Here is a 115,343-nt window from a genome sequence, read left to right on the forward strand (position 1 = left end):
TCGGCAACTGTAGACAGAAAATAGCCTCCTTGCGTATAATCGTCAGCATAAGCGACAATAAATTTTCCACTTTCCTTAAAATCCAATAATTGATTTCTGATCTCAGTCAATGAAGCACTCGAAGCCATAAAATAGCCCGAATTTATATATATACCTTTTATGTCATCATTTGTTTTGGCTTTTTTTATTGCTGACAAAATATCTGTCAAAGCCATTTCCTTCGCCTCTCCCGTATTAAAGATTTCCAATAAAGGATTGGAGACAACACGGTCTTTCATAACCCCTGTCAGACGAATCGATAAAACAGAATTATTTTTCAAGACAAAAGTCTCCGATGAACTACTTAATAATATTCCTATAAAGCCGAAGAATAACAATGCTACAATCGCACCGATAATAAAGCTACTAATAAGTACTCCCACTATTGAAGCCAGTACATTTTTAAAAAAATCTTTCATGCAAGGAAATAATTAAGTAATTCCGAAAAACAAAGTCTTTTAAACCTATTAAATAATGTGGCAAGAGATAACCCTGTTGTATTGTTCTGGTTCGAGAAGATACCATTTAAACACGATCCATCGGTTCGCACGTCCACAATCTAACAAATATAGATAAAAATATTTTAGATAAATGCTATATTAGCCTAAAATAGTATAGTTGAAGATATTCGGATCAATAGAAAAGGATCGAACCATCAACGGCTCGATCCTCCCTAATTGATTGATTAGTTCAAGTAATTATTTGTTTACCGGATGCGGATCCGATGGGGTTCTCACATCCCAAAACATCTTACTGTAGTAATTATTACTTCCATCAGTAAGCTTAGCTACAGCATCTTTAAACCCTGTCGGGTTTAGAGTACTTTCATTCGTTGGATATTTCACTCGGGCAGGTATGTCTCCTTTAGTTTCCGATAATGTCGTGAAATCTAAAACTGTACCTCCAACTACATACGAATGTTCGCCCGGCTTCAACAAAGTCGTAGGATATCCTGTACGACGGTATTCAGACCATGCCTCAGTACCATTCATATATAAATGAATATACTTTTGAGTAGCCACTGTTTCTGCATTAACAACCTTACTCACTTTTTGAGTATAGTCGTTTATTATAGAATCATTTATAGCAGTTTCACCCATCACCTTTGTATAGAGTGTATTCCAATATTGTAATGAAGATTTAACCCCTTCTTTATATTCGGGAACTGAAAAACCTTTGTATTCAGAAAGAATAAAGCATATTTCGGAATACGACAGCAAAGAAATAGCAAAATTAGGTTGTACAACCAAAGGCTCGTCAGCATAAAAGCTAGGTGCTGCATTTCTGATAGCCGATGTCATTTGCGAACTCATTAATCCATAAGGTAATCCTATATACTTTCCACCACGGGCTGATGTATAGATAGGCAAACGAGGGTCAACAACCCCTTTCCATGGGTGAGTTTTCACATTCAACGTATCGGCTTGCCCTTTCAACAAATCAACAAATGGCTTGGCAACCGAAAAATCATTTCTTCCATCTTCGAAAAAGCCTTTGTAAAAGTAACATTGGTTAGGAGCTGATGTCGAATAGCTAAACACTGCATTATCACTATTGCTTGTAAAAACTCCCGCCGATACTGCTTCTGCAATATATGTTTTCCACTTAGGGTCAACTTTTGACAGACGAAGAGCTATTTTACATTTTAATGAATTTCCAAACTTCTTCCAAGCAGTGGCATCCCCATCATAAATCAAATCACCCTCAGTAAATACTGCTGCATCTTCATTTATCATTGCTGTTGCTTCATCCAATTCTGCAATAAATTGATAATACAAAGTATTCAAATCATCATACTTAGGATACAGAACGCCTTCCTCTAATTTAAACGCCTCATTATAAGGAATAGAACCCCAGGTATCGGCCATAATCTGCATTAACCAAACTTTCAATATCTTAGCAGCAGCAATCTGATTATTGTTATCTCCATAAGTTGCCATTGCTGTTTTTGTTGCAGGATCGGTATTTAACTTTTCGATATTATCCAAGTTACCGGCTACACGATATAAATAATTAAAGTAATTATTATTTACACTCTCACGAACCTGATAACGGTCTTCCTCGGTGTAGGTGCGTTGTGCCCAATACTGAGAATACAACAAAGCCTGCCTTCCACTAAACCAGTTATCGTAGATATAGTCTAACATACTCTTTTCGGCTCCCGTCATCAACGTAGCTGTTGAAACCGTAGCGGGTTGGTTGGGATCAATATTCAACTCTTCCAGATCTTTACAAGAACTAACCGTAAAGACTAAAGTCGCAAATAGTAAACCTTTTATAATTGTTTTCATATCTTTCTTCGAATCTTAAATAATTAATAATTACGGAATTAAAATTGAATTCCGACATTAAAACCAAAGTTTGCCACCGATGGTAAAGCTCCTCCTTCAATACCTTGCACATTCCCTGAACTTGTTGTTGCCATTTCGGGATCAAAGCTTTTATTATCCAAACCAAACATGGCAAGGTTACGTCCATAAGCAGAAACCTTCAGTGCTTTAATATACTTGGTTGAACGAAGAGGTATATTATATCCGAGAGTTATTTCTCTTAGTTTAATAAAGTCGCTCTTAAATACGCTTTGCGCAGCAGGACCGCTATATATTGCTCCAGCCCATTCTTCGGCTTCAAGACGAGTCGTATTGGGGGTTCCATCAGCATGTACTCCTGATAATAAGACTCCTCCTCCATCTTCAACAGCATCACGTATTGGGTTTCCTAGTTCATTATTACCGACTGTACCTTCAAGCATTCCTGAGTACATCCCCCACATATATGAAGTAGAGAAATATTTTCCTCCAAACTGTGCATCAAACAAAACGCTTAAATCGATGCCTTTATAAGAGAATGTGTTCGAAAATCCGACTAACGCTTTTGGATATACACTTCCCAATGGAACATTACCATCTGTAGCAGCATAAGTTCCATCTGCATTTATGATTTTGTTTCCATTATCATCATAAACATAATCGGTTCCCATGATAACACCATATCTGTCTCCGACAAGTGCTCCGACTTCTACTTTGAAAGGTGCACTAGCCAATTTAAAGTAACCTTCTTTGCTATTACCTAATAATTCTTTCACTTTATTTCGATTAGCAGAAAGGGTTCCAATAACAGTCCATTCAAAATCATTAGTTCTTACAGGTACACCTTTTAACATCAACTCAAACCCTTTATTGGTAATAGTACCACCATTAACCACCATAGAAGTATAACCGGTTGCTCCGGATAATGATAAAGGAATGATCTGATCTTGCGTTTCAGAGTTATAATATGTAAAATCAACTCCTAAGCGATTTTTAAACATATTCAGCTCTAAACCAAACTCCACAGAGTATGTAGATTCGGGCTTCAGATCCATATTGTTCTTTTTATATGGTAAAGTATAAGCATGAGAACCATCAAAAGAGGTATAAAATCTGTACGCATCATATACATTATAAGGATCTGTATCGCTACCTACTTTAGCCCAACCTAGACGTAGCTTTCCCAAATTCAACCAATCTTTTTTCAACAATTCCGAAAATAAAAGACTACCGGTAACCGAGGGATACAGATATGAGTTATTGCCTTTAGGCAGGGTCGAAGACCAATCATTACGAAGGGTTGCATCTACGAAAGCAAAGCCTTTATACCCAAAAGATGCGCTAGCAAATACACTGTTTATAGATTTACAGCTCAAAAAATTAGTTGAAGTTGATGGACTTTTAGAGTTGTCCAGATTATAGAACTCGGGTAACACCAAACCGCCTACGCTTTCTCCTATCAGTCTTGTATATTTACGATACATTATATTACCTCCGGCATTTGCATCTAAAGTCATATCCTCGTTCAATCTTTTAGAGAACATTAATAAAAACTCATGATTTATTTCATGTTGTTGCCTATGTGTTTCAGTATACGATGATAATTCCTGAGAATATACGGCATTACGCTCATATTGTTTATCACTAAAAAAGTCCAAATTAACTTTATATTGTGCTTTTAAGCTAGGTAGTATATTTATTTTGATACCGACATTACCATATAAACGATCACGTGTATCATTCTGATAGTTCATATAACGTGACCAATAGGGGTTATTAGAGTATTGTAGTGTCGGATCATCCCATCCACCTCTATTCCATCCGGCTTGAGTTCCATCAGGGAATCGATAAAGATCTTTCAGTTCTTTCATATCCAACTGACGTTGTCCCCATTGGATAAATTTTTGCATTACGTTATTATCTCCATAACCTGTATCAGGGCGTCCTTTTGCTGCCTGATTCAAATAAGTTACATTCGTAAATAATTCGTAGTATTTACTGGCATTAATACTTCCGGCCACATTGAAGCTATTTTTATCCAAACTACTGTTAGGCATATATCCGCTCAATGTCATATTGGTATACGAAATACGAAGGCTTGTTTTATCTGTCGATTGAGATAAGCTAATATTGTTGGTCAAAGACATTCCTGTTTCAAAAAAATCTTTAATATCATGCTTAGGAGTCACCCATGCCGATGTTGTTGGATCTCCGACTTTACCTCCGGCTTCCCATTTAGCCACATCATACCACGAAAGATATTGTATACTAGGATCGTACTTAGGCCCCCAACTTTCATCAATACTATAATCAGGTACTAAATATGTCTTTCCATTAATCAGAGTAGGAGTAAGTTCATAACCTCCACCATATTGCTTTTGCATTTTAGGCAGTTTATTTACAACCTCAAATCCAACAGAGGAATTGACTGTTACACCTAAACCTTGGTTTTTTTCGCCTTTCTTAGTGGTAATCATAATCACACCATTAGCAGCACGAGATCCGTACAAAGCCGATGCATTAGGCCCTTTTAATACCGAAATATTAGCTACATCATCAGGATTTATATCCTGAATTAAGTTACCATAATCATAACCTCCCGCACCACGCTGAGTGTCGGTACTATTAAAATCTGTTCCTTCGATCGGAACTCCGTCTATTACAAACAAAGGCTGATTGTTTCCAGAAAGAGACTTGATACCACGAAGTAGTACCTTTGTAGAACCTCCCATATTACCTGTAGCTCCGGTTATCTGAAGACCGGCAACTTTTCCGGCCAAACCATTAATAGGGTTAGCTACTCCACCACGCGACTTAATCAATTCGTCGGCTTTTACATCAGCGACAGCATATCCCAATGCTTTTTTCTCTCGGGAAATACCCATTGCTGTTACGACAACTTCATCCATTACTTTAGAATCATCTTCGAGTGTGATTCGCAAATCGGTTCCAACCGGAACCTCTTTTGCTTTCATCCCGATCAAAGACACTACTAAAGTTTTTCTATCAGATGGGATATTCAATGAGAACTTACCATCAACATCGGTAACTGTACCAACCATACTTCCTTTAGCCACCACTGAAGCCCCTATTACAGGTTCGCCAGTGTCATCTATAACTACACCGGACACTCGCGTAGTTTGAGCTAGAGATAACCCCACGCTTGCCACTATACAAGCAAAAATCATCATTAATCTTCTCATAAATACCTCTTTTATTAAACTCAATTTGATAAAAAAACTTAAACCAGAACTGAAACAACTTTAAATAATATGTCGCAAATGTATTAAGATATTTTATATATCAAAACATATATCCAGAAAATATCAAATTTAAATATCAATTGTAAACAATTATCATCTATAAGAAGTCAAATAAACACAAAATACAACAAATTAAAACACATATGGAACGACCAAATTAAAACACGAGAAAATCTGAAGGAAACAAAAAATCAACATATTTTTTACAAAATATGTCAACTGTCGATATTTAGCATACAAAATATCAAAACCAATATTATTTCAAGAAAAGAGAATAGTGGAGATTATACAATTAGAAAAAAGTAATTCTGAAAGAAAAAAAATAATATAAATAACAAAATGAACCTTTTGACATCTCTTATCCATCAATAAAGACACAAAAAAAGGGAGCTGACTAAAGTCAGCTCCCTTTTTAACGATATATAATACTTTTAATCTGCTAAATACCTCTCAGCTTCTATTGCAGCCTGACAGCCTGTTCCTGCAGCTGTAACAGCCTGACGATAAACCGGATCCGCCACATCACCTGCAGCAAATACTCCGGGAATATTAGTTTTCGGACTATCAGGTATTCTTTTTATATAACCTGTTTCGTCTAAATCTAATTGACCGGCAAAAATATCAGTATTGGGCTTATGTCCAATTGCCAGGAAGAATCCATCAATATTAATATCAAATTTTTCTTCATTAGCCTCACCCAAATGCTTTACCAGATGAGCTCCCTCAACTCCATTCTCTCCAAAAAGACCTAATGTGTTTGTATTAAACAAAATTTCAATCTTTTCATTTTTCATCACCCGATCCTGCATCACCTTAGATGCTCTAAGCTGAGGTTTACGGACAATAAGGTACACTTTACTAGCCAATCCTGACAAATAGATTGCTTCTTCGCAGGCAGTATCTCCACCACCTACTACTCCTACAACTTTCTTGCGATAGAAGAATCCATCACAGGTAGCACAGGCCGAAACCCCCATGCCTGCATATTTAGCCTCATCGGGTATACCTAAATATTTTGCGGTTGCTCCCGTCGATATAATTACCGTATCTGCTTCAATTTCGGTTTTACCATCTACAGTAATTTTTTTAGGTGTTGATTTCAAATCAGCAGCAGTGACTATTCCTGTACGAATATCGGCTCCGTAACGAGATGCCTGCTTTTTCAAGTCATCCATCAATTCAGTTCCGGTAACACCCTCAGGGTATCCCGGAAAATTCTCAATTTCAGTAGTAGTCGTTAATTGACCTCCGGGCTGTATACCCTCATACAACACAGGAGCTAGATTTGCTCTCGAAGCATAAATCGCAGCAGTATACCCTGCTGGGCCCGACCCTATAATAAGGCAACGTACTCTTTCACTCATAACAGTTATATTTTTATTTGATAATTTCAATATTAAAAACAAAGATATAGATAAATACTATAAGACAAAAGACTAATCATTTCTTATTTTCTATAGAAACATAGGCTAAATCTATATCATTTTATCGGTTAACGCAGATCGATAACCTCAACTCCCGGATATTCTTTTTTATTAAAAATAAATATATTGTCCGCCAAATTCACCCCTGTCTGAATCTTATTTATTATCAAATGATTATCCACACCGTCTTTCCCGTATGTGCTCACAGAGGTAAATATATTGGTTGCCTTATCTATGGTCACAATCATTTTTGAAAATTCCGTCTTTTTACCCAAAGGAATCATCTCAACAATATATACAGTCTTAGTCTTCTCCTTCTTTTCCCCTTTATAATTTAGCTTAAATCCGGTTTTATATAAACTAAGCAAAACTGAGGGACTAACTCCTGCCAACTCTTCTCCCGTAGGGTTACTGACATTCACCTCATCACTTCCTTTGGCATATACCCATTGAGTCTTACCATCGAACCATGTAATTCCATCGGGCACATCTATCTTAAACTTATTTCCTTTAAGGTATGCTTTTCCATCTTGACTATAGACCGTCTTTCCTTTTACATCTTCAGTGTTAACCGTAAAAGACGCAGTAATACCACCCGCCTTATTATAAGCCAGATTTGCCTTATCTAATATATCTTTAGCATTTTGAGCACTTAAACCAAAAACACATAAAAGGAAAACAAGTATTGATATATTTTTTTTCATAATAATCTGTATATTTCTTTAATTAGACTAGTCTTGAAACGAAAAGTTTAATCGTATATTAAGTGAACAAATAGTTCTGTAAGCTCAGCTTCACTTAAGACATTCAAATTTATCATTTATTTTACCTTTAGGCAATCTTCTAAAGAAAAAATTCGCTCCATCAATTGCCACTTCTCATCTGATGTACCGCCATTCTCTACATCTTGAAATTGCGACATAAATTCTTCCCATTCAGCCTGTCGGTCATAAGATGCCAATCGACCAAATGCCTCATCCCAATTAAAATCCAACGGCGTTTCAACAATCATCACCTCTATATTGCCAATCAGATAAATCTCCATATCCAAAATCCCGGCCTTTCTGATCCCCTCGGGAATTTCCGGCCATATATTTTGACTTTCATGCCAATACTTATACTGCTCGACTTTATCTCCGTCTAATTTTAATTTCAAAAACTGACAATAACGTTTCGTCTGAGTCAAATAAGACTCTCTTATATATCCCGATTTAAGATTTTCCATCAGCTGCCTTTTCATATTAATAACCTATCAGATAGAACTCAATTTTTGCTCGAGACTATACTCATCCATAATCAGGACTTCACGAGGTTTGCTACCCTGAGTTCCACCAACAATTCCGGCCGCTTCCAGTTGATCCATCAATCGTCCCGCACGATTATACCCTATAGAAAATTTACGTTGAATAAGCGATGTCGATCCCTGCTGATGTACAACAATCAAGCGAGCAGCTTCTTCAAACAAAGGATCTTTATCACTCAAATCAACAGAGCCAACTTTATCATCACTGCCTCCGTCACCCACAAATTCGGGTAACTCAAACGCATGAGAGTACCCCTGTTGCTTTCCTATATATTGTGTTATTTCCTCCACTTCAGGAGTATCCACAAAAGCACATTGAATACGCACTAAATCACTCCCTTGCGAGAACAGCATATCTCCCCGACCAATCAATTGGTTTGCTCCCGACATATCTAATATGGTACGGGAATCTATTTGAGATGTTACCCGGAAAGCCATACGTGCAGGGAAGTTCGCTTTAATTGTTCCCGTTATAATATTGGTTGTAGGGCGTTGAGTAGCAATGATCATATGCATACCCACCGCACGAGCCTTTTGGGCAATACGTGCAATAGGCATCTCAATTTCTTTACCTGCGGTCATTATCAAGTCTCCAAACTCATCTATAATAACTACGATATAGGGAAGAAAACGATGCCCTTTTGCAGGACTTAATCTACGCTTTCTGAACTTCTCGTTATATTCTTTAATCGTTCTAACACTGGCAGCCATCAACAACTCATACCTGTCATCCATCTCTTTTGTCAGAGAATTCAAAGTTTGAGTTACCTTACTTACATCTGTAATAATAGCTTTCTCTGCATCAGGCAGCTTTGCCAGATAATGCTTCTCAATAGTAGAGTAAATATTAAACTCAACCATTTTAGGGTCTACCAATACCATTTTCATTTCTGCCGGATGCTTTTTATACAAAAGCGATGTGATAATTGCATTTAATCCTACAGATTTTCCTTGACCCGTTGCCCCTGCAACTAACAGGTGAGGCATTTTACAGAGGTCAAACATGAAAATTTCATTGGTGATAGTTTTACCCAAAGCTACGGGCAAATCGTAATTACATTCCTGAAAACGCTTCGAAGCAATAACCGATTGCATAGATACAATCTGAGGATCTTTGTTGGGCACCTCAATTCCAATCGTACCTTTACCTGGCATAGGCGCAATAATACGAATGCCCAAAGCTGATAAACTAAGAGCAATATCATCTTCCAGATTTCGAATTTTAGAAATACGAACCCCCGCCTGCGGTACAATTTCATAAAGAGTAATAGTGGGACCTACTGTTGCTTTTATCGAAGTTATTTCGATACCATAATTTCGAAGGGTATTTATAATCTTATCCTTATTGGCTTTTTGCTCAGCCATATCAACACCTTTCCCTGTATTGTCATAAACTTTTAATAAGTCAGAAGAAGGAAAGTGAAAATTAGATAGATCTTTTGTTGGATCGTAATCCTCCATCTCGTCCACATCCGAAGCCGTAAGCTCCCGTTCTTCCGGGTTTATGACAGACTGCAATGGAGTCGGAGATGGGTTTCTTCTTTCTTGATACGCTTCCTCCTGTGGAATAACCACCTCAAAATCATCTTCTACATCAATAGACCGCGAAGGCTTATTAATTACAAGCTTAGTCCTAATTGGCTCATTATAAACTTGAGTAACCGGCTCCGGCTGTAGTTCATTATTTACAGGAAGCAGATTATCATTTAATAAATTACCCTCATCAGTGTCTGTTTCTTTTTTCTTCCTCCTAAACCAATTAAATATTTTACTCAAAACTGAGTTCTTTTCTATAATTTCATTATCCTCTTCCTCCTCTTCCAAATCGACATCAGTATCGTCATATTTAGGTTCACCATTAGAACCGGGAAAGAGGTTTTTGAAAAAGCCGACTGAGGTTTGCTTCGTTATTATAATAAATACTACAAGTAACAATATAATAATCAATGTAACACCAATACCTCCTAAAGCCGTTTCGAGCAATTGCTCCAATACCGAACCATGGCTTCCACCCCAAATTATATGACTATTCGGAAAAATCTTAGTCAAAACAAACGAACTGAAAATCGATCCCCAAATTAAAATAAAGGAACATAGAATAAATGCTCGAAGAATTGAAATTGTTTTTATTCCAATTAAACGAACCCCTATCAATCCAATAAAAATTGGTATCACAATAGAGAATACCCCACAGTATTTATTGATAAGAGCTTCTGCAACAAAAGCCCCTCCTACTCCAGTCCAATTACTTATATCTTGCTTATGGATTATCAGATCCAGAAAATATTTATTGGCAACTTTACTTTGATCGGCTGCACCGGTAAAGAAAAAAGAAATCATCCCAATAAGCATAAATAATGCAATAAAGATCACACAAACCCCAATAAGGAAGTGTCCTCTTTCGCTACGCAGAAAACGAAGCACACTGGATGCCGTTTTCTCACTCTTTTTTTTCTTTTTACTCTTTTTAGCAGGCATATACAATTCTTAAATTAGAAACAAAGATACATTTTTTCATTGTAGAATCAATATACATCAATCGGACTGTATTTGATAAAAAAAATGAATTATACAATTGCTTAATAATTCCTCACAAGTCCCTCATTTTCTATGTTTAATAACATACATAGCGGAAGAAACGGCACAAACGAAGCATCTAAAAATAACCTAACGCACTCTAGAACAATACAATAAATCACAAATATTAACATTCGAAACTTAATTCGAGCCTGAATGTTAATTAACAATTCTTTTTTTGTAAAAGATCATAAGGTACATAGATTTGTTGCAAAGAAATTAAATAGTAGTTAAATAACTCAATAATACCAAGAATTAAACAACCACTATATTACTATAAAACAACATTTTAAACAATACTAAAATAATCTTTGATTTATATATTTTCACTAAAAAGCGGCGTTATGGAAAACGGTAAACACATCAAACAAACAGAAGTACCTAAAAGAAGTGGCCTCAGGCTTCTCTCTCCCATTATGATGGTACTTATTATGCTCTTGTCAGGAATGACAATGAAAGCACAAACGGGAGGAAACATAACAGTATCAGGTATTGTTACAGATGGCAGTGGCGAAACTCTGATTGGAGCAAGTGTAGTACAAAAAGGAACTACTAATGCTTCAATGACAGGATTAGATGGAGACTATAAACTGACAGTACCATCGAATGCAACACTTGTTGTTACTTATGTAGGGTTTAATCCTAAAGAAGTACAAGTTAATGGAAAAACTAAACTAGACATCGTTGTATCGGAAGACACAAAACTTCTGGATGAAGTTGTAGTTACAGCATTAGGAATCAAGAGAGATAAAAAATCTCTGGGTTATGCACTACAAGAAATCAAAGGAGACCAACTGATGGAAACAAGAGATCCTAACGTTGCAAATGCATTGGCCGGTAAAGTAGCCGGATTGCAGATCAAGCAAAACGGATCAGGCCCTGCGGGTTCTTCTCGTATCGTATTACGTGGCAATAACTCTATCGGAGGAAACAATCAGCCTCTAATAGTAGTCGATGGTGTGCCTATCGATAACTTCTCGGGAGGTACAGATGACTTATTCAACGGTGGTATAGACAAAGGATCAGGCCTATCGGATATAGCTCCGGATGACATTGAGTCGATGTCAGTACTTAAAGGACCTGCAGCAGCAGCCCTTTATGGTTCACGCGCAGGTAATGGCGTAATCATGATCACTACCAAGAAAAGTTCAGGTAAAAAAGGCTTAGGCATTTCATACAACACCAACTTTGTTATTGAAAACCCTATGCAACTTCCTAAATACCAAAACACATATGGACAAGGACTAAACGGCAAATATGACGTGACTGCCTCATCAAGCTGGGGAGAAAAAATGACAGGACAAACGGTAAAAGATGTAATAGGCAGAGATGCTGTATATGCTTCTTACGGCAACGACCTTGAGGACATCATGCAAACCGGAACTACATGGACGAACAGTATTGACATAAGTAATAGTACCGACAAAGGAACTTTCCGTGTTGGTGTTATGAATTTATCTAACAAAGGAGTAGTACCAAATAGTTCTTTTGGAAGGACATCTGCAACAATCCGTGGAACAGCCAAATTATCAGACAAATTCTCTGTTGACGCGAAGCTGACCTATATCAACCAACAAGCAGATAATAGAATTAAAATCGGAGGAGACCCCGATAATATTTTCTATAACTACTTGTTAACACCCCGCTCTGTTCATTTAACAGACTACAAAGACCAATCTTTATATCCTAATTATGGTTTTGCGCCAAACACAATTGCAACCGATGGTAGTGGTATAAATTTGTCAGGCCTACCAGCCAGCTGGGTAAGTAACCACGGAGCAATGATAAGAAACCCATATTGGTCAATGTACAAAAATACAAATAGTGATAAGAGAAACCGTTTGATTGGATTTGGATCATTGAAATATGATTTTAATGACTGGTTAAACATTCAAGGACGTTATGGTATGGACTATTATGCTTCCCAATACAAGAACAGACAAGCAACCAATACTCCTTTCTGGGAAAAATCGGGAGATTATAGAATAACCAATGAGTCTTTCTATGAAATCAACTCTGACTTCCTTATTACTGCAACCAGAGATTTATCAGACAAAATCGGTTTAGTAGCGACAGGAGGGGGAAACATAATGTACAGAAGACTAAATACTGAAAGAACTATCGCAAACGGGCTAGTTATTCCAGATTTCTTTAGAATGGATAATGCTAAAAGAGCAACTACAGAAGATAGAATAACTCGCTCTCAAGTTAATTCTTTATATGCAACAGCGTCTTTTTCATATGACAATACATTATATTTAGATTTAACAGCACGTAACGACTGGTCTTCAACTCTTAATCCCGACAATCGTTCATTCTTCTATCCATCAGTAGGAGCAAGTTGGTTGATTACAGAATCTTTGGATAAGTGGGATGTTAATCACTCTGCTATTAATTTTGCAAAACTACGTGTATCTTGGGCACAGGTAGGAAACTCTGCTGATGCATACCAATTATTGAACGAAAGAAATATCAGCGTAACCAACATAACAAATACATTAACAAACCAATCTGAATCTTATTTCTTTAGTCGCTTTGACGAAACTAAGAGATTATATGATTTGAAAAACGAATTGGTTGAATCTTATGAAATAGGGCTTGAATTGAAAGCATTCAACAACCGTTTGGGACTAGACTTTGCATTCTACAATAAAGATGCTAAAGACCAGATTCTTAAAATGAATATCCCGGCTTCTTCAGGCTTTACTTATAAATATATTAATGCAGGTAATGTTCGAAACAGAGGTATAGAGCTTGTTTTATCAGGAACCCCTGTTCAAACAAAAGACTTCCAATGGAGTATGGATGTTAACTACTCTAGAAACAAAAACACAATTGTTAAGTTATATCCAGGTGTTGAACAGCAAATCTTGAACCACGTTTCAACAAGAAGTCTTGTAGAAATAGTAGCAAAAGAAGGCGGCTCTTATGGAGATATTTATGGTATCCCATATCTACGTAATGACAACGGGGATATATTAATTGACGATTCGGGTCTTCCAATCTTCGACACCAACAAGAAGAAGCTAGGAAACTCCAGCCCTCTTTGGATGGGTGGTATTGTAAACTACCTGACATACAAAAACTTTGATGTAATGTTCCAAATAGACATGAGATATGGAGGTGATGTATACATGGGGTCTATAGCCAGAGGTATGGGTGCAGGAACTCTTGAAGGAACTCTTGCCGGCAGAGAAGGTATGACAGTTGAAGGAATCAGAAAATCTGACAATACTGCAAATACAACTCAAACCACAGCTCAGGAATATTGGGGCAGATTGGGATCAGGTTCAGAACCTTGGATTTATGATGCTACAAACATCAGATTCAGAGAGTTTAGCATTGGATACACTATACCAAGAAAAGCTTTAAGCAAAACTCCATTCCAAGCTATCAAACTGAGCCTTGTAGGAAGAAACCTATTTATGATCTACAGCAAAACAAAAGGATTTGATCCTGAAGCAGGATTTACTTCAAGTAATGCTCAAGGTATCGAATTTGGATCAATGCCAACTCTCCGCAGTTATGGATTTAACCTAAATGTTTCATTCTAACACTAAAAACGTAAAATATGAAAACTAAAAATATAATATTATCCGGTCTTATTGGTCTTACCCTTCTAACCACATCTTGTGACAACGGGTTTGACGCAATAAATACCAATCCGAATGTACCCGGAACAATAGATTACTATAAATCAGATCTGGCAACTGCTCTAAGAGCCGGAGCTACACTCGATGGTGCAGATCTACATCAACGTATCAAAAGTATAAATGTAGATGTCTTCTCTCATTATCTGGAAAATGGTCCAGGAAGACGTAATTACACTCCCGCTGACTCTTACAATGAAGCATATTGGGGAGCACACTTCAGATGGATGTACCTATTAAATACGGTGATTGAAGATACAAAAGACAAGCCAGAACTTGCTAACTTTACAGCTCTTGCTAAAGTATGGAGAGTATACATCCAATCACAAGCAACTGATTTCTTTGGCCCGATGCCATTTCCAAAAAATACTGCTGATGCAGAATTTGCACCTTATGAACCTCTTGCTGATCAATACAAATTCTTCTATAATGAATTAAAGGAAGCCGTAGCCTTATTTGATGCGTCAAAAGCCTTTATGACCCCTGAAGATAATATATACTTTGGTCAAGTAGACAAATGGAAGAGGTTTACAAACTCATTGCATTTACGCTTAGCATTAAGAGTATCTGAGATAGACCCTACATTATGTAAAACTGAAGCCCAAGCAGCAGTAAGCAATGCAGCAGGATTAATGGAGCTTAATGGCGATGCCAGAATCGGAAGCGTTACCGGTTGGGGAAATCAATACCCATACTATATGTATCAGATAGGATGGGGAGGCAAATCTGTAATGGTTACATCCATGGAAAAAGTACTTACAGGTATTGGCGGTCTGGCTTATCACGGACCAACGGGAGCTATCGCTCCAGCAAAAGTAGACCCTCGTGGAGCTAAATATTTTGACCCTAGCTCCAAGAACAAAGAGTGGAAAGGTATTGCTCCCGGACTTATGAGTAACGAAGTGAGTAATATGAATACTGATTTCGGATACATGAGCCAATTGTGGATCTTAACCAGTGACTCCAGACCAATGGATGTATTCTTATATCCCGAAGTATGTTTCTTAATGGCTGAAGCGGTTGAAAGAGGCTTTGTTTCAGGATCAGGAACAGCTAAAGACTGGTATGAAAAAGGAGTAAAAGCATCTTTCCTAAACTGGGGAATTAGTGACGCCGATGCAACTGCCTATCTTGCTTCTGCAGCCAAGAATACTTGGGGTACTTCAGCTAATTACGATGATGCTACAGGAAACGGAAATACTAAACTTGAGAAAATCATAACTCAAAAATACATTGCAAACTATCCCGATCAAGCGTATCAGGCTTGGGATGACAAACGCAGATTAAATCTTCCTGCATTTGATATTCCTAAATATATCGATCCGGGAGCAGGAACATACCCTAGCAACTCGAAAGATATCAAGAATCCTGAGAATTTCATTTCTCGTATGACTTATCCTCAGTCTGAATCTTTGATAAATAATGCTAAATACCTTGAAGGTGTGGCACAATTAAGAGATGGAGATAAAACATCTTCTCCTCTATGGTGGGCATCGAAAAGAAGTAATTATGTTACATCTGTTGTAAATTAAACACCTTCTATTTACTATAGATATTTAAAAGAAGAAGAAGAAGTGCAAAGCGTAACAACTTTGCACTCTTTGTTTTCAACAACATTCTCAAAAGCTAAAACTAGTATTCAACAATACAGAGACGACTGACAAACCAGCAACTCAACAAAAGAATTAATGTCATTTCTAAAAGGAAAAACCAGTATTTCGCCCTATCAAAAAAATAATGTATAAGCGAAAATACCTTATGGAGAACAAATCGTTTGAACTTTAAAATGACTATCTTTGTTAATCATGGTTCAGTCTTAAATAAAACCGTAATAAAAGAAGATATGAAAACAGATTTAAGTTCTCAGATTACATTAGAACGGATACCTCAGAGATATTATCATCCGACTAATGCTTTTGAGCAAACCGCATTGACACGCTATGAAAAAATTGACACTCAGATCTACGAGTCGTCAAAAGCAGCATCCAATTACGTTGCCAGAAAAATTGGCGAAGAAATAAGAAGAAAACAAGAAGCCAAAGAGTACTATGTATTGGCTCTTCCGGGAGGACATTCACCACAAACCATCTATCAAGAACTGGTAAGATTACACCAAGAGGAAAAATTAAGTTTCCAGAATGTAGTGATCTTTAGTGTATATGAATACTACCCTCTTCAAAAAGGATCGGATAGCAACCTACAATTATTAAAAGATCTATTATTAGATCATGTAGATATAGATTGGACTAAGGTATTTTCGCCTGATGGAGAAATTGCCAAAGACCAAATCTTCTCACACTGCAAATCTTATGAAGATAAGATCGAAAGCTATGGAGGAATAGATCACCTTTTACTTGGGTTAGGTAGAGGAGGAAATATCGGAGTAAATATCCCCGGTTCAAACATCAACTCTCAGACTCGTATCATTCTACTTGACAATCAGTCTCGCAAAGAAGCAACCAATACATTTGGATCTTTAGACAAAGTACCCGAAAGTGCTATCACTATGGGTATATCGACTATGCTAAAAGCTAAAAAGATCACCTTAATCGCTTGGGGAGAAGATAAAGCTCATAGTGTAAAAGATGTTGTAGAGGGTAAAAAAAGTGATGCAATACCAGCCTCTTGGTTGCAAAACCACCCTAATGTAAAGATATTTACAGATCTTAATTCGGCATACGATCTAACCAGAATAAGCAAACCTTGGTTAGTAACCAGCTGTGATTGGACAAATCAACTGATTCGCCGTGCCATAGTTTGGCTATGTTTCGAGGTCGATAAACCAATTCTTAAATTAACGAATAAAGATTATCAAGATAACAGTCTTGGTGAGCTTCTAGCATTATACGGCTCGGCATACAACGTGAACATTAAGGTGTTTAATGATTTGCAACACACTATTACAGGATGGCCAGGAGGAAAACCCAATGCAGACGACACAAATCGTCCCGAAAGAGCAGCCCCATACCCAAAACGTGTAATCATATTCAGTCCACACCCCGATGATGATGTTATCTCAATGGGAGGAACTTTCCAACGTTTAGTGAATCAGAAGCATGATGTACATGTTGCATATCAGACATCGGGTAATATTGCCGTTGGTGACGAAGAAGTAATTCGCTATGCATCTCTCATGGAGAATGTACGCGCTAAATACAGTCCGAACGATACCATTTTGAAAGAAGAATTAACAAAAGTTCTAAACTTCTTAATGAAAGAAAAGAAAGCCGGAGATGAAGATACCGCGGATGTATTATTCATGAAAGGACGTATTCGTCGTGAAGAAGCTACTGCCGGATGTCGCTTTGTCGGAATAAAAGATTCAAAAATAAAATTCCTGGATCTGCCTTTCTACGAAACAGGAAAAGTAAAGAAGAATCCAATATCAGAAGCAGATATAAAGATTGTAAAAGAATATTTACAGGAAATCAAACCTCATCAGGTATTTGTTGCAGGAGATTTAGCCGATCCTCACGGAACACATAAAGTTTGTCTGGATGCAATTCTAGCAGCTGTAGATGAATTAAAAAACGAAAAAACAGAATGGCTTAAAGATTGCCGCTTCTGGATGTACCGTGGAGCTTGGGCTGAATGGGAAATTGACTTCATTGAAATGGCTGTCCCTATCTCTCCCGAAGAATTGCGTTCTAAACGTTTATCGATTCTTAAGCACCAGTCTCAGATGGAAAGTGCTCCATTCTTGGGTAATGATGAACGCCTATTCTGGCAACGTTCTGAAGATAGAAACCATGCTACTGCCGAATTATATCGCAGACTAGGGCTAGCTTCGTATGAAGCTATCGAAGCTTTTGTTGAATACAAGCCTCTTTAAGCCCTAAATAATAATAAAAGAAAGATAGGCTTGAATAAAGTCTATCTTTCTTTATGATTAACTATTGGAACCTCTTCTTCCAAAACAATAAAAAGGTCTGAGACCTTAAATATGAATAACCATAAACACTATACAACATGAGATTAATTATTCAGGCAGATTTTAACAACCTATCAAAATGGGCAGCAAATTATGTCGCAGCAAAAATTAATGAAGCTAAACCAACAGCAGATAAACCTTTTGTTCTAGGGTTACCTACCGGATCTTCTCCATTGGGAATGTATAAAAGCCTTATCGAATTAAATAAAAAAGGAGTCGTTTCTTTTAAAAATATAATCACTTTCAATATGGATGAATATGTAGGTTTACCTCAAAATCATCCTCAAAGCTATTACACATTTATGTGGGATAACTTTTTCAATCACGTAGATATCAACAAAGAAAATGTAAATATACTGAATGGTAATGCAGCCGATCTTGATAAAGAATGTGCCGCATACGAAGCTAAAATGAAATCGGTAGGTGGTGTAGACTTATTTTTAGGAGGCATCGGACCCGATGGGCATATTGCTTTCAATGAACCAGGATCGTCATTGTCTTCCAGAACACGTGTAAAAACATTAACAAAGGATACAATTATTGCTAATTCAAGATTTTTCGACAACGACATCAACAAAGTTCCTAAAACTTCTGTAACTGTAGGCGTTGGTACAATATTGGATGCCAAAGAAGTATTAATTATGGTAAATGGCCACAATAAAGCAAGAGCATTAGCTCAGGCTGTTGAGGGATCAATAAACCAAATGTGGACTATTACAGCACTACAGCTTCACGAAAAAGCAATCATTGTATGTGATGAAGCTGCAACCGAAGAACTTAAAGTTGGAACATACAGATATTTCAAGGATATAGAGGGAGAAAACCTAAATCCTGATTCTTTACTGAAATAAGGCTATAAAACTTTATATATAAAAGCAGTCCATAATTCAATTGGACTGCTTTTTCTGTAAATACCATACTTATGGGATTTCATTTTACAAAAGACAATTATAACTTTGTATCCTAAATAATACGCAAAATAACAGCAAGCAATTAATTCAGAATTATTTATCAATTATAACTTGCTTAAGTAATAAATAGGTCTGTGACCTAAAATAGATAACAATGAAAAAATATTTAATATTAGGACTCTCTGCGACGCTAGCATTAGCTTCTTGCAAAAATGACAAACAAGAAAGCCCCAAATTAAAAGATGGAAAATGGCATGCCGAATTTAACGCCAAAGATGGAAGTATTCCGTTCTCATTCGAAGTAGAAAAAGGCAGCTCCGACAGTTCGGCAGTTGTAACTCTGATAAACGGAGCCGAGCGGGTGCCATTGGAAGGTGTAACATATAAAGGAGACAGCATCTTTATTCCTATAAAAGCATATGACACAGAACTTAAAGGAGTAATAAAAGGGGATTCTATTTCTGGTATTTTCAGAAGATTATTCTCCGAAGAAGATAAAGGATTGGAATTTAAAGCTGTATATGGAGCTACTCCCCGATTCGTAACAGAAGGTACCTCAGCCGATTCCTTAGATGGTAAATGGGATATACAGTTTATTACTGACTCTGAGACTAAAAATAACGTAGGCATATTTAGTCAAAAAGATGGTATACTTACAGGCTCTATTCTAACAAATTCGGGCGACTTCCGTTACCTGGAAGGAGTTTCTGATAAAAACGGGTTCAGACTATCTGCATTTGCCGGACTAAGTCCCTACCTTATCCAAGGTAAATTTACAGATAAAGATAATTTTGAAGGTGAATTTATTACAGCCAAAGGTAGCCAAAAGATAAAAGGAACACGAAACCCGAATGCTCGCCTAGCTGATCCTTATGGACTTACTCAATTGAAAAAAGGGTATAACTCTATTGACTTGAAACTACGTGACCTGAAAGGTAACGAGGTCTCATTGACTGATCCTAAATTTAAGGACAAAGTAGTTATCATTTCAATTTTAGGGAGTTGGTGTCCAAACTGTTTAGACGAAGCAGAGTTTTTAGCCCCTTGGTACAAAGAAAATAAAGATAGAGGTGTAGAAATTGTAGGACTTGCTTTTGAACGTAAAGACGACCCAGAGTATATACAAAAGGTATTATCGAATCTGGTAAAGAAATATGATATTACTTATGATATACTTGTCGGAGGAAAAATCAGTGATTCCGAAAAAGTATTATCTGCTCTTGATGGTGGCTTAAAAAGCTACCCTACAACTATATTTATTGACAAGAAAGGTGTAGTGAGAAAAATTCATACAGGGTTTAACGGACCTGCAACAGGATTATTTTATGACGAATTCAAAACCGATTTTAATAAACTGGTAAATGAATTGCTTGCTGAAAAATAATGGTTATTGGTTTTTATGGGTAAAAAGAGAAACGATCAGAAGTATTACTTCTGATCGTTTTTTATCTACCCTTATCGTTCTCCTGAAAAAATAACATAACCAAAGTGGTATTCAAGCGCTTTTGTAACCATTCCTTAATTTGATTTCTTTCTTTAAGATTGAGAGAGTATTTCTCTTTTGTCGTGAATATAACAACACTTGTCTTTAATCGATTATCTATTGTATCTTGTGAATAAGTGACACCCTCAGAATAATTACATGACTCAATTTGAGGATATAAAGGCGAGATTTCGGTAAGAAGCTGCATACCAATCAAAAAACGACTTTTTATACTGTCTACTCTTTGCTCATTTTCTTTCAACTGTATATTTAGTCTATTAATTTCTTGCCTCAAGCTATTTTCCTGCGAAAGGCTTTTATCTCTTTGATCAGGTTCAAAAGCAATACCTTGCTCTATTTTAACATCAGCAGTATCTATCTGGAAATCGACAGCTCTACGGATAATATCTTTTCTATCTTCCTCACTGAATGATGTACCTCCATATACTAACCGAATTTGTTTCTTATCGGCATTGATCTCATCTTTCAACAGATAGTTTCCCTTATAGATACTTATACTTTTGACATACTTTCCGGCATTAATAGTAAACTTTTCGTTTTGAACAAGTTTATAACCAAGATATATACTTGGAAGAATTGTAATAGTAAGGATTACGGATATTATTTGATTAATTCTTTTCTTTCTGGCATCCTCGATATTACTACGTATCGGGAATTTCAAAATTTGTGCCACAGCAGTTGAAGCTAAGGCAATACATACCGTATTGATCGTGAAAAGATAAAAAGCTCCAAAGAAGAATGTAAACTGACCTGTTGCCAAACCATATCCTGCTGTACAAAGAGGAGGCATTAAAGCAGTTGCAATTGCCACTCCGGGAATAACATTACCTTTATTTTTGCTACTAATGGCAATAATTCCGGCAAACCCACCGAATAAAGCAATCAACACATCATAGATCGTCGGGCTGGTACGAGCCAATAACTCGGACTGGGCATTTGAAACAGGGCTAACTATAAAATACAATGTTGAAGCGACCAAACTTGCTCCTACTGCAAATGTAAAATTCTTTATAGAACGCTTGAAAAGTATATAGTCGTTAATAGCAATGCTATAGCCCATTCCATTTATGGGTCCCATCAAAGGAGAAATAAGCATTGCTCCTATAATTACGGCCGTAGAATTTGTATTTAATCCTACCGAAGCAATAATAATAGCAAAAACTAAAATCCACAGGTTTGTTCCTTTAAAAATAATTCCCTTTTCGATGCTCTGGTGAATCTCCTCAAAATCTTCGATTTCACCTTTCAAGTTTATATACTTTAATAGCTTGCGAATCATATTCTTTCAAATTAAATATCCGTTATACTAAATAGCATTCCATATATTCCAAGCTGCAAGAGCCTGTAATTGGAGCATCTCACCACCATTTTTTATTTTTGCCCCCTGCTTTCTTCCTAATTCGAGAAACTTCGTTACCGGAGGATTATATACAAGATCATATAACAGATGAGAGTCGGTAAGATACTCATAGGGAATATCCGGACATTCATCTATATTAGGAAAGGTGCCTACAGGCGATGCATTTACTATCACTTTGTATTCTGATAATATTTCAGGAGTAAGATCTTTATATGTAAAAACTCCTTCAGCGGAAGTGCGTGAAACATATTTAGTCTCCAAACCCAATTTTCTCAAACCGTATTCAACGGCTTTTGATGCGCCTCCTGTTCCTAATATTAAAGCTTTTTGATGAAGTAGAGGATCAATCATCGGCTGTATTGAGTTTTGAAATCCAATCAAATCCGAATTATAACCTTTCAAAGTAATGTTACCTTCTTTTCGTATTATTTTGATAACATTAACGGCTCCAATAGCCTTTGCTGTTTCATCCAATTCATCCAAAAAGCGAAGCACTTGCTCTTTATATGGAATCGTAACATTAAGCCCTTTGATATTTGGATCAGAGTTTATAATAAAAGGTAGATTATTTATATCTGCAATTTCGTAGTTACTATACTCTGCCTCAATGTTTTCATTTTTAAATTTATCACCAAAAAATTTATAAGAAAACGAATGTTTGAGAGGATAACCGATAAGTCCGTATTTTTCCATGGGTATTATTATTTACAAGCAAAAATAGTTATAAGCTGCGGAATTAAAAACACTTACCTATTTTAATCCGTCTTTCAAAGACAAAAACCGGAAAGAAGATATAAATATTTCGAAATCATAGCAATAGACAATAAATAATATAGCAATCTAGAATTCTAATAAATTTATTCTATATAGAATATTATTAGGTCGAAAAACAGTAGGATAAATTATCTGGATAGTTGCACAAATAATAATATAATAAGGAGATTTTATGCGAAGATAAACATAACCTAGTATTATAGAATTTAAAAAAACAAAATGCTAACAAATTATATTAACGCTCTTTATCTTATTACTTCAAATATACCTAAATATTTTTATTGAAGAGAATTAATTCAGCATAAAAAAATTGAAGTTTGGCAGACACACAAGCTCTCAAACATATATCATTCAACAAAAAAATACTGTATGATAAAAATATACATCTATAACACTTAAGACATCATAGATAGCTCCAATTAAATATACCACATATATGGTATTTCGAAATTAGTATATGTTAGCTTCTTTTGTGAAAGAATTTTAAGACATCGTTTTAAAGGTTTATCACTAATAGTATCAAGACATGAAATCAGTATTTTTCACATCTACAATTCAAGATTATTCAACAGTAGGAAACTACTCATTGTCTTATTTTAAATCGGCTAACCAAGCTGTAGAAGCTCTACTTACCGATGTATATTGTTGTCCATATATGCGAATGTGCATGCCTTGCTGACCACCTCTCTACGATGGGTATCACACCCAACACTTTATATCCCAAAAACAATATTCAAAATATAATAAGAAACAATATGAAAACTTCAAGATATATCAAATTCACATTTATAGCCGCTCTTTTTTTAGTTACAGGATCAATTTTTGCTCAGAACTCGGAAAACGTATTATACATAAAAGGAGCAAATTTTACTCATCCTATTTTAAACGCATGGATAACTGAGTATAATAAAACCAATCCCGGTGTAGTAATAAAAGTAGCTGATCGAAATACAAATAATGAAGCTATTGACATAAATGTAGTTACAAACGAAAATCAAATAAAAAATCCTGCTCAACAATCGTTACAAGTAGCAAGATACGCCATATTACCTGTTGCTAACAAACAAAACCCTCTATTCTCGGAAATAAGTAATAAGGGTTTAGATAAAAATAAAATAAAACAACTTTTTTTCGAGAAAGATATTGACGATGAAGGCAAATATCCCTTCAGAAATGAGGTTACAATTTACTCTGGAAGCCTCGAAACATCTAACTCTGAAGTTATTTCAAATTATTTCGGAAAAACAGAAGATCAACTAAAAGGTAAAAAGATTGCAGGCGATGATATTTTCCTAATCAATGCCCTTAAAAAAGACGAAACCGGTGTTGCTTTCAACTATCTGTCTTACATATACGATACTAAGACACGTGAATTAAAAGATAATATAGCCATTCTACCTATAGACTTGAAAAAAGATCAATGGCAAGCTGTTAATTCGGGCATAGATGCAACGCTAACATTACTTGAAAGCGAAAAAATAAATCTTATTCCAATCGAGACACTTAGCTTAGCTTTTGATTCAAAACTACCTAAAGAAGCTCAAAGCTTCATCGAATGGGTTGTAAACGATGGGCAGAAACTTAATCATGACTATGGTTTTCTAAATATCGATTCAAAAGAGAAGAAAAATATCCAACAACAAATTATCAATTACGCCAGCTTAGAAAAATAAGCAAATCTACTACTATTCAATAAATAAAAAAAGATTAATTTATATGCTGCAACAACATTCACAATCGCTATATAATATAGCGAAAGCACTCTTGCTGACTCTATTTTTATTGGGAGGTACAGCAATATATGCTCAGAATACAACCATACATGGAGAAGTTTTAGATAGAAATCGCTTACCTCTTCCCGGAGTTTCGGTTACTTTAAAATCTTCAGCTAAAGTAAATACGGCTACAGATCTTGATGGTCAATTTACAATTAAAGTTTCCGAAGATCTACCTGTAACACTCGTATTCAATTTCTTAGGATACAAAACTCAGGAAGTAGATGTTTATGATAGCAATGAACCAGTTAATGTTATTCTATCTGAAAATAATAACCTGCTGGATGAAGTGGTAGTTACTGCTTTAGGGATTAACAGAGAAAAAAAATCACTCGGTTATACTACTCAGGAATTAAAGAGCAATGATCTAAAAGGCAATAAAGAGCCTAACTTATTAAATTCTCTTAGTGGAAAATTGGCAGGTGTACGCATCACCAATTCACAAGGAGATATGGGATCTTCACGTATCATTATTCGAGGGGAAACATCTATTGCCGGAAATAATCAGCCTCTATTTGTTGTAGATGGTATACCTGTAGACAATTCACAACTTAACTCAGGAGGAGCTACTCGTGACTTTAGAAATGCAATAGCCGACCTTAACCCCGAAGATATCGAAACGATGAGTGTGCTTAAAGGCCCTAATGCAGCCGCACTGTATGGATCTCGTGCTGCTCAAGGAGTTGTTTTGATCACAACCAAAAGCGGAAAAGGGCAAAAAGGAATCGGTGTATCTTTCAATTCGGGCGTAATTCTATCTACTGTAGCAAGTCTTCCCGAATTTCAAAATTCTTTTGGACAAGGTTCGAATGGTTTATTTAGTTATGTTGACGGAAAAGGTGGTGGTATCAACGATGGTGTAGACGAAAGTTGGGGTCCCAGAATGGACGGAAGGCTTATTCCTCAATTCTTCTCAAACGGAGAAGCTGTTCCTTTCGTTGCTCATCCGAATAATGTAAGAGACTTTTTCAATACAGGTGTAACGTTTAACAATGGTGTATCGGTATCCGGTTCAGACGAGAAATATAATTTCCGCTTAGGTGTAAATCACGAAAATCAAAAAGGTGTAGTGCCTAACACTCAGATTAAGAAAACAAACTTCTCTATCAATACAAGTTATCAATTGACCAAGAGAGTTAAAGTTGGAGCTACTGCCAATTATATTGTGAACGATGTTCCTAACCTTCCGGGAGGTCCATCAGGAGGTCGTGCAGCCGGTGTAATGCTTCAATTCTTATGGTTTGGTCGTCAGGTTGATATAAATGAACTGAAAAATAACAGAGATGTAAACTGGAATAACAGTTACTATAGCAATCCTTACTGGAATGCATATTATAATACTGTACAACAAAAAAGAAACAGACTTATCGGAGATGTACATGCAGATATTAATCTGGCACAAGGTCTGGATTTTAAATTCCGTACAGGAACCGATTACTATAACGATCGCCGAAAATACACTATCAAATATGGCACTAACGGTACTCCATACGGATCATATGCCGAAGATGCATATACTGTTAATGAGAACAATACAGAGGCTATCTTAACTTATACTCGTGAGCTTAATAAAGATTTTCATTTGGATGCTCTTGCCGGATTTAATGTAATGAACAAAACATATGAGAACAATTACCAAAAAGCCCCAAGATTGGCTGTTCCTGATCTTTATACTTTAACTAACTCAAGAGACCCGTTAACGTCTTCGAATGAATATAAAGCCCGAAGAATATATAGTGCTTATGCATCTGCCCAACTTGGATATAAAGGTTATGCATTTTTGAACCTTACTGCTCGTAACGACTGGTCATCGGCATTACCTCGTGAGAACCGATCGTATATGTATCCTTCTGTAAATGCGAGTTTAGTTTTAACAGAGGCTTTAGATATAAAAAGCAGTACACTAAGTTTCTTAAAACTGCGTGCCGGATGGGCGGAAGTAGGTAATGACGGGGGTGAACCTTATCAGCTGGTAACTGTATTTAATTCGGAAACTGCTTTTCAAGGAAACCCGATACAAACCTCTTCGAAATTGAAAAGAAACCCGAACTTAAAACCCGAAACTACCCGTTCTACTGAAATCGGTACAGAGTTGGCTCTGTTCAATAACAGAGTGCGTTTAGACTTTGCTTGGTATAATACCAACAGTATTAATCAGGTTCTTGAAATCAAGACAACCGCAGCTAGTGGATATACCTCTCAATTGCTGAATGCAGGAAAAATAAATAACAAAGGTTATGAAATTCAACTAGATGTTATGCCTGTTGAAACAAAAGACTTTAAATGGAATGTTGGCCTGAACTACTCTTCCAATAGAAGTAAAGTTGTCGTTCTTGACCGGGATGGTCTGATCGAAAATTACACAGTAGGCTCTTCGGGTGGTGTAGATATATTGGCCTCTGTTGGTCAAAAATATGGTATTCTATATGGTACAGCCTATCAGAGAGATGATAATGGAAATATTATTGTTGCATCCAATGGTTTACCTAAAGCCGATCCTCAAAAAAAAGTATTAGGACATTATACTCCTGATTGGTTAGGTGGTATCAGTAATACATTTACGTATAAAAGCTTTGACTTCTCATTCCTGATTGATGCCAGCATCGGTGGAAGTATTTACTCCGGAACTAACAGAACAGGTAATTATACAGGAGTATTAGAACAAACCCTTTCGGGACGTGGAGCCGAAAATGGAGGTATTGAATACTATTACGCAGGAAATGATACAAAAACACCAAGAATACCTCTTAATGGAGGCACAGCACCATCGGGAGTAAACGTATATGATGACGGTATGATCTTCCAAGGTGTTCTGGAAAATGGTAATCCAAATACCACAATTTTAAGTGCACAGGAATACTACAAAGCATCTTATAACATCAATGAAGCTTATGTATATAAAGCCGATTACATTAAATTCCGTGAAATAAAGCTGACATATACATTCAATAAGAGCTTGTTGAAAAATATCGGATTGCAAGGTGCTAACATATCGGCATTTGGACGTAATCTGTTCTTTATATACAAAGATGCTCCGAATATTGATCCCGAAACAGCTTTCAATACAGGAAATGCGCAAGGTCTGGAAAGTCTAGCATTGCCAACAACAAGGTCTTTTGGAGTTAATCTGAATCTTCAGTTTTAAATTACAGACCATTTATCAATTTGTCTGATATAAATAACTAAAGACAGTTATAATTATAAAAATCGAATTTATGCTTAAAAATATATTATCAATCCTATTAGTTGCTTTTGCTCTTAGTTCGTGCAACGACCAACTGGATGACATCAACCGAAATCCAAATGCAACCGAAACTCCTCTTGCTCCGTTTCTTCTTACGGGTAGTTTAAAACACGGAGCCGATCTTTATTGGGGATCAAACAGCAGTTTCAATTCATCATTGTTATTTATTCAGCAGTGGGCAAAGATACAGTATACTGAGCCTGACAGATATCAAATTTCAAATACTGACGCAGAAATCACGACCTTATGGAATACCGGTTATGCAACATTGATTACTGATTTGAATACTATTCTGGCATTTCCTGAAGCACAAGCCAATTCAAACTTCAAGGGCATTGCTTTGGCATTGCGTTCATGGACATTTTTGCTACTTGCTGATACATATGGAGATGTACCATACAAAGATGCGGGACAAACAGTCAGTCCTTCCTATAATACCCAAAGAGAAGTTTATCTGGGTTTATTAGAAGATTTAACCGAAGCCCAAAATCTATTAGATGCTTCGAAAGGTGCTGTTACCGGAGATTTGGTATACAATGGAGATATCAGTAAGTGGAAAAAATTTGTAAACTCACTGCGGTTACGTATTGCATTGAGAATCTCCGATCGTGAAGCAGAGCTTGCCAAGCAAACTATTGCCAGCGTAGTGGCTGATCCTCCCGGTCTTATCAGCAATAATAACGAAACATTCAAATTTATCTATACAAGTTCTCCTCAACAAAACCCGGCGGCAGCATGGTTTGAAACCCGAGACGATTATAGAGTATCTAAAACTATTGTAGATAAACTATATGAACTTTCTGACCCGAGATTGCCTGTATATGCACAATTGCCATCTGATACATCTGTTGACAGATATGTAGGTGCTGCCAACGGTTTATCAAACAGTGATGCTAATAATCAGGGTTTTGCAAAAACCTCTAAACCGGGAACTTATTTCTTAAAATCTGAATCTCCTGCCGTTATATTCAGTTATGCTGAAGTATTATTCGGATTATCGGAAGCCGTAGCCAGAGGATTTATTTCGGGTGATGCCGAGACTTACTATAAACAAGCGGTTACAGCATCATTAAACCAGTTTGGTATTACCGATGCAACTACTGTAGCTGATTACCTGAATCAGGCAAAAGTGAAATACGATGCCTCAAACTATAAAAAATCTATCGGAGAGCAAAAATGGATCGCTTTTTACGGACAGGGATTAGATGCCTTTGCTGAATGGAGAAGGTTGGATTACCCTGAGCTTAAACCCGGAAGTGCAACTGTGCTGGAAGGTCAAATGCCTCTACGCTTCTTTTATCCGGGAACGGAACAATCCTTAAACGGTAAAAGTTATAAAGCTGCTGTAGCAAATCAAGGTGAAGACCTGCTTACTACACGACTTTGGTTTGATGTAAAATAAAAAATAAATTACTGATATAAAGTGAGGGAGTATAGCCGAATTGGCTATACTCCTTTTTCTGCTTATTCAATCGGAAGATAAATTTCAGTTTTCAGTTTATCGGGAGAAGTTCTATCGGGATGATTAAGATATTTCTCAAATGCAGGAACGTTTCTCAATTTGCAATTACTGTCAGGCAGCCACTTTGCATAGATAGTATCATATACACTGCCCAGATTTTCATACGGTCCCTGATATAAAAAAATTGCATACTTACCTCCGCTTATTTCTTTGACTCCTATTTCACCTTTAGGTAAGGCCTTTTTAGGAAGAACTAAACAAATATCAGTGCGAAGCTTATCCGCTTCTGTAACTTTGGGGTCATCATGGTAGACACAAAGATGTTCTATACCTGCCGAAAAGAGTTTGTTTTCTTTTACATATGCCCATAAGCGTGTCCAACATCCGCTAAAATCAACATCGGAATATTTGCCAAAAATCTGAATATAGATAACCTGCTTGGGTTCCAACTCCTGTATTTTGGGTGCTTTCAGTTTTAAATCTTCATTTAATAATAGTGATCTCATAATCGTGTGGTTTTTATTGTTTCTAAATTCGATTGGTGAGATTCCATAAAACGACTTAAACGATTTCGACAAAGAGGAAGGCACATCATATCCTGTTTGATAAGCAATATCTTGCACCGATAGATCCGAATGGCGTAACAATCGAGCTGCAGTCTCGATACGCAAACGTACAATAAAAGCCCCTAAAGATTCACCCAGAAAAGCTTTCATGATGCGGTGAAAATGATACGGTGAAAAATTTGCCTTTTTGGCTAAACTATTCAAGTCCAAATCCTCACTCAGGTGTGCATTGATATGCTCAATAATAATATTGACTTGCTTTTGATACTCTTCCTTAGTTGATAATCTCTGATTCATTTCGTTTTTATTTAATCTCACGACAAAAATAGATCACAATTACAAATCCGGCTTTTCCAAACTTGCTAACATCACAAAACGTTGTATTTATAAAACATTCCCCCTTATAAAGGGCGATACATCTGTTTCAATTCCACACAGATGTAGATAGTTTCGTCAACAAAAATAGTTATTTCGTCATTATTCTGTTTTTGACAGTATTTAAAACTCCTACATTTGTTATAAACAATAAAAAACGTATCACAATGGAAAATGAATTTAAAATAAAAAATAAAGAATCACAAGGTAAAATAGGATTTGCCATACTACTTGTACTTGCAGGAATTATTCTTCTTGCTTTTAATCTCGAACTGATACCCGTTATTTACAAGCCTATATTAATATCGTGGCAAATGCTTTTAGTGGTATTGGGTATTGCTGCTTTTATTAAACGCCACTTTGTGAATGCAATCATTCTTATATCTGTAGGGGGATTTTTCATCTTACCTGTTATAGGCCAAAGCTTTCCCGAAGTATTAAATGGGACACTTAATAATGCTCAGAATTATTGGCCTGTATTGCTTATCATTGGAGGAATCCTGTTTCTATTCAAAAAAAACGATCACGGAATGTGCAGTAAATATTGTCAGCCAAAGAAATTCATTTCAGATATGAGTAAAGGATGTTCAAATACCAATACCGATACCGGAAATGATTATGTAGACAAAGCGGTATTATTCAATGGCAGCGAAGAAATTGTGTTTTCATCCAACTTTAGAGGAGGAGAAGCAAATGCTGCTTTTGGAGAGATTAAACTTGATCTAAGAAAAGTAAGTGGCTTAAGTACAAATAATAAACTTGAAGTAAATGCTATGTTTGGCTCTATAATAGTTTATGTTCCTAGCGAATGGCAGATAAACTTAAAATCAAGTGCCATGTTTGGTGACGTTCAAGATAAAAGACACATGGTTGATACCCCTATTTCTGACAGCACTCCAATTTTGAATTTGAAAGCTGCTTGCATGTTCGGGAATGTCGAAATTAGAAACTAAGGTTGCAAACTTCTGCGACACCCTTATGGGTACAACCACAAGAGGCTACTTAATCATAAAATGCAGCAATACTATTGATGCTGCTTAAATACACATTATCATTTATCAGATGAATAATAGTCGTTTAAAATTACTAATTCTCCCATTAATTATTGTAATTATTACTCTTATAGTAACAGTTGCAATAATGGCTCCGCTTATACCATTACCACTCTCCGATCTTATTTTAGATGGGGCTATATTCGGATTATTATTGGCGATATTAAATTTCTTATTAAAAGAAATCATTAGATATTCCAATTATAAATCTTTACCTATAATTCAGCAAATCGTTAACTACGGAGCATTAGCCATATTATTCGTATTAAGTTGGGTAGGAATAAGCTTTTTGATACTTTATATAATATCGCCGGAGAATGCAATGAATTATGTACTCCCAACCGTACCAATACGGATTACCCTAGCTTTACTTACCTATGGATTGCTTATATTATTATATGGATATATTTTTACTCAAAATCAAGAGGAAGAAGTTAGTATAGACATCGATGTAGAGCATACCACAGATATCGAATCCTCAGAAAAAACCATGACAAACGAAGACACTTCTGACAGCGAAATACTAGAACATATTGCGGTGAAAAATGGGCAGAAAATTGACCTTATATTTATCAATGATATAATATCGATTCAGGCTGAAGGAAACTATGTAATGATCTTCACCCCCAAAGGGAAGTATTTGAAAGAACAAACAATGAAGTATTTTGGAGACCATTTACCTGCCAATAAATTTGTCAGGGTACACCGTTCAAACATTATAAATATAGATTATATACAACGCATAGAACTGTATGAGAAACAAAGCCAAATGCTGAAACTACAGAATAACCTACAAGTTAAAATGAGTATTGCCGGATACAAAGAATTAAAAAGGGTACTAAATCTCTAAAAAGGATTCGTCATAAGAATAAGTCTAATATCTTGTATTCGACCGGAACCCCGATCACTAATTGCTTAAAAGTAAGTCAATCTGCCAGTAAAACGAGCTTATCACATATATTACAAGAGAATCTGAGCTCTTTGATTCGCACCGGATATATCTATATTCAAACAGGAAACTTACATACCGAATTGAAGATAACTCAAGGAGGAAGATAATCGGATTATCAACCCTTACCTTTAATTTCAAAAGAATATTTATTTTCAGCGACTAATTCGTGTTTTTATAGGGATACGAGAAAATTATTTTCAGTCGAAAGAATTAAATCTTATCTTTGGTTTCAAAATAAATATAGAAAATATGGCTCTAACTATCGGAGATAAAATACCTGAGATTTTAGGTACGGATCAGGCGGGAAAAGAAGTAAAAACGAGTGACTTTAAAGGTCAGAAATTCATTTTGTATTTCTATCCCAAAGATAATACCCCCGGATGTACAGCCGAAGCCTGTAACTTCAGAGATAACTTCTATGAATTGCGTAAGGCTGGTTACGAAATTGTAGGGGTGAGTGTGGATGACGAAAAATCGCATATTAAGTTTATCGAAAAATATGAACTTCCTTTTCCTTTGATTTCGGACAAAGACAAAGTTTTAGTTGAAGAATTTGGAATATGGGCGGAAAAAACTTTAGCAGGTAAGAAATATATGGGTACCTTGCGTTCTACATTTTTGATTGACGAAAATGGTGTGATCGAACAAGTCTTTACTCCTAAAGAAATCAAAGCGAAGGAGCATGCCGAGCAGATATTGGATTGGTTAACAGAGCTAAAAAACAAAAACAAAAAATAATAATGGCTGACGAAAAAGAAAAAGCAAAAAAAGATGTTGCAGCACCCAATAGCGATAAGCTAAAGGCTTTACAGGCAGCAATGGATAAGATTGAGAAGAGTTACGGCAAAGGCTCAATCATGAAGTTGGGAGACGAAAAAATAGAAGATATAGCTGTAATACCAACAGGTTCAATCGGATTAAATGCGGCGTTAGGCGTAGGAGGTTTTCCTCGCGGACGTGTTATCGAAATATATGGTCCCGAATCGTCAGGTAAAACAACATTAGCAATTCATGCTATTGCCGAAGCTCAAAAAGCGGGTGGCATAGCTGCATTTGTGGATGCAGAGCATGCTTTTGACCGTTTTTATGCCGAAAAACTAGGTGTTGATATAGGTAACTTACTTATTTCTCAACCGGATAATGGAGAGCAAGCATTGGAAATCGCAGAACAATTGATCAGATCATCGGCAATTGATATTGTTGTGATTGACTCGGTTGCTGCACTTACTCCAAAAGCTGAATTAGAAGGAGATATGGGTGATTCTAAAATGGGACTTCAAGCCCGTTTGATGTCACAAGCACTTCGTAAACTAACGGCTGCAATCAATAAAACAAATACAACCTGTATATTTATCAACCAGTTGCGTGATAAAATCGGCGTAATGTTTGGTAATCCAGAAACTACAACGGGTGGTAATGCCTTGAAATTTTATGCTTCTGTTCGTCTTGATATTCGCCGTATCGGTCAATTGAAAGATGGAGAAGAAGTTAAAGGTAGCCAGACTCGTGTGAAGGTGGTGAAAAATAAAGTGGCACCTCCTTTCCGTAAAGCTGAATTCGATATTATGTACGGTGAAGGTATTTCACGTGCAGGAGAAATTATCGACTTAGGCTCGGATTTAGGTATCGTCAAGAAAAGCGGATCGTGGTACAGTTATAATGAAACGAAACTGGGACAAGGTCGTGAAGCTGCTAAAGATATGATGAGAGATAATCCCGAATTGGCAGATGAACTGGAACAATTGATTTTTGCAGCATTGAAAGCAAAATAAAGTCTCAAGACTATTAATAAAAGGCTAAGACTTTAGATATTGGCAGTGTCTTAAATAATGAGTAAATGAAAAGCTACAGGTTGTAAAACTTGTAGCTTTTTTTATTTGTAGAAATAATGAGCCAATAAAAGAAAAATTCTCTCAAATTCCCCCGTTTTTTTTGGGGGGGAGATTTGAAAGAATCTATATGATAAAAATTCAACGTTGTAGTTGATGCTTACACAAAAGTATGAATAATACCTTTGTATAGTCGAAATCTCTGACCTAGATATTTTCCAATTCAGATATAATGTCTTTAGTGATTTGTTGGAATTCGTCTTCCAATAACTTTAATCTGGGATTAGACAAGTTCATATCTCTCTCGGCATTAATGGGTATTAAATGTATGTGTGCGTGAGGAACTTCCATTCCTATTACCATGAGTCCTATTCGTTTACAAGGTACTGCCCTTTGTATGGCTTTGGCTATTTTCTTACTATACACAATCATTTCAGATAATACATCATCATCCAAGTCAAAAAGATAATCTGTCTCATGTTTGGGTATAACCAATACATGTCCTTTAGCCATCGGTCTGATGTCTAAAAAAGCAAAGAAATTGTCGTTTTCGGCAATCTTATAACATGGTATTTCACCTTTTATTATTTTACTGAAAATAGTCGCCATCTTAGCTCTTTTTGAATTAATGTAAATAATTATTGATACTCATAATAGACTCAGGCTTTTACAATTGCCTAACTAACAAAAAGGTCTGAGACCTTAAATAGATATATCAATAATTTCAAAAGATACCATTCCATTAGGTACTTTTATTTCTGCAATCTCACCTACCTTTTTACCCATTAAACCTTGAGCAATGGGAGTATTGATGGCAATTTTATTCTCCTTCAGATTCGCTTCACTTTCGGCAACCAACATATAAGTCATTTGTTGATTGTTTTTGGTGTTTTTTATTGTAACCTTATTTAGAATCTGTACAGAATCTATGCCAATAGAGCTCTTATCTATCAGTCTAGCATTAGCTAATAGATTTTTCAGTTGTCCGATTTTAGCTTCAAGTAAGCCTTGAGCTTCTTTTGCTGCATCATATTCAGCATTCTCCGAAAGATCGCCTTTATCGCGAGCCTCTCCGATTTGTTTAGAGATTTTAGGTCTTTCCACTGTTTCCAATAAGTTGATGTCTTCTTTCAACTTGTCGTAACCTTCTGCGGTCATGTAAGTAACAGCCATAGCAAAATGTTAATTAAAGATTAGTACTTTTTATAAGAGATAAAAAGAAAAAGAATCCTTGTCGTATAGACCAGAACTCCTTTTCTTTTTATGCTTGATGCAAATATATACTTAAATTTCGGACAAAACAAAATCCTATCCAATAATTATAATAATTTTTGGATTTCAGACTCGATATTTTCTCCTGGTAATAAGCGTTTTACAATTTCACCATTACGGTTAATTAATAGTAGAGAGGGAAGGGCTTGTACATTAAACTTCGAAATCAGATCTGAGTTCAAAGACTTGTTCTCATGCACTGCAACCCAAGGAATATTAGCTGCTGAGTTTTTCCAGAAATGCACATCTGTATCGAATGACACCTGATATATTTCGAAGTCCGGTTTAAATTTATTGTATAATTTATTCAATACAATATTATGCTCCGGTGATTTTTCCGATTGATATACAGTAAAATCTAATAGAACTACTTTTCCTTTTAATGAGGTCAGGTTTACGGGAGTTCCGTTTACATCGGGTAATTCAATATTATAATATTTAGCAGCGTCAATTTCATTGGCGTTATTTATATCAAAGGGTTGCTTTTCGCTTTGTCTGCGTACTTTAATCGCATTCAGCGTATAGTCATGCAGATGCTTTGCGCGTGGCGAATCAGGGTAGTTCATATCCCAGGCTGTTGCCACAGCAGCGAAAGGTTTATAATCTGATTTATCGTAAGGGTCAAAAAATAGATAGCCTTTTACTTTTTGAAATAAGGCGAAGTAAGAAGCCGGATTTTTAGTATCCGCAAAAATAATTTTCAAAGCAGTATCTTTATATTCAGATGCAATAGTTTGTATTTGACTGAAATATTCCTGCTCGTTAACTTCTTTATTACTGAATTTTCGTTGAAGTTCATCTAAAGCCTGACTTGCTTTGTATTGAGCCAAAGTGATCGCCTTTAGTTGAAGATTTGCTTCTGATCCTTCTACATTATACTCAGTGCCAAAGTTCTTTTCAGAAGCATTTACCTTGATTGTTTCAGTAGAGTCGATAACCAAATTTATTACCTGCCCGTTTAAACGCAGGACATAAAATTCAGGATAAGGAGTAGATGTTCCTTTGAATTTAAACTCTCCTTTTGTACCTGGTTTTATTGAATCAAGTAGGGTTGTTTGGCTCAATTCACGTTTCTCTAAATAGAGCATGGTGCTATCTGTAGCATCGGAGATCTTACCTTCGATAACAAATTTAGGTCCTTTGTCAGAGCACGAAACAAGGGCACATAAAACAAAAATGGTAAATAGATTTCGGAACATCTTCATAATAAATAGTATTAAATATTTATTGTTTTTTATTTGTAATGATAGATATACTTTATATCTCTGTAAAGGTGATCAAGGCAAACAGCCTGTACACTCAAAGACCATAAAAAGGTCTGAGACCTTAAATAAAATTTTGTGCAAATATATGAATAAAAAATACTAAACAATTACTATTCTTTTGTTATATAAGATACGAATCTATATATTTGTACCTCAATATGAAGGTAAAATATCACAACATATTAGTTTTCTTTCTGGCTGCAATAGTATTTTTTGTTGGAGCCGGAGTTACTGTTGTTGACCTTTGTTGCTCAAAATGTGTTGACAATGTAATGTCCATGCAGCTTCATCCCGACGATTGTTCGATGGCTGAAATGAAAACAAAATCTCCTTCATGTTGCTCTCAGGAAGATCATTCGATGAATCATTCTGAAGAGAGTGCTTTGTGTATGAGTGGTCATACGGGTAAATGTTGCGAAGCCAAACGTGTTTCGATAGATCTCGATCGCTCGGTTTACCTGCCAAACCTGTTGCATGCAATGGTTTGGACTATAGTTCCTACTTTTATTTCTAACTTCCATTTGATTTCGGATACTAACGAACCTCTTATTGCAGGTGAAGCCAGAGATCCGATCCCAATTCCTCCGCGAAACTATCTGAGTCTGATCAGAGTTCTTATTATTTGATTTTTGTTGGCGATGCAATTTTTTGTTGTGCGGGTAATCAGTTTATCCTGTGCAGCGATTATTTTGTATTATATACTTTCGTGTTATAACCAACCGGGTTGTATTGCTAAACAAAACAATAAAGGTCAAAGACCGTATCAAACAAATAAGAATTCGATGGAAAAGTTTAAACTAATTATATTATTACTGTTCATACCTATCTTCACTTTTGCTTCTCAAAAGTTGAAAGGGTACGTATATGCACCCGATAAAACCCCTATAATAGGAGCCCAAGTACAATGGGAAAATGCAAAATCGGGCGTTGTTACAGATGAGAACGGTTATTTCGAAATAGATGGTTCTCCTCAAAAAGATCATATGTTATGTGTATCTTATATCGGATATACGCATAGCGTGACGCATATCCATAGTTATAAAGATCTTCAAAATATTGTACTCAATGAAAGTACGGAACTGGGAGAGGTGGTAGTAACTAAAGCGGTGTCGGGGCGAATAAGTTCCCGTACCGATTTACTAAAAACCGAAAAGTTGACAGTAAAAGAACTAACTCGTGCAGCATGTTGTAATCTGGGAGAAAGTTTCGAGACCAATCCCTCGGTAGATGTTGTGTATAGCGATGCTGTAACAGGAGCAAAGCAAATTCAATTGTTGGGTATCTCAGGAAATTATGTGCAGATGATGACCGAAAATTTCCCCAATTTCAGAGGTGCAGCCAAAACCTATGGTCTTGACTATATACCCGGCCCATGGATGGAGGGTGTTCAGATATCAAAAGGTGCAGCTTCTGTGAAAAATGGTTATGAATCGATCTCGGGACAGGTAAATGTAGATTACAAGAAACCGACAACAGCCGATCCGTTAAGCCTTAATTTATTTTTAGGAGACGTTGGTCGGGTTGAAGGTAACGCAGATGCTGCAATAGCTGTAAATGACAAGTTATCTACCGGTCTTTTCCTTCACTATTCGAATGAAAAAAGAAGTCATGATGCCAATAATGATGGCTTTTTGGATATGCCTAAAAAGCATCAGTTTAATATAATGAACAGGTGGCATTATCAGACCGATAAGTTTATTTCTCAAACAGGTGTAAAGTTTTTAAATGATGAACGTATAAGTGGACAAGATGCTCATACAATGGGAAGTGGAGCAATGCACGACCCTTATCAAATATTTAACTATACGAACAGGGGTGAATTTTTCACCAAAAACGGTTATGTGATAGATGCAGAAAAGAACGAAAGTGTAGCCTTAATATTATCGGGGTCATATCACGATCAGAAATCTCGTTTCTCAAATGTGAGTCGTTATAACCTGTATGAGAGCAATGTATATGCATCTTTGATGTATGAGAAAGATTTTTCACCCATGCATAAGATAAGCACGGGTTTAAGTTATAACTGGGATAATTTTGCACAGTCTTATGATATCCCTCAATTGGTTTCAGGCAAACAGCCCGATATGGAAGCGGTAACGGGAGCTTATGCCCAATATACTTTAAACTTGAATGATAAATTGACCGTACTAGCCGGATTAAGAGCCGATTATAGTTCTTTGTATAATTGGTTTGTAACACCCCGATTACATGTTAAATACAATGTAAGCCCCAGCTTATATTTCAGAGCATCAGCCGGAAAAGGGTATCGTTCGGTTTTCGTTCTTGCTGAGAATAGTTATTTATTGGCAAGTAGCAGAACTTTTAATATTGCCGATAACCTGAAACAAGAGAGTGCCTGGAACTATGGTCTTAGCGGGACATATCACATTCCTATAAATGGAGAGGAGCTAACTTTTTCAGCAGAATGGTTTTATACTGTTTTTTCAAGACAAGTAATAATGGATATGGAAGCCGACCCACGTGCTGTTAGCTTTTATAATCTTAACGGGAAATCGCATGCTCATGTAGTGCAACTTGAAGCTACATATCCGGTGTTTAAGGGATTTAATCTTTTGGCTTCATACCGATGGATGAATACTAAAGTAAATTATGGAGGTAAAGAGTTGCAGAAACCCTTGGTAAGTGATTACAAGGCTCTATTAACGGCTTCATACGAAACTCCTTTGAGAAAGTGGCAATTCGACTTGACATCACAATTTAATGGTGGAGGGCGTATGCCGACTCCTGATGCGGAAAATCCTCTATGGAACAATCGATTCAAATCTTTTGTTATAATGAATGCTCAGGTTACGAAATTTTTCCGAACTTGGAGTGTGTATGCTGGAGGGGAAAATCTTACTGATTTTATACAAAAAAATCCAATAATATCGCCCGAAAATCCATATAGTCCTGACTTCGATGCTACGATGGCATGGGGACCGACACAGGGACGTCGATTTTATGTGGGATTTAGATATAATATTGGCAAGTAAGGTCTGAGACCTTAATATCTTTATATTATAATGAATGTTTAGGATTACCTGAAAATTAAATAAATTAGAAATATGAAAGCGAAGATTGTATTAATTGTTATGTTGTGTTTAGCATCCTTGAGTTTTAGTTCATATGCTCAAGATAAGAAAGACAAGAATGCAGATAAGAAAGAAGTTACATTTGATGTATCTATGACATGTGACAATTGTAAGAAAAGAATCGAAAAGAATATTGCTTTCGAGAAAGGTGTCACTGATATGCAAGTCGATCTTCCGGCTAAGACTGTAATGGTTGTTTATCATGCTAACAAAACTAATTTGGAGAAACTTCAGAAGGCGATTGAAAAACTAGGCTATGAAGTGAAGGTGCATGAGCCCGCTGAGTAATTAGCGATGCTTATTAGTGTATAACATAAATAGAGACGCAAATTTTGCGTCTCTATTTATGTTATTATCGAAAGAATTTAGGGATATTTTAAATAATAATATCTATTGTTGCTTAATTAGCAAAGCAGAAAACAACCCCTTAGATCTTATTTGTTTTTATGAGCTTTCAATAAATCTTCCAACTGAATAAGCTCGTCGCGGTATTGGGCAGCTTCGAGGAAGTCGAGTTTCTTGGCTGCTTCGGTCATATGTTTCTTTGTTTTGGCTATTGCAGCTTTTAAATCAGTGTCCGAAATATAGCCGGCTTTAGCTTCCGCAGCAATGTTTAAATGAGTTGGTTCGATATATGGCTTGGGTTCGTTATCTGTGCCTTTACCTCCTAATGCCGAACCTCTAGCTTTTTTGATTTGTTGTGGTGTAATTCCATGCTTCTCGTTATAAGCAAGCTGAATTTCGCGGCGACGGTTTGTTTCATCTATTGTCAACTGCATACTGTTGGTTATTCTGTCTGCATAGAAAATAACCTTTCCATTGACATTACGGGCAGCACGCCCAACTGTCTGAGTAAGGGATCTGTGAGATCGAAGAAAGCCTTCCTTGTCCGCATCCAATATGGCTACAAGAGACACTTCAGGTAAGTCAAGCCCTTCACGAAGGAGATTGACCCCGATCAGGACATCAAAGACCCCACTTCGTAAATCATCCATGATTTGTACACGATCCAGAGTGTCTACATCAGAGTGTATGTAATTACATTTTACGCCGTTGTTAGCCAGATAAGTAGTTAGCTCTTCGGCCATACGTTTGGTTAGAGTAGTCACTAAAGTACGTTCGTCCTTATCCACACGTATCTGGATTTCTTCCATCAGATCATCAATCTGATTCAAACTTGGGCGTATATCAATAGGAGGATCAAGTAGTCCCGTAGGTCGAATCAACTGTTCAACAACTATACCCTCCGATTGAATCAATTCATAATCAGCAGGAGTTGCACTTACGTATATTATTTGCTTAACGAGTGATTCGAACTCTTCGAATTTTAAAGGTCGATTGTCAATCGCGGCCGGCAGACGGAAACCATATTCAACCAGATTTTCTTTTCGAGAATGGTCACCTCCATACATCGCACGTATCTGCGGTAGGGTAACGTGACTCTCATCTATTACAACCAAATAATCGTCAGGGAAGAAGTCTAAAAGGCAGAAAGGACGAGTTCCGGGAGGACGATTGTCAAAATAGCGAGAATAGTTTTCTATACCCGAACAGTGTCCTATTTCACGAATCATTTCTAAATCGTATGTTACCCTTTCATAAAGACGCTTAGCCTCTAAAGGCTTTCCTATCGATTGAAAGAAATCAACTTGTTTACCAAGGTCTATTGAGATTTCGTCTATAGCTCTGTGTATTCTCTCTTTGGTTGTTACAAATAGATTTGCAGGGTAGATGCGGTATTCTTCGAATCTTTCTACTCTCGATCCTGTGAGAGGGTCAATGCTTTCGATACTCTCTATTTCATCATCCCAAAACATAACGCGGATAATGGTTTCTGCATAAGCCAGAAATATATCAACAGTATCTCCTTTTACCCTGAAATTACCATGCGAAAATTCAACTTCGTTTCGAGAATACAAACAATCAACTAAATCTCGTAGAAACTTATCTCTAACCAGTTTTTTACCTTTTTCGATAAGTATTGTATTATTTGCAAAATCCTCAGGATTTCCCATACCATACAAGCAGGATACTGACGATATTACGATAACATCTTTCCGTCCTGATAATAGAGCCGAGGTTGTCGCCAATCGTAGTTTCTCTATCTCATCATTAATCGATAAGTCTTTCTCTATATATGTATTTGTAGACGGAATATAAGCTTCGGGTTGATAATAGTCATAATATGAAACAAAATATTCCACGGAGTTTTCAGGGAAAAACCCCTTGAACTCACTATATAACTGAGCAGCCAGAGTTTTATTATGGCTGAGTATCAATGTCGGTCTTTGAACCTGTTGGATAACATTGGCTATGGTAAATGTTTTTCCCGACCCTGTAACTCCTAAGAGGGTTTGGTGGGGAATATCACCGTTAATACCTTCCACCAATGCTTTTATAGCCGTGGGTTGGTCTCCGGTAGGTTTATATGCTGAGGTAATCTTAAAATCCATGATTGATCTAAAAAATAGTGTACAAGTAAACAGTGCTGGTTTACTTTAGTTATTACAAATATAGCTATAAATAAAAACGAAAGACAGTATGAACTATTCATACTGTCTTTATTTATAAAAAATATTTTCTTTCTATTTAGAATACGAGAGTTAATATCCAATATACAAATCCTGCCATAAGAGCACTCACCGGAATGGTTATAATCCATGCTACCAATAAATCTTTGGTAACTCCCCATCTAACGGCTGATAGTCTTTTAACAGCACCTACTCCCATGATACTACCTGTAATAACGTGAGTTGTACTTACCGGAATGTGAAGCATCTCGGAGATAAATAAAGTTATAGAGCCTGCTGTTTGAGCACAAAATCCTTCAACAGGAGTAATCTTTGTAATGCGGTTACCCATTGTCTTCATGATTTTCCAACCTCCTGACATAGTACCGATAGCAATAGCCGAGAAGCATACCAATGGAATCCAGTCATGCATCTCATTCATATCCGACATCTCCATCCAATGAGGAAGACCGGGGATACCTTGATTGGCAATAAGTGCAGCGGCTATAATACCCATTACTTTTTGAGAGTCATTCAGTCCGTGACCGATACTCAGCAAAGCAGATGATACAAGTTGTAAACCTTTAAACCACCTGTCGGCTTTGCCCGGTTTGACTTTCTTCATCGCATGCAAAGTGATTATTGTAATTATATTACCTCCAATCATACCGATTAAAGGAGCTACAACGATAAACAATGCAATTATCCCAACAGTATCCAGGTGTACAGCTTTAAGACCTCCTCCTGCAATAGCAGCACCTGCAAACCCACCAATTAGCGTATGCGAAGATGAAGATGGTATTCCTAACCACCATGTAATCAGATTCCAGGTGATTGCTGCAACCAATCCCGCTATAATAACATGCGATGGTGATGCGATATTGGATAAATCTACAGTTTTAGCAACTGTATTTGCAATACCGAATCCTCCAATAATATGTTTGGCGATAAAATAGGCTACGAAGTTGAAAAATGCAGCCCAGACAACGGCTTGAGTGGGGGTGAGTACTTTAGTTGACACTACTGTTGCAATTGAATTTGCAGCATCGTGAAAACCATTTATATAATCAAAAATAATAGCAAGAACAATAATAATAATTAATAGCGTCATCGATTTGCTTTATTTTATGAGTATTTGATGATGATAGTCTTTATTATTTTACCGACAGCCTCTTGTGTGTCAGTTGCTTTTTCAAGCTCATGTAGAATATCCTTCAGCTTTATTACTTCAATAGCGTCTTTTTCGTTTTCGAAAAGGTCAATCAGAAAATGTTCGTATACATCATCCGCTTTAGACTCTATTTCATGTAATTTATTACAATACTCTCTAACCTTTGTGGGGTTTTTCTTCAATACATCCAGTTCATCGATAGCTTTTGTCAGGAACTCAGCCGATTCGCGAACCAAGTGAGCCAGTAGCTTAGCACTTTCGGGCATTACTTTCGGACTGTAGAGCATGATTCTTTTAGCACAGCTATTAATGTGATCAATCACATCATCCAGTCTGCTCGACAGCGTGTTTATATCTTCTCTGTCGAATGGAGTAATAAACGTGTTGTTTAACTCTTCAAAAATCTTCGCTTGGAGTTTATCTCCGCGACGTTCCTGATCTTTTACTTTTTTGTATAACTCAACTGCTTCTTCGTGATTTTTTGCTTGTACACATCCAATAATCAAATCAGAAGCCGTTAGGATAACATCAGCCATTTGGCTGAGGAGCGGAAAGAATTTGTTTTCTTTTGGAACAAATCTGTCGAATAAGTTATTCTTCATATGTTTATTTAACCTGTAAGTCTAGATATTGGTTTTGAACATTTTGCTGCAAAGATATAGTAAAAAAACAAAAAGTTAACCTTTTTTTAACATTAAAAAGTGAACAATTTGAACATTGCGACAATCTATTTGCTTATTAGCTAAGCTAGATAAAGTTCCATATCTAACATTTCAAAGTAATAACTATCAATTGTTATTCTATTTGTCAAAGCAATAAAAAGGTCTGAGACCTTAAGAATATGTATTTAATTTTTTCTTTAAGGTATTTACGGGGTATAGTACTATTAAAAAGCCTATAAGACTGACTGTGAAGAAAATAAAGAGGATATCTGAGGCCAAAACCGAAACGGGATATGCATCAACAACAAAGGTTCCCGGTGTTTGGCCTAGCTTCAGCAGTCCAAAATGTTCTTGCAAAAGGCAAAGAGTTAATCCCAGAATAAGTCCTGTAATAGCACCCGTCATCGAGATAAGCCAGCCTTCGATAAGGAATATACGTGATATAAGTTTGTTGTTGGCTCCCATATTCTGTAATATTTTAATGTCGTCATGTTTATCGACGATCAGCATAGATAGTGATCCGACAACATTAAATACAGCAATAATGAGAATAAAGGCGAGAATAAGAAATGTAACCCATTTCTCTATATTTACCATTCTGAATGAATCGGCTTGTTGCTCAAATCTGTTTTTGACAATGTACTTATCTCCCAATATAGCTTGGATTTTTTTCTCGACTTGATCAACAGAAGCATCTTCTTTCAATTTTATATCTAAGGATGAAACCTCTGTGTCATATCTGAATAGCTGGCGTGCCAAACTAAGAGATACGATTAGCATTTGTTCATCATATTTTGCCTGATTGAGTGAGAATATACCGGCAGGATAAGCGTATACTTGTGTGAAAGCGTTAGAGGGATTTGCCAATTGTATTTTCACATCCCGTTTGGGTGAATATATTTCTAAAGGAGTAATATTGTCTGCTCGTAATCCGAGATTCATAGCCAGCCCTACTCCTGCGACACAAAAATCGACATCACCCTCTTTTAATGCAAATGTACCATTGATGATAAACTTGTCGGTATCCGCCATCTTCTTGAAGTTATCGGATACACCTTTTATCAATACAGGATCTTGCCTTTCTCCATATCTCACCAAAGCATTTTCTTCTATTGATTCTGAAACAACATCTATTTCGGGAAGTTGCCTCACCTTTTCGATGTTTGGATCAGACGGGTCAAATACCTTGCCTTTTGTGGGTGATATTTGTAATGTAGGATCAATTACACTAAAAGAATCCGATACGAGTTGGGTAAACCCGTTAAAAATAGAGAGTGTACATACCATTGCCAGCGTAGCAATAGCTATACCACATACCGAAATCATAGAAATCACATTAATGGCATTATGCGATTTCTTAGAAAATAGATATCGGCGGGCTATGTAAAAAGATAGATTCACTCTTCAGTTTCTTTCTTTCCTTCGGTGTTTAATAATTTGTCGATGTTCTCCAGGTAATCTAAGGAGTCATCAATATAAAATACTAGTTCGGGAATGATGCGTAGCTGTTTGCCTAAGCGTTGTCCTAAATCGTAGCGAATCGCTTTTACATTTGTTTTGATGTTGGCCAACAATTCTTTTCCTTTTTCTGAAGGAAAGATGCTTAGGTAAGCTTTTGCGACACTTAAGTCGGGACTGATTCTTACTCCGCTTACCGATACCAATATACCGGGCATTGCTTTTGTTTGTAACAGAAAGATCTCACCTAATTCTTTCTGGATGAGTCTGTTTATCTTTTGTTGTCTGGTTGTTTCCATTATTATATGTATATCTTGAATATTCTGTTATTAACTAATGTTTATTGTTTGTTGCTCTTTTTGAGCTGTTGTATTTACCAAAGTAACATAAAGTCATGTAGCCTTATTTTTTCCAGATAAGAGTCAGTCCGTCCCGAATGGGTAAAACTACTTTCTCTACTCTGTCGTCTTTTGCCAGCATATCATTAAATGCTTGTATCCCGATTGTTTGCTTATCAGTAGGATGAGGTGTCTCTAAAACTTTACCATCCCAAAGCGTATTGTCTGCTATAATCAAGCCTCCCGGACGAACTTTATCAAATATCAAATCATAATATTCGCAATAATGCCGTTTGTTGGCATCTATAAAAACAAGGTCAAAGATACAATCTATTGTTGGTATTATTTGTATTGCATCACCAATATGTAAGTGTATCTTATCTTTAAGTTTCGATTTATGCAGATGTTTCAGGATGAAATCTTCCAGCTCATCATTTACTTCTATTGTATGTATTTCTGCATCATCAGAAGCACTTTCAGCTAAACAAAGCGTTGCATAGGCTGTATAAGTGCCTATTTCCAGAATGTATTTAGGCTGTATCATTCTGCAAAACATCTTGAGTAGCCTACCTTGTAAATGTCCTGATATCATGCGAGGACGGAGCAGATTTACGTGAGCATCCCGATTGAGATTTTTCAGTAATTCGCCCTCCTCATCAATATGAGATAGGATATATTGTTCTATATTGTCTTGCTCCATATTTCTATATAAGATCTTTTACAGAGTGTAAAATTAATAATTTCGACGTTTCTTCGCACTACAATATTTTCTCTTTCTAGTGTAAACCCTTTGTTTAAGAAGAAAGGAAGAGCTGCCTCTGAGGCATCAGCCGTTAGTTTCTTTGCCTTCTATTTCTACAGTTTGTATAATGCCTTTGTGCTGATGATCGGGCAAAAGGCACAGTCTTGATTTATAAATATTGATCGTCTTTAAAACAAATGAGATAATAAACGATTTTTATGTCGCTATTATCTCATCAGTTGCAGTTATGCTATTTTGTTTTTATACAAAGCAATTATTCTACAGGAACATCATATTTGTCACCAGCATCAAGTACTTTACCTACATTGTTGATTTCAAGGAAAGATGTACCTCCACCTTCAGTGAAACTTCCACTTAGGTAAGCAACAGTATCTTCTTTGCTTACAAATTTAGATTCAGTAAGATTTTGTAATGCTTTCAAGAAATATTGTTTGTGTTTGTTAGTTGTATAACCGGTATCCTCTTGGAAACGAGCATCAACACCATAACAAACTGAAAGGTAACGAGCAACTTCTTCTTTGTTACAGATTGCGAATACTGGGTTTTTGCTACGGAAAGCAGCCAATGTACGTGCAGTACGTCCAGTTACACTATCAGTAATAATTGCTTTAACACCAAGTTGGTTTACTGATTTAACAGCTTGTTTAGCAAGGAATGAAGTGTTGTCATATTCTGAATCTTTAAATGGAACAGGAATAATATTCTCTTCCAATTTAGAAATTTCAGCAGCACGAGCTACTTGAGCCATTGTGCGAACAGCTTCAACAGGATATTTACCATAAGCAGTTTCACCACTTAACATCACAGCGTCAGTTCCGTAATATACTGCATTAGCAATATCGGCAACTTCTGCACGTGTTGGACGTGGATTTTCGATCATCGTATGTAACATTTGAGTTGCAACGATAACCGGTTTTTTGTATTCGATTGCTTTACGGATCAACAAACGTTGGATTCCCGGGATGTTTTCTTGAGGAACTTCGATACCTAAGTCTCCACGAGCTACCATCACACCATAAGCGTGTTCGTAAATTTCGTCGATGTTATCAACACCTTCTTGATTTTCGATTTTCGCGATGATTTTAATGTCACTATTGTGAGCATCTAATATTTTTTGAACGTCAAGAACGTCTTCTTTATGTCTTACGAAAGAGTGTGCAATGAAGTCAGCTCCGTATTTGATAGCGATTTCAATACATTTTTTGTCTTTTTCAGTAATTGAAGGTAGATTTACGCTAACACCAGGGATGTTTACGCTTTTACGGCTACCGATTGTTCCGTTATTTTGAACTTCTACAAGAAGATAGTCATTTCCTTTTTCTATTACTTTAAGAGCAGTCTCACCATCATCGATAAGAAGAAGGTTTCCAACAGGAACATCTTTTACGATACTTGGATATGAAACAGCTACTTGCTCTGGAGTCGATTTTACATTGATGTCTCCGATCACTTTCAGTCTATCACCTGTTTTCACAACAATTTTTTCACCAGATTCAGTTGCAGTTGTACGGATCTCAGGACCTTTAGTATCCATCATAAGACCGATAGTCTTAGATACTGTACGTACGTTGTTGATTACCTGAACGAATCCTTCTTCTGTCATGTGAGCTGAGTTCATTCGAACTACATTGATCCCTTCGTTGTACAACGATTGGATGAAATCAACATCACAACGCATGTCTGAAATTGTTGCAACAATTTTCGTTTTCTTAAACATAAAAGTAGTTTTTAATTATAATAATTATTTTGTATTTCTAATAATGTATTCTATTGCTAATCTGTAGGATTCGAAACCCAATCCGACTACTGCTCCTTTACAGGCTGGCGCTATCATCGATTTGTGGCGAAACTCTTCACGAGCATGAATATTAGATATATGCACCTCTATAACCGGAGTGGTTACTGCTTTAATTGCATCGTGTAAGGCAATTGAGGTGTGTGTATATGCTCCCGCATTCATCACAATACCATCATATTCAAATCCGACTTCGTGTATTTTATCTATCAGATCTCCTTCATGGTTAGATTGGTAATAGTATAATTCGCAACTATCAGAGTATGAGGAAACCAATTCGTCGAAATACGTATCAAATGTAGTATTTCCATATACAGTCGGCTCCCGCTTTCCCAACAAGTTCAAATTAGGTCCGTTTATTACCAATATCTTCATGTGTAATAGTGTTTTAGCTATTCAGGATGATTGATGAGAAATAATCATACAAAGATAGACATTTTTTTGTTCATTTAAATACTAAAGATATATTGTTTTGTGTAAAAACACAATGTGTTAATACGAAAAAAAACGGCAGTGGTATTCTGAAATGAATAATCTGCCGTTTTTTATAGAAATGTGGTGTATTTATACTTAATATGATCTTTTCTCTAAACCTTCAACATAGTTCAGGAAGGCTGTATTTACCGTGCGGTTTCCTCCCGGAGTTGGGTAGTTTCCTGAAAAATACCAGTCCCCATTGTTGTCAGGACACGCTTTGTGTAAGTTTTCGATGCTTTGGAAAACAATCTCCACTTTTGCTTCTGTGCCTTCGGGAGTCAACATCTGAGCTATTTTCTCAGAAATCTCCTCTTCAGTAAAAGGTTCGTATATTTCTTTGACATAATTTACAATTTCCTCTTTAGGCTTATTGCGTTGAGCGAGTGATTTACGATACACTTCGTCAATTACACTCTGCATTCCTTTGTCTTTAAGGAGTGCTATTGCTGCCCTGAAAGCAGCGAATTCGCTCATGCGAGACATGTCTATACCATAGCAGTCGGGGTACCTGATTTGAGGAGATGAAGACAAGACTACAATTTTTTTAGGGTGCAGTCGATCCAACATCTTGATGATACTTTGTTGGAGAGTTGTTCCCCTGACAATACTGTCATCTATTACAACGAGATTATCCTTATAAGGGCGGATCGATTCATAAGTGACATCATAAACGTGTGCAGCCAGATCGTTTCGACCTTTATCTTCCGAAATAAACGTTCTTAATTTGATATCTTTTATTGCCACTTTTTCGGTGCGGACTTTCATAGCTAAAATCCGTTTGATATCATCGTTGGTGGCATGCTCACCCTTTTCTCTGATTTTTTTAAACCTTACCTCTTGCATGTATTCCTCTAAGCCCTGCGTCATCCCGTAAAATGCAACTTCGGCGGTATTGGGGATAAAAGAAAATACAGTGTTACGAAGATCCGAATCAATAGATTTCAAGATGCGTGGAAGAAGAAGTTTTCCTAATTCTTTTCGCTCTCTGTAAATATCAGCATCTGATCCTCTTGAGAAGTAAATACGTTCAAAAGAACAAGGAGCGTATGATTCTTTTTTCTCTATAATCTGAGGAAACATTACGCGACCATCTTTTTTTACCACAATAGCTTGACCGGCTTCCAATTCTTTGATATCGGAAACATCCAGGTTCATTGTTGTTTGAATAACAGGACGTTCAGATGCTACAACGACAATCTCGTCATCCATATAATAATATGCCGGACGGATACCCCAAGGATCACGGAAAACAAATGAGTCCCCGCATCCTATAAGTCCACCGATCACAAATCCGCCATCCCATTTTTCGCTTGCTGTACGCAACATAAATGGTATATCCAGATTTTCTTCGATAAGTTTATTAAGTTCTGTTCCTTTAACAGTTTTGTCTTTTCCGTATTTGTCGAATTGGAATTGTACCTCACGATCTAAATAATGTCCAAGAGACTCCAACAGAACAAAAGTATCTGCATAATCACGAGGGTGTTGTCCTTCCTTAACCAGATCGTTAAATAATTCGTCAACATTCGTCATATTGAAATTACCGGCAATGGCCAGGTTTCGAGAAGCCCAGTTGTTTCGTCTCAGAAATGGATGCACATAAGACAGTCCGGTTTTCCCTGTAGTGCTATATCTCAGGTGACCAAGAAATAATTCACCGGCAAACGGTAGATTTTTTTTTGCGAAAACAGGATCATTCAGGTCGTCATGTGAAGTCTTGCCAAAATAATTATGAACATTGGCAAAAATTTCGGAGATAGCACTCGATCCGGTAGCTCTTTCTCTGAATATAAATTCAGTTCCCGGCTCAGCATCCAGTTTTACAACAGCCAATCCGGCACCTTCCTGCCCGCGGTTGTGTTGTTTTTCCATCAGCAGATATAGCTTATTTAAGCCATGTCGCCATGTACCATACTTTTCCTGATAATATTCAAGTGGTTTTAAAAGACGGATCATTGCGATCCCGCATTCGTGCTTTAAAGCTTCTGTCATTACAGTATTCTAAGGTGGAATTGTTCTTTTAATTAATCTAAAAAGATACTACAAATATACTGTGAATTTTGGATGAAAAAAAGCAAGATTTGTTTTTAATGGAAGAAAAAATATATGTTAAGAAAAAACGCTTCTTTTTTGTAACCAATCTTAAAAATAGGAGTCTTAATATAACGAGGCATGTTCTTAATTGCATATGAAGCACATGTAATTTTGTCTTTAAGTACTTTTTATGAGGTATTTGAGTAAAAAAAAGCATAAAAAGCTTGATGAATAAAAAAAAATTAGAACTTTGTGATATTTCCTTTCCAAATGATACTAATAGTAAAGTGTGGCTGACTAAAAATATATAAACAGACAAAAAGTGATACAAATAAGAAATCTTAATAAGACCTACTATGGCGGCTCACCTTTGCATGTGCTCAAAGGTATAGACATGAGTGTTGATAAAGGTGAATTTCTGTCTATAATGGGAGCATCAGGATCCGGCAAATCTACCTTGTTAAATATTCTGGGCATATTGGATACCTATGATACCGGTGAGTATTATTTAGATAATATTTTGATAAAAGACCTTAGTGAATCGAAAGCTGCAGAATTACGAAACCGTAAGATTGGCTTTATCTTTCAATCTTTTAATTTGATTACCTTTAAGAATGCCTTGGAAAACGTGGCTTTGCCCTTGTACTATCAAGGAGTAAGCCGCAAAAAGAGGAATATATTGGCTATGGAGTATCTTGATAAGATGGGGCTTGCCAGCCATGCTACGCATTTGCCTAACGAATTATCGGGAGGACAAAAGCAACGTGTGGCAATAGCCAGGGCTTTGATTGCTCAGCCTCAGATAATTCTGGCTGATGAGCCTACGGGAGCATTGGACAGTAAAACTTCGGAAGATGTAATGAGATTACTTCGTGAGATTAATGAGATCGACGGTATGACCATGATTATTGTAACGCACGAGCAAGGTGTAGCAGATGCTACTGATCGGGTGATACATATAAAGGATGGAATAATAGGATCGATCGAAATAAATAATCATCAAGGTAAATAGATATTCTATGTTTGATTTTGATTCATTAAGAGAGATTGGTGCTACCATCAATAAGAATAAACTCAGGACTTTCTTGACCGGGTTTTCTATTGCTTGGGGTATCTTCATGCTCATAGTTCTGCTTGGAGCCGGTAACGGACTTAAAAATGGTATTACCTCAAACTTCTCACGCCGGGCTAAAAATGCCGTAAGTGTAGGGGGAGGATTTGTTTCTATGCCCTACAAAGGCTTACCGGTTGACCGAGAAATTAAGTTTGACAATAAAGATTACGATTTACTTCGCAATAAGATCCCCGAGGCAGACTATGTGTCGGCTCAGATTGAACGTAGAGCAACCATATCCTTTAATAAAGAATATGGCTCATGGGGCATGTTTGGAGTGTATCCGGATGCTGCCTATATCAGCAATATTGATATGTCAACAGGAAAAGGTCGGTTTATCAATCAGATAGATATGGATCAGAGACGAAAAGTAATCGTTATCAATACCGAAATGGAACAAGTCCTTTTTAAAGGAGAAGAATCTTTAGGCAAGTATGTTACTTCTGACGGAATTGCCTATCAGGTAATAGGCGTATATAAAGATGAAACAGGGCGTACTAATGTCCCCTCCTATATTCCATTTTCTACGGCACAGAGCCTTTATGGTCAGGGTTATAAAGTAGACAGGCTCGATTTTACGGTAAAAGGTCTTACCACCATGCCTCAAAATGAAGCCTTTGTAAAAAGACTTAGAGAAAAGCTTGGTGCTTTGCATAATTTTGATCCTGAAGATAAATCAGCTATTTGGGTTTGGAATACAGCCGAGGATGCTGTCCAAACAGAATCTATATTTGGAGCCATAACTATGTTTATATGGGTTGTTGGTATTGCATCTCTAATCGCCGGAATCGTAGGCGTTGGAAATATTATGCTTATTACAGTAAAAGAGCGAACCCGAGAATTTGGTATACGGAAAGCAATCGGTGCAAATCCATATTCGATATTAAAGTTGGTTTTGTTAGAGTCAATTATTATAACTACCACTTTTGGGTATATAGGTATGGTAGTTGGTGTAGGACTTACCGAACTAATCAGTGAAGGTATGAAAATGGCACCTTCAGGCGATGGTGGTCCCAGTGTTTTCAAGGATCCTACTGTTGATCTCGGTATCGTTTTAGCAGCCACTTTAGTGCTGATTGTGTCAGGTGTGTTTGCCGGATATATTCCGGCGAAAAGGGCTGTAAGTATTAGCCCTATCGAAGCTATGCGTGCCGAATAAAGCCTCAGACCTTTTTATGGTTTTGGAGAGTATGTTAGGAATAGACAGATGTAATATTAGGGGTGTCGCATAAACATCACTGATGCTTAAAGAACAAAAAGAAATAGTAGAATATGTTCGATTTAGATAAGTGGCAGGAAATATGGAATACCATCACCGCAAACAAAATGCGAAGTGTGATGACCGGATTCGGCGTCTTTTGGGGAATATTTATGTTAGTGATTCTGATAGGTGTTGGTAATGCCTTTCAGGGAGGAATGGAACAAAATATTAAAGGATTTGCCACCAATTCGGGATTCTTTTTTACGAATGTAACCAGTGAGCCTTATAAAGGTTTTAGAAAAGGGCGTTGGTGGAATATGAATAATCGTGACCTTGAGATAATAAAACAAAAAGCGACAGCTTTAGAATATATTTCTCCCATGTTGTTTGGCGAAAGCTCGTCTAAAAATGTGGTGATGGGGCGTAAGTCAACTTCGGCTCAAGTTATGGGAGTATATCCCGACCAATTTAAAATACAAACACAGACGGTAATTAAAGGTCGTTTGTTTAATGATTTAGATATTAGAAACGTAAGTAAAGTCGCACTTATTGGAAAGACCGTTGCCGAAAATTTATTCGATAGTGGGCAAGACCCGATAGGGGCATATATTCGTGTAAATGGTATATATTTTCAGGTAGTAGGTGTAATACGTCCCAATTCGAAAGCTCAAATTGGAGGTGATGCAGAAACCTCTGTGTATATTCCTTTTTCAACCATGCAAAAAGCCTTTAATCAGGGCGATATTATTCACTTTATGGGAGCTACAGCCAAAGAAGGCATGTCTGTTTCCACACTTGAAGATCAAATCAAAACAATTTTAAAGACTAATCATAATATCGCACCGAATGACGAGAAAGCCGTTCGTAGTTTTAATATCGAAAAAGAGTTCAAAACCTTTGCCAATCTGTTTCTTGGAATCAGAACCCTTATCTGGATTGTAGGTCTTGGGTCTTTACTTTCTGGTATCATCGGTGTCAGTAATATTATGTTGGTTACGGTGCGTGAGCGAACTCGCGAAATTGGAGTACGTCGGGCATTGGGAGCAAAACCGGTCACAATAGTTTCACAAATTGTGAGCGAGAGTTTTATTCTTACTTTTATTGCAGGATTCGGAGGATTGTTCTTCGGAGTTATAATTCTGGAGTTAATAAGTATAGGAATGAGAGGAGGAGCAAGTGAAGATATGTTCTTTATACCACCTTTCATCTCTTTTGGGACAGCCCTTGTGTCAATGTCAATACTTATAGCTTCGGGACTTTTTGCCGGGCTGATGCCTGCTCTGCGAGCGTTAAGCATCAAAGCTATTGATGCAATCAGAGAAGAATAAATTTATCAAAAGACGAGATCTATAATTAGAAAAAGCAAAAAATAAACATCAATTAAATATGGAAAGTTACGGAAAAAAGAAAAGTCCTGTGAAGAAAATCTTCAGTATAATTGGAGTAGTTCTTATCGCAGTTGTAGTTGTAGGTGTTTTTGTTTTCCTCTGGAACAAGAGTCAGCCCAAAGAGGTTATTTATGAAATTGTCGAAGTTGTTGACGGCGATATTGAGAATACAACTGTTGCAACAGGAAAAGTTTCTCCCCGTGACGAAGTTCTTATTAAACCTCAGATTGCAGGTATTATAGAAACCGTATTAAAAGAAGCGGGTGACCACGTAAAAGCAGGAGAGGTGATAGCGACTATACAGGTTGTACCTGAGTCGTCCTCTTTAAGCGCAGCCGAATCCCAAGTAAATATTGCAAAGATAAATCTTAATTTGTCGAGTGCTGACTATAATCGTCAGAAGCAGTTATTTGAAAAAGGTGTGATAGCTAAAGAAGAAATGGATAAAGCTGAGGCCGATTACCGAAAAGCTCAGGAAGATGCCGAAAATGCTAAAGATAATTTAGATATTATCCGTACGGGAGTTTCTAAAAAAACAGCTAAATATAGTAATACGCAGATTAAATCTACTATTGATGGGATGATCCTAGATATACCGGTTAAAGTGGGTAATTCGGTTATTCAATCTAATAATTTTAATGAAGGAACTACTATTGCTACGATAGCTAACATGTCCGATATGATTTTTATAGGAAAGGTGGATGAAACTGAAGTAGGTCGTATTCATGTCGGAATGCCTATAAGATTGTCAATCGGTGCAATTGATAATAAAAAATTCGATGCTGTACTAGAATATGTTGCACCAAAAGGAGTAGAGGAAAACGGAGCTATTCTTTTTGAAATAAAGGCAGCAGCAAAAATTACAGATTCCATAGACATACGTGCAGGTTATAGTGCCAATGCTCAAATAATGGTGGCTAATGCTAAAGGTGTTTTAACTGTACCTGAGAGTACTGTATCTTTCAGCAACGATTCGGCATTTGTGTATGTGCTTACTCAAGAAACCCCCAAACAGGTATTTGACAAGAAGTATGTAACTGTTGGATTGTCGAATGGTATAAATATCGAAGTTAAATCGGGATTGACCAAAGGGCAAAAAATCAGAGGTAACGAAAAGGATGAAAAAGCGAATATACCTGAACAACCTAAGTAAGGTATACTAAAAGATGCTTATAATCAGTATGTATAAAAACAGGTTTGAGAACTTAAATACGATTTAGTTTGATGAAAAAATATATTATAGCAGTAGGTTGCTTATTATTAACACTGAGTGCACAAAGCCAGTCCGGTTGGACTTTAAGGCAATGTATAGATTTTGCGATAGAGCACAATATCGAAATAATGCAACAGGATCTGAAAGTTAAAGGAGCTGATGTAGATCTTAATTCAAGCAAAAACGAACAATTACCCGATTTAACAGGAGCTGTAGGACAAAGCTTCAATTTTGGACGTTCTCCTAATGCGTCTACAGGTGTTTTTGAGGCAAAAACAGCATCGCTTACGAGCTTCTCGGTATCAACAAGTGTGCCTATTTTTACGGGATTCCGTATCCAGAACCAAATAAAAGCGAATGAGTTGAGTTTATATGCGGCTATGGCAGGTCTGAATAAAGCGAAAGAAAATATGGAACTGCAAATTACAGCCTATTTTCTGGATGTTTTGTTTAAGAAAGAAATTCTGAAAGTGTTTAAGGAACAAGTATCTCTGACACAGACACAAGTAGAAAGAACTGCTATTTTGGTCGAAACCGGCAAAGTTGCACAGTCACAATTATATGATATAAAGGCACAATTAGCTAAGGATGAGTTGAATGTTACGACATCAGACAATGATCTTAAACTAAGCCTATTGAACTTGTCTCAAGCATTAAACCTCCAGACAATGGAGGATTTTGATATTGAGGCTCCTAAATTGACCGAAACCGTAATGGTTGAGGATGTATTATCTGGATTAGTAAAACCGGATGTTGTATACGATCAGGCAGTACAGACGAGACCTCACGTAAAGGAGGCTGAATTTAACGTTGAGAGCACCAAGAAGGCGTTAAAGGTGGCTCAGGCGGGATATTGGCCAACTCTTACTTTTGGAGCGTCATATGAAAATAGTTTCAGTCATGTTTATGATAACGACATTCCCAATTCGGCTATCGCTCATCAATTGAGAGATAACTACCGGATAGCTTTGGGGCTAAATCTAAGTGTGCCTATTTTTAATCGTTTCCAAACACGTAATCAGGTACGTCAAGCCCGTTTGAATATAGAGAATCAACAGCTGATACTCGATAATGTTAAGTTGGCTCTGTTTAAAGAAATCCAACAGGCATATCAAAATGCCACAGCGGCACAGGCGAAGTTTATTTCTACAGAGAAAGCCTATGAGGCAGCTGCCGAATCATTTAAATATGCTGAAGAGCGTTATCAGATAGGTAAAACAAGTGTTTTTGAATATAATGAAGCACAAACTAAATTGATAAGCAGTAAATCGGAACAAATACAATCTAAATACGATTTTGTGTTTAGAAGTAAGATATTGGATTTCTATCAAGGGAAAGAAATCAATATGGAGTAATGATACTTACCATGATTGCAAAATAAATAAGGCTACCGGATGGGTAGCCTTATTTATTTTATAATTTAACTTGAACTCTTTTTCTTTTAAGTAACCTCTATCTAATCTACTAAAAGAAATAACAAGTCGCAGTTTATTTCAATAAGAAAGATACAGTTGTATTGTTTGCAAACTTAGCAAACTCTAAATCGTAAATTGCTTGTTGTTTCAAAGAAGGGTCAGCCTCAAATGCGGCTCCTAAATGATGGGCAACACCTGTTGCATCATTTGTACGGGCAGCTACTATTGCTTCGAGGTAATGAGTCATACCATTTTTGTTGCTTATAGCATTAAGAGTTTGCTCTGCTTGGTTATAATTTTTGGTCAATATTTGAGCCAGTGCAGCATTGTTTGATTTAGTATTTCCAAATGCTTGAATAGCTTTATTATAATCACCTTTCTTTAAATACAATAGACCAAGAGCTTCATTTGAAGTATTAGCTTGTGAGCCACTTGCAATTAATTGCTCGGCTTTAGCGATATCACCGTCAGCCATTGCCAGCAAACCTAGATTCATATTGGGTTCAGGAGCTTTATTATTTATTTGTTGAGCTTTAACAAATGCTTTTTGAGCTGCATCTATCTGACCATTTTCGAAGTAGAAAGCACCTAGATTGTTCCATCCTCTGTAATCGGTAGGGAATCTTTGAGTTACCACCGTGTATATTCTTTCTTTAGGAGTACCGTCTAATGTTGCAGTATATAAAAGCTCATTAGCCGTAAGAGTAGATGGGTTAGTATTAAAAGCTTGAATCAATTCACTATCGGTTTTTCCAACGGTTTCAACATTAGCTATCAAACGAGAACGTCTTAGTTGAGGAAGTATGGTTTCTGCCAGATCCTTATATATAACTGAAATATTCTTGATTTCGCGTTCTCTATCCGCCGGGTCTTGATACATCGAAAGTACACGTAACACCAAGTCTTTGTCTTGAAGGCTCGAAGCTTCTACCAGCTTTTTGAAACCTTCCCAGTCTTGAGCTGTATAATTCGCATATACATTTGTATTTACATTCTCTTTTTTGAATTCTTTATTCAAATAACCGGTTGTGTTTTTTTCACGCTGCGCAGCCAATTTAGAGTTTAGGTCATAACCTCCATCGGGCGAAGCATAAGCTAATACTTCAACATTAACTTTTTGCTTAGGGTTATTATCAGCACTTTTCACCAGGCTTTTCCACGCTGCTAGATTATTCGAATTCAACTCACTCGATCTTAGTTCAGCTTGCTGAATAAGGAATAGGATGTTAGCATCATAAGCGTCCTTGATTAATTTTTGGAAATCATCGGGAGCGTCAGCCGGAGTATTGGTTAAAGCATTCGCTAATGCTGCTGTAGTAATCAATCCTTCAGAAATTTTCACATCAGGAAGAGTTACAGGTTTATTTTTGACAAGGGTTGTAAAGCGTAGATACAATGCAGGATTTGTCATTTCAGGATCATAATCAAATTCAGACTTGATTGTGAAAGGAGCACCTTGTTTTTGGAGAACAACAATACCGTTTCCGGCTATTTTCTCACCTTGATAATTAACGGATGTTCCTACTTGTTCTGAAATTCCCCACTTCAATACGGGTGTAATTGTTATTTCTGCATTTTTATTGAACCATTTCTCAGGGAATTTTCCATTTACAGTTACAGGGATTTTAGATCCTTGAACCTCCATTGGTGTTGGAGTTACACTGAAAAGTGATGGGGAGAGGGGTGTTAATTTGCTACTACACGAAACCAATATGACCGCAAACAATGCAATCATAGTAGACCGAAAGAGAATTTTAACCTTGTTTTTCATGTCTTTTGTTCTTTTATTATTAATTTAGTTCATATCTATATATAACGTATTATATACAATAGTTGTTTATAACTACGAAAGATACAAATAAATATATTAATCTATAATAATGGCTATAATAAATTTTGAATACCTTAAGGATTTTTTAGATCAGAAGGTTTTACTCTATAATCGTCCTCAATTCATAGAAAATGATCCCATTTGCATACCTCACTCTTACGATAGATATGAGGATGTCGAAATAATGGGTTTTTTTGCTGCTATTTTCGCTTGGGGACAACGCCCCACTATCATAAATAAATGTAAAGAACTTTCTCAGAGAATGGATAATGCCCCTTATCAATTTATAACGGAGCATAAAGAGGAAGATTTAAAACAATTGATCGGGTTTAAGCACCGTACGTTTAATGATACAGACCTTTTGTACTGTATTGATTTTTTTAAAAGGCATTATGCCCGATATTCAACACTCGAAACGGCGTTTTTCCCTAATAAGGGTATGACTGTAGAAGGTGGTTTAAATTATTTTCAGAATTATTTCTTCGATGCTCCGGATGCCCCTTCACGTACACGTAAACATATACCTAACCCTTTGCGTAAATCGGCGTGCAAACGTTTGAATATGTATTTGCGTTGGATGGTGAGAAACGATGAGCAGGGAGTCGATTTTGGTTTGTGGAAAACCATTCAGCCGAAAGATCTTATTTGTCCTCTCGATTTGCATGTAGAGCGTACAGCCAAAAAGATTGGATTATTATCAAGAGACAAGCCTGATTGGGTCGCAGCCAAAGAGCTGACTGATAACTTAAGGTTGTTTGATGCAGAAGATCCTGTTAAGTATGATTTTGCCTTGTTCGGCATATCTATCGAAGAGAAGTGTATAATAGATATTACTTAACGTTCTTAGTTATATTATAAAGTATTACTTATTTGAATAGCTTCACTAAGGCTTTTATCAGAAAAGAGCAGAGAGCACTTCTTTTCATCGTATTCATTATATATACATAATCGCTCATCTCATGAAAATTCTCATAGTCTTTTTGTATAGTCTTAGGAATATTTTCGTCTAAAACCTGAGTTCTCTCATGTATATGGGAGTCTATAAGTTGTGGGTTGGTACTTAATCCATCCCATTCAAAAAGAACAATGTCAACGTCAACAAATACAGGTTGTTCGTTTTTCAAGCCAATTGTTTGCAGGAAGAATTTCCAATCCGAGGTTATCTTTAGGGTTTCATCGTATAATCCATAAGTGTCAAATAAATTACGACGAATAAAGGTGGCCTGATGCTTAATTGTTCCCCAATAAAAATCGAATAAAGTAAGATATCTGTTTAAGCTAGGCACTTTTTGAGTGTAATTTCCAAAATCATTAATCTGATGCCCATTAATAAAAGGAGCTGTATAGGTTTGTGACCCAAATATATCTTTCAACACATTGTCTTTTGCAAAAGTATCGGCTGAATTAAGAAAATAACAATAGTCTCCCGTTGAGCGTTCTATTCCTTTATTCATGGCATTGAATACGCCAGTGTCTTTTTCGCTTATCCAGAAAGATATATCCGACGAATACTGTTTTATAATATCTACACTGTTGTCTGTTGAAGCTCCATCAATAATAATAAACTCATAATTAGTATAAGTTTGCTTGATAACGCTTTTTATGGTTCTTTCGAGGCCCTCAGCATTATTTCGGTTTACTGTTATAATAGATATCTTATTCATTGTTTGCAAAATTATAAAAAAAGAGTGACATATGATGCCACTCTTTTTTCGTATCGTCATATCTTCTGTTGATCAAATGTAGCTATCACCATACTTTAATTTCGTATCGGCAACAAACTGCTTAATACGCTGTTCCTGATCCTTTTGGCATATCAAAAGAATATCATCCACTTCGGCAACTATATAATTATTTAAGCCCTGTATGACAGCTAATTTCCCATCAGGTAGTGCTATAATATTTTCCGAACTTTCATAGAATAAGGTTTGACATTTAAGAGAGACGTTAGCATCCTTGTCTTTATCGGAAATATCATGCAGAGATCCCCATGTCCCTAGATCTGACCATCCGAAGTCTGCTGTAATAACACAAACATTAGTTGCTTTCTCCATTACTCCATAGTCGATAGAAATGCTTGGACAATAAGAATATTGTTCTTGAATGAAAGCTTTCTCACCTTTAGTTGTATATATATCTTTTCCTTGATTGAAAATGGTTGCTACTTCCGAAAGGTTATCATTGAAAGCTTTTAAAATAGTCTGAACATTCCAAATGAATAGCCCAGAATTCCATAAAAACTCACCGCTTTCGTAAAAAATCTTGGCTAAATCGAGATTGGGCTTTTCTGTAAATACTTTTACTCTATTTATATCCCCAACAGTCTCTTCATCAATTTGAATATATCCATAGCCAGTTTCGGGTCTGTTAGGCTTGATTCCTAGAGTTAATAAGATTTCATGGTTTTCAACAAAACCTAATGCTTTGTTTATAACAGCAGCAAACTCATCTTCTTTGAGAATAAGATGGTCAGAGGGAGCTACAACTATATTAGCATTCGGATTTATTGCATTAATATGATAACTGGCATAAGCAATACATGGTGCGGTATTTCTCCTAAGGGGTTCTAATAAAATTTGGCTAGGAGCTAATTCCGGAACCTCTTGCATAGTAAGTTCGGCGTAACTTTCATTTGTTACAATAAATATATTTTCGACAGGTAAGATCTTCTTAAATCGATCTACGGTCATTTGTAAAAGCGAACGACCTGTACCGAAGAAGTCAAGAAATTGTTTGGGACGAGCTTCGCGACTAAATGGCCAAAAACGACTGCCAATTCCTCCACTCATTATCACACAATAACTATTTTTATTGTCCATGGTATAAAATAGGGTATGAATTTATATCTATTGTTTACGTCTAACATTAAGACGTAAACAAATGTAATATATTTTATGCAGAGAAAAAAAAATACTTCTTTTTTCAAAAAAAAGAAGAGATGTATGGTATATTCGAAAATATATCTATCTTTGCACTCACAAAAAATGCCCAGATGGCGGAATTGGTAGACGCGCTGGTCTCAAACACCAGTGGATTCACTTCCATGCCGGTTCGATCCCGGCTCTGGGTACTCAAGCGGAAAAAGTTGAAAAACTCTCTCCGCTTTTTGTTTCTGCCTATCACAACTTATCTCATTAGCCAACTGACAGTTAAGATAAATTTATTTTCAAATAAATCATATCTTTTAATTGTTTCCCATTTTCAAACATTTCATGATCGTAATTGTCTATGAAAAAGTCTTTTACCGTATGTGAATAAACAAATCCGATTTTTTTGTAAAATGACAATATTTTATCGTCTTCACCCGTGCCAAGTAATAGTGTATCACATTTATCTTTATAGTACTCAATGATATGCTTTATCATTAAACTTCCGTATCCTTTCTCTTGTTCTTTTTCGTAAGTTGCAATATTTTTAATTTCGCAAGTGTTTGTGTCTTCTTGCGTTACGACACAAACCGTTTTTAAATCAGTGTCATATAATGCAAATAATTCCCCTCTTTCTAAATATTTGAGAATCATACTTTCCTTTTCATCGCCCAATAGAAGCAAATTCATAAACAGTCCTTTATTCTCTATTATTTTTTTAATTTCCATTTGATCAAAATATTTTTTAATGAAAAAACAATATTAATGTAAATAAATGATATATCAATATCAGTAGAGATCTTTTAATTTAGGGTTTAATCCACTCCCTGAATTCACAGATGAAGTCTAAATCTTTAAGAAATTGGTTCGAGAATAAAACGCTTAAGGAGTACCCTGAAGCCTTATCCGCATAACTTCACTCATTCCTCTCACAGGGACTCCATAAAGCCTATTTTATCTATAAAAGAAAGTATTATGACAAAATTTAAGGTTATGGAACTAATTAAATCAACAGATAATATCTTTGCCAAGACAACTAAAAAGTGACATAAGAAAAGGCTGGAAAAAGTTGTCACTTTTGTCATCTTTGTAATGTTTTTCAATCCTTAACACTGATAATAAGCAATCTACAAAAATGACATAAATATACCCCTTCAAGTAAAATGTAATCTACTTTTGTCACCTTGTGTAACTTCCTTTTTTCAAATAACGAAGCTACCGATTAAATTTTCTTATTGATAGCTTTTTGACAAAAAAGAGTGACAATAAAACATAAAAGCAACCTCCTTTAAAATATTTTGTATATTTTAGTGCTTTACTAGAAACAGAGATGAAAATTTAAGGATTGCAATTTAGGATAAAGCATGAAGACAATTATAATTTTAGGAGACGGAATGGCCGATGAGCCAATCGAAGCTTTAGGAAATAAAACTCCGTTACAGGCTGCACATAAACCATACATTGATTTGCTTGCGGCTAAAGGAAAAAGCGGATTATTGGATACAATACCTGCTGGATTTAAACCCGGTAGCGAAATTGCTAATCTATCGGTACTTGGATACAATGTTCCACTTGTTTTTGAAGGGCGTGGTTCTTTGGAAGCTGCCAGCATGGATGTAGATATTGCTCCTGGAGAAATGGCTATGAGATGTAATGTTATCTGTATTGAAGATGGCAAGATCAAAAACCACTCTGCCGGACATATTTCGACGGAAGAAGCTGCTGAATTAATCCATTTTTTGGAAAAAGAACTAGGCGATGATATTGCCAGTTTTTATCCGGGAGTATCGTATCGCCATCTGTTGAAAATAAAAGATGGAAATAAGAATCTGGATTGTACGGCGCCACATGATGTAATTGGCACTCCTTTTGAAGATGTACTGATTAAAGCTACAACTCCTGATGCCGAAGAAACTGCTAAATATCTGAATGGTTTAATACTGAAATCTCAGGAATTACTGAAAGGTCATCCCATCAATAAAAAACGCATTGCAGAAGGCAAAGACCCTGCTAACAGCATCTGGCCTTGGTCGCCTGGGTATAGACCCAAAATGCAGACTTTGCAAGAACTTTACGGTATAAAAAGCGGATCGGTAATATCGGCAGTCGATTTAATTATGGGAATCGGTAAATACGCCGGTTTGAAGCTGATTCATGTAGAAGGTGCAACCGGATTATATGATACCAACTACGAAGGTAAAGCTCAGGCTGCTATAGATGCTCTAAAGAATGACGATTTTGTATATCTACATATCGAAGCCAGTGACGAAGCGGGTCATGAAGGCGATTACGAATTAAAGAAAAAAACAATAGAGTATCTTGATTCTCGTGTTGTAAAAACTATCTATGAGGCTACTAAAGATTGGACTGAACCTGTAACAATAGCTATTCTTCCCGACCACCCTACCCCTTGCCATTTGCGTACACATACCAACAAGCCTGTTCCATTTCTTATCTACAGATCAAATGGAGAAGCTGACGATGTACAGGTATATGACGAATTTGAGTCTGCAAAAGGAGATTTTGGTATTTTGGTCGGTCATGAATTTATGGATACTTTATTTAATAAATAGTCACAAGTCCTAATAATAGACGCGAAAAATCTTTCGTCCATAAAATAGAAATAGATCAAAAATCTGATATGAAATATTATAGTACAAATAAACAGGCACAAGAGGCTACCTTACAGGAAGCTGTGGTTAAAGGGCTGGCATCCGACAAAGGTTTGTTTATGCCCGAAAAGATAAAGCAATTACCTCAATCGTTTTTTGATAAAATAGACACTCTCAGCTTTCAGGAGATCGCTTATACCGTTGCCGATGCTTTCTTTGGCGAAGATATCGAAGCTGATACTCTGAAACAGATTGTTTACGACACGCTTAACTTTGATACTCCGCTAGTACATGTAAACGACAATATATATAGCTTAGAACTGTATCACGGGCCTACATTGGCTTTTAAAGATGTAGGTGCACGTTTTATGGCTCGTTTACTAGCATACTTTATCAAAAAGCAGGGACAAAGCGATGTTAAAGTTCTTGTAGCTACTTCGGGAGATACAGGAAGTGCCGTAGCCAATGGATTTTTGGGTGTCGATGGTATTCATGTGTATGTCTTATATCCGAAAGGAAAAGTCAGTAATATTCAGGAATGTCAGTTTACGACTCTTGGACAAAATATTACTGCTCTCGAAATAGATGGAACATTCGACGATTGTCAGGCTTTAGTAAAGACTGCTTTTATGGATGAAGAGCTGAATAAAAAGCTGAATCTGACTTCTGCTAATTCGATTAATGTGGCTCGTTTTCTTCCTCAGGCTTTTTACTATTTCAATGCTTATGCACAGTTGAAAAAACTGAATAAGGCTGAGAATGTAGTGATCAGTGTTCCGAGTGGAAACTTCGGAAATCTTACTGCGGGACTTATCGCCAAACGAATGGGACTGCCTATTAAACGTTTTATTGCCGCCAATAATAGTAACGATATATTTTATAAATACTTGCAGACAGGTAAGTATAACCCTCGCCCATCTGTTCAAACCATTGCCAATGCGATGGATGTAGGCGATCCAAGTAATTTTGCACGTATATTGGATTTATACAATCATTCTCTTTCGGAAATAAAAAAAGATATTTCCGGTGAATGGTATGATGATAATACTATTAAAGATGTTGTAAGAGAGACTTATCAAAAAACAGGTTATTTACTAGATCCACATGGGGCATGTGCTTATCAAGGTCTTGCTGATTATTTGGAAGAAGATGAAGTTGGCGTCTTTTTAGAGACTGCTCACCCGGCTAAATTCTTAGAAACAGTAGAATCTATTCTCGACAAGAAGATAGAAGTTCCTGCGACTTTAAAAGCCTTCATGAAGGGTGAAAAGAAAAGTATTGCATTAAATAAAGAATACGAAGGTTTTAGAAGCTCGTTACTTCGATAAACGATTCTTTACCATATAATAATAAACCCGACTGAGATCTATCTCGGTCGGGTTTATTTATATCAGTCTGTAACCTTATTTCAAAAAGTCACAAAATAAATCAAATGTTCGTTTAAACTGTTCTGTTACATCTTTCTTTATATTATCCAAAGCCGGAAAAGGATCTTCATGCTTGTATTTATAAGGAAAGTCCAATATATCAACTCTGATAGGAATATCACGGTTAATACCTTGTAAAGTATTTATGACCTCATAAGCAGGAACAACTGTATCTTCTCTTAGTGTAATAGCATAAATTCGGTCACTCATTTCTCTAAACTTACTTTCGCGGTATTTGGTGAGGGTTTTATAGTTCAGCATACTTCTGAAGTTGACTCCCTCAGGGTGTACTCCTCCCAAATAATGCCTTAAGACTTCATCTCTCTTCATATGGCTTTCAAGATGTTCAACCACATACGAATAGAGGCTTACATTTGCCTCACTATCCAAAATAAACTTAGAAACGGGTGATAGCCTGTTAAAGACAGCTCCTCCACAAAACGACAAAAACTTCGATTTCGAAAAATATCCGTTTTTATTGGTCATCATCAATATTTCAGATAAGAAACTTCCTATCGAGTATGAGAATACATCAATGGAAGCTTCGGCATCTATAGTCGGATGATTATTTGCTTTAATATCTTCAATGAGATCAATTACATCATAATAGGTTTGCAAGCCAGACCATATAAATCTTTGCGGCTTATTGTGCAAACGTGTACTGATAGCAACATTCGATAAGCTGGAACCAATCACATCCGGATGACGTTGTTTGCGTTGCTCACTGATCGAATACATCTCACGCATATCGCTCCATGCAGCCGGAGCCCTATTCATATGAAATGCTATGGGAAATAAGATCACAGCCTTGCCAGTCTTCTCAACAATATATTTTGCCCATGGCAGGTATTTCGCCCAGTGCTTTTCATTAAAACCGTGAAACATCAGTAACACACCTTTTGCTTTGGATGTGTTTTTGGGTGCTATTACATGATAACGGAACTTAATATTCTCAAGAATCTCAGCATCTTTTTTGTTGAGCATCTCCTGAATAATATCAGGTTCATACTCATGCTCTGTTCCTGAGAGAATGTACTCGTAATCGTCACTATTACCTGACCCTCCCGGCAGAATGAAACGGTAGTTCGACTCAAAATTATAATTTCGTAATACCGTATTATCGTCAATTTCGATCTCATTAGCATCATAAGATTCAATATCTTTCAGATGCTTAAACAAATCACAATATTCCATTTTCTTTCTATAATTAGGTACAGTAAAAAATAACTCAATTCAAGTTCACTGAACTAAGGACTCAGACCTTTTTATTGCTCTGGCAACTAAAAAAGCAATAAGTCGTTATGCTATAAAATATATTATTAGATATTTTCTTTTACTTCATAGACATCACCCTCTGTCTATTTTCCAGATAATAACTTATATCCAATTCTGCAATACAAACATTTTCTTTTTTCGCAATATTCGCGTTTCAATTGAATGAGTGCTTGAGTATCATAGGCACTTCTTGTTCTTATTCCATATAAAGCGAACTGCTTTATAATCGAATTTGATTCGGGCTTGATTAATTCTAGCGAATTTAAAGCTCTGTCAACATATTGTTCATCATTTAGTCTCCGACCATATGAGAAAACAACAGGTACTACTGCATTTATTATCATCACATCTAACGAAGCATCACCTATATATTTATTCTTACGTGGTGATTCTTCCCCTAAATGATAATGAGTTTGCCAATATTCTGAGGCATTCACATGAAAAAGCAGACGGATCTGTCCCAAATCTTTACATTCCAATATTTTAGCAAAAAGCCCTTGGATGTTCTGTAACAGACTTGCTAATTGTGCAATACGAATATGCGGTGAACTCGTTGGCCGGATACGTAACTTTCTAAATATATCCTTGTCTAAAGGTGTCAGAGAATATTTATTCTTCAGGAAACTATATTCTTGGTGAAGTTTTTTAGTATAGTCATCAGATAAATCAATATCATCCAGCATACCTGACTGTCCGAATAACAGGGCTTCTATCTGTAATGGATTATCTCCTTGTTTTAAGATATAATGCAAAGGCAGACTCAAAGCTAAGCGCTCAAATGCATCCGAATTAAGACCAAATCCCATAGACCTTGATAACAGCACATAAAACACATCTGCCCATGAATTATTAAATCTATCCAGCAACTTCTGGATGTCTGCTGATTTACGTTCGAGACGCTCTAATAATAGAGCATTAAGCCATCCTTGCAAATGGATCGAAGGGTAGTCTTTTAAATAATTACAACACGGTAAGGAAACATCCGAGTTCAATAAAAATTCTATATTGTCTTTTATATGTTGAGGATACTTTATCTCACACTGAGGTATGGGTAGCTTGGCCTCATTATGCACAGTGCCGGATGCAAACTCAACGACATGCAATATTACCGAATTATATACACTATTTTTATCATGTTGATGTTTATACCAATCCTCTGATGACCTATGTATCTCTATATTGCCAACCCAAACCCTCTCTCCTACTTTTACTTTAGCATTAAAGAAATCAGGCCCTGCATCTGTATTATGTAAACCAACATCTAATATTTCGATAGGAATTCCATCTGTTGTTTTTAAGTCCGATTGAAAAAGTCGATGCTTCCATACATAGTGTAATAGTTGCTCCATTTGTAGATAAGTATCAAGAATATATTCAGATTATTTATAAATATGCTTTACATCCATAAAAATAGAAAATATATATTCTAATCGTGATATTAGCAGGTAATATATTCTCTCTTCTTTGTATTTTTTATCATTCGAGAAATTCTTAAACCTTTCTTTTTGGGCATTGTAGATCTAAAAGCAGCTTTGAGTGATTGCTCGCAAAATAACTGCTGCTATTAAAGTTGTATGGCTCAGTGATTGGTGTTCTTTACGCGATGTATTTGTTTTGAGATTATTAAGAGTGTAATAAATTGTGTTGTGTGTATATAATAAAACAGCCTCAGAGTATAAAACTCTGAGGCTGTTTAAAAAGAGGGCGGCTATCTACTCTCCCACCTAATGGCAGTACCATCGACGTGGTTGGGCTTAACTTCTCTGTTCGGAATGGGAAGAGGTGGATCCCCAACGCTATAACCACCTTAATATTGTAAATTAAATATCTACTTATAGAGATTTAATTGAGATGATGTAAAAGAGCTTTCAAATAACTTGTATGTAGCAAACCTGGGTCAATCAGGCGAGACTCTGGGCAGAGTCATGGAAAAAAGTTTCGGGCAATTAGTACTACTCGGCTATGACATTACTGCCTTTACACCTGTAGCCTATCAACGTCGTAGTCTGCGACGACCCTTATAAGGATATCTTATCTTGAAGCCGGCTTCGTACTTAGATGCTTTCAGCACTTATCCGATCCAGACTTAGCTACCCGGCGATGCTCCTGGCGGAACAACCGGTAAACCAGGGGTCTGTCCAACACGGTCCTCTCGTACTAGTGTCAGATCTCCGCAAATATCCTGCGCCCACGATAGATAGAGACCGAACTGTCTCACGACGTTCTGAACCCAGCTCGCGTGCCACTTTAATGGGCGAACAGCCCAACCCTTGGGACCTTCTCCAGCCCCAGGATGTGACGAGCCGACATCGAGGTGCCAAACCATTCCGTCGATATGAGCTCTTGGGAATGATCAGCCTGTTATCCCCGGAGTACCTTTTATCCTTTGAGCGATGGCCATTCCATACTGAAACCACCGGATCACTATGCTCTAGTTTCCTACCTGATCGACTTGTCGGTCTCTCAGTCAAGCGCGCTTATGCCATTACACTCTACGAACGGTTACCAATCGTTCTGAGCGCACCTTTAGAAGCCTCCGTTACTCTTTTGGAGGCGACCACCCCAGTCAAACTACCCACCATACAGTGTCCCCGTATCCACGGGTTAGAATTCAAACAATTAAAGGGCCGTATTTCAAGGGTGACTCCACAAATACTGGCGTACCTGCTTCATAGTCTCCGGCCTATCCTACACATCAAGTGCCCAAATTCAATGTAAAGCTATAGTAAAGGTTCACGGGGTCTTTTCGTCCCATCGCGGGTAATCGGCATCTTCACCGATACTACAATTTCACCGAGCTCACAGTTGAGACAGTGTCCAGATCATTACACCATTCGTGCAGGTCGGAACTTACCCGACAAGGAATTTCGCTACCTTAGGACCGTTATAGTTACGGCCGCCGTTTACTGGGGCTTCAATTCAAAGCTTCTCATTGCTGATGACTTCTCCTCTTAACCTTCCAGCACCGGGCAGGTGTCAGGCTATATACTTCTTATTTCTAATTTGCATAGCCATGTGTTTTTGTTAAACAGTTGCCTGGACCTATTCTCTGCGACCTACATTGCTGTAGGTACCCTTTCTCCCGAAGTTACAGGGTCATTTTGCCTAATTCCTTAACTGTGAATCACTCGAGCGCCTTAGTATACTCAACCCAACTACGTGTGTCCGTTTTAGTACGGGTACGATATAGATTAGCGTTTAGCGGTTTTTCTTGGCAGTTTGTTTACCTACATTTTTAACTTGCCACAAGGGCTCGTCATACTTTCAAGTTCGACTCTTCTAGCGGATTTGCCTACTAAAATCAACATCTACACTCTTTAACCATCTATTCCGTCAGATGGCAGTAGTTTCACTTCTGCGTCCCCACATCACTCTATACAGTAGTAACGGAATATTAACCGTTTCGTCCATCGGAATCGCCCTTCGGCTTATCCTTAGGTCCCGACTTACCCTGATCCGATTAGCGTTGATCAGGAAACCTTAGTCTTTCGGCGAGGAGGTTTCTCACCTCCTTTATCGTTACTCATACCTACATTTGCTTTTCCGTACGCTCCAGAGTAGCTTACGCTACGCCTTCTACGCTGAACGGAATGCTCCCCTACCGATAATATTTTATCCCATAGCTTCGGTAACATGTTTGATGCCCGATTATTATCCACGCATCGCCACTCGACTAGTGAGCTGTTACGCACTCTTTAAATGAATGGCTGCTTCCAAGCCAACATCCTAGCTGTCTCTGTAGCAACACTTCGTTAATTCAACTTAACATGTATTTGGGGACCTTAGCTGATGGTCTGGGTTCTTTCCCTCTCGGACATGGACCTTAGCACCCATGCCCTCACTCCCGGTAAAAACTTATGCCCATTCGGAGTTTATCTGGACTTGATAGGCGGTGAAGCCCTCGCATCCAATCAGTAGCTCTACCTGACATAAGTTATAAGCCGAGGCTGCACCTAAATGCATTTCGGGGAGTACGAGCTATCTCCAAGTTTGATTAGCCTTTCACCCCTACCCTCAAGTCATCCGAAAGCTTTTCAACGCTTACCGGTTCGGTCCTCCAATTGGTGTTACCCAACCTTCAACCTGCTCAAGGGTAGATCACTTGGTTTCGCGTCTACTCCCATTGACTAAGCGCCCTGTTAAGACTTGCTTTCGCTTCGGCTGCGTACCTCAATAGTACTTAACCTTGCCAATGAGAGTAACTCGTAGGTTCATTATGCAAAAGGCACGCCGTCACCATTACTGGCTCCGACCGCTTGTAGGCACATGGTTTCAGGGTCTATTTCACTCCTCTGTTCGAGGTTCTTTTCACCTTTCCCTCACGGTACTGGTTCACTATCGGTCTCTCGGAAGTATTTAGCCTTACCGGATGGTCCCGGTGGATTCATACAGGATTTCTCGTGTCCCGCACTACTCAGGAGTCTGCTAGGCTTGGTTAGGGTTTCGTATACGGGATTATCACCCTCTGTGATCGATCTTTCCAAATCGTTCTACTACTCTAACTTCTTGCCACAGCGCAGTCCTACAACCCCAATAATGCCGAAACATTATTGGTTTGGGCTAATCCCATTTCGCTCGCCACTACTCTGGGAATCACTTTTGTTTTCTTTTCCTATGGGTACTTAGATGTTTCAGTTCCCCACGTTTGCTTCTGGTTAGACCAGATGACGGTTTCTTCAACCGCCGGGTTGCCCCATTCGGAGATCTTGGGATATAATGGATATTTGCTCCTCCCCCAAGCTTTTCGCAGCTTATCACGTCCTTCTTCGCCTTCGAGAGCCTAGGCATCCCCCATGTGCCCTTATTTACTTTTTTCTTCGCCTGATTTATAAGGGTTCTTACAAACTCTTATATACCGGTTTGATATATACTCGTTATATTTTTACTTGCTCTTTTTTACATCATGTCAAAGATCGTTTACCTATTACATAGGTATTGTGGAGAATAACGGATTCGAACCGTTGACCCCCTGCGTGCAAGGCAGGTGCTCTAGCCAGCTGAGCTAATCCCCCGTAGTGGGAAGCGTGACTTCCTTCGTACTTTGTAGTCCCAGGCAGAGTTGAACTGCCGACCTCTACATTATCAGTGTAGCGCTCTAACCAACTGAGCTATAGGACTGGCTTGTTCTTGTGCGCCTGAAACTGTGGATACACAGCTTCTCTGTTCTCTTATTTTGTTAGGTTGTACATAGGTTTTGAAACATTTTAAAAAAGACATTAGACATCGGGTAGATTCCTTTTCTTCAAAGGGTCTCTTTGTTAGACAAGGCTTCTCCAGAAAGGAGGTGTTCCAGCCGCACCTTCCGGTACGGCTACCTTGTTACGACTTAGCCCCAGTCACTAGTTTTACCCTAGGACGCTCCTTGCGGTTACGTACTTCAGGTACCCCCAGCTTCCATGGCTTGACGGGCGGTGTGTACAAGGCCCGGGAACGTATTCACCGCGCCATGGCTGATGCGCGATTACTAGCGAATCCAGCTTCATGGAGTCGAGTTGCAGACTCCAATCCGAACTGGGAATGGCTTTGGAGATTGGCATCCTGTCACCAGGTAGCGACCCTCTGTACCATCCATTGTAACACGTGTGTCGCCCCGGACGTAAGGGCCGTGCTGATTTGACGTCATCCACACCTTCCTCACAGCTTACGCTGGCAGTCTTGTCAGAGTCCTCAGCTTGACCTGTTAGTAACTAACAATGTGGGTTGCGCTCGTTATGGCACTTAAGCCGACACCTCACGGCACGAGCTGACGACAACCATGCAGCACCTACACATCTGCTATTGCTAGAAGATCTGTTTCCAGATCGGTCAGATGCATTTCAAGCCCGGGTAAGGTTCCTCGCGTATCATCGAATTAAACCACATGTTCCTCCGCTTGTGCGGGCCCCCGTCAATTCCTTTGAGTTTCACCGTTGCCGGCGTACTCCCCAGGTGGATTACTTATCGCTTTCGCTTAGCCGCTTATTGTAATATCACAAACAGCTAGTAATCATCGTTTACGGCGTGGACTACCAGGGTATCTAATCCTGTTTGATACCCACGCTTTCGTGCTTCAGCGTCAGTTATAGTTTAGTAAGCTGCCTTCGCAATTGGAGTTCTTCGTGATATCTATGCATTTCACCGCTACACCACGAATTCCGCCTACTTCAAATATACTCAAGAAAAACAGTTTCAACGGCAATTTTAAGGTTGAGCCTCAAACTTTCACCGCTGACTTATCATCCCGCCTACGCACCCTTTAAACCCAATAAATCCGGATAACGCTCGCATCCTCCGTATTACCGCGGCTGCTGGCACGGAGTTAGCCGATGCTTATTCGTATGGTACTTGCAATAGGTTACTCGTAACCTTTTTTACTCCCATACAAAAGAAGTTTACAACCCGTAGGGCAGTCATCCTTCACGCGACTTGGCTGGTTCAGACTCTCGTCCATTGACCAATATTCCTCACTGCTGCCTCCCGTAGGAGTCTGGACCGTGTCTCAGTTCCAGTGTGGGGATAAACCTCTCAGTTCCCCTATCCATCGTTGCTTTGGTGAGCCGTTACCTCACCAACTGGCTAATGGAACGCATGCCCATCTTCTACCGATTAATCTTTAGCAAATATTACCATGCGGTATCCCTGCGTTATGGGGTATTAATCCGAATTTCTCCGGGCTATTCCCCTGTAGAAGGTAGGTTGCATACGTGTTACTCACCCGTGCGCCGGTCGTCATCAAAGTATTGCTACTTCATGCTACCCCTCGACTTGCATGTGTTAGGCCTGTCGCTAGCGTTCATCCTGAGCCAGGATCAAACTCTTCTTTGTATATCTTTTTTATATTCTTTGAAGCGTTTGTCTTTTTTTACTCAAGGTTTTTGACGTTGAGTTAGAGTCTCTAATCTAAAATTAGTCTCTACCCGTCTAATGCTATATTTTTTGTTTCTTATGTATCAACCGTGTCAAAGATCGTTCTTTTTTGCTTCGTTTTATAACCGTCTCTCGGTTTTAAAGCGAGTGCAAAAGTAGTCGCTTTTTATATACGCTCCAAATATTATTACAACTATTTTTGAAAACTTTTTTCCTTTATTCCCTAACTTATATCTAAACAGTGGTTTACATTGTGAAAAAAAAATGAGGATTGGGGGGGAATCAACGGAAAGCTACTATTGATAAGACTTTGGTACAATTTCACGACTCATTTAATTTCGAAAAAACGGATAAAATAATTACACAGACAAAGGAATTCTATTTCTTTCTATGGATTTATTACTGCATCTGAATAAAAAAGAGAAGCTGATTTTATTGTCAGCCTCTCTTTTCTTATATCTCGTTATATATAATGTTCAATTTACTCCCACTCTATAGTTGCAGGTGGCTTAGATGATATATCATATACTACACGGTTCACACCTTTTACTTTGTTAATAATCTCATTAGACACTTTAGCAAGGAACTCATATGGTAGATGTGCCCAATCGGCAGTCATCGCATCTGTTGATGTTACTGCACGAAGTGCAATTGTAAATTCATACGTACGCTCGTCTCCCATAACTCCAACTGATTTCACAGGTAAAAGTATTGCTCCTGCTTGCCATACCTTATCATAGAGGTGATATTCATTCAACATCTTTATATATATATCATCTGCGTTCTGAAGTATTTCTACTTTTTCGGCCGTAATATCTCCTAAGACACGGATACCTAGTCCGGGCCCGGGGAATGGATGGCGTTTAATAAGATGTTCCATCATGCCCAACTCTAAACCAATTCTGCGAACCTCGTCTTTAAACAATAGCTTCAAAGGTTCTACCAGTTTCAAATTCATCTTCTCGGGAAGTCCACCGACATTATGGTGCGACTTAATTACTGTGCCTGTTATCGAAAGCGATTCAATAATATCAGGATAGATAGTACCTTGTCCCAACCATTTTATATCTTTCAACTTATGAGCTTCTTCGTCAAAGACATCAATAAAGCCTTTTCCTATAATTTTTCTCTTCTCTTCGGGATCAGCAACGCCTGCCAATGCTTTGTAGAATCTTTCTTTGGCATTAACCCCTATTACATTTAATCCTAAATGCTCATAGTCTTTTTGAACTCTCTCGAATTCGTTCTTACGCAAAAGACCATGATCGACAAATACACACGTCAGGTTTTTACCTATTGCTTTATTCAGCAACACGGCTGTTACCGATGAATCGACTCCTCCCGAAAGAGCAAGTATAACTTTGTCATTACCCAATTGAGCTTTCAATTCAGCAACTGTCGATTCTATAAATGAAGCCGGAGTCCAATCTTTTTTGCAACCACAGATATTCAGGAAATTATTCAACAGCTTAGTTCCATCTACTGTATGGAATACTTCGGGGTGAAACTGTACTCCCCAAGTTTGCTCGCCTTGTATTTTATAAGCAGCAGCTTTTACATCTTCGGTACTCGCGATTATATCAAAAGTAGAAGGCAATACTGTTATTGTATCTCCATGAGACATCCAGACTTGTGAACCTTTAGCTATACCATCAAACAATGGATCTTGCTCCATAGATACTAAATGTGCTCTCCCGTATTCACGAGAATCGCCTTTTTCGACTTTTCCTTCTGAGGTGTGTGCCAAAAATTGTGCTCCATAACAAATGCCCAATACAGGATATTTCTTTCTGATTTCTGACAAATCGGCTTTAAATGCGTCTTTATCATTTACAGAGAAAGGACTGCCTGATAATATCACTCCTTTTACGGTAGTATCATCTTTAGGAAACTTGTTATAAGGAACTATTTCGCAATATGTATTCAGTTCGCGAACGCGGCGACCAATTAGTTGGGTGGTTTGTGAGCCAAAATCGAGGATAATAATCTTTTCGAGCATAGAGAAGTTTTTGATTAATTCTTTTATGCACACAAAGATAAAAAAAAGATTGCGATTATATATTCATAGGCTTATTATAATCGCAACCAATACATTGTTGTTACCAAAGTATTATGTCTGTTTTCTACTGAATTAATTATCTATGGCATATAATAATACATCTTATATCTATCGGTTCTTTATTATTTGAGCAATTTTAAGCTCTTTATTCACCCAATTGGGAGCACTACTATTTAGAGTGTAATCTGTCGCAATTATAGAATATTCTTTTTTCGATATTTTGACCTCAATCGTATCAGACTCATAATCGTTCCATCTTATAATTGTCACCGACTTACCCTCGTTATCTGTATAAAGGCTAAGAGCTACTGATACAGAGTATTTATCTTCAGAAATATCAGGTTCTCTGAAAAAACAAATACCTGAAACCTCATATTCTATCATTTTGCCTTCTTTTTTATAAAAAGCTCTGACTCGAGATGTTTCGATTGAATTTTTATTATTCGGATTTAACAGATCATTTCCATTCTGATCTACAACATAACTACGAAAGCCAAAATAAAAATAGGGGTCTGGATGTTGGTTATCGCAACTAAACAGGCTTGACAATAATGGCAATACCAATAAGTATAGTATTCTTTTCTGCATATTACTCTCTTGTCTTTACTATTTTAGCAACTTTCAGCCCTTGATTAATCCAATCAATATCTTCATTTCCATTTATCCAATATTTTGTTCCTAATTGTACACTCCCCATTTTTTCTATCTGAACTGTTATTGTGTCAGAATCATATTCATCCCATTTTACAATAGTAACCGATCTATCTTCATATTCAATATGAGAACTAATAGGTATAATAATGTTTAAATAATTAATATTGTCATAGGGAGCATGAATACTATATCCTTTTGGAATACTAGACATTGCATTATAATAAAAAACGGGTTCGCCATCGATTATATGATAAATCTGTATTTGAGAAGTATCTATTGCATCTGGATTCATAGGATTTAATAAATCATTTCCATCTTGGTCCAACACACAACAAGCAAAACCATAATCTAGGTTTGTTGCATTTTCTTCCTTATCGCATCCAAAAAGATATATTAATAATGGCAATACCAATAAGTATAGTATTTTTTTCTGCATATTACTCCCTTGTCTTTACGATCTTAACCAAATAGTCACCTTTATTAATCCAGTCAATATTTTCATCACCGTTAATCCAATATTTTTTACCTATGTATGAGTTAGCAGTTCTTTCAACTAAAATAGAAATCGTGTCCGCTTCTTGTTCATTCCACTTGATAATAGTCGTTGACTTACCCTCGTTATCAAGATACCAACTCACGCTAACAGACATTTCCAAATTTGAACCCGTTATATTTTCATCTGGTCTCCAAAATGAATATCCTTTAGATATAAAAGCCATAGAACTACTATATTGCATAGACTTAAAATAAGGAATAGCCTCGCCATTAATCATATGATAAATCTCTATTCGTGCAGTATCAATCCACCCTATTGACGCCGGATCGAATAAATCATTTCCATTTTGATCAAGTACACTGCAACCAAACCCATAGGCTAAATTTGTTGCATTTTCATTCTTGTCACAACCAAACAAGGTTGATAATAAAGAAAGAGTTAATATTATGGACATCAGCTTTCTCATATCATTGAATTTTATGGTTTAACATTATAAATCATCTTCTTATTGTAGTTATAATTTCCGTCAAGTACTCTCCAATCATTATAGGCATACCAAGTGTTAAGCTCTTCCCACCGCTTTCCCCATCCCCAATTCATATGAAGATAAGTATACATATAAACAGTACCTGTAAAACTACCGTTCGTATCATATTCACAGTTCTCTGAACGCTTATATCCATCACAGACCCATGCATGACCGCCTCCATCATAAGGAATCACAACAATGTGCTTTTCTTCGCCTCCTCTCAAAAACACAGGTCTTTTACTATTTAGCTCAGCTATGACCCTATCTACGTTAAAATCGGCACAAATAGCCGAACTATATCCAAAATTATTTTTAAAGGCACTAGTTGCATCATCATGATGAGCCGAAGACCCCTTACATCCATACTTCATCTTCACCTTACTACCAATATCAGCCATCAAACGGGCAGTCTCATTGGATCCAGTATTATCAGGCATAGCACTCCAATCATAACTTTTAGGATACTGATGATATTTCATTATCTGTGCCATAGCAACAGCTACACAACCTGCAGGTGGTTTTCCATTGGAATAAGCGCTACATTGCCCAGTTAAAATATTAGTAGCAACAAGGTCGTTATAGCCTACACCTTGCCCCCATGTAGTTTTCAACAATGGCTCTACCACTTTATATGTACTGGTGCATTCGCCATTTTTATCAATTCCATCAATATTGGGATCTCCTATGCTTATGGCTCTTTGGATAGCCTGAGGCTCCCAAGCATCTTTTACATTTCCGGACTGCTTCAAATCTGACTTCTTCACTTCTTCTATATATAATGAAGTTTCTTCAAGCCATTCTACCAATCCATCCGGCAGCTCTTCATTCAAAGGGAGCTCTCCCGACTCTGAGAATGCCAGTACAGGAGCAATCCTATTGTCTGCTGACATTACCATAAAGCCTCCATGTTCATAATTTACAACATAGCAAGCTGCTGTATTATCATTCAATCCGGAGACAGGTACAATACTATTAACATGCTTTTGCTCATAAATAGTTGTACCCCTCAAACCAGACTCTACAGGCATTTGTAATTGTGAGACTAATTGGAGTACATCTTGTTGGCTAACAAAATTCGGATCTTGAGATTCTATGCCTACCTCTTCATTTTGACATGAAGCATATAAGAAAACCGTGATCATACTAAAAAAAACTCTGAGGAATAATTTTTTCATTAAGATTTATATGTGTTTAAGTTTGTTTGTTAAGATTTTTCAATAAAGTTTGTTTCTCCTTTTCGGATAGATTTGGTAGTACCTATGTTTGCAAATATAATTTTTTTTATCAAAAAAAGCACCCTCTCGTTAATACTTTTACAATAAACTATTAATAATCAAACAATAGTAACCAATAATGTGATAAAAATAACCATTTAAGTTATTTCTATATTTTGCTATATTTGCTCCATATAGATTTTATATTGAGGGAGGTGTAACATTTTATTCTCTTGTTACGTCTTTAGTATAAAGCAACATTAATCATGAAAAAAGCTATTATATACCTATTCTTATTTACACTTAGCCTTTCGGCTTCGAGTAAGACATTAGATGATATTTTCAGCGAATTCTCGAAAGCTCCTCATTCAGAAAATATAAACCTGAGAAAATTTCTATTTTCTGCTTTAAAAATAGCAAATTGGGATGGTAAAGACTTCAATAAAAAGGTGAACTCCATGTCTGTTTTGGATCTCGAAAGTTGTTCTCCAGATATCAAGCTTCAATTTGCAGAACAAATAGAAAATCTGGAAATGGACGGATATGAAGTATTGATGAAAGTAAAGGACGATGATGATAATGTATTAATAATGTCGAAAAGTAAAAAAGACAAGATTAAGGAATTGGTTATAATCACCGTAAACGATCCTGCCATAATCAGGCTAAAAGGAGATTTTACACCGAACGATCTGTCTGACATAACACAGCAATACGGAGAAAAGAAGAAAGATTAAAAATTGAGCATAAAATATATTCCATAGTAAATGGATGCCATAACATTCAAAGAAAAATATATACCTTATCATCAAAAGCTGTACAGGGTTGCATACAGACTTCTTGAAGATGCTTGCGACGCCGAAGATGTTGTACAGGAGGCTTATATTAAATTATGGAATAAACGGGATGAACTGACGCAGGTTGAAAATAGTGAAGCATATTGTGTAATTTTGTTGCGTAATTTATGCCTCGATTTTTTAAGGGCGAAAAAGAAACATCTGTTTCAGTCAACAGAAGACACTGTCATGTCAGACAATCTGGTATTATCGGATGAGATTGAAACGGTTGATGAAATCAAACATATAGAAACTATCATTGATCTTTTGCCTGAACAACAGCGTAAGATCATAAAATTAAGGCACTTTGATGATTATTCGAACGAGGAAATAGAAGAAATAATGGGCTTAACCAGTGTTAATGTAAGGGTACTGATGTCGCGAGCCAGAAAAAAAGTCAAAGAACTATTTAATAGTTACAACTATGGATATTAAAGATATAAATAAATTACTTCATTCGTTTTACGAAGGGGAAACCTCTCAGGAAGAAGAAAAGATACTTTATAAGTTCTTTTCGGAAGAGAATATTCCTGAAGATATGATTTCCGAGAAACGAATATTCCTGCAATTATATTCAGCACAGGAAAATGATACGCCTCTGCATTTAGAGGAAAAACTAAATGCTCTAATTGATAATCTGGAAAAGAAAGAAAATAATACACAAGCCCACCGTATTATTTTACCGATAAAACAAATGAACAAAACCTGGAGATGGGCTATGAGTATCGCAGCCAGTGTTCTCATCGTTCTGTCTGCCGGTATTTTTGCATATTTTGGAAACAGCGGGAATAGAAACCAGATGCTTGTGGACACTTTCTCAAATCCGGAAGAAGCATATATAGAAACCCAGAAAACTCTATTATTGGTTTCGGGAAAGCTAAATAAGGGTATTCAACAAGTAGAAAAAGTAAACGACATTATAGATAAAGACGTACATTTATGAAAAAGCTAATAATATTACTAACAATTACAATTTCGTCGATATCACTTAGCAAAGCACAACCGGAAATAAAAATAGATATGGACGGTTTGCAAACCGATATATCCAGTGAATTGGCGACATTATCAGTAGACCTGAGTAATATGCATCTCGATCTGGAAGGCATGAAGAATGAGATAAATGCTAATCTTGTTAACCTGGATAATATATCTAACAGTTTAGACTTAAGCAATATAACGGTGAGCAGCACTCATCCCGGAATAAGTATTGAGGTAAGCGACAGTAATACCGCCAATAGCTATGCATATGTCTATACTCCCGGTGAACCGTCGAATAGTCAAGAGAGTTTTACTTATTCCTATACTACAACTGAGACTCCACAGAATAATGATATTTTTAAACAGCTATCCAATACTAAAGGTATTCAGGTTGTGTATATTTCTAAAACCATGCTAGGTATGATGCCTAATATGGATATGCCGGGAGTCGATATCGGAAATATTGCCGGAAAGTTAGAATCATTAGAAATATATTCGTCAGAAGAAACGTCCGCTTCAAGACGATTAATCTATGTATCCGAAGACTTATTAAAGGGTGGTAACTACGAAACTCTAATGCTTATAAAAGACAACGATTCAAGAACTGCATTCTACGTAAAAAAGAATAAATCGAATCAGGGATCAGAAATGCTTATGATAACAGAAGATGGCAGTGATGCAACTATCATAAGATTTTTAGGCAGCTTTACCGTTCAGGATATCAAGAACATTGCAAATCAAAGTAAAAATGGCGTACACATTAATACTTCTATAAATACAAATACGTCCAACAGGCTTAGTGAGGCTGAACTGAATATGAGGATTAAGGAAGCTCAGAAAAGAAACGAGCAAGCTCAGAAAATAGCCATTGATGCCCAAAAGAGAGCGGAAGAAGCTCAAAAGAGAGCAGAGGAGAGAGCTAAAAATGGACAACAGAAAGCGGAAGAAGCTCAGATAAAGGCCGAAGAAAGAGCTAAAAGAGCAGAGGAGAGAGCCAGAAGAGCCGAAGAAAGAGCCAAAGAAGCCGAAGAAAGGGCTAGAAAAGCGAATTAAGATCTCAGACCAATGTCAGCAACTATAAAAGTGAATGCTTTTATAATAAAGTTATATTGTCTCATTTAAAATGTGTAACCTTTCTTTATCTGTTGAGTCTTATCATTATAAACCAACTTAAATCCAAGTAATATGATAAGAAAGAATTGCACTACCAATTATATTAACAGCGTTGATGGATTAAGAGGTATCACGATTTATCGTAGATGCCTTTTTTTGTTGTTACTATTAGTATCATTGAATCAAGTAAAAGGACAATCGCCGGACGTAACTATTGAAGATGTCAGATTCGAAAGTAAGGGAGTTACTCTTGCAGGAACAATCTACACTCCCCGGCATTCACATGCAGCGGTAGTTATTGTACATGGTTCGGGACAAGCTCCTCGAATGGGAGAGCTTGCATCGCTTCTGGCTAAAAACGGTATTTCGGTATTAACCTATGATAAACGCGGAGTGGGTGAATCGGGTGGTATTTATGCCGGACCCGAAGTAGGCTCCAACAATGTTGATTCGGACAACCTCAATCTATTGGCAGAAGATGCTGCCGCAGCTGCAAGCATACTTCATCAGCGGGACAAAGATACACCTATTGGTCTGATTGGTTTCAGTCAGGCAGGATGGGTAATTCCGATTGCTGCCAACAAAAATCAGCTTGTGGATTTTATGGTGTTGTTTAGCGGAGCTGTTATTCCAACTCTTGATCAGCTTATTTTTCAGAATTTCACGAATGGACAGTCCGATTTCTGGGACAGTCACACCGAAGCAGAAGTGAGAGAATACATGCCAAAGGCACGTAAAGCTGTACGCAATGAACCGGTTCGTTATCAATTGGATAAATTTCTAAGCACCGATCCTCTTGATGCCCTCAGTACACTGTCAATTCCGGGTCTTTGGCTTTTTGGTGAGAAGGATATACAAATCCCAATAGGTATATCAATAGAAGTTCTCAACTCACTAAAATCACAAGGTAAGCCTTACGAATACTGCTTGTTCTCGACATTGGGACATGACCTTACACCTACAGGTACTACTCAACCTGTTGAAATTGCTATTCATTGGATTAAAGCTAGAAAAGCAAGGAATTCAGAGTAACAATTATATTACAAATACTAATAAAATAAGCATCCTCTCAATATTGAGAGGATGCTTATTTTATATTTACAGCGGATTATTTACAAGCTGTTCAGCATATCAACCTTACCCTCATTTACGAGTTTAAGGATAAGTTCTCCAAACAATGTATTTTGCCATGCAAACCAAGCTCTTGTAAAGTTAGTAGGATCATCTTTATGAAACGATTCGTGCATAAAGCCGGTTCCTGCATCTGTAGCCATAAGCATTTGTATGCATGCTTTAATTTCGGCATCATCCTGACTGGTAAATGCTTTCATCATTATACTCATAGGCCATATCATATCATAACCGATGTGAGGTCCGCCAATACCTTCTCCTGCTGTACCTTTGAAGAAATAAGGATTATCTTCACTCCATACAAACTTTCTTGTATTCTGGTAAATGGGGTCATTTATTTTATCTGCATCCAGATATGCCAAAGCCAATAAGCTGGGCACATTGGCATCATCCATCAACAATTGGTTACCAAAGCCATCTACTTCAAATGCATAGATTTTTCCATAGGTTGGATGATTGTAGATTGCATATTTTTGTAATGCCGTTTCTACTTCATTCGCCAAAGCTGTACACTCGTTGGCTAACGTGGTGTTTTTCTTTACTGTCTGAAGTATTTCAGCAGCTTCACGCAACGATGTTACTGCAAAGAAATTAGAAGGTATCAAGAACTGAAAAGTTGTAGCATCATCGGAAGGACGGAAAGCCGAAGCAATCAGACCCACCGGTTTTACAGGGTTACCCAATCCGTCGTTCGACATAGTATCCAATTGACGTTCCGTTACCCTCATAAATTTATAAGGACCAACACCATCTTTTCGTTGTTGTTCTTTAAATGTTTGCAACACAAGTTCTATTGCTTTTACCCAATCGGCGTCAAATACACTTGTATCGCCTGTTACTTTCCAATAGTAATAAGCTAAACGGATAGGATAACAAAGCGAATCGATTTCCCATTTACGTTCGTGAAGTTCAGGCTTCATATCCGTCATATCACTCATCCAATGTCCATCGGGAACCGCGCCATCGTTAAAAGCATTTGCATAAGGGTCTATCAGTATACTTTTTGTTTGACGGTGAATTACACCTGCCAACATTTTTTTCAGTTTAGGATCTTTGTTAGCTAACTGTACGTAAGGGAATACCTGAGCTCCCGAATCGCGAAGCCACATCGCATGAATATCTCCTGTGTATACAAAGGTATCGTCCTTTCCATCCTGCACTCTGTAATGAACGGTAGTATCTAATGTATTGGGAAAACAGTTTTCGAACATCCATGCCAAACGCCTGTTTTTTAAAAGCTTATTAATACGGGCGATTTCACTTTCAACGGCTGATGATTCAAATAACCTGTCCGACGGATTAGGACGGTTAGTTACATACACTTGGGTATTATCACTTGCAATTGCCGTTTCGGGCTTTAATACATTATCGGAAGCATGTATCGTACCTACCGATATGGCAGACAAAACACATAGTCCTAATACTTTCTTCGTTAGATTTTTCTTTACAACCATGTTGTGATTATTTATATTATAGTATTCAAATTATTTTTGTCATTCAGATGGTAATATGCCGATTCGATTGTCCGGATCAATTTATTGCGGCCAGACGCGCATACATCTCAACCATGGCGGCTTGCGTCAGCAGCCACTTCGACTCGTCTTTAGTCTTTCCGCTTAAATCTTTATCGAACAATCCTTTATCATCGCGAGCATGTATCCATGAATAATCGAGGCTCTTTTTGAAAGCATCAAGATACAAAGGATTTTTATCTATCTCATACAATTCGATAAAACCTCTGAGCATTACTGCCGAAAACCAGACATCGCCTTTTTTCAGTAGTTTAAACTGCTCCCCTTTTTCATCCGTAAAATCTTGAAAGAAATAATTATAAGCCGCCTGAGCTACATTCTGAGCATCAGTCAAATATTGTTTATCGTTAGTCAAATTATACAATAATGCTGCTGCTTGAATCATTTGGCCGCTATTGTAAGCATATTTAGCTTTACCGATATTACCATTTAGTGCTATATTATCAAAATACAGATAATCGGTCGAATCCTGCAAATTCTCTTTAGTCCATTTATATAAGTCCTTTCCGTGTGAGAAGTAGGTACTGTCATTCGTTGCTTTAAAGAGCTTAAGAGCAAAAACTGCTCCGGGTGCATTTGAACAGGTATTCTTCGATTCTTTTTTCTGTTCGCACCAATAGATTCCACCACCCAGTTTATCATCACAACCACTTATAACAAAGTCCCAGATAAGTTTTGCCTTATTTAAATAGGCTTCTTCTTTGGTCAACATGTATACGTCAGTAAAATCAATACCCAACCAAACATTGTCGTCATAAAAACGATCGGACTGAGGAGCATCGCTTATGTAGGAAGAATAAGCATAGGGCGTTCTTGTTGTATCGAAATACTTTTCGAGAGCGGGTAAGACTCTGTTATCCAATAATTCTTTATACTTTTTATCCTTCGATGTTTCCAACAATACATTTACAGCCGAGAATGTCCCCGAGAAAGGCCAGAGATACGAGTAAGCATTCGGTATATTTGCCTGTTCTTCGGATGCCAGATATGTTGCCGAATATTTGTCGTTAAACGGATATGTTTCTCTAAGAAGATTAGTACTGTCTGCCAAATAATGGGCATATAATGAATCGAGGGTAACCTGTGCTCTTTCTAAGTTTAGGTTAGCCGATTTTGCTGCTTCTTTCTTACATGACACCGAAACAAATACCAGAGAACTTAGTAGTAGGTACTTAATTGTTTGCTTTAACATGGTTATTATTATTTAAAGGTTCTTTACTGCTTTTCATCCAAGACAAAGGAAACTTCATCGTTTTAGAAATTTCATCTTGTACTTTTCCACATCGGTTAACGACATTCTTGTTTCAGACTACAATAACAGCAACTGATCTCAGAACCTCGATACGAAGATAAAAAGGTTTATTGTTCAAATAAAATTTAATTTAACTCTATATGAATTTTTCACATAAAGGAATCAAGACATTCTCAACTCTATACCGCCAATTGCATTGGTTCAATAAAGTTACAATTATATGTACAAAGTATAAAACAATACAATTAAAGGGGCTTGTTTTGTACTATTTTGTCACATTTACATACTACAATGGAAAATCTATTCTTAAATTATTATTCGATAACGGCAGCCCAGCCACCGTTACGTACCATTTTGATGGTTATCTTCTCTCCCTTTTTAACCGAAGAATCTTTCTTTCGGTAATCCATTGCCTGACGACCTGCATTAATACCGTCTTCAAAAGATGTCATTTGGTATGACTTGCCGGGATTCAAAAAATCAAGACTCACTTCAAACGATCTTTCTTTCTCGTTATTATTGGTTATACCACCGATGAACCATTTATCGCCTTTGCGTTTGGCTACAATAACGTATTCACCAACCTTGGCTTCAAGTACTTTTGTTTCATCCCATGTGGTGGGTACTTGCGTTATAAAACGCGTACAGTCTTCATTCCGATAATAAAGAGTCGGATTATCTGCCAGCATTTGCAATCCGCTTTCGAAAACTACAAACAATGCCATCTGATAGGCACGTGTGCCTATACTTGCTGCATTAGGACGCTCGGCACTATATGCTTCGGGTTGCATACTGATCATTGCTCCGGGTGTATAATCCATAGGACCAACTGCATTACGCATAAAAGGGAGATAAATACTGTTGTCTGGATAACATCCGCCCATTTGTTCCATACCCCGTACTCCTTCATAAGATATCACATTAGGATAGGCATATTCTAATCCGGCGGGTTTGAACGATCCGTGAAAATCGACAAGCAGTTCGTTTTTAGCAGCTTCTTTCGCTACACGCTCGTAATAATTAACCATCCATTGATCACTTCTGTCCATAAAGTCAATCTTCAGACCTTTTACGCCCCAATCTTTAACCGTTTTAAACACATCGAAGTTATTTTCTACAACTAACCATGTCAACCAAAGGATAACACCTACATTCTTTTCTTTTCCGTAACGAATAATCTCGTGTACATCTACCTTCGGGTTAGGGGTGTAAGGATCTCGTGTACTCATTGCCCAACCTTCGTCCATTATAATATAAGGTATGCCGTATTTGGATGCAAAATCAATATAGTATTTATAGGTGTCCAGATTATAGCCGGCAACAAAATTCACATCGGGTCCGTAAGGGGAAGCATCGTTCCACCATTCCCAACTGGCCTGTCCGGGTTTGATCCATGCTGTATTTTGCAATTGATTTTTAGGTGAAAGCTTTAGAGTCATTGTATTTTCCAACAATTGCTTATCATCTTTGGTGATTACAAAGTACCTCCAAGGGTAAGTGCGTTTGCCTGATGTTTTAGCAATATAGTCCGCCTCCTTAACGATCTTTAAACTGCGATCTCCATCTTCGCCAAACTCAAGAGGTGCTTTAGGAAAGGTTGACTGCATACCATTACTACCTGTTCCTTTAAGAAACATACAGGGATAGTCGCTCAAATCTGATTCTGAAATCAGTATTTTATATTGTTTTTTTGTATCCAGCAGAACGGGCAAAACTGCCAGATTCTTTTCTTCTGAAACAAATTGGGTTGTCGGAACATGGGTATATTTTTCCTCGTAAGCCGTTTTAAATCCGCCTTGTTGTTGCAAATGAGCTAAATATTCGGAAGGAAAATTGATTACAAAATCTTCTCCTTTTACAATCGATTCTTTCTTGCGGTTAGTAATAAAACGATATGCAACTCCATCATTAAAGGCTCTGAATTCGACCGAATAGTTTTCTTTAAAATTGAGCATCAGCACATTGCAATGATTATTTACTATTGAATACTTGAGGGGTACAACAGGATTAATATTTTCATTAATCACACTCCGCTTTTCTCCTGTCAATTTCGGATCATTTCCTAAAACCTCATTATCCAAGACCAATTGCAGGTAACAATCATTAAGCAGCACTTCGGTATTGTAATCGACCGAATAATAAATTTTATCTTTAATACTGACTGTAAGTTTAATTTCGCCATTAGGTGATTTCACTTCTATATTTTGTGCAAATAAACTTATTGTCCCCAAAAAGTTATAAACCAGTAACGAGAATAAAATCAAGCATGTTTTTTTTGAAAATAGTAAATTCTTCATCTATCTGTTTTTTTAAGGTTATCGGTAACTCAACGTTTTTAATGATCTGTTTTTCGGATTGTAAGGGATAAGACAAACACCAAAATTCAAATCTACAATATATTTATATATTATATGGTCTGTTTTTTAACGATGATAGAACCTTACAGAGACAATGTCTCGAAAACAAACAAAGATGTCTTAAAATCGTACTCGCAAATGTACAGAAAGCTTCAACCGGCTTTACTACAAAGCATTGTTTACTCCAACTTGGCATACGTATCCTCACAAAAAACTCAACTACCAATTGATAAAAAAAGGTTATTATTGTGTTTTATAAGCATACAGAGTTCTCATAAACGACTGATCAATCTTATTAAAAAATATTATATTTGTGTTATGCTAATGATGCGTAATCATTAATACCTAGATCAATCAACATGAAGAAGCTGGCTCTTGTCTTTTGCTTTATATTGTCATACACCTTATTGTATGCATCATCCCAAGATGGTTCATCAACTGATGAGTTGGATAAACTTATCGAGAAAAGAGACTTATACATACAGCAAAAAGAAGACCGGATAAATTCTCTCAAAAAAGAATTATCAAAGCTATCGGATAATACCGAAAAACTGGAGTATTACAATTCTCTTTTTAATGAATACAAATCATATAAATATGACTCCGCCTATGTATATGCTCATAAGTGCCTCGATATTGCCTACCTTCTGAAAGACTCCTGCAAAATTATCGATGCAAAAGAGCATATTGCTTTTTGCTATCTCTCGTCGGGGCTTTTTAAAGAAGCATCTGACATCATAAACTCAGTAGATATAAATAATGCATGTGAGGATGTAAAGAAAAATTATTATACGCTCCTTGCCAGACTTTATTTTGATATGGCGGATTATAATAATGTCGAACCCTTCAAAAGCCAATATATATCCGAGGGCAACAGATACTGCGATTCGGCAATTGTGTATACCCCTCAGAATTCACCCGAATTATGGTCTATAAAGGGTTTGAAATTAATGCAGCTCCGTGACTTTAATGGAGCAATAGATATGTTTCTCCCATTAGCTGAGTCATCTAAAGGTGTAGATGATCATACTTATGCCATTGCAGCATCCAGTCTAGGATTTATATACGAGGAATTGCGAGATAAGCAAAAGGCAATACATTATATGATAGAGGCTTCTATAGGCGATATCAAATCGGCAACCAAAGAAACCGTTGCTCTCCGCAACCTTGCCAACCTGCTATATGAAACAGGAGACGTCCATAAAGCCAATAAATATGTCCGTCTGGCAATGGAAGATGCAAACCTGTATAATGCACGCCACCGAAAAATATCAATCAGTTCCATACTTCCTATCATTGAGAAAGAACGGTTCGAAATGGTTGAGAAACAGCGGAATATATTGATAGGCTCTGTTCTTATTATATCACTCCTGTTTTTATTACTGTTAGGTACTACCATCATTATATACAAGCAGGTAAAAAAACTACGACTGGCACGTCATACCATTCAGGAACAAAACAAAAAGCTTCTATCTACTAACTCTAAACTGATGGAGGCTAACAAAATAAAAGATGAATATATTACTCAATCTATCTACGGTGATTCAGAATATATTGATCGTATAGAACACATATACAAGATTGTAAACCGTAAGATAGTTGCCCGTCAGTACGAAGACATACGCTCTTTTCTAAAAGAATCTGACCTTCGAAAAGAACGTGAGAATATGTATTCATCGTTCGATCAAACTTTCCTTAAACTGTTCCCTGACTTTGTGGAGGAATACAAGAAACTCTTTTTAGCTGACGATATACTCGATATGGATATATCTAAAGGATTGACCCCTGAGATACGCATTTTCGCACTTATCCGTTTGGGTATACACGATAGCGAACGTATTGCCAAATTCCTCAATTACTCGGTAAATACAATTAATACTTATAAGACCAAAGTAAAAAATAAATCCATTATAGCCAATGAGCTTTTTGAGCAAAAAATAATGGAGATAAAAACTGTTCAAACAAACTAAGATCTAATCTCAAACTTCCATTTTAACATTTACAAGAGTCCGAATACAATAAAAAAAGCTGAAACAAGGCTGTTTTTATATGATATTTCGGTTATATTTTCACGTACAACACAAAATCATAACTATATAACAACCAGCGACTAAAACATCAAACCTATACAAAAACACTTATATATTCCATTAGTTACAGACACTTTGTTGTAATAGAAATTACATTTGTATCAGGACGTATCTCTCATTCAAGAGAATGTACCTTGTTAACAATATTCTTAAAATCTATTAATAAAATCTTTAACTCCATGAGAACATTAAAGTATTTGTATGTCTTTCTGCTAATGGTTGCCGTACTTCCCTTTGTGTCGTGCAACGATACGGACGACGGCTCATTTGTAGCTCCTATTACAATTTATGAAAAGATCAATGGCAATTGGGCTGTAACATCGCTCAAACAAATAGATGAAGTAGCCAAAGCCAATGCTCAGACTCCTACCGAGATGACTTTAACGGATCAGTTCGGGTTTTCGACTTTCACAATCAATCTAAACGTTGATACCAATAACGAACCCACAAATTATCTGATCGGAGGCACTGCACCCAAATTCTTCCCTACCGAAGGATATTGGTCATTGGAATATCCCTTTCAAAATACGGATGGATCGGCAAGTATAATAAACCTATATTCGGATGCTGCCAAAACAATTCAGGTTGCCCAGTTAAGTGTAACCTCAATGCCGAGCACCAATAAAGTTCTTGAACTTAAGTTTTCACGCAAAGCCAAGGGGGTAACTTTCGTCTCTTATGTATATCAATTATCACCTGCTCAACAATAATAAGGATTCAGATCTTTGTATTGCTTTGGTGCAGCGGTGAACCCATATGTTCACCCACAGAGGACAGACACATAGGTCTGCCCCTACAAATAAAAGATATCATTCAATACTTTCAATTAATTCATTAATCAAACATGAGAACCATGAAATATATAACAATAGTATTATTGACTTTTGCAGCTATACTCATTCCACGAAACAGCTTCGCGACAGAAGATGTGGGAGCGCCTGCAAAGGTATGGACATATCCTGTAGTATATGCTCTGGATCAGGAAGTAACCTGGTATTTTGACATGACAGGAACCGGATTCACCGAAAAACAAGACCTTTTTCTCTGGGCATGGTCTCCCTCCGAACCCGATGCTGGAAATTTCGATAACTCATCGGATTTTGCCAAACTGGAATATGTAAGCGGCATGACTTGGAAAAAGACACTTACTCCGACCAAATATTTTAATAAAACGGTAGCCGACATCGAAGCATCTTCGGGTTTCTGGATGCGCTTGAAAAGTAAAGGAAACGAAAAACAGAGTGATGTGGTACAAGCTCCCTGGTCGGTTGGCGATATCAAAACATTCAAAGAATCGGGCGAAGCTGTACAAATATTCCCTCAAAAGTTCTATCTGGATGAACCGCTTTCGATACTTGTAAATGCTGAAAAACTATGGGTTGGCGGAACACAAAGCGGACTGGCCGGTGAAGAAATATTCTTTCACAGTGGTCTTAATAACTTTGTAGCAGGCGCTATTGTAGAAGCAAATATGGGAAATCCCGATCTTGTAAAAAAGACTAAGCTTACACCTATCGGTAATAATATCTACAAGATTGACTTTATCCCACGTGAATACTACGGGGTAGGTGAAGATTTTATAATGGAAAACATCGAATTCTTATTCCCAACCAAAGATTGGGCTAAAGTGGGAACAAACGAAGGTGGTAAAAACTTTGTAATACTGGCTCCGGGAGTACCTATTCCACTTGATCCAATATTCTCATTTTTCCCTCAAAAATTCTCTCAATACGATATTCTTACCCTCATCAGAAAAAACAACGAAAAGAGTAGTCAAGGGCTGGTTTACACAATTACAGCCGGAACTAAAACTATTACAGGCGAATTTACAGGAAACAAAGACGAGATGAGAGCTTACATAAATCTTTTTCAATCGTTAAGCACCGAACCTTCTATTGATAAGATTAGCCTGCTTGTAAAAGACAAAAATGGAGCTGAAATCATTAAAACCGATATTCCACTTGTACCATTATCTGATCTCAATTAAGGTCACATGCCTATTAACAATAGTTAGTTGGATCATGAAACATGACAATAAACATTTTACTAAGCTTAATTATGTTACTACAAAATAACAAAAGGGTCTGTGACCTCATAAAAACTGAATACCATGAAACTTTATTATAAAAAATATAAACTTCACTTCAGCCCATTTCTATTCCTGTTGGCGCTTTTTATAATGTCACAGCAAGCATTTGCTCAGGATATTTCGGTTACGGGAACAGTTACCGATACCAATAAAGAACCGTTAACCGGTGTAAGCATTAAGGTAGCAGGCACTTCACTCGGCACAGTGAGTGATCTCGACGGACACTTTACACTATCATGCCCCGCAGGCAGCACGCTTGATGTATCATACATCGGGTTTATGAACCAAAAATTACCTGCTCAAAAGAATATGACCATCGTATTATCCGAAGATGCTGTTGCCCTTCAAGAAGCAGTAGTAGTAAGCATCGGGTACGGAACTATGCGAAAATCGGACTTAACGGGAGCCATTGCCTCAGTTAGTCAAAATGATCTCAGACAAGGGGTAATTACCTCAGCCGAACAACTTTTGCAAGGTAAAGTTGCCGGATTGTCTGTGTCTCAAGGTTCGGGCGACCCTGCCGTAGGAGCTACTATGCGATTAAGGGGGGGAACATCACTTTCGGCCGCCAATGCTCCCCTGGTTGTTATCGACGGTATACCGGGAGTGGACATGAACACTGTTCAACCTTCGGAAATTCTATCTATAGATGTATTGAAAGATGCTTCAGCAGCAGCCATATACGGTTCACGCGGTGCTAATGGTGTTGTTATTGTAACAACCTCACGTGCAGCAAGCGGAGTCGAAAAACACACTATTGAGTACAACGGTTTTGTGGCAGTAGGAACTGTTGCCAAAAACATGGATCTTCTGTCGGCAAACCAATGGAGGGGATATGTAAGAGACAACAACGTAACGAGTGCAATAGATTATGGCGCTAATACCGATTGGCAGAAAGAGCTGCAACGCACAGCTATTTCTCAGTCACATAACCTGTTCTTTACCAACGTAAATAAAAACAGCGGATTCAGTGCCTCTATGTTATATCTGGATAGTGAAGGCATAATTGATAACAGCGGTCTCGAACGATTGGCAGGGAGTCTTGCAGCCCATCAATATGGATTCGACAAACACCTTAAACTCGAAATGGGTATGACAGGTAGTGTCGATAAATGGAATCCTATCGATACACGTATTTTCGAACGTGCAGCCAACTTAAATCCGACCGTACCTGTTAAAGATCAGAACGGAAACTACACTTCTATCGGTGGAACTAATACCGAAAATCCTGTTGAATTGAATAACAATCGTTTTGCAGATGATTCACGTTACCGCTTTCTGGGATACGGAAAAATCGAGGTTGAATTGATGAAAGGACTAAAAGCGACTGCTAACGGATCTTATGAATACAATTCGGCTCAACGCAGATTTTACCTGCCTACTTACGCAATGATGGAAGGTCAGGCTGAAAAAGGTCGTGGAGAAAGAACTCTTGCCGATTACAGAAATATGCAGTTGGAGACGTTTGTAAATTACGATACACATATCAATACGAATCACGATCTGAACTTCTTGGCAGGATATTCATATTTGAATAATATGTACGAAGGATTCGGTGCTACCCGAAGAGGTTTTGATACCGATGCGTTTCTTTACAACAATCTGGCCGCCGGTGGAGATTACCGTGCAGGTGACGTATATTCTTACAAAGGCGAATCGAGCTTAGTATCATTCTACGGGCGTGCCAATTATAACTATATGGGCAGATACATGGCAACCGCTACTTTGCGTAACGATGGATCTTCACGTTTCGGTAAGAATCACAAATGGGGACTATTCCCATCCATGTCATTGGCTTGGAGGGTTTCAGACGAAGCGTTTATGCAAGGAGCAACAGGCTGGTTGGATAATCTTAAGCTACGTTTAGGATACGGTGTTACAGGTAATCAGGACGGTATCGGCGAATACAAATCGTTGTCTCTTCTGGGTGCTGACGGAGCTTCGTATTATGATGCAACAACCGGAACATGGAAAAAATCGTATGCTCCTGTTCAGAATGTAAACCCCGATTTGAAATGGGAATCTACCACTCAATACAATATTGGTGTTGATTTCGGTTTATTCAGAAGAATAAATGCTACTGTTGAAGTATATTATAAACAAACCAATGATCTTCTTTGGACATATCCAGTGCCTCAGCCACCTAATTTAGTGGGTACTATGTTGGCAAACGTAGGAACTCTTTCCAACAAAGGGGTTGAGCTATCATTAAACGGTAATATCATGCAGGGTAAAGATTTTAGTTGGGATGCTAATTTCAATATATCCTACAACAAACAAAATATTGATAAACTGTCGAACGAGTCCTTCCAAGAGTCGGGTCTAAAATCAGGATCACTACACGGACTTAGAGGTCTATCGGGAGTGTACTCGCAAATAATAAAAGAAGGTCTTCCCGCAGGTGCTTTCTATGGTCCAAGATGTTTAGGATTAGATGAAGAGGGTAAATACGTGCTGAATACTGATGCAGACGGAAAACCTATAGACGAATATCTGGGTAGTGCTCAACCTAAAGTGAATCTTGGTTTTGCAATGAGTGCAACTTACAAAGACTTCGATATGAGTGTTGCCACATACGGAATGTTCGGTCAGAAAGTACTTAATGCTACTTACATGAGTATGTATGACCCGACTCGTTTGCCTGCTCAGAATGTACCTGATAAATTTTTAACCAGTGGAATTAAATCAGATCCTGTATTTTCCGATTATTGGGTTGAAGACGGTTCTTTCTTCCGCTTGCAAACACTGACTGTGGGTTATACTATAAAATATTTAAAAAAACTGGGACTTAACAAAGTAAGAGTGTATGCAACAGGCGAAAACTTATTCACAATAACAGGTTATAGTGGTGTAGACCCTGAGGTGAATACAAGCGGACTTGAGTCTCCGGGTATCGACCGCTTCAACTTCTACCCTCGCCCACGCACTTTCTCTTTTGGTTTAAACGTCGCTTTTTAAGGTCTGAGACCTCTAACTTTTGAAAAAGATAAATCATGAAAACAAAAATATTATCCATATTAGTATTGACAGCCTTTTTCTCTACATCGTGTACCGATCTTGATGAAAAGCTGTATGACAAAGTTACAACTGACGATTATGGTAAAACGGCAGCCGAAATACAGACTATTGTAGGTGGAGCATACGCCACATTAAGAGGATTCAACGATTCGGACAAAGGGGGTACTATCTGTTATCCGACTTGCGAATATGTATTCTTCTTGGAAGAATGTGCTTCGGATGAAGCGACTATCCCCACTCGTGGAACCGACTGGTATGATGGCGGACGCTATCAGCAGATACAATATCACACTTGGAATGCAAGTAACATCATGATACTTAGTGCATGGAAATACTGTTATCAAGGTATAGCCAACGTAAACTCGATTATTTATCAGGTAGATAAATCGAACCTGACTGAGGATGATAAAGCTATCGTGAAAGCCGAGCTTAGAGGTATACGCGCCTATTATTACTATCAATTATTAGATCAGTTTGGTAGTGTGCCTATCGTAACCAGCTTCGAAGAATCGGAATTACCTGCTAAATCGTCTCGTGCCGATGTATTCAAATTTGTAGAAGATGAATTGAAAGATATTCTGGATAAACTGCCTTCGGCTATCCGTTACGGTGCTTTCACTCAGAATGTAGCCAACAGTCTTTTAGCACGTTTGTATCTGAATGCAGAAGTATATACAGGTACACCACGCTGGCAGGATTGTATCAATGCAAGTGAAAAGGTGACAGGTTATATTCTTGAATCGGATTATTTCACTAGTTTCAAAACTAAGAACGAAACTTCACGTGAGATTATTTTCGCTATTCCTTACGATCATAAAGTGGGGACAGTAGGTAATTATCTGGCTTCAATGACTTTTCATTACAATCAACGGTTTGCATTCTCTACAACAGGAGCATATCCTTGGTGTGGTAACGGTATCAGCGCTCAACCGGGCTTATACTCGTCATTTGACGAAAACGACGTAAGACGTGGGTCTCTGCTTATCGGTGAACAAAAGAACCTTGCAACGGGTGCTACTATTATGATGGACAACGGTAATCCTTTGATTTATACCGAAGAATTCACCAAATATACCAATGCCCTACAGAATGAAGGAGCACGCCTCTTCAAATATCAGATACAAGCCGACGATCAGTGGGAACGTGACAATGATTGGGTATTGATCCGTTATGCGGAAATACTGATGATGAAAGCTGAAGCAAACTTCCGATTAGGATTTACAGCCAATGCTCTCATCTATGTAAATGAAATACGTAACCGGGCAGGGCTTCCGAGCCTTACGACTCTTACTCTTGAAAGTCTGGATACTGAATGGAAACATGAGTTTGTCTTCGAAGGTCTTCGACGTACAACCAATATCCGTTTCGGAACATTCTTCCAACCTTGGTGGGAAAAAGGGGCAACTCCTCGATACAGAGGCGTATATCCGATTCCTCAAACTGTGTTGGATTTGAATCCTAATCTGAAACAAAATCCTGACTATAATTAAATACAGGTAAAGGCACAGTGAATTGCTGTGCCTCTACTTTCACTCAGATAATAGAGAATATGAAAAAAACACCATTTATAACACTTTGCCTCATCCCGCTATTTATATTCAGCAATTGCGGAAGGGATGATTTACCTATCATAAAGGAAAAACCGGTAGAGGAATTTAGTCCAGTCAGCGTAACCAAGACCAATCCGATGAAACTGTATGTACATTATATGCCTTGGTTTGAAAGCAAAGCTTCCAATAATGGTACATGGGGACAGCATTGGACTATGGCAAATAAAAATCCCGATAACACTGATGCTAACGGCAAACGTGAGATAGCATCGCACTATTATCCGCTTATCGGACCTTATGCTTCGGGAGACGAAAATGTAATTGAATACCATCTTCTATTGATGAAATATTCGGGAGTAGACGGTATATTGATCGATTGGAACGGTACTCGCAATTTATATGATTATCCGTCTATAAAAAACAATACCGAAGCTATTGTAAAAGTACTGGACAAGGTCGGGTTAAATTTTGCAATTGTATACGAAGATCAATCTCTTAGAGAAGGGTTACAGGATGCCGAGAAAATAACTCAAGCCAAAGCCGATATGAAATATCTGGAGAGTACTTTTTTCAGTAAGGAGAATTATATCAAAATCAATAATAAGCCTCTATTGATGGTATTCGGCCCTCAGGAAATAAAAAAGCCTGCCGATTGGAGTTCGATATTTTCGGTATTAAAAACGAAACCTACTTTCCTTACACTGTATGCACACTCGGCTGGTACAGCTAATGAGGGCAATATCAAAAATGCAGAAGGCGAATATATTTGGGTAGACGCAACTCCGATGGAAACTAAGTATGCAGGTAAAGATGTATTGATGGGTGGAGCATATCCCGGATTTGATGATTTCTACAAAGAAGGTGGTTGGGGCGAAAGTGTACTGGCAGATATTGATTATGCGAATGGAGCAACATTCAAAAATCTGTTAGCAATGGCAAAGGATAAAAAGGCCGATTATCTGCAACTCATCACATGGAACGATTTTGGCGAAGGCACAATGATAGAACCTACCCAAGAATTCAAATACAGTTACCTGACCGAATTGCAAGGCTTTGCTGGTGTATCTTATAATGTATCGGTTCTGGAAAATATTTACAAGTTGCATTCTTTGAGAGAGACTTATAAGAATGATGTCAAGAAGCTAAGAACGCTGAATCAAGCCTTTTACTATTTCGTTTCATTGCAAAATGATAAGGCAAAAGGTTTGATTGAGGAGGTTGAAGCTACAAAGTAACTTAGTAATGCCAATTGAGCGTTATATCTTTTACTACGCGCAATCAGAGATTGCTTTTGTCCGTTAGGCTCCCCGACCTTGCCGGTTGCACGGGGTACCCGCAGGGTGAAGAAAGCGTTAATAAACAAAAGGATATCAATAATAAATGTTTTTCTTTTGTTTTAGCTTTCGAGTCCGTAGCGGGTCGGGCAAAGAGGCTCAGTCTTGATCTTTTGTTTCGTTTTGCATCAAGGCAAAATGAAAAACAAACCCAGAGGGTGCGTTAGAAAAAATGACTTGCATGACCAATAAATAAGAACCAACAGATTCATTCCGGTTTTTATCTATAATTAAAGCAGTTACAACGAAAAAAAGGTAACAACGAACAGAAGAAAAAGAAACAGTCTAAAAAGTGTCACTTTTGTAACCTTTGTAACCTTTTTGAAGTTAAAATACTAATTATGAGAATTTTATTAAATTACAAAAAGTGACATTCAACAGTCTACTTTTGTAACTTTTTTGACACCTTATGGTTACTAACTGTTACCTTATTGTAGAGTTATTTTGTACTGATTCATATAAATAATAAAAAGGTCTTGGACCTCACTAAAAATAATAAGTATTATGAAACAATTAGCAGTGTATATCCTTCTCGTTTTCTTTTGTTTAACTTCATGTGCAAATAAAGAAAACACGTCAGTAAGTTCTCCGGATGGGAGCATCCGAGTACAAGCCGGTATAGAAAACGGGAAGGTATATTATACAGTCGATAAAAAAGACAAAGCTATTCTTAATAAATCCTTTCTTGGGTTTGTTCTTAAAGATGGCGAGTTAGGAAAAGACGTAACGATTACCGACGTAAAACATTCGTCTTTCAGTGAAAAATGGGATCAACCGTGGGGCGAAGAAATCACTGTAGATAATACCTACAATGAGATGACAGTGGATGTACAGGAAAACGGCGGATTGAAACGTAAATTTTCGGTGGTTTTCCGCATATTCAATGATGGTATCGGTTTCCGTTATGTATTCCCCGAACAAGAGAATCTAAAGGATTTCGTCATTATGGATGAGTTGACCGAGTTTGCTCTTGCAGGCGATCATAAAGCATGGTCTATACCCACAAGTACATTGTATTTTGAGAATCTTTACAAACCATCGCCGGTCAGCAGCCTCGATACTGTATGCACTCCTCTGACTATGGAGACTAAAGACGGATTATATTTGAGTATTCATGAAGCAAATCTGACGGATTATGCAGGACTGAATCTTACACCCGAAAATGGTACGACTACCCTTAAAGCTTATCTGACTCCTTGGTCAACAGGTGAAAAGGTATTCGCAAAAGCACCATCGGTTACTCCTTGGAGAACGATGATTATTGCCGATAAAGCTGCCGATTTGCTTCTTTCACGTTTAATGCTGAATTTGAATGAGCCTTCGAAAATCAAAGATACTTCGTGGATTCGTCCCGGACGATATATCGGTATCTGGTGGGGTATGCACATGGAAGATTATTCATGGGCACAAGGTCCAAAACATGGTGCTACAACCGAAAATACAATGCGTTATATTGATTTCGCAGCCAAACATAACTTCTCTGGGGTATTGGTTGAAGGATGGAATTTCGGTTGGGATGGTGACTGGACAAAAGAAGGTGATAAATTCAGCTTTACAAAAGCGTATCCCGATTTCGACCTGAAAAAGATAACCGAATATGCAGCTTCTAAAAATGTAAAACTGATAGGACATCACGAAACAGGCGGTGCTACTCAAAATTACGAAAATCAATTAGACAGTGCTTTTGCCCTGTATCAAAAATATGGCGTGAGTGCAGTGAAAACAGGTTATGTAAGCCCCCTACTCGATCATAAGGAACGACACAGCAGCCAATACGGTGTGCGTCATTTCAGAAAAGTGATCGAAGCAGCCGCCAAATATCATATAATGATAGACAATCACGAGCCTGCCATGCCGACGGGATTGCAACGCACATGGCCTAACCTGATGACTCAGGAAGGATTCAGAGGACAAGAGTATGACGCATGGTCGAGAGACGGTGGAAACCCTCCTGAGCATACAACTATTCTACCTTTTACGAGAGGATTAGCTGGACCTATGGACTTTACGCCGGGAACTTTCAACTTCACCAACAAGGTATTCCCTGCCACTCATGTTCAAACAACTTTAGCCAAACAACTAGCCTTATTTGTGGTATTGTTCAGTCCTTTACAGATGGCATCGGATATGATCGAAAATTACGAGAATAATTCTGCCTTCGATTTTGTAACCTCTTGCCCTACTTCCTGGTCTAAGACTATAGTACCCGAAGCCAAGATAGGCGAGTATTTAACCATAGTACGCAAAGACCGTGATTCTGAGAACTGGTTTGTTGGAGGCATAACCAATGCCAACAGCAGAGACCTTAGTTTACCTCTCAACTTTTTAGATAAAGGAGCAAAATACAAAGCGACAATATTTAAAGACGGCGAAGGAGCAGATTACAAGAGCAATCCGTATCCCGTAGAAATTCAGGAAATGGAGGTCACAGCCGAAACTGTTTTAAATGCAAAGCTGGCAACAAGTGGCGGAGTAGCCATTCGATTAATTAAGCTATAATCAATCTATGTTCCGTAAAATTTAGGTCAGAGAAATAGCAGGTAAACGAAAAAGCCCATGATTTGAGTCATGGGCTTCTTTAAGGTCACAGACCTTTTTATTGCTTTGGCAAGTATAACAAATACAGATTGTTATGACTATAAAATACACCAATAAATTTTATTCTTTACTTATATCTAAATCTGACATCTTATTTCTTGTCCATCAGCATCTTCTCCAGCAAGCTGATCTTTTCCTTTTCATTGGCAAGCATTCGCTCGTATAACTCTACTTTTTCATTACACAATTTGATCACCTCTTCTAGAGGATTATAGTTATTCTGAATTATAGCTACAGCATGATCTGAAAATGTACTATTTTCAATATAATAATTGAAACACGCATCTTCTTCTAAATTCTTAAGAGTATCAACTGGTACTTCCAATGCTTTGGCAAAGCGTTGCAACATTTCCTCATCGATAACTCTTTTATCCTCGTACCTCGAAATGGTCTGCTGAGACAAATTAACCAACGGTTCTAAGCCCTGTTGACTTATTCCTTTTGATTCCCGAATACGTTTCACATTATGTCCCTGATGTACATTGGGTCTATCTAAAGTTTCTGCTTGAGCTTCCATGAATGACGAATTAATAGTTTACGATATAACGGATTGGTATTTGAAATGTTGACACCTCTACAAATATATATAAAAATAGAATGGAACCGAGTGGGTGAATAAATAATTTGTGAAAATCGAGTGGATTACTCTTGCGCTTATCCTGTAAATTTAAGTTTTTTGTATCACAATAATTTTATCTATAAATAGAGAAAACATCCTTACTAAACGATCTTTGAATATATTGAACAGAACTATAACCCATACGATTAATTAATCTGTATTGCCATTCGGCATTGTAAACATGTGTCTGTGAGAAGAGAGAAGAAAGGCTTTTGGATATGAGCCTTTCTTCAATCTTTGAAAATAGACTTTCGAATTAAAACCGACCTACATTCATTTAACTGATTATAGTAAACAACCTCAGCACCTCAGCACTCTTTTACAACTGCTACACTAGTTCAACGCCTGATAAAGTACTCTTCTTTATGGGCGTTGATCATTTATTTCAAAAAGAAAGAAAATCACAACTTTCTATAATATAATTCTAGAATTATCGTTTAATATGTAAAATAAATACTTATTAAAACAATAATAAGAGGCTTTTGACAGGTTATCTAAACGAAAGCTACAAAAAGAATACATACTATGGAGTATAGAAAATTAACTGAATCTGAAATCTTAGCACTACAAAGTCAAGGGTGTGCTTGCGACAATTGGGACAATGTATCTGTTCATCACCAATTCAACACAACCTATATCTGTCAGGTAAATTTTTCGGGAGAAATAAAACTTGGGGTTTACGAAAAAGAATTCACCCTTCCGGGAGGAATCAAGAAACATTCGGGAATCAAAAATGTCACGCTTCACAATTGTGAGATAGGCAATAATACCTTTATTTCGGACGTAAACAATTACATTGCAAATTATAAGATTGGAGATAATGTATTTATCCACAACTTAGAATTAATGTATGTCGATCATAATTCGTCTTTCGGCAATGGAATAGAAGTTACGGTTCTGAACGAAACAGGAGGGCGGGAAGTTATTATTCACGACAATCTGAGTGCTTCATTTGCCTATATTATGTCATTTTACCGACATCGTCCGGTATTGATTCATAAGATGCAGGAAATCGTAAAACTACATACACAAAATAACTCTTCTTCGATTGGAACCATCGGCAACAATGTGAAGATAATAAATACAGGCACGATCAAGAATGTGCGCATACACGATTATGCTACCATCGAAAGTACCTGCCATCTCGAAAACGGAACTATCAACAGTAACGAATACGACCCTGTACATATCGGATATAATGTAATGGCAAAAGATTTCATCATCAGCTCAGGTTCGCATGTCGAAGATGGAACGATGCTTACCCGTTGTTTTGTGGGTCAGGCGTGTCAATTGGGACATACGTATTCGGCTAGTGATTCGCTTTTCTTCAGTAATTGTCAGGGTGAAAACGGTGAAGCATGTGCTATCTTCGCTGGGCCATATACCGTTACGCACCATAAGTCTACTTTGCTGATTTCGGGAATGTATTCGTTTATGAATGCCGGTTCGGGTTCGAATCAAAGTAACCATATGTATAAATTGGGTCCTATCCATCAGGGGGTAATGGAGAGAGGCGGTAAAACTGCCAGTGATTCATACATTCTTTGGCCTGCCAAAATAGGGGCTTTCTCGTTGGTTATGGGACGTCATTACAGAAATTCGGATACATCCAAAATGCCGTTCTCATACCTAATAGAGCATGACGACGAAACAGTATTGGTACCCGGAGTCAACCTGCGTAGTGTAGGTACAATACGTGATGCACAGAAATTCCCGAAACGCGACAAGAGAAAAGATCCGCATAAACTCGATCAAATCAACTTTAATCTTCTCAGTCCTTATACTGTGCAGAAGATGTTTCAGGGAATCGAAGTTCTGAATGAACTGTTAAGCACTTGTGGTGAAGCATCGGTTCATTATACGTATCGCGGATGCCGTATCAAAGGCTCTTCGTTACGCAGTGGCTTGAAGTATTATGATATCGCTATCACTAAATTTTTGGGTAACTCTATTATATCCCGTCTAAGCAACTGCCCATGTAGCAACGATGAGGAAATCAGAGAATATCTGAAACCCGATAGTGATGCTGGATTAGATAAATGGCGCGACTTAGCAGGGCTTTTAGCTCCAAGTACCGAAATAGATAAACTTATTGATGATATAGAATCCGATAGACTGACCTGTATTAAGGATATAAATGCTGTTTTTGAAAGACTTCACAAAGATTACTATTCTCTGGAGTGGACTTGGGCATGGGATAAGATTCAGGAGTACTTTAATCTTTCTTTAGAGACAATTACAGCTAAAGACATTATCTCTATCGTTGAGAGATGGAAAGAGGCAGTCGTAAAACTCGATTGGATGATTTATGAGGATGCCCGTAAAGAATTCTCTTTGCCTACTCATACCAGTTTCGGGATGGATGGCGATAAAAAAGATCAAAAGATAGACTTCGAGCAAGTAAGGGGCATTTTCGAGAAAAACTCTTTTGTTGAAGCGGTTTTGGAGCATATCAAAGTGAAATCGAAGCTCGGTGAAGATATGATAGAACGGTTGTCGAAGAGTATCTAAAACAGATCGGATAAATAGATTCCCCGATTTTCATAAGTTGTCAGATTAATTTGAATTTGTATCTTTGCAGGACTAAATGCATATCTAACAACACATTATGAAATTTATCTATTTTGTCGCGACCCTATTACTCTTAACAGCCTGTGATCCATCGAGTAAAGCCCCATCTAAACAATTTTGGATGGACAACCCTACTGATAAGACAATTCAGGTTAAAATTGATTCGGTAGTTTATGATCTTCCGGCTAACTCAGGATTAACTGTAGAATTACTTGCAGGCAAACACTCCTTGGCATACAATGGCGAATCGGTTCAGTTTTTCGTAAAGCCTAACGATCAGGGATGCGTTATCAACCCGACATTAAGCAACTATGTTTTCTTCCACGAAATTTATATAGTAGAAGGCAAAGAGAAAGAAGGCAATGCAGAATATGAAAAAATGAGAGCGATCTATATGCACCCGTTCGAAATACAACCGGGAGATACAATAGATGTTCCTTTCCAAGTAATCAGCGACCAATTGTTTATTGAGCAATACGAATATTTCTGGCATCTGGGAATAACTGAGTCCTATAAAAATAATGCTAAAACCAGTGCGGACTTATCACGTGCATCGACTGCACCTCAGTCGAAACTATTCAGGGAAAATGACTTCTACAACTATGTCGGACGTGAGAATCTGCCCGAAGGTTTCGCTCTTAAACAAAGCAACTATAAATTAAGCGACTTAAAGCCTTTTGTATTTGTTGCGGATACTATAACTATTGACTGCGAACCTGCTCAAAAATATTTAGACCTGTATCGTAGCCGTTTCAAAGAGCTACTGAACAGTGATGCTGAACATTATCAGGCAAAATACGATACGATACGCTATTATACTAAGTTCCCTACAGAAGTAGAAAAAGAGTGTAGCCCACGTTACAACAAAGACAGAGTTAGCAGCGACAATGATATTGACAAGGCATCTGTTCGCATTGGTAAAAACCTAGAGAAACTAGGCGAGAAGAATGCTATTGTAATCAATTGATTCTATACAAAACCATATAATACAAAAAAGGTAGAGACTCATCAAATCTCTACCTTTTTTATATTATCAACTTTTAGTTATAGTACCCGATTGTGCTTTAATTTCATCCAAAGAGTATCCGCCTAATTTGGTATTTTCAAAATTCACGGCGTCTTCCATGTCGGCATCTTTAAAGTCTATATTATCCAGCAAGGTATCTTTAAAACTCACATGATGAAAGACTACATTCCAAAAATCGGAATGAGAAATACGCCCCTTAGAGAAAGAGGTATTCTTAATATGTGAGAGATCAAAAACCGTTTTATCGAAACTGCTTCCACTAAAATCGACTTCGTCAATAAAGGCATCCTCTAAATAACACGAAACAAAAGTCGCATTCTTAAAGCTCGATTTAATAAATTTTGTCCGCGAGAAATCGACATTGGCAATATACGACTCATCCAGATTAATGCCTTCCAAAACACAATCCGACAAATCGGTCATTAAATTACTATATACCTGCTTGTCATTTTTAAACAGAACCTTTACAATGGTTTGAATGACAATAGTAGGCTTTTTGTTGATTCTCCACGCTTTGCCATTTTCTTCATTCTGAATGGTATCGGTATTTTCGCGTACATAGGCACACAAAATATCCTGTATGATATTTACATACCCTCTCTGTCCTTTATCTCCTATTGAAGTCTCGAGTGCTATTTGATGCAAAGCATAAATTCCTGATAAAATAGAACTTACACTATCGCTCCCCAACAATGTTGCAGCATCCTTAAAACGGGTGTTAATCTGACCTCTTTCGTTAATATTATTCTGACGGGTCTGTTCGGCTACCCTCCTGTTATTAATCCACAAACCCAAAAGTACCAATGCACCTCCAAGTACGGTTGCTACTGTTCTGACATACTCACCCAAGGCAGTAGTTGTATCGCCAAAGAGTACAATATGGGCACCGAGTTTATAAAAAATAATCCCCAGAAGAATTGTTCCGAATATAATAATCAGAAAGATATACTTATAATAAAACTTCGAGATAGCTTTCTTATTCGTTTCTAATAGTGCTGCAAATGTTTTCGCTTTTTTCGACATGACTTTTATACAATCTTTATTACAAAGATAAATATATTAAGGACACAGACCTATTTACCTGTTTTCCCAGTAAAACAACTATAGCCATTTATAAGTTTGAAAAGAATCAAAAAAGCAGACTACCTATCAGATAATCTGCCTTTTTATATATAAAAAACGTGTTACCTCAACAACACAATCACTCCTTTGGCACCATGAGCACCTACAACAAGCGACTGTTCAATATCCGCTGTTTTTGATGGACCCGAAATAAATACACCAAAACCGTAGTCATTAAACTTGATCTGCTCATAAGCTTCGTGCATATTATTTACAATTTTACTCTTATCCAGCAAGATAACCAGATATTCGGAAATGAAATAAACAACTTTTTCTTTTACATTCTGGGGTATCCATACACAAGCATTCTCGGCAACACCTAATTCTCCCTGAATAATAGCCAAATCGGTTCCATTTAAATTATGGGCATCGCCTACCTTATCAGGATTAACAGTTGCAATACTTATTTCGGGAAGATTAGAAGCTATTACTTTTGCATCAGGGTACAAAGAACGTATCAACGCATTGATATCTTCGCCGTCCTTTACAACCATGGCATCACCACCGACAGCCTTGCACATCTGTGAGAACTTTTCTTGCTTATCGGGATATTGGATCGCAGCAATATCTAAATCGGGCATATCGTACTGAACTTTGATATGTCGTTTTACATTGGATAATATATCGTTTTTACTACTCATAGCTTAATTCTTTTTGTTTTGTACCTTACCTTTCTTCCACATCGAAGTAAAAGATTCTGACGCAAACTTAGGCAGTTCTCGTCCTTTACCCCAATCGTTCAATCCATTGTAAATAAGGAACCGGGGCATATGATTGATGATAGGAGCCATTCTCAGTCCGGCTTTGTATAAAGCGGGATGTGTAAATAGAAACTTCATTCCTCCCGACATCATTTTCTTCATCTTGTCTGCTTTACCTAACGAGTTTAAGTCCTGCCTCCATCTGTAAATCTGATCTGCCAGATCAATCTTCGCAGGACAAACATTATTACACGAATAGCAAAGCGAACATGCCGATACATTATCGAAATATTCTTCGGGGTTCTTTAGCATACCCAGATTAATACCGATAGGACCCGGTATGAAATAAGTATAGGAGTATCCACCACTACGACGGTAAACAGGACAGGTATTCATACAAGCTCCACAACGGATACATTTCAGTGTTTGGATATGTTCATCATTACCCAATATATCGCTTCTTCCATTATCTACAATGATAACGTGCATTTCTCCACCCTCACGTGGCTTACGGAAGTGTGACATGTACGAGGTCACAGGCTGACCCGTTGCCGAACGGGCTAAAAGACGAGAGTATACCGCCAACGATTTATGATTGGGAATGAGTTTTTCCAATCCCATCGATACAATATGTATTTTGGGCAAAGATGTTCCCATATCGGCATTACCTTCGTTGGTACACACGACTACATCACCTGTATTTGCTACAGCAAAGTTACATCCTGTCATTCCCACATCTGCCGTAAGAAATTCGTTTCGAAGATGTTGACGGGCAGCACGTGTTAAATAGGTAGGATCACTGTTATCTTTTTCGGTATGCAATTTTTCTTCGAACAATTTACCTACTTCCTGTCTTTTTAGGTGAATGGCGGGCATTACAATATGACTGGGCGGTTCGTCCATCAATTGAAGAATACGCTCTCCCAGATCACTTTCAACCACATCAATACCTTTTTCAATTAGATAAGGATTCATGTGGCACTCTTCGGTAAGCATCGATTTACTTTTCACCAGTTTCTTGGCTTCATGCCTCGACAGGATACTGTATACTATCTCGTTATGCTCTTTGGAATCTTTTGCCCAATGAACTATAACGCCATTTGCTTCGGCATTTCGGGTAAATTCTTCTGCATATTTATCGAGATGGGTAATCGTATGCATTTTTATTTTACTCGACAGCTCTCTCAGTTCCTCCCATTCGGGAACATCCATAGCCATTTTGTCTCTTTTCTCACGAACAAACCAAAGAGTCTCGTTGTGCCATGTCTCTTGTTCTTTATTTGCTATGAAGCGGTTTGCAGCTTCTGTATGTTTTGTACTCATAGTCCGGCAGCTAAAATTTGAACAACATGAATAAACTTGATAGGCAGTTTTTCTCTGTTTACTACCCCTTGCATATGCATCAAGCATGAGCTGTCAGCACCCGTAATATATTCAGCACCCGTAGCCATATGGTTCTTCACTTTATCTTGTCCCATACATACCGATACAGAAGGCTCTTCGATAGAAAACATTCCACCGAATCCACAACACTCATCCACTTTTTGCGGTTCGAACACCTCAATACCTTCCACTTTGTCCAATAAATCTTTGATCTTTGAATAGCGTGGAATGTTCAGCTCACTGGCCGATGACAGATGCAATTCGCGTACTCCGTGACAACTGTTGTGCACACTTACTTTATGAGGAAATTTTCCGGGAAGTTTGTCAACTTTCAACACATCGTGCAGAAACTCACACAAATCATAGATTTTACCACTGGTCTGGCAAAGATGCCCTTCTTTTTCTAACAATCGGGGATAATTTTCTTTTACAAATACAGCGCAACTCGCCGATGGAGCTACAATGTATTCATACTTATCAAATAACTTCTCGAATTGCTGAGCCAAAGGAATGGCCTCATTCTCGAAACCTGCATTGGCCATAGGTTGACCGCAACATGTTTGATCGATCGGATAATCTACCTCTACTCCCAAATGATCGAGCAACTTATATGCTGCCACGCCTACTTCGGGAAATACGGCGTTTACATAACATGGAATAAATAGTCCGACTTTCATTTCTATTATAATTTTTAGGTTGATCTGATTTTATTAATTCAGGATATCAGGCTTTGCTATCAGTTTAAGATGACACTGTTGTACAGAGTACACAAAAAGATGACAAAACTTGTACAAAAATGGCACTTTTATGAAAACATGCAAACATCTATAAAACAGAGAATAAGGGTGAAAAACATTACAAAAGTGACAAAAGTGACACCTTCCCATAGGTTTGCTAATTCTCTTGTACTGTCACCTTATTTTTTCAAAGATCAATATTTCTGTTATAGAGGCAGATACAACCAAGCCATCTTGCGGCAACTTTGTTATTTGTGCCGAAGGATTCGATCCGCCTCTATGATCTTAGCCCATTTTGGCTAATTGAAGAGCCGTAATTTCGCACTCTTTCATAGATAAAAAATTATTGCTTAGAACATTAGAGTACCCATCAATTTAGGTACAAAATATACCATAAGCCCTGCTACAACTATATATCCTAAAGCAAAAGGCATAGCTTTCTTCATTATTTCGCCCTCACGTCCCTGCAAGCCGCAAGCCGAAGTGGCAACTGCTATACTTTGAGGCGAAATAATCTTTCCGCCTGTTGCACCTGCCGTATTTGCTGCTGCCAGCCAACTCGGATCTACTCCGATAGTATGCCCTACCGATGCTTGAAGTTTACCAAACAAGATATTCGACGATGTATCGCTACCTGTAAGGAATGTTCCCAGACATCCGATTGTAGGTGCAAATAACGGATATAGAGAACCTGTTGTTATTGCCAAAGCTAAACCAAGTTGGGCAATCATACCCGAAAAATCCATAGTAGATGAAAGTGCAATAAGACAACAAACGGTAACAATAGTCTTACGTTGTTGTTTTATAACCTTACCCAATAACTTAAGCAGGTCAATTATCTTAGCTCCCTGAATAAGACCTCCCATAATAGAACCTAAAAATAAAAGTACTCCGGCATCTATAAGCCACGAGATCTTAACAGACCGTACAATCTCGGCTTGGGCAACTGTATCGAATATATTAAAGCTGAATGTAGTACTTAAGATAGGAGCCAATACCGCTCTTAATGGTAACAACGGACTGGTTAATATTACCAACAAAAGAATTAATCCGTAAACACTCCAAGCACTGACTATTTCGGAAGTCGAACGTTTGGGAAACTGTGCCTTCAGCTCTCTATCTTCGTCTGTTGCTGTGATTTTAGCATACAATATAATAGCAATAATTGAAGCAATACTTCCTAATATAGCAGGAGTTTCTGCCCCCATATATCGAGCGGCAATGTATTGTGTTACTAATGAGACTAATCCCACAATAACACTTAATAAAATATGTTTGGGTAATGATTTAATTCGGGGATCGGTCATAAAAACCAATACGAATGGTATAAGTATCATTAAAGGTGATAATTGCAATACAACCTGTGTACTTAAAACCTGTATGTTGTCTACACCTGCCTGTTCAGCCAACACCTTTACAGGAGTACCTACCGCTCCAAATCCTGTAGCAACACTATTGGCTATAAGACTGGCTACTGCCGAGAAAATCGGCTTAAAGCCTAAACTTATCAGTATGGCTGCAGGAATAGCAACCGCCGTTCCAAAACCTGCCATTCCTTCCAATAATCCTCCAAATCCCCAGGTCAACAAAAGAACCTGAATACACTTGTCGGACGATATGGATGAAAATTGTTCTTTCAGAACCTCCATTTTACCGGTATGTACCAATACATTATAACTAAATATAGCCATGATGATGATAATAAGAATCGGGAATATGGCTTTTAACACTCCATAGATAATAGACAGACCCGTATCAGCCGCCGGAAGATGAAAAGCAAACAAAGCTATCAGAACTGTAGTTGCCAATGTTATGAGTGCACTCTTGTCTCCCGACATTTTCAAAAAACCCATCAGGATGATGAGCAAAACTACTGGTGTCGCGGCAAACAGAACCGACATCCAATTGAGGTCAACTACTAAATTAGAGGCTTGAAGAATTACGTTTAAAATCATGGTTGCGGTGATTAGTTTGTTTCTAAATTTGGGTTAACTATGTATCGACAACGCAAATTATATTTTTTTTCCCAGAAATCTACTATGGTTTTATATGTTATATTGCATAATTGTTTAAGAATTCTAAAATCCGAAATAATATAGAAGATATAAGCTATAAAACACATAATTCGAGAAGATACAAAGACTGGTTTCTTTCTTATATATTATTATCTTTGAATATAATTTTACTTGACATAAATATGGAAAACGACGACAAATACAAGATATTGAGCGAAGGTGTAACTTTTAAACCTTCGGTGATGGGTGTAATATCTTCCAGACAAGACTATTCTTTTACTTTTAATAATATCAACAATAAACTTAAAGAAAATACTCATTTCAATCTTTTGTCTTTCGAGTTATCAAAGGCTACCGACCATATCGAAAAAGAATACATTGCTACAATTGAGTACTTATCGGAAATTTACAGACTAAATATATCGGAGTCATCCGTAGAAGACCTCCGTCTTGAAGAATTTGGTCTGGCAAATATGATTAATGAAGATGACTTTAATACAGCCTTATCTCAAGCAAAGTACCTCAATATTGCTGTAAATTTTGGAAAAAAGCCTCTTGATTCATTTCATTTTCAGTTGAAAGTATTAAACGCAATAGTACCCGAAGCTAGTTTAGTTATTGATTTTATGTCTTTCCGACTGCTTTCAGGAAAGTGGCTAAATCTCACAGCTGCTTCATATACTCCACCATCTCCTGATTATCTATATGCTTTGCATGCTGTATACGATGAAAAAGAGGAGCAAACCCAATATTGGTTTCATACACACGGATTACTCCGATGCGGACTTGTAGAGCTTGAAATACTTAACACATCCACCGGAGCGCAACAAATGCACGATCTGGTCAACCATATTGTGAAAAGGTTTCTTTTCGATCCATCCAAAGAACATGAGAAATTCACTGCCGGATTCGACGGATTGGATATAAATTTAACATGGATTCGCTGGGAAGAAGCCTTAAAAGATTTTCCCGCATCTATTCTAGGAGGTTTTCAGGATAGGGAAGGAGACAATAATGCTCATAGCGAGCCATCGGGAGTATTATTTGCAATTGAAGACGGTCATCTTATTTCTCCCGAAATTTATGCTTCTACATTATCCAATAACCCGATTCTGTTTGTTTCTACAGAAGAGACTATAAGGATGAGCCGATTAGCAAAAGAACGCTATTCTTATTTTCTTAATACTTTCGAGAAGTATATCAATCAGCCTAAAAAATCATTCTTTCAGAAAATCTTCAGAAAAAATGAGCCCAATCACAATCAATGGTGCTTTATCATTAAATTCGGATTGGTTGTTGACGATGCAAACAATGATACGGAAAGGGAGCACCTGTGGTTTAGTGTTATATCTGCCAATGAAAAGTCTGTTGAAGGAAAACTTCTAAATCAACCCTATTGGATAGCTTCTCTCAAGGAGGGAGATATAAAATCCTACCCCATAGACATTCTCACAGACTGGATCATTTACGATCCGGATGGCAATCAATATACACCTGATTCGATATATCAGTTGATTGAAAACGACGATGAATACTAAGTAAAAAATAAAAATAAGCCCTATAAACTCGTAAGTTTATAGGGCTTATTGTATAATCATTTATTAGAGTGTACCTCTCTATTTACTGCAATAAGAATAGTCGATAAACTTAATTAACTTTCGAAATCGGCTTACCGGCATAAAAATTAATTATATTTTCTGCAACTTCGCGCTGCATATCGTATCGACCCTCGATAGTCTGAGTTCCGGCATGGGGAGTCAGTACTACATTATCCAACTTGAAAAATTCAGGATTAATACGAGGTTCTGTTTCATAAACATCCAGTCCGGCTCCAAAAATTCTATTATTTTTCAATGCTTCTATCAGAGCAGCCTCATCAACTGTAGATCCACGCGATGTATTAATAAGTACTGCGTTTGATTTCATCTTATCAATAGCCGCTTCGTCTATAATATGATAGGTTTCGGGAGTAGCAGGAGCATTTATCGAAATAAAATCCGATTGAGACAGCAATTCATCAAAGCTGACGTATCTGGCATTGTATTTCTCTTCCATCTCTTTTGCTACAGGTCTTCTATTATGATAAATAATATTCATCCCGCAAGCAATAGCACGTCGGGCAATAGCCTGACCTATTCTGCCAAAACCATATATTCCTAAAGTCTTTCCATAAATAGCAATTCCGGGATTATCATATAATCCCCAACTTACTCCTTCGGGTGTACGCAATTTATTATTATAGAAACCAATTCGACGGGCAACCGCATGAATCAGTCCAAAGCAAAGCTCTGCTGTAGGTTCTAAAACCGAATTAGGGGTATTAGTTACAACAATACCTTTCCGAGCGGCATACTCTACATCAATGTTGTTATATCCAACACCAAAGTTAGCGATGAGCTTCAGATTCTTTGCCTTATCAATAATCTCTTTATCGGTATAGAAACTGAAATTTGGAATAAAAACTTCATATTCTCCTATAATATCAAGTATTTGGTCTTTCTTAAAATATCCGGATGGAGGATAAGTTAGATCAAATTGTTCATTTAATACCTGAAAAGGTTCACGATGAAAATTATGTCCTGATAAGATTTTCTTCTTCATAATTATACTCTTTTAGGATTCAAACACAACCTGATGAGACTAAAGCATCAGTAATAACTAAGTCCTTAGAAAGGCAGGTCATCTGCACTGTCACCTCCAAAATCAGCAGGTGCAGGTGGTGGAGTTTGTTGTGCATATTCGGGCATTCCCTGAGCAGCTCCTCCGGCAGAAGGCATAGCTAAATCTACTTTCCAAGCTTTTACATCAGTATACCAGCGTCCGTTATATTCGCGGCTTTCTACGTCAAACGATATATCCAGCATATTTCCTATTTGAAGTACCGACTCACTTGCTTTGTCGCCCCATATAGATATACATACTTTTTTAGGATATTGTCCATCTGTCTCCACAACTACATCTTGCTTTCTCCACTCTCCGTTTTTACCCATTCCTGTTTGGAGTGGCAATACTTGTATTAATTTAGCTATTAATTGCATAATTCAATCTTAATTTTTTTATTAATCACAAAGGTACAAAAAACTACTCATTTGAGAGTTCCTTATCTGATTTTTCAGCTTCAAGAGTATGCTCCTCCTTTTCTTCGGCATCTATAAACTGCTGATAATAGGACAATAGCAAAGTAGTAAGAGGTATCGCAATAATCATTCCTGCAATTCCCATTAACGACCCCCATATAGAAAGAGATAACAGTATTATAGCCGGATTGAGTCCCATGGCTTTACCCATAATACGAGGAACCAATATTATATCTATAATACATTGGATAACCAGATATAATAAGAATACCAAGCCGATAAGCGCCCAAAAACTTTCGCCTGTCTGAGATACTTTTAGCCAGCATAACAATGTCGCGGGAACTATACTTATAATATGCATATACGGTATCATGTGCAAAAAGCCAATCAAGATACCCAGGACAATAGCCAGAGGCAAACCTATAATCTGGAAACCGGTAGCAAATAAAATAGCTACAATCACACAAATGAGTGCCTGATGACGAAAATAGGTATTCATACTTCTTTCGACATCGATTGTTACTCTACTAACAAAAGCTCTATGTCTGTGGGGAATAAGATCCATCCACAGTTTATTTATTTTATCATAATCCAGCAAAATAAATATCAAATAAAGGATGATGATAAATACGACCGTAAAACCGAAGATAAAAGAGATACTGTTCGAAACTATATTTTCAAGTGTGGGTATCAAATATCGAATCGTTTCGGAGGCACTTTCTTTAGACAATACATTACGAATAGAATCGAAATCGATGTTCTTAGCTATAAAATCATGTACACTGAGAGGTATACCATTTACCGTAAAAGATTGTAAATCGTATGTTGCAATCAGATTATTAATCTGATACACCTCATTCTCTATCAATGGTGTTATACCAATAAACAATAAAGTAAGCAATCCGATAAGTAAAGCAAAAGTAATAAGTACGGCAACA

Annotated in this window: 84 protein-coding genes, 3 tRNA genes and 3 rRNA genes (2 of these 90 cut by a window edge); 40 read left to right on the forward strand and 50 right to left on the reverse strand. The window is 37.4% G+C overall.

Annotated elements, in window-relative coordinates; all coding sequences use genetic code 11:
- The 7 genes from sppA to G7050_RS05600 all read right to left on the reverse strand — a co-directional run.
- Positions 1–458, reverse strand: partial view of a signal peptide peptidase SppA gene (gene sppA / locus G7050_RS05570; protein WP_166112365.1) — the 5' end (the start) only. It extends 1,318 nt beyond the left edge of the window; only the first 458 of its 1,776 coding nucleotides appear in the window; the start codon lies at positions 456–458; its stop codon lies off the left edge, out of view.
- Between the two features lie 279 nt (positions 459–737).
- Positions 738–2,330 carry a SusD/RagB family nutrient-binding outer membrane lipoprotein gene (locus tag G7050_RS05575; RefSeq protein WP_166112368.1) on the reverse strand — a complete coding sequence of 531 codons (1,593 nt, stop codon included), beginning with the start codon at positions 2,328–2,330 and terminating at the stop codon, positions 738–740.
- A 38-nt stretch (positions 2,331–2,368) separates the two neighbouring features.
- The gene (locus tag G7050_RS05580; RefSeq protein WP_166112371.1) at positions 2,369–5,551 is read right to left on the reverse strand and encodes a SusC/RagA family TonB-linked outer membrane protein; all 3,183 of its coding nucleotides are present in this window, start codon (positions 5,549–5,551) and stop codon (positions 2,369–2,371) included.
- A 491-nt stretch (positions 5,552–6,042) separates the two neighbouring features.
- Positions 6,043–6,975, reverse strand: coding sequence for a thioredoxin-disulfide reductase (trxB, locus tag G7050_RS05585; RefSeq protein ID WP_166112374.1), 933 nt, complete (start codon positions 6,973–6,975; stop codon positions 6,043–6,045).
- A 128-nt stretch (positions 6,976–7,103) separates the two neighbouring features.
- Positions 7,104–7,739: a LolA-like putative outer membrane lipoprotein chaperone gene (locus tag G7050_RS05590; RefSeq protein WP_166112377.1), complete on the reverse strand. Its 636-nt coding sequence runs from the start codon at positions 7,737–7,739 to the stop codon at positions 7,104–7,106.
- 116 nt (positions 7,740–7,855) lie between these two features.
- On the reverse strand, positions 7,856–8,260 hold the full coding sequence (locus tag G7050_RS05595; protein ID WP_166112380.1) for an L-rhamnose mutarotase: 405 nt from the start codon (positions 8,258–8,260) through the stop codon (positions 7,856–7,858).
- A 27-nt stretch (positions 8,261–8,287) separates the two neighbouring features.
- Entirely contained in the window at positions 8,288–10,816 is a 2,529-nt protein-coding gene (locus G7050_RS05600) for a DNA translocase FtsK (protein ID WP_166112383.1), read from the reverse strand.
- A gap of 443 nt (positions 10,817–11,259) precedes the next feature.
- Between G7050_RS05600 and G7050_RS05605 the strand changes: the two genes are divergently transcribed.
- The 5 genes from G7050_RS05605 (at position 11,260) to G7050_RS05625 (ending at position 20,791) form a co-directional block, all read left to right on the forward strand.
- The gene (locus G7050_RS05605) at positions 11,260–14,469 is read left to right on the forward strand and encodes a SusC/RagA family TonB-linked outer membrane protein (RefSeq protein WP_166112386.1); all 3,210 of its coding nucleotides are present in this window, start codon (positions 11,260–11,262) and stop codon (positions 14,467–14,469) included.
- A 17-nt stretch (positions 14,470–14,486) separates the two neighbouring features.
- On the forward strand, positions 14,487–16,097 hold the full coding sequence (locus G7050_RS05610; RefSeq protein ID WP_166112389.1) for a SusD/RagB family nutrient-binding outer membrane lipoprotein: 1,611 nt from the start codon (positions 14,487–14,489) through the stop codon (positions 16,095–16,097).
- Between the two features lie 311 nt (positions 16,098–16,408).
- Positions 16,409–18,397 carry a glucosamine-6-phosphate deaminase gene (locus G7050_RS05615; protein WP_166112392.1) on the forward strand — a complete coding sequence of 663 codons (1,989 nt, stop codon included), beginning with the start codon at positions 16,409–16,411 and terminating at the stop codon, positions 18,395–18,397.
- Positions 18,398–18,534: 137 nt separating this feature from the next.
- Positions 18,535–19,347, forward strand: a complete 813-nt coding sequence (nagB, locus tag G7050_RS05620; RefSeq protein ID WP_166112395.1) for a glucosamine-6-phosphate deaminase — start codon at positions 18,535–18,537, stop codon at positions 19,345–19,347.
- Positions 19,348–19,561: 214 nt separating this feature from the next.
- Positions 19,562–20,791 carry a peroxiredoxin gene (locus tag G7050_RS05625; protein WP_166112398.1) on the forward strand — a complete coding sequence of 410 codons (1,230 nt, stop codon included), beginning with the start codon at positions 19,562–19,564 and terminating at the stop codon, positions 20,789–20,791.
- A 61-nt stretch (positions 20,792–20,852) separates the two neighbouring features.
- Here G7050_RS05625 and G7050_RS05630 read toward each other — a convergent pair whose 3' ends face one another.
- The gene (locus tag G7050_RS05630; RefSeq protein ID WP_166112401.1) at positions 20,853–22,190 is read right to left on the reverse strand and encodes a TIGR00341 family protein; all 1,338 of its coding nucleotides are present in this window, start codon (positions 22,188–22,190) and stop codon (positions 20,853–20,855) included.
- A gap of 27 nt (positions 22,191–22,217) precedes the next feature.
- Positions 22,218–22,964, reverse strand: a complete 747-nt coding sequence (locus G7050_RS05635; RefSeq protein WP_166112404.1) for a shikimate dehydrogenase — start codon at positions 22,962–22,964, stop codon at positions 22,218–22,220.
- 607 nt (positions 22,965–23,571) lie between these two features.
- Here G7050_RS05635 and G7050_RS05640 point away from each other — a divergent pair.
- The 4 genes from G7050_RS05640 to G7050_RS05655 all read left to right on the forward strand — a co-directional run bounded on the left by G7050_RS05640 (position 23,572) and on the right by G7050_RS05655 (position 29,466).
- Positions 23,572–23,724, forward strand: coding sequence for a hypothetical protein (locus G7050_RS05640; RefSeq protein ID WP_166112407.1), 153 nt, complete (start codon positions 23,572–23,574; stop codon positions 23,722–23,724).
- A gap of 76 nt (positions 23,725–23,800) precedes the next feature.
- Positions 23,801–24,718 carry an extracellular solute-binding protein gene (locus G7050_RS05645; protein WP_166112410.1) on the forward strand — a complete coding sequence of 306 codons (918 nt, stop codon included), beginning with the start codon at positions 23,801–23,803 and terminating at the stop codon, positions 24,716–24,718.
- 43 nt (positions 24,719–24,761) lie between these two features.
- Complete coding sequence (locus tag G7050_RS05650) at positions 24,762–27,965, forward strand: SusC/RagA family TonB-linked outer membrane protein (RefSeq protein ID WP_166112413.1); 3,204 nt, start codon at positions 24,762–24,764, stop codon at positions 27,963–27,965.
- Positions 27,966–28,035: 70 nt separating this feature from the next.
- Positions 28,036–29,466, forward strand: a complete 1,431-nt coding sequence (locus tag G7050_RS05655; protein ID WP_166112416.1) for a SusD/RagB family nutrient-binding outer membrane lipoprotein — start codon at positions 28,036–28,038, stop codon at positions 29,464–29,466.
- Positions 29,467–29,528: 62 nt separating this feature from the next.
- Here the strand turns inward: G7050_RS05655 and G7050_RS05660 are convergent, their stop codons facing one another.
- A complete protein-coding gene (locus tag G7050_RS05660; protein WP_166112419.1) occupies positions 29,529–30,389 on the reverse strand; it encodes a GyrI-like domain-containing protein in 861 nt (286 codons plus the stop codon).
- A gap of 245 nt (positions 30,390–30,634) precedes the next feature.
- Between G7050_RS05660 and G7050_RS05665 the strand changes: the two genes are divergently transcribed.
- The 4 genes from G7050_RS05665 (at position 30,635) to recA (ending at position 34,243) form a co-directional block, all read left to right on the forward strand.
- Positions 30,635–31,420 (forward strand): LiaF domain-containing protein, encoded by a 786-nt coding sequence (locus tag G7050_RS05665; protein WP_166112422.1) that lies wholly within the window; start codon positions 30,635–30,637, stop codon positions 31,418–31,420.
- Between the two features lie 109 nt (positions 31,421–31,529).
- On the forward strand, positions 31,530–32,369 hold the full coding sequence (locus tag G7050_RS05670) for a LytTR family DNA-binding domain-containing protein (RefSeq protein WP_166112425.1): 840 nt from the start codon (positions 31,530–31,532) through the stop codon (positions 32,367–32,369).
- A 351-nt stretch (positions 32,370–32,720) separates the two neighbouring features.
- Positions 32,721–33,209, forward strand: coding sequence for a thioredoxin-dependent thiol peroxidase (gene bcp, locus G7050_RS05675; protein WP_166112428.1), 489 nt, complete (start codon positions 32,721–32,723; stop codon positions 33,207–33,209).
- A gap of 2 nt (positions 33,210–33,211) precedes the next feature.
- On the forward strand, positions 33,212–34,243 hold the full coding sequence (recA, locus tag G7050_RS05680; protein WP_166112433.1) for a recombinase RecA: 1,032 nt from the start codon (positions 33,212–33,214) through the stop codon (positions 34,241–34,243).
- A 264-nt stretch (positions 34,244–34,507) separates the two neighbouring features.
- Here recA and G7050_RS05685 read toward each other — a convergent pair whose 3' ends face one another.
- From G7050_RS05685 to G7050_RS05695, 3 genes are all read right to left on the reverse strand, one after another.
- The gene (locus tag G7050_RS05685) at positions 34,508–34,909 is read right to left on the reverse strand and encodes an HIT family protein (protein WP_166112436.1); all 402 of its coding nucleotides are present in this window, start codon (positions 34,907–34,909) and stop codon (positions 34,508–34,510) included.
- Between the two features lie 93 nt (positions 34,910–35,002).
- A complete protein-coding gene (greA, locus tag G7050_RS05690) occupies positions 35,003–35,473 on the reverse strand; it encodes a transcription elongation factor GreA (protein WP_166112439.1) in 471 nt (156 codons plus the stop codon).
- Between the two features lie 146 nt (positions 35,474–35,619).
- Positions 35,620–36,777, reverse strand: coding sequence for a thioredoxin-like domain-containing protein (locus tag G7050_RS05695; RefSeq protein WP_166112442.1), 1,158 nt, complete (start codon positions 36,775–36,777; stop codon positions 35,620–35,622).
- Positions 36,778–36,995: 218 nt separating this feature from the next.
- On the opposite strand from G7050_RS05695, the gene G7050_RS05700 reads away from it, so the two are divergent.
- The 3 genes from G7050_RS05700 to G7050_RS05710 all read left to right on the forward strand — a co-directional run bounded on the left by G7050_RS05700 (position 36,996) and on the right by G7050_RS05710 (position 40,217).
- Positions 36,996–37,463: a hypothetical protein gene (locus tag G7050_RS05700; RefSeq protein WP_166112445.1), complete on the forward strand. Its 468-nt coding sequence runs from the start codon at positions 36,996–36,998 to the stop codon at positions 37,461–37,463.
- Between the two features lie 156 nt (positions 37,464–37,619).
- The gene (locus tag G7050_RS05705) at positions 37,620–39,830 is read left to right on the forward strand and encodes a TonB-dependent receptor (protein WP_166112448.1); all 2,211 of its coding nucleotides are present in this window, start codon (positions 37,620–37,622) and stop codon (positions 39,828–39,830) included.
- A gap of 72 nt (positions 39,831–39,902) precedes the next feature.
- Entirely contained in the window at positions 39,903–40,217 is a 315-nt protein-coding gene (locus G7050_RS05710; RefSeq protein WP_166112451.1) for a heavy-metal-associated domain-containing protein, read from the forward strand.
- A gap of 146 nt (positions 40,218–40,363) precedes the next feature.
- On the opposite strand, the gene uvrB is transcribed toward G7050_RS05710, so the two are convergent.
- The 9 genes from uvrB to G7050_RS05755 form a co-directional block, all read right to left on the reverse strand.
- Positions 40,364–42,382, reverse strand: a complete 2,019-nt coding sequence (uvrB, locus tag G7050_RS05715; RefSeq protein WP_166112454.1) for an excinuclease ABC subunit UvrB — start codon at positions 42,380–42,382, stop codon at positions 40,364–40,366.
- A gap of 136 nt (positions 42,383–42,518) precedes the next feature.
- A complete protein-coding gene (locus G7050_RS05720) occupies positions 42,519–43,550 on the reverse strand; it encodes an inorganic phosphate transporter (RefSeq protein WP_166112457.1) in 1,032 nt (343 codons plus the stop codon).
- A 14-nt stretch (positions 43,551–43,564) separates the two neighbouring features.
- A complete protein-coding gene (locus G7050_RS05725; RefSeq protein WP_166112460.1) occupies positions 43,565–44,212 on the reverse strand; it encodes a DUF47 domain-containing protein in 648 nt (215 codons plus the stop codon).
- Between the two features lie 231 nt (positions 44,213–44,443).
- Positions 44,444–45,673: an ABC transporter permease gene (locus G7050_RS05730; protein ID WP_166112463.1), complete on the reverse strand. Its 1,230-nt coding sequence runs from the start codon at positions 45,671–45,673 to the stop codon at positions 44,444–44,446.
- Positions 45,670–46,029: a 30S ribosome-binding factor RbfA gene (gene rbfA, locus G7050_RS05735; protein WP_166112466.1), complete on the reverse strand. Its 360-nt coding sequence runs from the start codon at positions 46,027–46,029 to the stop codon at positions 45,670–45,672. Before rbfA ends, G7050_RS05730 begins: the two co-directional genes overlap by 4 nt.
- Before the next feature lie 103 nt (positions 46,030–46,132).
- Positions 46,133–46,768, reverse strand: coding sequence for an O-methyltransferase (locus G7050_RS05740; protein WP_166112469.1), 636 nt, complete (start codon positions 46,766–46,768; stop codon positions 46,133–46,135).
- 316 nt (positions 46,769–47,084) lie between these two features.
- On the reverse strand, positions 47,085–48,548 hold the full coding sequence (gene pyk, locus G7050_RS05745; RefSeq protein ID WP_166112472.1) for a pyruvate kinase: 1,464 nt from the start codon (positions 48,546–48,548) through the stop codon (positions 47,085–47,087).
- Between the two features lie 24 nt (positions 48,549–48,572).
- Entirely contained in the window at positions 48,573–49,001 is a 429-nt protein-coding gene (gene aroQ, locus G7050_RS05750) for a type II 3-dehydroquinate dehydratase (RefSeq protein WP_166112475.1), read from the reverse strand.
- 195 nt (positions 49,002–49,196) lie between these two features.
- Positions 49,197–51,095, reverse strand: a complete 1,899-nt coding sequence (locus G7050_RS05755) for an amidophosphoribosyltransferase (protein ID WP_166112478.1) — start codon at positions 51,093–51,095, stop codon at positions 49,197–49,199.
- Positions 51,096–51,459: 364 nt separating this feature from the next.
- Between G7050_RS05755 and G7050_RS05760 the strand changes: the two genes are divergently transcribed.
- The 5 genes from G7050_RS05760 (at position 51,460) to G7050_RS05780 (ending at position 57,408) form a co-directional block, all read left to right on the forward strand.
- Positions 51,460–52,149 carry an ABC transporter ATP-binding protein gene (locus G7050_RS05760; RefSeq protein WP_166112481.1) on the forward strand — a complete coding sequence of 230 codons (690 nt, stop codon included), beginning with the start codon at positions 51,460–51,462 and terminating at the stop codon, positions 52,147–52,149.
- 7 nt (positions 52,150–52,156) lie between these two features.
- Positions 52,157–53,410 carry an ABC transporter permease gene (locus G7050_RS05765; RefSeq protein WP_166112484.1) on the forward strand — a complete coding sequence of 418 codons (1,254 nt, stop codon included), beginning with the start codon at positions 52,157–52,159 and terminating at the stop codon, positions 53,408–53,410.
- Between the two features lie 113 nt (positions 53,411–53,523).
- Positions 53,524–54,780 carry an ABC transporter permease gene (locus tag G7050_RS05770; RefSeq protein ID WP_166112487.1) on the forward strand — a complete coding sequence of 419 codons (1,257 nt, stop codon included), beginning with the start codon at positions 53,524–53,526 and terminating at the stop codon, positions 54,778–54,780.
- Positions 54,781–54,868: 88 nt separating this feature from the next.
- On the forward strand, positions 54,869–55,993 hold the full coding sequence (locus G7050_RS05775; RefSeq protein ID WP_370521948.1) for an efflux RND transporter periplasmic adaptor subunit: 1,125 nt from the start codon (positions 54,869–54,871) through the stop codon (positions 55,991–55,993).
- Positions 55,994–56,064: 71 nt separating this feature from the next.
- Positions 56,065–57,408 carry a TolC family protein gene (locus G7050_RS05780; RefSeq protein ID WP_166112494.1) on the forward strand — a complete coding sequence of 448 codons (1,344 nt, stop codon included), beginning with the start codon at positions 56,065–56,067 and terminating at the stop codon, positions 57,406–57,408.
- A 133-nt stretch (positions 57,409–57,541) separates the two neighbouring features.
- Here G7050_RS05780 and G7050_RS05785 read toward each other — a convergent pair whose 3' ends face one another.
- A complete protein-coding gene (locus G7050_RS05785; protein ID WP_166112497.1) occupies positions 57,542–59,239 on the reverse strand; it encodes a lipopolysaccharide assembly protein LapB in 1,698 nt (565 codons plus the stop codon).
- Positions 59,240–59,348: 109 nt separating this feature from the next.
- Between G7050_RS05785 and G7050_RS05790 the strand changes: the two genes are divergently transcribed.
- A complete protein-coding gene (locus G7050_RS05790; protein ID WP_166112500.1) occupies positions 59,349–60,137 on the forward strand; it encodes a TIGR02757 family protein in 789 nt (262 codons plus the stop codon).
- Positions 60,138–60,165: 28 nt separating this feature from the next.
- Here the strand turns inward: G7050_RS05790 and G7050_RS05795 are convergent, their stop codons facing one another.
- Together G7050_RS05795 and G7050_RS05800 are read right to left on the reverse strand one after the other, a co-directional pair.
- Entirely contained in the window at positions 60,166–60,963 is a 798-nt protein-coding gene (locus G7050_RS05795; protein ID WP_166112503.1) for a glycosyltransferase family 2 protein, read from the reverse strand.
- A 72-nt stretch (positions 60,964–61,035) separates the two neighbouring features.
- Positions 61,036–62,118 carry a mannose-1-phosphate guanylyltransferase gene (locus G7050_RS05800; RefSeq protein WP_166112507.1) on the reverse strand — a complete coding sequence of 361 codons (1,083 nt, stop codon included), beginning with the start codon at positions 62,116–62,118 and terminating at the stop codon, positions 61,036–61,038.
- A 167-nt stretch (positions 62,119–62,285) separates the two neighbouring features.
- On the opposite strand from G7050_RS05800, the gene G7050_RS05805 reads away from it, so the two are divergent.
- A tRNA-Leu gene (locus tag G7050_RS05805) sits at positions 62,286–62,369 on the forward strand.
- A 79-nt stretch (positions 62,370–62,448) separates the two neighbouring features.
- Here the strand turns inward: G7050_RS05805 and G7050_RS05810 are convergent.
- On the reverse strand, positions 62,449–62,895 hold the full coding sequence (locus tag G7050_RS05810) for an N-acetyltransferase (protein ID WP_166112510.1): 447 nt from the start codon (positions 62,893–62,895) through the stop codon (positions 62,449–62,451).
- Positions 62,896–63,530: 635 nt separating this feature from the next.
- Here G7050_RS05810 and G7050_RS05815 point away from each other — a divergent pair.
- Together G7050_RS05815 and thrC are read left to right on the forward strand one after the other, a co-directional pair.
- Entirely contained in the window at positions 63,531–64,739 is a 1,209-nt protein-coding gene (locus G7050_RS05815) for a cofactor-independent phosphoglycerate mutase (protein ID WP_166112513.1), read from the forward strand.
- Positions 64,740–64,807: 68 nt separating this feature from the next.
- Positions 64,808–66,106: a threonine synthase gene (gene thrC, locus G7050_RS05820; protein WP_166112516.1), complete on the forward strand. Its 1,299-nt coding sequence runs from the start codon at positions 64,808–64,810 to the stop codon at positions 66,104–66,106.
- 75 nt (positions 66,107–66,181) lie between these two features.
- Here thrC and G7050_RS05825 read toward each other — a convergent pair whose 3' ends face one another.
- The 12 genes from G7050_RS05825 to G7050_RS05880 all read right to left on the reverse strand — a co-directional run bounded on the left by G7050_RS05825 (position 66,182) and on the right by G7050_RS05880 (position 79,239).
- Positions 66,182–67,399 carry a DUF6051 family protein gene (locus tag G7050_RS05825; RefSeq protein ID WP_166112519.1) on the reverse strand — a complete coding sequence of 406 codons (1,218 nt, stop codon included), beginning with the start codon at positions 67,397–67,399 and terminating at the stop codon, positions 66,182–66,184.
- A gap of 164 nt (positions 67,400–67,563) precedes the next feature.
- Positions 67,564–68,829, reverse strand: coding sequence for a DUF2851 family protein (locus G7050_RS05830; RefSeq protein WP_166112522.1), 1,266 nt, complete (start codon positions 68,827–68,829; stop codon positions 67,564–67,566).
- A 350-nt stretch (positions 68,830–69,179) separates the two neighbouring features.
- Positions 69,180–69,290: ribosomal RNA gene (rrf, locus tag G7050_RS05835) — 5S ribosomal RNA — on the reverse strand.
- Positions 69,291–69,406: 116 nt separating this feature from the next.
- A 23S ribosomal RNA gene (locus tag G7050_RS05840) occupies positions 69,407–72,296 on the reverse strand.
- A gap of 122 nt (positions 72,297–72,418) precedes the next feature.
- Positions 72,419–72,492, reverse strand: a tRNA-Ala gene (locus tag G7050_RS05845).
- A gap of 32 nt (positions 72,493–72,524) precedes the next feature.
- Positions 72,525–72,598 (reverse strand) — tRNA-Ile (locus tag G7050_RS05850).
- 159 nt (positions 72,599–72,757) lie between these two features.
- Positions 72,758–74,284 (reverse strand): 16S ribosomal RNA (locus G7050_RS05855).
- The 16S, 23S and 5S rRNA genes sit together here with 2 tRNA genes alongside, the layout of an rRNA operon.
- 523 nt (positions 74,285–74,807) lie before the next feature.
- Positions 74,808–76,325: a glutamine-hydrolyzing GMP synthase gene (gene guaA / locus G7050_RS05860; RefSeq protein ID WP_166112525.1), complete on the reverse strand. Its 1,518-nt coding sequence runs from the start codon at positions 76,323–76,325 to the stop codon at positions 74,808–74,810.
- Positions 76,326–76,493: 168 nt separating this feature from the next.
- A complete protein-coding gene (locus G7050_RS05865; protein WP_166112528.1) occupies positions 76,494–76,973 on the reverse strand; it encodes a hypothetical protein in 480 nt (159 codons plus the stop codon).
- A gap of 1 nt (position 76,974) precedes the next feature.
- Positions 76,975–77,475, reverse strand: coding sequence for a hypothetical protein (locus G7050_RS05870; protein WP_166112531.1), 501 nt, complete (start codon positions 77,473–77,475; stop codon positions 76,975–76,977).
- 1 nt (position 77,476) lies between these two features.
- Entirely contained in the window at positions 77,477–78,001 is a 525-nt protein-coding gene (locus tag G7050_RS05875) for a hypothetical protein (protein ID WP_166112534.1), read from the reverse strand.
- An 11-nt stretch (positions 78,002–78,012) separates the two neighbouring features.
- Positions 78,013–79,239 carry a C10 family peptidase gene (locus G7050_RS05880; RefSeq protein WP_166112537.1) on the reverse strand — a complete coding sequence of 409 codons (1,227 nt, stop codon included), beginning with the start codon at positions 79,237–79,239 and terminating at the stop codon, positions 78,013–78,015.
- A gap of 305 nt (positions 79,240–79,544) precedes the next feature.
- Here G7050_RS05880 and G7050_RS05885 point away from each other — a divergent pair, with 305 nt between their 5' ends.
- From G7050_RS05885 to G7050_RS05905, 5 genes are all read left to right on the forward strand, one after another.
- Positions 79,545–80,012, forward strand: coding sequence for a DUF4252 domain-containing protein (locus G7050_RS05885; RefSeq protein ID WP_166112540.1), 468 nt, complete (start codon positions 79,545–79,547; stop codon positions 80,010–80,012).
- A 30-nt stretch (positions 80,013–80,042) separates the two neighbouring features.
- Positions 80,043–80,546, forward strand: coding sequence for an RNA polymerase sigma factor (locus G7050_RS05890; protein WP_166112543.1), 504 nt, complete (start codon positions 80,043–80,045; stop codon positions 80,544–80,546).
- Positions 80,536–81,054 carry a hypothetical protein gene (locus G7050_RS05895; protein ID WP_166112546.1) on the forward strand — a complete coding sequence of 173 codons (519 nt, stop codon included), beginning with the start codon at positions 80,536–80,538 and terminating at the stop codon, positions 81,052–81,054. The genes G7050_RS05890 and G7050_RS05895 overlap by 11 nt, the downstream gene beginning before the upstream one ends.
- Complete coding sequence (locus tag G7050_RS05900) at positions 81,051–82,142, forward strand: DUF4252 domain-containing protein (protein ID WP_166112549.1); 1,092 nt, start codon at positions 81,051–81,053, stop codon at positions 82,140–82,142. Before G7050_RS05895 ends, G7050_RS05900 begins: the two co-directional genes overlap by 4 nt.
- 132 nt (positions 82,143–82,274) lie before the next feature.
- On the forward strand, positions 82,275–83,234 hold the full coding sequence (locus G7050_RS05905) for a S9 family peptidase (protein ID WP_166112552.1): 960 nt from the start codon (positions 82,275–82,277) through the stop codon (positions 83,232–83,234).
- A gap of 80 nt (positions 83,235–83,314) precedes the next feature.
- Here G7050_RS05905 and G7050_RS05910 read toward each other — a convergent pair whose 3' ends face one another.
- The 3 genes from G7050_RS05910 to G7050_RS05920 all read right to left on the reverse strand — a co-directional run bounded on the left by G7050_RS05910 (position 83,315) and on the right by G7050_RS05920 (position 88,414).
- Positions 83,315–84,787 (reverse strand): glycoside hydrolase family 125 protein, encoded by a 1,473-nt coding sequence (locus G7050_RS05910; protein WP_166112555.1) that lies wholly within the window; start codon positions 84,785–84,787, stop codon positions 83,315–83,317.
- Between the two features lie 76 nt (positions 84,788–84,863).
- The gene (locus tag G7050_RS05915; protein ID WP_166112558.1) at positions 84,864–86,057 is read right to left on the reverse strand and encodes a glycoside hydrolase family 76 protein; all 1,194 of its coding nucleotides are present in this window, start codon (positions 86,055–86,057) and stop codon (positions 84,864–84,866) included.
- A 374-nt stretch (positions 86,058–86,431) separates the two neighbouring features.
- Complete coding sequence (locus G7050_RS05920; protein WP_166112561.1) at positions 86,432–88,414, reverse strand: glycoside hydrolase family 97 protein; 1,983 nt, start codon at positions 88,412–88,414, stop codon at positions 86,432–86,434.
- A 419-nt stretch (positions 88,415–88,833) separates the two neighbouring features.
- Here G7050_RS05920 and G7050_RS05925 point away from each other — a divergent pair, with 419 nt between their 5' ends.
- The 7 genes from G7050_RS05925 (at position 88,834) to G7050_RS05955 (ending at position 101,054) form a co-directional block, all read left to right on the forward strand.
- Positions 88,834–90,444 carry a DUF6377 domain-containing protein gene (locus tag G7050_RS05925; protein WP_166112564.1) on the forward strand — a complete coding sequence of 537 codons (1,611 nt, stop codon included), beginning with the start codon at positions 88,834–88,836 and terminating at the stop codon, positions 90,442–90,444.
- A 299-nt stretch (positions 90,445–90,743) separates the two neighbouring features.
- Positions 90,744–91,274: a DUF5004 domain-containing protein gene (locus G7050_RS05930; RefSeq protein ID WP_166112567.1), complete on the forward strand. Its 531-nt coding sequence runs from the start codon at positions 90,744–90,746 to the stop codon at positions 91,272–91,274.
- 143 nt (positions 91,275–91,417) lie between these two features.
- A complete protein-coding gene (locus tag G7050_RS05935) occupies positions 91,418–92,551 on the forward strand; it encodes a hypothetical protein (protein WP_166112570.1) in 1,134 nt (377 codons plus the stop codon).
- 123 nt (positions 92,552–92,674) lie between these two features.
- Positions 92,675–95,611 (forward strand): TonB-dependent receptor, encoded by a 2,937-nt coding sequence (locus tag G7050_RS05940; RefSeq protein ID WP_166112573.1) that lies wholly within the window; start codon positions 92,675–92,677, stop codon positions 95,609–95,611.
- Between the two features lie 35 nt (positions 95,612–95,646).
- Positions 95,647–97,161 (forward strand): RagB/SusD family nutrient uptake outer membrane protein, encoded by a 1,515-nt coding sequence (locus G7050_RS05945; protein ID WP_166112576.1) that lies wholly within the window; start codon positions 95,647–95,649, stop codon positions 97,159–97,161.
- Positions 97,162–97,220: 59 nt separating this feature from the next.
- A complete protein-coding gene (locus G7050_RS05950) occupies positions 97,221–98,456 on the forward strand; it encodes a glycoside hydrolase family 71/99-like protein (protein WP_166112579.1) in 1,236 nt (411 codons plus the stop codon).
- 603 nt (positions 98,457–99,059) lie between these two features.
- Positions 99,060–101,054, forward strand: a complete 1,995-nt coding sequence (locus G7050_RS05955) for a glycoside hydrolase family 97 protein (RefSeq protein ID WP_166112581.1) — start codon at positions 99,060–99,062, stop codon at positions 101,052–101,054.
- Positions 101,055–101,244: 190 nt separating this feature from the next.
- Here G7050_RS05955 and G7050_RS05960 read toward each other — a convergent pair whose 3' ends face one another.
- Positions 101,245–101,670, reverse strand: a complete 426-nt coding sequence (locus G7050_RS05960) for a helix-turn-helix domain-containing protein (protein ID WP_166112584.1) — start codon at positions 101,668–101,670, stop codon at positions 101,245–101,247.
- A 627-nt stretch (positions 101,671–102,297) separates the two neighbouring features.
- On the opposite strand from G7050_RS05960, the gene G7050_RS05965 reads away from it, so the two are divergent.
- Together G7050_RS05965 and G7050_RS05970 are read left to right on the forward strand one after the other, a co-directional pair.
- Positions 102,298–104,283, forward strand: a complete 1,986-nt coding sequence (locus G7050_RS05965) for a DUF4954 family protein (protein WP_166112587.1) — start codon at positions 102,298–102,300, stop codon at positions 104,281–104,283.
- Between the two features lie 97 nt (positions 104,284–104,380).
- Positions 104,381–105,310, forward strand: a complete 930-nt coding sequence (locus tag G7050_RS05970; RefSeq protein ID WP_166112590.1) for a hypothetical protein — start codon at positions 104,381–104,383, stop codon at positions 105,308–105,310.
- 66 nt (positions 105,311–105,376) lie between these two features.
- On the opposite strand, the gene G7050_RS05975 is transcribed toward G7050_RS05970, so the two are convergent.
- From G7050_RS05975 to G7050_RS05995, 5 genes are all read right to left on the reverse strand, one after another.
- On the reverse strand, positions 105,377–106,393 hold the full coding sequence (locus tag G7050_RS05975; protein ID WP_166112593.1) for a pentapeptide repeat-containing protein: 1,017 nt from the start codon (positions 106,391–106,393) through the stop codon (positions 105,377–105,379).
- Positions 106,394–106,554: 161 nt separating this feature from the next.
- Positions 106,555–107,133 (reverse strand): LUD domain-containing protein, encoded by a 579-nt coding sequence (locus G7050_RS05980; protein WP_166112596.1) that lies wholly within the window; start codon positions 107,131–107,133, stop codon positions 106,555–106,557.
- A gap of 3 nt (positions 107,134–107,136) precedes the next feature.
- Entirely contained in the window at positions 107,137–108,516 is a 1,380-nt protein-coding gene (locus G7050_RS05985; protein ID WP_166112599.1) for a lactate utilization protein B, read from the reverse strand.
- On the reverse strand, positions 108,513–109,253 hold the full coding sequence (locus G7050_RS05990) for a (Fe-S)-binding protein (RefSeq protein ID WP_166112602.1): 741 nt from the start codon (positions 109,251–109,253) through the stop codon (positions 108,513–108,515). The genes G7050_RS05985 and G7050_RS05990 overlap by 4 nt, the downstream gene beginning before the upstream one ends.
- Positions 109,254–109,663: 410 nt before the next feature.
- Complete coding sequence (locus G7050_RS05995; protein WP_166117651.1) at positions 109,664–111,214, reverse strand: L-lactate permease; 1,551 nt, start codon at positions 111,212–111,214, stop codon at positions 109,664–109,666.
- A 296-nt stretch (positions 111,215–111,510) separates the two neighbouring features.
- On the opposite strand from G7050_RS05995, the gene G7050_RS06000 reads away from it, so the two are divergent.
- A complete protein-coding gene (locus G7050_RS06000) occupies positions 111,511–112,866 on the forward strand; it encodes a DUF4026 domain-containing protein (protein ID WP_166112605.1) in 1,356 nt (451 codons plus the stop codon).
- Between the two features lie 109 nt (positions 112,867–112,975).
- Here the strand turns inward: G7050_RS06000 and G7050_RS06005 are convergent, their stop codons facing one another.
- The 3 genes from G7050_RS06005 to G7050_RS06015 all read right to left on the reverse strand — a co-directional run.
- Positions 112,976–113,929, reverse strand: coding sequence for an NAD(P)-dependent oxidoreductase (locus G7050_RS06005; RefSeq protein WP_166112608.1), 954 nt, complete (start codon positions 113,927–113,929; stop codon positions 112,976–112,978).
- Positions 113,930–113,994: 65 nt separating this feature from the next.
- Positions 113,995–114,366 (reverse strand): DUF3127 domain-containing protein, encoded by a 372-nt coding sequence (locus G7050_RS06010; protein ID WP_166112611.1) that lies wholly within the window; start codon positions 114,364–114,366, stop codon positions 113,995–113,997.
- A gap of 43 nt (positions 114,367–114,409) precedes the next feature.
- Positions 114,410–115,343, reverse strand: the 3' portion of a protein-coding gene (locus G7050_RS06015) for an AI-2E family transporter (protein ID WP_166112614.1). The gene runs 203 nt beyond the window's last position; 934 of the gene's 1,137 nt are visible here — the last part of the coding sequence; the start codon falls outside the window, past its right edge; it ends in the stop codon at positions 114,410–114,412.

The sequence above is a fragment of the Dysgonomonas sp. HDW5A genome, assembly GCF_011299555.1.
GTDB lineage: Bacteria > Bacteroidota > Bacteroidia > Bacteroidales > Dysgonomonadaceae > Dysgonomonas_A.

Bases quoted from the DNA above. Each gene is read 5' to 3' on its own strand.
- G7050_RS05575 (WP_166112368.1), bottom strand. From the start codon at position 2,330: ATGAAAACAATTATAAAAGGTTTACTATTTGCGACTTTAGTCTTTACG.
- G7050_RS05580 (WP_166112371.1), bottom strand. From the start codon at position 5,551: ATGAGAAGATTAATGATGATTTTTGCTTGTATAGTGGCAAGCGTGGGG.
- trxB (WP_166112374.1), bottom strand. From the start codon at position 6,975: ATGAGTGAAAGAGTACGTTGCCTTATTATAGGGTCGGGCCCAGCAGGG.
- G7050_RS05590 (WP_166112377.1), bottom strand. From the start codon at position 7,739: ATGAAAAAAAATATATCAATACTTGTTTTCCTTTTATGTGTTTTTGGT.
- G7050_RS05595 (WP_166112380.1), bottom strand. From the start codon at position 8,260: ATGGAAAATCTTAAATCGGGATATATAAGAGAGTCTTATTTGACTCAG.
- G7050_RS05600 (WP_166112383.1), bottom strand. From the start codon at position 10,816: ATGCCTGCTAAAAAGAGTAAAAAGAAAAAAAAGAGTGAGAAAACGGCA.
- G7050_RS05605 (WP_166112386.1), top strand. From the start codon at position 11,260: ATGGAAAACGGTAAACACATCAAACAAACAGAAGTACCTAAAAGAAGT.
- G7050_RS05610 (WP_166112389.1), top strand. From the start codon at position 14,487: ATGAAAACTAAAAATATAATATTATCCGGTCTTATTGGTCTTACCCTT.
- G7050_RS05615 (WP_166112392.1), top strand. From the start codon at position 16,409: ATGAAAACAGATTTAAGTTCTCAGATTACATTAGAACGGATACCTCAG.
- nagB (WP_166112395.1), top strand. From the start codon at position 18,535: ATGAGATTAATTATTCAGGCAGATTTTAACAACCTATCAAAATGGGCA.
- G7050_RS05625 (WP_166112398.1), top strand. From the start codon at position 19,562: ATGAAAAAATATTTAATATTAGGACTCTCTGCGACGCTAGCATTAGCT.
- G7050_RS05630 (WP_166112401.1), bottom strand. From the start codon at position 22,190: ATGATTCGCAAGCTATTAAAGTATATAAACTTGAAAGGTGAAATCGAA.
- G7050_RS05635 (WP_166112404.1), bottom strand. From the start codon at position 22,964: ATGGAAAAATACGGACTTATCGGTTATCCTCTCAAACATTCGTTTTCT.
- G7050_RS05640 (WP_166112407.1), top strand. From the start codon at position 23,572: ATGAAATCAGTATTTTTCACATCTACAATTCAAGATTATTCAACAGTA.
- G7050_RS05645 (WP_166112410.1), top strand. From the start codon at position 23,801: ATGAAAACTTCAAGATATATCAAATTCACATTTATAGCCGCTCTTTTT.
- G7050_RS05650 (WP_166112413.1), top strand. From the start codon at position 24,762: ATGCTGCAACAACATTCACAATCGCTATATAATATAGCGAAAGCACTC.
- G7050_RS05655 (WP_166112416.1), top strand. From the start codon at position 28,036: ATGCTTAAAAATATATTATCAATCCTATTAGTTGCTTTTGCTCTTAGT.
- G7050_RS05660 (WP_166112419.1), bottom strand. From the start codon at position 30,389: ATGAATCAGAGATTATCAACTAAGGAAGAGTATCAAAAGCAAGTCAAT.
- G7050_RS05665 (WP_166112422.1), top strand. From the start codon at position 30,635: ATGGAAAATGAATTTAAAATAAAAAATAAAGAATCACAAGGTAAAATA.
- G7050_RS05670 (WP_166112425.1), top strand. From the start codon at position 31,530: ATGAATAATAGTCGTTTAAAATTACTAATTCTCCCATTAATTATTGTA.
- bcp (WP_166112428.1), top strand. From the start codon at position 32,721: ATGGCTCTAACTATCGGAGATAAAATACCTGAGATTTTAGGTACGGAT.
- recA (WP_166112433.1), top strand. From the start codon at position 33,212: ATGGCTGACGAAAAAGAAAAAGCAAAAAAAGATGTTGCAGCACCCAAT.
- G7050_RS05685 (WP_166112436.1), bottom strand. From the start codon at position 34,909: ATGGCGACTATTTTCAGTAAAATAATAAAAGGTGAAATACCATGTTAT.
- greA (WP_166112439.1), bottom strand. From the start codon at position 35,473: ATGGCTGTTACTTACATGACCGCAGAAGGTTACGACAAGTTGAAAGAA.
- G7050_RS05695 (WP_166112442.1), bottom strand. From the start codon at position 36,777: ATGAAGATGTTCCGAAATCTATTTACCATTTTTGTTTTATGTGCCCTT.
- G7050_RS05700 (WP_166112445.1), top strand. From the start codon at position 36,996: ATGAAGGTAAAATATCACAACATATTAGTTTTCTTTCTGGCTGCAATA.
- G7050_RS05705 (WP_166112448.1), top strand. From the start codon at position 37,620: ATGGAAAAGTTTAAACTAATTATATTATTACTGTTCATACCTATCTTC.
- G7050_RS05710 (WP_166112451.1), top strand. From the start codon at position 39,903: ATGAAAGCGAAGATTGTATTAATTGTTATGTTGTGTTTAGCATCCTTG.
- uvrB (WP_166112454.1), bottom strand. From the start codon at position 42,382: ATGGATTTTAAGATTACCTCAGCATATAAACCTACCGGAGACCAACCC.
- G7050_RS05720 (WP_166112457.1), bottom strand. From the start codon at position 43,550: ATGACGCTATTAATTATTATTATTGTTCTTGCTATTATTTTTGATTAT.
- G7050_RS05725 (WP_166112460.1), bottom strand. From the start codon at position 44,212: ATGAAGAATAACTTATTCGACAGATTTGTTCCAAAAGAAAACAAATTC.
- rbfA (WP_166112466.1), bottom strand. From the start codon at position 46,029: ATGGAAACAACCAGACAACAAAAGATAAACAGACTCATCCAGAAAGAA.
- G7050_RS05740 (WP_166112469.1), bottom strand. From the start codon at position 46,768: ATGGAGCAAGACAATATAGAACAATATATCCTATCTCATATTGATGAG.
- pyk (WP_166112472.1), bottom strand. From the start codon at position 48,548: ATGTTTAAGAAAACGAAAATTGTTGCAACAATTTCAGACATGCGTTGT.
- aroQ (WP_166112475.1), bottom strand. From the start codon at position 49,001: ATGAAGATATTGGTAATAAACGGACCTAATTTGAACTTGTTGGGAAAG.
- G7050_RS05755 (WP_166112478.1), bottom strand. From the start codon at position 51,095: ATGACAGAAGCTTTAAAGCACGAATGCGGGATCGCAATGATCCGTCTT.
- G7050_RS05765 (WP_166112484.1), top strand. From the start codon at position 52,157: ATGTTTGATTTTGATTCATTAAGAGAGATTGGTGCTACCATCAATAAG.
- G7050_RS05770 (WP_166112487.1), top strand. From the start codon at position 53,524: ATGTTCGATTTAGATAAGTGGCAGGAAATATGGAATACCATCACCGCA.
- G7050_RS05780 (WP_166112494.1), top strand. From the start codon at position 56,065: ATGAAAAAATATATTATAGCAGTAGGTTGCTTATTATTAACACTGAGT.
- G7050_RS05785 (WP_166112497.1), bottom strand. From the start codon at position 59,239: ATGAAAAACAAGGTTAAAATTCTCTTTCGGTCTACTATGATTGCATTG.
- G7050_RS05790 (WP_166112500.1), top strand. From the start codon at position 59,349: ATGGCTATAATAAATTTTGAATACCTTAAGGATTTTTTAGATCAGAAG.
- G7050_RS05795 (WP_166112503.1), bottom strand. From the start codon at position 60,963: ATGAATAAGATATCTATTATAACAGTAAACCGAAATAATGCTGAGGGC.
- G7050_RS05800 (WP_166112507.1), bottom strand. From the start codon at position 62,118: ATGGACAATAAAAATAGTTATTGTGTGATAATGAGTGGAGGAATTGGC.
- G7050_RS05810 (WP_166112510.1), bottom strand. From the start codon at position 62,895: ATGGAAATTAAAAAAATAATAGAGAATAAAGGACTGTTTATGAATTTG.
- G7050_RS05815 (WP_166112513.1), top strand. From the start codon at position 63,531: ATGAAGACAATTATAATTTTAGGAGACGGAATGGCCGATGAGCCAATC.
- thrC (WP_166112516.1), top strand. From the start codon at position 64,808: ATGAAATATTATAGTACAAATAAACAGGCACAAGAGGCTACCTTACAG.
- G7050_RS05825 (WP_166112519.1), bottom strand. From the start codon at position 67,399: ATGGAATATTGTGATTTGTTTAAGCATCTGAAAGATATTGAATCTTAT.
- G7050_RS05830 (WP_166112522.1), bottom strand. From the start codon at position 68,829: ATGGAGCAACTATTACACTATGTATGGAAGCATCGACTTTTTCAATCG.
- guaA (WP_166112525.1), bottom strand. From the start codon at position 76,325: ATGCTCGAAAAGATTATTATCCTCGATTTTGGCTCACAAACCACCCAA.
- G7050_RS05865 (WP_166112528.1), bottom strand. From the start codon at position 76,973: ATGCAGAAAAGAATACTATACTTATTGGTATTGCCATTATTGTCAAGC.
- G7050_RS05870 (WP_166112531.1), bottom strand. From the start codon at position 77,475: ATGCAGAAAAAAATACTATACTTATTGGTATTGCCATTATTAATATAT.
- G7050_RS05875 (WP_166112534.1), bottom strand. From the start codon at position 78,001: ATGAGAAAGCTGATGTCCATAATATTAACTCTTTCTTTATTATCAACC.
- G7050_RS05880 (WP_166112537.1), bottom strand. From the start codon at position 79,239: ATGAAAAAATTATTCCTCAGAGTTTTTTTTAGTATGATCACGGTTTTC.
- G7050_RS05885 (WP_166112540.1), top strand. From the start codon at position 79,545: ATGAAAAAAGCTATTATATACCTATTCTTATTTACACTTAGCCTTTCG.
- G7050_RS05890 (WP_166112543.1), top strand. From the start codon at position 80,043: ATGGATGCCATAACATTCAAAGAAAAATATATACCTTATCATCAAAAG.
- G7050_RS05895 (WP_166112546.1), top strand. From the start codon at position 80,536: ATGGATATTAAAGATATAAATAAATTACTTCATTCGTTTTACGAAGGG.
- G7050_RS05900 (WP_166112549.1), top strand. From the start codon at position 81,051: ATGAAAAAGCTAATAATATTACTAACAATTACAATTTCGTCGATATCA.
- G7050_RS05905 (WP_166112552.1), top strand. From the start codon at position 82,275: ATGATAAGAAAGAATTGCACTACCAATTATATTAACAGCGTTGATGGA.
- G7050_RS05910 (WP_166112555.1), bottom strand. From the start codon at position 84,787: ATGGTTGTAAAGAAAAATCTAACGAAGAAAGTATTAGGACTATGTGTT.
- G7050_RS05915 (WP_166112558.1), bottom strand. From the start codon at position 86,057: ATGTTAAAGCAAACAATTAAGTACCTACTACTAAGTTCTCTGGTATTT.
- G7050_RS05920 (WP_166112561.1), bottom strand. From the start codon at position 88,414: ATGAAGAATTTACTATTTTCAAAAAAAACATGCTTGATTTTATTCTCG.
- G7050_RS05925 (WP_166112564.1), top strand. From the start codon at position 88,834: ATGAAGAAGCTGGCTCTTGTCTTTTGCTTTATATTGTCATACACCTTA.
- G7050_RS05930 (WP_166112567.1), top strand. From the start codon at position 90,744: ATGAGAACATTAAAGTATTTGTATGTCTTTCTGCTAATGGTTGCCGTA.
- G7050_RS05935 (WP_166112570.1), top strand. From the start codon at position 91,418: ATGAAATATATAACAATAGTATTATTGACTTTTGCAGCTATACTCATT.
- G7050_RS05940 (WP_166112573.1), top strand. From the start codon at position 92,675: ATGAAACTTTATTATAAAAAATATAAACTTCACTTCAGCCCATTTCTA.
- G7050_RS05945 (WP_166112576.1), top strand. From the start codon at position 95,647: ATGAAAACAAAAATATTATCCATATTAGTATTGACAGCCTTTTTCTCT.
- G7050_RS05950 (WP_166112579.1), top strand. From the start codon at position 97,221: ATGAAAAAAACACCATTTATAACACTTTGCCTCATCCCGCTATTTATA.
- G7050_RS05955 (WP_166112581.1), top strand. From the start codon at position 99,060: ATGAAACAATTAGCAGTGTATATCCTTCTCGTTTTCTTTTGTTTAACT.
- G7050_RS05960 (WP_166112584.1), bottom strand. From the start codon at position 101,670: ATGGAAGCTCAAGCAGAAACTTTAGATAGACCCAATGTACATCAGGGA.
- G7050_RS05965 (WP_166112587.1), top strand. From the start codon at position 102,298: ATGGAGTATAGAAAATTAACTGAATCTGAAATCTTAGCACTACAAAGT.
- G7050_RS05970 (WP_166112590.1), top strand. From the start codon at position 104,381: ATGAAATTTATCTATTTTGTCGCGACCCTATTACTCTTAACAGCCTGT.
- G7050_RS05975 (WP_166112593.1), bottom strand. From the start codon at position 106,393: ATGTCGAAAAAAGCGAAAACATTTGCAGCACTATTAGAAACGAATAAG.
- G7050_RS05980 (WP_166112596.1), bottom strand. From the start codon at position 107,133: ATGAGTAGTAAAAACGATATATTATCCAATGTAAAACGACATATCAAA.
- G7050_RS05985 (WP_166112599.1), bottom strand. From the start codon at position 108,516: ATGAGTACAAAACATACAGAAGCTGCAAACCGCTTCATAGCAAATAAA.
- G7050_RS05990 (WP_166112602.1), bottom strand. From the start codon at position 109,253: ATGAAAGTCGGACTATTTATTCCATGTTATGTAAACGCCGTATTTCCC.
- G7050_RS05995 (WP_166117651.1), bottom strand. From the start codon at position 111,214: ATGTCGGTTCTGTTTGCCGCGACACCAGTAGTTTTGCTCATCATCCTG.
- G7050_RS06000 (WP_166112605.1), top strand. From the start codon at position 111,511: ATGGAAAACGACGACAAATACAAGATATTGAGCGAAGGTGTAACTTTT.
- G7050_RS06005 (WP_166112608.1), bottom strand. From the start codon at position 113,929: ATGAAGAAGAAAATCTTATCAGGACATAATTTTCATCGTGAACCTTTT.
- G7050_RS06010 (WP_166112611.1), bottom strand. From the start codon at position 114,366: ATGCAATTAATAGCTAAATTAATACAAGTATTGCCACTCCAAACAGGA.